Origin of the sequence: Alteromonas gracilis (assembly GCF_002993325.1) — a bacterium.
Taxonomy (GTDB): Bacteria; Pseudomonadota; Gammaproteobacteria; order Enterobacterales; family Alteromonadaceae; genus Alteromonas; species Alteromonas gracilis.
The window spans coordinates 1-115,343 of record NZ_PVNO01000024.1 but is presented as its reverse complement, the minus strand read 5'-3'; the positions used below and the strand labels follow the sequence as shown (position 1 = coordinate 115,343).

Sequence of the window (115,343 nt, the reverse complement as noted above, 5' to 3'; positions counted from 1 at the left end):
AGATATCAGCGGGATTGAGCCTGGACAGTTAGTACGTGTAATGTGGCGAAGCAAGCCAGTATGGATTGTTCGTCGCACGCCAGAAATTCTTGAAGAATTAGGCGCACACGAAGATAAGCTGAAAGATCCTAACTCTGAAGCTGAGCAGCAACCAACTTTTGCTCAAAATCGTTTCCGTTCAATGAAAGAAGAATATTTGATCCTTGTCGGTATTTGTACGCACTTAGGTTGCTCTCCACAGCACCTTAAAGATGGCGCGTTTGAAGAATACGTTGAAGGTGTACCTGATGGTTTCTTCTGCCCATGCCACGGTTCTAAGTTTGATATGGCGGGACGTGTATTCCAAAACGTACCGGCACCTTTAAACCTAGTAGTGCCGCCTTATCAGTTCGTTGATGATACAAATATCATCATTGGTTCAGAAGCGGAGGCTTAATTATTATGAACGCTTTTCTAGGTTGGATTGAAGACCGCATCCCATTGATGCGCGTTGCAAACATGCACGCTATTCAATACCCAGCGCCAAAGAACATGAACTTTTGGTATGTGTTCGGATTCCTAGCTACTATCGTTTTGGTAAACCAAATTGTTACTGGTATTTGGTTAACCATGAATTTCGTTCCTTCTTCAGAGGGCGCTTTCGCTTCTGTTGAATACATCATGCGTGAAATCGACTACGGTTGGATTATCCGCTACATGCATAGTACTGGCGCATCGGCATTCTTTATTGTTGTATATATGCACATGTTCCGTGGCATGATTTACGGTTCTTATCAGAAGCCTCGTGAACTTCTATGGGTGTTCGGTATGTTTATCTACCTAGCGCTTATGGCTGAAGCATTCATGGGCTATGTACTACCATGGGGACAAATGTCTTATTGGGGTGCGCAGGTAATCGTATCGTTATTCGGCGCAATTCCTGTAGTAGGTCCTGACCTTGTTGTGTGGTTACAGGGCGACTATGTTATTTCTGGCGCTACACTTAACCGTTTCTTTGCACTTCACGTAATTGCATTGCCTTTGGTTATTGTTATTCTTGTGTTTCTTCACATTATTGCACTTCACGAAGTGGGTTCTAATAACCCAGACGGTGTTGCTATTAAACACAAGAAAGGTTCTCTCCCTGAGTCTGAAAAGACAAAATACGAAATCCACGAATACTACACCAGCAAGTATGACATTGCTGATGATGTTTTACCGTTCTTCCCACACATTGTCCTTAAAGACCTTGTGGCGTTCTGTGTGTTCCTAGCACTATTTACTTATGTGCTGTTCTTCGCGCCAGAAATGGGCGGTAAGTTCCTAGAACACCCTAACTTTGAAATTGCTAACCCGCTTAAGACACCTGAGCATATCTTCCCAGTGTGGTACTTCACGCCGTTCTACGCAATTTTGAAAGCGGTACCTGACAAGTTGTTCGGTGTACTAGCAATGTTTGGTGCGATTGCTGCGCTGTTTGCGCTACCTTGGGTTGACCGCGGTCGCGTTAAGTCATGGCGCTATCGCTGTGGGCTACACAAAGTAAACCTAATTGTGTTTGCTATAGTGTTTATCTTCCTGGGTTATCTAGGTGGTACGCCACAAGAAAACTGGAAAATTGTAGCGTCGCAGATTGCGACCATCATGTACTTCGGTTTCTTCATTGCACTGTTCTTGTACAGCAAAAACGAAAACACTAAACCTGTGCCAGAGAGGATTCCTAAATGAAAAAAATGATGTGCTTTTTAGCCTTCTTCCTACCTGGCGTAGCGCTTGCGGCAGGTGGAAACGTGCACTTAGACAAGGCGCCTATCGATTTAACCGATAAGGCATCTTTACAGCGCGGTGCTCAATTGTTCATGAACTACTGCTTGGGCTGTCACTCTATGAAGTATCAGCGCTATCAGCGTTCATTCCAAGACTTGGGTATTCCTGATGAACTTGGTCAAGAGTATCTTCAGTTTACGGGTGAAAAGGTGTCTGACTACATCACTCGTGCGATGCCTGAAGAGGCGGCTGCAGGTTGGTTTGGTGCTGCGCCACCAGATCTTACGCTAGTTGCTCGCGTTCGTGGTGAAGACTGGATTTACACCTACCTTCGCTCTTTTTATGTAGATGAGAGCCGCCCGTTTGGTGTGAACAACACAGTATTTCCTGAAGTTGGTATGCCACACGTACTTCAACCACTTCAAGGTACGCCTACCCGTACTTACGAAGAGCAAATGGTTGATGGTGAAATGGTTAAGCGTTATGTAGGCATCAAGTCAGATGGTACTGGCGCAATGTCTCCTGACGAATACGACCAAGCCGTTGCCGATATCGTGAACTTCCTTGAGTACACGGGTGAGCCTTCAAAACTTGAATCTCAAAAAATCGGTAAGTGGGTACTTATCTTTATCGCAGTATTGTTTGTATTTGTTTACTTGCTGAAGAAAGAATACTGGCGAGAAGTGCACTAATCGCACAGATTTATGTATAATATGAAAAGGGGGCGTCTCGCCCCCTTTTTTGGTATTTACTCGTGCTACCTGAAGGTCCTTATTCTAAGAGTTTTCAGGTAGCACGAGTTATCGTAATAAGCTTACCGTTTGTAAGCGTAAACTTGTTTCTCGACGGAGGAAATTGAATGGCCGTAGCCGCGAATAAACGTTCTATTATGACGTTGTTCTCTGACACAATTGATATTTACAGCCACCAGGTGCGCATTGTGTTGGCAGAAAAAGGTGTGGGTGTTGAAATCAGCTTCACAGATCCTAGCAACCTGTCTGAAGATCTGTTGGAGCTAAACCCTTACGGTACTGTTCCAACCCTAGTTGACCGTGAACTTGTACTTTATAAGTCTCACATCATCATGGAATACCTTGATGAGCGTTTTCCACATCCACCATTAATGCCTGTTTATCCTGTATCACGCGGTCAGAGCCGTCTTATGATGCACCGCATTGAACAGGATTGGTACTCGCTAGCTGCGCGCATTTTCCGTGGTGAGGGTGATGTAGAGGCAGCACGAAATGAACTGCGTGAAGCATTATTATCGCTAGCACCTGTGTTTGGTGAAATGCCTTATTTCATGAGCGAAGAATTTAGCTTAGTCGACTGCTACCTTGCACCGCTACTATGGCGTCTACCTGCGCTTGGTATTGAGCTTAACGGCGCAGGCAGCAAAGAAATTAATGCTTATATGAATCGCATTTTCTCTCGCAGTTCGTTTAAAGCGTCTTTGACTGACCAAGAGCGTGAGATCCACAACCCGTTATGACATCTATGACGTCAAACCAGCCCTATTTGCTTAGGGCGTTCTATGAGTGGATTGTTGATAACGACTTAACGCCGTATATTGTGGTCGATGCAACCAACGAACTGGTAGAAGTACCGCAAGAGTTCGTTAAAGATGGTCAAATCGTCTTGAATGTATCACCAAGTGCGTGTGTTAACTTTTCCCTTGATTTAGATGGCTTATCGTTTCAAGCGCGTTTTTCTGGGCAACCAAGAAGACTAAGCATGCCATGTGAAGCAATTATAGCGATTTACGCAAGGGAAAACGGTGCAGGTACCGTGTTTGCAACGGAAGAAGATGTGGCACGAGCACAGCAAGACAGTGCGGACACACCTGAAAATGCATCTCAGCCTAGCGGCCCCACATCGCTAGAAGATGCAGATGCAAGCGACGTCAAAGATGCGCCTGTTCCACCTAAAAAGGGTAAACCTACCCTCAAGGTTATTAAATAGCTTATTAATTAGCTTATCAAATAATGTATTAGCCTGGTTTTGTGAAGTTTATCTACTCAGCAAAGCCAGCGCTTATTTTTCTTATTCCCTTAAATTCCATCTACGGTTCTTCCCTTCGCACAAAAGTAAAAACACCCCATTACCTGCGTAATAGGGCGCTTTAACGTGGCACTGCAGTTTACCAGTTAACGGGTTCGCGTTATCACAACACGACTTGTCGGAAAATCAAAGCGATGCGCTTCGGTTAGTACGGACGTTGACAAACCTTCACGGCTTGGGTCATTTGCGTTTGCACTGGTTACCACACCTTGATGGAGCCTTACTGAATCGGTAAGGTCGTCCCTAACTACATCATAACCCGCTGCCTCTCCGCCACCACCTGCTGCTCCTGCGGCAGGGCCAGGCATAGTGGCTGCTGTTTCTGTATTAGCCTCTGTACCAGCGTCCCAAGTCACTGTCATGAAGGTTTTTATATCACCAACCGCCATGTTGCTTACATTTGCAGCGTTTAAGCCGGTAAATGCATCGTTGGTGTTAACCAACATGGTTGTTACTGTAAGACGCAGGTCGTCAGCATCGAGTTCAGGAACCACAAGGGTTAGTTCTGTGCCCATTGAGCGAGGTCCCAATATGCCTCCAGAGTTTTGCGCATCCAAAAAGTCCGTGGAGTCCATGGCTTCAGTAATGACCATAGACGGGTCACCGCCCTCAGCCATAATTTCAATGCCCATGCTGGCTGGCTCGCCCTCACTAAATGAATGGAAGCCTGACTCATGCAAAATGACGGCGGCAGGTGCAAAGGGCTGAGAGTAAGTTAAGTTGGTAATTTGTACAGTATAAACCGCTGAATTACCGTTGATACCATCTTGTCCGTCCGAACCGTCTTGGCCGTCTGCACCATCTTGACCGTCGACTCCAGCTTCACCTTGAGGACCAGTTGGCCCCTGAGGTCCTGTATCACCATCGTCGCCGCAGGCAGCGAGAAGCGCCGAAAGCATCAATAATGTACTGAGTTTAATGATTGGATTATTCATTGTATTGGCTCCTTAAGATGCAGGAACAGTAATAACTACACGTGCTACTGGGTTCAACCAACGGTGTACGGTAGAGTCCAGATCACTGGCACCAGCAGCGCTATCAGTGTCGCCAAGCGCATTGCGGTGGATGTGTACTGGGCCATCTTCACCATCTTCAATTTCGCCATTAACGATTTGTGCTCCCACACCCGTGCCACCTATACCTAAATCAACGATACGAGTTGGAGCGCCGCCACCGGCAACACCAGGCACGCCATATCCACCCAGCGCATTTCCTGTCTCAGCTTCAACAACATCTGTACGGGCGCTGTTTAGTTCATCGTTTAACTCAGTGCCGGCATCGTACGCATTTAGATAATACGTATAGGTGCCAGGTTCCGTTGGAATTTTAATGCTGTCCATACCTACAAAGGCATCGTTAGTAGGTATTAGCATTGAAAGTAGCGAAAGATAAGGCTTGTCCATAGTATCGAAGGGATAGCTTAACGTAGCTTTCGGCGCGAGAAGTCCGCCAAAACGGTGCCACGTATTTGAACCATTATCGGTATCGACAGGGCCTAGTAACGCTTCAAAGTTTGCGCCGCTTGAATCAGCGTTTTGCTCATCGTCAATAACGCCCGCTTCAGCTAGCCACGCTAATGCCGATGAAGCTGGCTGACCGACTTCAAAAGCGTCAATTGTGTCATCGTGAGCAATAACTAGGCGCGGCGTAAAGCTTTGCGCTTGGGTTAAGTTAGTAATTTCAACATCTAATGTAACGGCTTCGCTTACTGAAATTGTTGCTAGAGACAGTAGGGTAGCGCCAGCAAGTTTAGTGAATTTCATCTTATTGTCCTTGTTTATGGCTTAAATCGCTTAAAAATTTAGGGCAGTAAAATTTTTAATTCATCACAGAACTATCACAAAAAACACACAGATTTATATCGATAAATAACAATATTGTTAGAAATTTTTAGTGATTATTTCTCAAGCAAAAAATTCTTATTAATGTGAAATAAAAAACCGAAGGGGCGGGTCTTGTTTTGTATTGGCGAATTAGGAGCTAAAAATGATTCTTATCATCTACAGCGGGAATAAGTTTCAGCAAAATATATCTCAATGCTTAAGTAAGCATAAGTTTCTTTACGACGCAGTCTCTAATTTTCAATCAGCAGAGTCTTTGCTTAAGGCGCAGCAGTATTCACTAATAATCGTTGAGTCGGCAAGAAATGAATTGTGCCTGCAGCGTATTAAAACTCTCGTAGACGCTAACGCTGAAAGCTGGGTCGTAGCCGTTGAAAGTGATATGGCTATAGCAGATTCGGCCTACGCAGAGGTAGACGAAGCAAGTTACTATGAAGCAGGTGTAGATGACTACCTTATTGGAGCGTTTGAAGAGCGTATGTTTACTGCTCGTATTCGCTCGCATATGCGAAGAAGTATGCCCAACCAGGAAATCTTGAGAACTAACGATGGTGGCGAAGAGTGCACTGAAATTGGCCCGCTTAAGGTAGATCTGCGTTACCACAGCGTGACGATAAATGGTCAAATACTGGCATTAACGGCTCGCGAATTCACTTTGTTGAATTATTTCTGTCGTCACCCCAATCAGGTGTTCTCCCGCAATCAACTACTTAGCGAGGTTTGGGGTTATAACCATGAAGGTTATGAGCATACGGTAAACACCCATATTAATCGACTTCGCTCTAAACTTGACAAGGTTAACAGTATTGAAAATGGTGGGCAGCTGGTACAAACCGTATGGGGCGTCGGATACAAACTGAATATTAATGGGTATACAGCCAAGGCGTTAAGTGCCTGAACGATATAGTTTAAAAAAAATTACTTGAGCCCTAGTAACAGAGTAATATTCATCGACTTAAATTAAAAACAGCGTCGCCGTACCTAGGAAAGCAAAAATACCCACTACATCGGTTATTGTAGTTAAGATGACGCTACCAGCAAGCGCAGGGTCTATTTTAAGGCGTTTCATGATCATGGGTAGGGTTGCACCCGCTAAGGCAGCAGCAATCATATTCACCATCATGGCAAACGCAATTATAACGCCCAGCATGTAATCTTGTTTCCAGAGGGCGATGACAGAAGCAATCAATACCGCCCAAATTGCACCGTTTAAGAAACCAATTGATATTTCTTTGCTAATAAGCCATCGAGAGTTGTTGGCATTAACATGCCCTAAAGCCATACCACGAATGACGAGGGTCAATGTTTGATTACCTGCAACGCCTCCCATACTTGGTACTATGGTATTCAAGATTGCTAGTACAGCCATTTGGCTTAGTGTGGCTTCAAATAAATCACTGACCATTGCAGCCATTAGTGCTGTAACTAAGTTAACGGCAAGCCAAACTGAACGACGCTTTGTACTTTGCATAACCGGTGCGAAAGTATCTTCATCGTCATCTAAGCCGGCCATACTCATCATTGAGTGTTCGGCATCTTCACGGATAATATCTACCACGTCATCGATGGTAATTCGCCCTACAAGGCGATTGTTCTCATCTACGACGGGGGCGGATAGCCAGTTATAGCGCTCAAATAGACTCGCAACTTCATCATCTGGCATGTTTACCGGAATGGCTTCCGACTCTTCGTCCATAACGTCTGATACTTTGTCGTCAGTGTCAGCTGTGAGCAAACGGGCCACGGGAATAATACCTACTAAATTATCCGTTCTATTAACCACATAAAAAGTATCAGTGTTTTCCGGAAGCTCGCCCTTCAAGCGGATATAGCGTAAAACTACATCAATGGTGACGTCAGGACGCAAAGTGATAGTGTCCGTATTCATGATAAAACCAGCAGTTTCTTCACCATAAGAAAGTGCTTGTTCCGCTCGCAAGCGGTCTTGCGCATCCATAGAGTCGAGAATATCAGCAAGTACCGGCTCAGGAAGGCTACTTAGCGTTTCAGCTAAGTCATCGGTGTCCATCTCTTCAAGTGCGTCCACCACGTTGGCCGGAAGCATCTTGGTAATGATACCGTTACGAACATCGTCAGATAGTTCTTCTAATATATCGCCATGAAAGTCGCTATCAATCAGCTCCCAAAGCTCATCACGAGTCCGGCTGGGGCTCGACTCAAGTATGTGGGCAACATCAGATGGGGGCAATTCGAGCAGAAGCTTACGTACAGATACAAATTGCCCGTTTACTAACGCAGCATTGAGTGTGCGTAGCTGTGTTTGTACGTATTTAGAAACAAGCGCTTCTGCCATAAGGCGTTATTCCTATAGGGTGAAAAAATAAACGGTGCAGGCGTTAACGCCTAAGTGGCCGTAGAATATCGCAATTATAATGATCCTGTCATGACAATTGCATAGCTTTCGCGCAAGATTTGATAAATACCAGACTGAAAGTATATTAAGTAATCAATCAGACGTGTGACTACTCGTCTTCATTAAACCTGCCTTCTATTAACTGCTCAATAGCAGCAAGTGCGTCTGTGGCATCAGCACCGTCAACAATAACATCGACTTGCTCACCCTGATGACTTTCCAGCATCATTAAGCCAAGAACACTACTGGCGTCGGCTTCCTTGTCGCCTTTTTTCAGAATGATCTTGGCGTCAAATTGATTTGCAAGTTTAACAAGCTGTGTAGCTGCTCTAGCATGCAGGCCGAGCTTGTTTACAATAGTGAGCGTTTTTTGAATCGTCATTATTGGTTTAACTCTCTATGGCGAATTTGAACATCTGGATGAATTTCGCCGAAGGTTTTAGATAAAGTCTGAGCGATATACACCGAGCGGTGCTGCCCGCCGGTACACCCTATTGCTACGGTGACATAGCTTCGGTTGTTGCGCTCTAAATGAGGTAGCCATGTGGTTATCAGGTTTTGAATTTGCCAAATGAACTTGGTTACCACTGGTTGTGAGCCTAAGAAGACTTCTACCGGTGCATCAAGGCCAGTAAGGTGCTTTAGGTCGGGCTCCCAATGAGGGTTTGGTAGAAAGCGTGCGTCAAAAACATAGTCGGCGTCTTTTGGTATACCGTGTTTGAAGCCAAATGATTCAAATACCAATACAAGACGAGAGCTTTTTTTACCAAGAATGCGCTCTCGAATTAACTCCGCGAGTTGATGTATTGTTAGCTTGTCAGTATCTAAATACAGGTCTGCTCTTTCTACAATAGGCGCAAGTAGTGCAGATTCGGCTTTTATTGCCTCAAAAAGTGATTTGTTTAGTTTGGCAAGAGGATGAAGACGACGGGTTTCGCTAAAGCGTTTGACGAGCACATCGTCGCTTGCATCGATATAAACAATCGTCATCGACCAAGATGAGGGTAGATAATCAAGTATCTCGACTAGGTCATCAGGGTTCTTAGGTAAATTTCTGACATCAATACTCACCGCGACTTGATCGTATTCATCAACAACCGTGTGAGTGAGGGTAGGGAGTAGATTTACCGGAATGTTGTCAACACAGTAATAGCCTAAATCTTCTAGTGCTCGTAGCGCCACAGATTTACCAGAACCCGAACGACCACTGATTATAATCAGCTTCACCTCATTTCTCCCTAATAGACTGGTTTATCTTGTTTGCGTTATCGATTGAAACGGCTTAATCGCCCAAATACAGACGGGCATTAGAAATTAACATAATGCAGAGAGGATCTCATCGCTCTTTGTAGCGCGGCGTATTGCCTTAATCGTCTCTTTGTCGCTCAGTTTACCGGCAACTGTTGCCAAGGTTTGTAAATGCCCTTCGGTTTGCTCTTCAGGAACCAGTAAAGCAAAAAATATATCTACCGGCTTTTCATCTAAGGCGTCAAAATCTATCGCCGGTGTACAGGTTACGACAATTGCAATTACTTTCTCAAGACCCGCTAAACGTCCGTGAGGCAAGGCAATACCGTTACCGATACCCGTGCTTCCCATACGCTCTCGAGACATTAAACTGCTGAGTACCGTCGCCGATTCGATGTTCTCATTATTTTTGGCGGCAATATCTGCGATTATCTCAAGAATTCGTTTTTTACTATTACACTGAACCGCACATTCAGTGCGGTCCAGACTTACGATGGCTTGTATGTCCATGCTTAATTAACTACTAATGTTTTTTCAGTTTTTCCTTATGCTTGATTACCTGCCGGTCGAGTTTATCAACCATGCTGTCAATCGCCGCATACATGTCGGTGTTTTCTGAGGATGCGAATACTTCTGCGCCACTTAAATGAACAGTCGCTTCGGCTTTTTGATTTAATTTTTCAACGTTCAGGATGACATGCACATTAGAAATGTGATCAAAGTGACGTTCAAGTTTGCTGAACTTCGTATCGACATAATTACGCAAAGAGTCGGTGATTTCGACATGATGACCAGTAAGGTTGATTTGCATATTTCGTCTTCCTTATATTATAGAGCCCGTTTAGATAAGGCTTTTGCGTTGGTTCGACGGCGGGATCGATAACGATTCCCGGTATTTTGCTATTGTCCGCCGAGCGACTTTTATGCCTTGCTCGGCCAACAATGAAGCAATCTTGCTATCACTTAGCGGCTTGCTAACATTTTCAGCGGCCACCAGCTTCTTGATCAATGCTCGAATAGCGGTGGATGAACACTCACCACCAGACTCTGTCGCAACGTGACTTGAAAAGAAGTACTTCAGTTCAAAAATACCACGTGGTGTGTGCATGTATTTTTGCGTCGTCACACGAGAAATAGTCGATTCGTGCATATCTACCATTTCTGCGACATCATTTAACACCATTGGTTTCATCATTTCCGGGCCGTGCTCGAAAAAGCCCATCTGCTGCTGCACAATGCAATTCGCGACCTTCATCAGGGTTTCATTGCGTGACTCTAGGCTCTTTATGAACCACTTGGCCTCTTGCATGTGTGAGCGGATGAATTGAGAGTCGCTACTGTTCTTCGCACGACGACTCATCGCAGCGTACTGTTGATTCACGCTTAATTTAGGCAGGCTGTCGGGGTTTAATTCTACCACCCAACGACCATTCTTTTTGGCGACTGAAACATCAGGAATAACATATTCAGGCTCTTTAGTAACTAAAGCACTACCTGGGCGAGGATTCAAGGTCTGTAATAAACGCATAGCCTCACGCAGCTGATCTTCCTTCAGGCGACTCTTACGCATTAACGTACGGTAGTCTTTGCTGCTAAGAAGGTCAGAGTACTCTTCGATTAGCTGCTTCGCCTCAGCGAGCCACGGCGTATCGTCTGAAAATTGGCGAAGCTGAACCATTAAACACTCTTGAGGTGTCCGTGAACCAGAACCAATGGGGTCGAACATTTGAATACGCTTTAATACGCACTCTACTTCGTCCATCTCTATAGGCTCTTCTAAGTCATCATCGTTCACCGCATCAAGAATTTCTTCAAGAGAGACGGTTAGATAGCCAGATTCATCAATCGAGTCGATAATCGCCGTTGCAATTGCCCGGTCAGTTTCCGAGAAATGGGTCAGGCGCATCTGCCAAGAAAGGTGTTCTTGAATATCGTCAGTAGTTTCGCCTTGGAAAATCTGTTCATCATCACTTGATGGACCTGGCGCGGGCGCTGAAGATGCGGAATAATACTCATCCCACGTACTGTCGATAGGCAACTCGTCTGGGAGATCGTTTTTTTCTAACGCATCACCGGCTTCCAAAGTGTCGCTTGATGCAGTAGCAGACGCTTCTGATGCTCCATCATCGTTATCGAGATTGTTTCTTTCTAATTGAGGCTCGTCATTACCTTCCTCGACTTCTAACAGTGGGTTAGAGTCAAGCGCCTCTTGAATCTCCTGTTGAAGATCAAGAGTAGAAAGCTGCAGCAGTTTAATAGCCTGCTGAAGCTGAGGTGTCATGGTAAGTTGTTGGCTAAATTTTAGCTGTAAAGATGGTTTCATCTACGTCTTATTTAAATGCTCTAAATTGAATATACCAGAGCGAAATTGAAAAATGACAATTAGGTTACATTAACTATAGCCTGAATTGCTCGCCTAGGTATACATCCCTTACTTTTTGATTACTTAAAACCTGTTCCGCTGTTCCTTGCGCAATAAGCTCGCCATGACTCACAATGTACGCTTTTTCGCAAACATCCAATGTTTCTCGAACGTTGTGGTCAGTGATAAGGATACCAATTCCTCTATCACGAAGATGTTGTATTATCTTCTTTATATCATTAACTGATATTGGATCAACACCAGCGAATGGTTCGTCTAACAAAATAAATTGTGGATTTGCCGCTAACGCTCGTGCTATCTCCACCCGGCGTCGCTCACCACCCGACAAACTCATACCCGCACTATTACGTATATGGTTGATATTAAATTCATCAAGTAGTGCATCAGCTTCTTCTTCTTGCTGGTGTGAATTTAAATCTTTACGAGTTTGCAAAATTGCCATGATATTTTCGTGAACGGTCAACTTTCTAAATATAGATGCTTCTTGTGGAAGGTAGCCAATTCCGCGGCGTGCGCGCTCATGCATGGGTTGATGAGTGAGCTCGTTTTCGTCAATTTCAATCTTGCCTTTGTCCAGGGGTACCAGACCTACAATCATATAAAACGTGGTGGTCTTACCAGCGCCGTTTGGACCAAGAAGACCAACAATTTGCCCTGTAGAAACAGAAAGGCTAACGTCTCTCACCACTTGACGAGATTTATAAGCCTTTGCAAGGTTAGTTGCGCTAAGAGTGGCCATGGCTATTTGTTGTCCTCACTATCTTTGTCTTGCTTTTTTGATGTTTTACGAATGGTTTCAGGCGTGAATACCGTCGTAACGCGACCTTCACCATCTTCTCCACTGCCGCCAGTAGCAAGCAATTGCTCGGTAATCATATCAAATGTAATGTTGTCACCTTGCACTTTACTCGTGTCTTGCTGAAGTTCGGCATTGCCAGCGAGAGAAATGGTGCGGTTAATAACCTCGTAACGAATTTCATTGGCTTTTGCCGATACAGGCGTGCCGTCTTCTAAAGTTTGAGAGTAACTCGCCGGTTTGCCTCTAGCGATGAAGATTTCGCGACCGCTACCTTCACTGGCGATGACTTCAACTTCGTCCGCTTCAATCAGCAATGAACCCTGTGTAATGAGGACGTCTTCTTTATAAAGTGCCGTCTTGTTCTTTCCATCAATAAACTGGGTGTTTGAACCTATTTTTATGGGCTGCGAAAAGTCGTCTTCGCTCGCGAGCACCGCACCGCTAGCGATGGCAAGAAAAAGGCTAGTTGCTAGGGGAATAAGTGGTTTGTACATGATCTAATAGCTCGTATTCTTGTGTGCGTAAATTCGCGTTAAACCCATTGCTCAAAATAACATACTGAGTACCTTGTATTTCAACGGGCTGGTCAGAAGTCATTTGTTTAGTGTCCAAATTTATTTGAATATATTCGGTTGATAAGCTTTGGACAAAATCATCGCTCGTTTGGTTCTCAATAACAACGCGATTTTCCAGCTGAATAAGCTCGTTGTTGTAGAGTGTGCCTTCTTTAGCCGTAACAACCCAAGGAGACGTTGCATTTTCGGTATAAAGGGTATATCGGGGTTGTTGAAATAAGACAAAACCTAGTTGGTCGTAATGTTCCATCGATTCAGCAAAAACCTTATGGTTCAGCTCTCCCTCTTGATTATAGAGGGTCGTGGTTAAATTTTTCGCTTTATAAGTGGGCTTCAGTGCGTCATTTTCACCACTGCTCTGCTCTTCTGGCTCCTCTTCCATCCATGTTGGTACATACATCAACATCGCTAGAATAAAAAGCGCAGATATACTGAGTCCTAAGCGATTAAAGCCAAATTGGCTCATACACTTGCTCCGAATATTTCATTCGCCACACCCTTGGCTTGTAAAATGGTGTCCGATATTTCACGAACTGCACCAAATCCCCCTGGGAGTGTGGTAATCCAGTTGGCTTGTGTAGCGACAAAAGGATGCGCATCGGCAACCGCAATCTTGACTGCTACATGCTTAAACATACCTGTGTCAGGCATATCATCGCCAACTGCTGCCACATCATCGGCATTTAGTTCGAGAGTTTCCATTAGTGCGCTCAAAGCCTCGGCTTTGTTTTCCTCACCTTGAATGATGTGCGCCACATTCAATGCTTTCATTCTGTTTTCAACAATGGCTGAACGACGACCCGTGATGACAGCGACATTAACATTATGGCTTACCAAGGCTTTGACGCCGTAGCCATCTCGCGTATGAAAGGCCTTTAGTTCTTCACCCGCATTGCCTAAATAAATTCGGCCATCTGAAAACACACCATCCACATCACATACCAATAATTTAATCTTCGATAGTTGAGTAAAAAGTGTGTCATTTATTTCTGTGTATAAGGTTGCTGGCATTTATAGCACTCCCGCTTTGAGTAGCATATGCATATTAAAGGCTCCCACGGGTTTGCGCTGAGAATCTGTCACCATAAGCGCACTGATTTTATGGGCTTCCATCAAGTTAAGCGCCTCTACAGCGAGTTGCTCAGAAGTCGTTGTTTTACCGCCCTTTGTCATGACGCTTTCAACCGAGGCTCCATGAACGTCAATACGTGCGTCTAGAATTCGGCGTAAATCACCGTCAGTGAATACACCGGTAAGTGTACCATCAGAGGCAATAACACCCGTCATCCCAAGGCCTTTTTTGGAAATTTCAAGAAGCGCGTCAGCCACTGAAGCTTTCAAACTAACAAGCGGAATATCGCTACCAGTAAGCATGATGTCATGTACTTTAAGCAACAGCTTTCTTCCTAGACTCCCCCCCGGGTGTGACAATGCGAAGTCATCAGACGTGAACCCTTTCTGATCGAGAAGCGCCACAGCAAGCGCATCGCCCATGACTAAGGTTGCCGTGGTGCTTGATGTAGGGGCTAGGCCTAATGAACAGGCTTCTTTATCCACACTGATATCGAGCACTACATCAGCGTGTTGGCCTAATGAACTTGACGCGCTGTTTGTCATCGCTACCACTTGAATTCCCAGTCTTTTAACGACTGGCAGCAAATTAACTAATTCGTTTGTTTCACCAGAATTAGAAATAGCTAATAAAACATCACCCTTACTCAACATTCCCAAGTCACCATGATTGGCTTCACCAGGGTGCATGAAAAAAGCGGGTGTGCCTGTACTTGCCAGTGTGGCAGCGATTTTGTTTCCTATATGCCCAGATTTCCCCATTCCGCTAACAACAACTTTTCCCTTGCAGTGGAAAAGAATATCGCATGCTGCAATAAAATTGTCGTTTAAACGTTCTGCAAGGTTCGCTATAGCGTGCGTTTCAATGTCGATAACGCGTTTTGCTGAGTCGATATAGTTCATCTGAGTTTGTGTATTCATGATTATCCGAACAGCCAGAATTGGTAGCCAATGAAGCAAGCAAGAAGTATAAATCCATTCGTTCTTGATATTGTACGCTTACCGATTAAATCAAAGCTGAACAAGAATAGCAGTAGCGTTAGTCCAAGCATTACGTACATATCTCGATTATAGACATCTGGATCCAACAAGCCTGGCGCTATTAACCCCGGCATTCCAAGTACGGCAAGCAGGTTAAAAATATTAGAACCAATAATATTACCAAGGGCTAAATCATCCTCACCTTTGAGTACGCCGGCAACGCTTGCAGCAAGTTCTGGAAGGCTGGTGCCAAAAGCAATGATAGTTAAACCAATCACCAAGTCAGATATCCCCATATACCTTGCAATTTCTACAGCGGAGTTCACCAAAAAATGTGCACTCAGGGGCAAAACGACCAGACCCACGCCAATCCATATAAGCGCAGATGTATTTGAAACGCCTTTAGGTATTTCGTCAGCTGTTTCAGCTATCAACGGGTCTTCTTTGTCTACTTGTAGCGACAGCCAGGCCATCATGGCTAATACAAAAATAAACAGAGCAAGTAGAATAATGCCCTCGTAAGACTTAAGTTCGCCATCGAACAAAAAGCCGATAGCAATAAGCGAGATGATAAGAAGAGCCGGAAGCTCTCGCTTTAACGTTGTTGATGAGACAAGCAGCGGCTTAACCAGTGCTGTTATGCCAAGGACAAGAGCGACGTTGGTAATATTCGAGCCCAGCGCGTTTCCTACAGCGGTATTCATATTACCATTTACAGAGGCAATGGCGGATACCACGATTTCAGGCGCAGAAGACCCCATAGCGACAATCGTTAAACCGATCATCATAGGTGAAATACCGATGTTCTTTGCTAGCGCTGAAGCACCATAAACAAAACGGTCAGCGCTCCAACTAAGTACAATCAGCCCAATAAGAAAAATGACGATGTTTAAAAGCACAACAACCTGTAATAAAGAGTATTTCGCTAGATTGTCGCAAAAAGAGTGCCATTTGCCTATGCTCGCATTACTTTATTTTTATCAAATGCTGCGAAATGGTAAAAACCTGTGTTAAATGAAGAGTAAATCGACGAATTAGCCCTCGTTCGTTGCCTTTGATTAGCAGCGATAGCAACAACATTACATGTTGGTGTTCAGTTTCCATTAACAAACTATCAAATACGATAGACGTGCTCACTCACTTTCGACTTGTTGTCTTACATAAGAAGTGCGCTTGAGCGCGCGTGACCTTACATTCGTCTTAATCGAACATAACTTGTAACTTTTTGACTTTTGCGAGGGGCTTGAAAAAGCGTACAATGACACTAAATCACATCGCCCAGCCACGAGTTTTTGCCAATCGTGTTGATAAACTACACTGCTGAGTAAACTTTATTGGTATTATGTGTTCTTAAAGTAAACTCAAGAGTATACATTTACAGTAAAATGCTAAAGGCATAGAAATTGAATACGCTAGGCAACCTATTCAATTACTCTTTTAAAAGTGCAGTGTGGGTGAAATTTTTACAGCCACTTTCTTTCGTCAGGGGTCGACATTTAAGTACTTATGGATCATTTAGTTGAAGTAGATAACCTAACTTTCAAGCGTGCTGACCGCGTTATATATGACGGCATTTCGCTTAAAGTACCCAAAGGTAAAATTACTGCGGTAATGGGGCCTAGTGGTATAGGTAAAACAACGTTGCTGCGCCTTATTGGCGGGCAGTTAACGCCAGATGAAGGCGACGTGAGATTCGATGGTGACTCGATTGTTTCAATGTCGAGAAAGTCCCTTTACAACACGCGCCGAAGAATGAGTATGCTGTTTCAAAGCGGCGCACTTTTCACCGATATGAGCGTGTTCGACAATGTTGCGTTTCCGCTTCGCGAGCATACCAAGTTATCTGAAGATATTATCGCCACCATTGTCGCTTTAAAGCTACAGGCTGTGGGATTGCGCGGTGCCGCTCAACTTATGCCAAGCGAATTATCTGGTGGTATGGCGCGCAGGGCTGCACTTGCAAGAGCGATAGCGCTTGATCCTGATTTAATCATGTATGACGAGCCATTTGCAGGCCAAGACCCTATTTCTATGGGGGTCTTAGTAAAGCTCATTCGTGAGCTTAACGATGCGCTTAGCTTAACAAGTATTGTTGTTACTCATGACGTAACCGAAGTACTCACTATTGCAGATTATATTTACATACTGGCTGACAAGCGCGTAATAGGTGAGGGTACGGCTCAAGAAATTAAAGAAAGTGATTCTGAGCTGGTACAGCAGTTCTTAAAGGGTAAAGCAGATGGCCCAGTGCCATTTCACTACCCTGCACCTGATTTGAAAACGAGTTTTTTGGGAGGCGATAAATGAAGTACTTCCAGTCAGTCGGTGCAAAAACGATTGCTAAAATAACTTCAATTGGACGCGCCACATTAATGCTGTTCGGTGCGCTAGTGGCGGTTCCTCGCGTTAAAAATATTCCGTTGGTGATCAAGCAGCTTTATGTTGTAGGCGTGCAGTCGCTCCTAATTATCATGGTATCTGGTTTATTCATTGGCATGGTAATGGCGCTCCAAGGCTATACAATTTTGGTTGATTATGGTGCTGAAGGAAGTTTAGGTCCTATGGTGGCTTTGTCGCTGCTGCGGGAGCTAGGCCCAGTTGTGACTGCATTGTTGTTTGCTGGTCGTGCTGGCTCAGCGTTGACAGCTGAAATAGGCTTGATGAAAGCCACAGAGCAATTAAGCAGCTTAGAAATGATGGCAGTAGATCCGCTTAGGCGTATTGTCGCTCCTCGCTTTTGGGCTGGAATGATTGCCATGCCAATGCTGGCGATTATTTTTAGCGCCATTGGTATCCTTGGCGGGCATTTGGTCGGCGTGGATTGGTTGGGCGTTGATGCGGGCAGCTATTGGTCAATTATGCAATCAACAGTAGATTGGAACCAAGATGTCATAAACGGCGTAATAAAAAGCCTCGTGTTTGCCTTAGTTGTGACGTGGATTGCCATATTTAAAGGTTACGATTCTATTCCAACATCGGAAGGGATCAGCAAAGCGACTACTGAAACAGTGGTCTATTCATCATTAGCAGTATTAGGGCTGGACTTCGTGCTTACCGCCCTTATGTTTGGTATCGAGTAGGGGTTAGGAATGAGTAAGTATAAAACGGAAGTGATGGTTGGTATGTTTGTCATGCTTACAATAGGTGCATTGTTATTATTAGCACTTAAAGTGGCAAATCAAACGGTAGCGACCGAAGGTGACACCTACACGTTATATGCAAAGTTCGACAATATTGGCGGGCTGAAACCGAGATCTGCAGTGAAAGTAGGTGGTGTTACGGTTGGTCGTGTGTCGTCAATTTCATTGGATCAGGAAGATTTCACTCCTGTGGTAGAACTATCTATCCTCAACGAATACAACGGCTTTCCTGAAACCAGTTCGGTATCTATTTTGACTTCAGGCCTATTAGGCGAGCAGTACGTTGGTTTTCAGCCAGGGTTCTCGTTTGACGGTGTGGCAAACTTACAAGATGGCGATTACCTGCAAGATACTAAGTCAGCGTTGGTTCTTGAAGATTTGATTGGTCAGTTCTTGTTTAACCGCGGTAGTGACGAAAACTAAACACTGCCCATTATATTGCTTGCACTGCATACAGTTACCAATGAATTACAGCAACTTGATGAAACTAATTTGACGGTAATCAGGTCTGCTAAACAGAGTTTGAAGTTAGGAGATAAAATTTTGAAAAAGATCATAGCAGCCATTGGCATCTTTATGATGTCGATAACGAGCGTAGTGAATGCGCAAGAAGTGAATGAGCAAAACCCGTATGAATTGGTGCAGGATGTAGCAAATCGTACGTTTGAACGTATTAAGGCTAATCAGGAGGCTATCAAAGCCGATCCAGAAATGCTTCGTACGATCATGGAAGAGGAACTAGTGCCGCATATCGATTATAAATTTGCGGCATTTATGGTGTTGGGTAAACACTTTAAATCGGTGCCTCAAGAGAAAATGGGCGAATACATCAGTGTGTTTCGACAGTATCTAATTACTTCTTATGCAGTTGCGATGGGGTATTACGATAATCAAGAGGTAATATTCGAGCCAGAGTCATCTTTTGATGATAAAAAATCAGTAACGGTGCGTGCCGTAGTACAAGACCCCAGCCGTCCAGAAATTAAAATTGCGTTTAAAGTGCGTAAAGACAGTAAAACGAATGAGTGGAAAGCGTACGACATGGTTGCCGAAGGCATTAGCATGTTGAATAGTAAGCGTAGCGAGTTCGAATCAATTCTTCGTCAAGAAGGCATAGATTCAGTGATTGCTTTAATGCGCGATAAAATTGGTAAGCCGGTTGAATTAAAACAAGGTGAGCCGATTGAAATCGAGGGAGAGGCTGAGTGAGTCTCTTTGAGATAAACGATAAGGGTAATGTGATTGTTCACGGTCAACTTGACCGTGACACTTTGTCAAAGAATTTCTGGGAAAGCCTGAGCAGTAACGAGCGAGGCACCCTGCAGCAAAACAAACGTTGCACTTTGGATTTGAGCGATGTTGAACGTGCAGACAGTGCGGGTTTGGCGTGGCTTATCAATGCCGTTAGGGATGCAGAGCAAAATGGTGTTAGCATAACCCTCAGCAAAATGCCGGAAAAGCTTCAAAAGCTTGCAAAAATCAGCAATGCAGATAGCTTTTTACCTGTAGAATAAACACCAGTTAGCGAATTAAGAAGTAAGTTATGGAATTGTCTGAAATTGAAAAAATCTTGAAAGATGCCTTAGACCTTCACGAAGTGCATGTGAAAGGAGAGGGATCGCATTTTAATATTATTGCTGTAAGCGATGCGTTTAATGAAATGAGCCGTGTAAAGCGTCAGCAAGCTGTTTATGCGCCCTTAGCTGATAAGATTGCAGATGGCAGCATGCACGCAATCACAATCAAGACGTTTTCGGTTAAGGACTGGGAGCGCGAGCGCCAGTTCAATATCCCTCAATAATAGGCGCAGCTTGTGGATAAACTTGTAATTAAAAAGGGCCCAGCGCTAAACGGCACGGTTCGTATTTCTGGTGCTAAAAATGCGGCTCTTCCATTGTTGATGACAAGCCTGCTTACTGACTCTCCTTGTCGATATACTAATGTTCCTCGTCTTCGCGATATAAATACCACTACTGCGCTATTACGCGAGCTGGGCGTCGAAATTGCTCAACCAGCTCCTAATGATATCGTTATCGATGCGAGTACACTTGAGAGCGTGACGGCATCCTATGATCTAGTGCGTACTATGCGAGCGTCTATTTTAGTTCTAGGCCCTCTACTTGCGAAACAGGGTAAGGCAAATGTGTCTTTACCCGGTGGCTGTGCTATTGGTGCTCGCCCGGTCAATCTTCATTTAACTGGCCTTGAAAAAATGGGCGCTAAAATAGAAGTTGATGAAGGCTATATTCGTGCAGAAGTTGACGGACGCTTAAAAGGCGCGCGCATCTTTATGGATATGGTAAGTGTTGGCGCGACAGAAAACTTGCTTATGGCTGCGGCGCTGGCAGACGGTACGACGGTGCTTGAAAACGCTGCGCGCGAGCCTGAAATTGTAGATTTAGCAAATTGCCTTATTCAAATGGGCGCAAAAATTAGCGGCGCAGGAAGTGACAAAATTACCGTTGAAGGTGTGGAAACGCTAAACGGCTGTGACTATGCCGTGCTACCTGATCGTATTGAGACGGGGACCTTCCTTGTTGCTGCCGCTGTTACTGGCGGAAAGGTTCGCTGTACCCATGCCGCGCCTGATACGTTAGATGCCGTGCTAGACAAGCTAGAACAAGCTGGCGCTAAAATTACGACTGGTGATGACTGGATTGAACTCGATATGGAAGGGCGAAAGCCACAGGCCGTAAGAGTAAAAACTGCCCCTCACCCAGCTTTTCCTACCGATATGCAGGCCCAGTTTGTTACTTTAAACTGTGTTGCAGAAGGCACAGGTGTTATTACCGAGACCATTTTCGAAAACCGTTTTATGCATGTGCCTGAATTACAGCGCATGGGTGCTGAGATAGCGCTAGAGGCTAACTCTGCTGTTTCGAAAGGAAGCTCACGCTTAAAAGGTGCGCCCGTTATGGCAACTGACCTTCGCGCATCAGCAAGCTTGGTTATAGCCGGTCTCCTCGCAGATGGGGAAACTCATGTGAATCGTATTTATCACCTTGACCGTGGTTATGAAGCTATTGAAGAAAAGCTTAGAGGTTTAGGTGCAAATATAGAGCGAGTAAAAGAATAAGCGAGAAGCAGGTATTCTGGTAAAAGAAAAGCGCCTTTTGGCGCTTTTCTTTTATCGATAAAGTGAAACAACAGACTTCTACTGACTCGCGCGAAGTTCTCCAACCGTAGCTGTTAAGGTTAAAGAGGTACCGTCTCGGCTAAGTTCAATCTCAAGCTCTGTGCCCGGCTCTGTTTCAGCAATCATATCTAAGGTTTTAGACGCACTCTCCAGTCTTACTCCGTCAATGGCTACTATGATGTCGCCGGGACGAATGCCAGCGATGTCTGCTGGGCTACCCTTTGCTACCGCCGACACATCGATGCCAGGACGGTTGCGGTTTTCACCACCTACGAAGCCGAGCTGACCGCGTATCACACGGCCATTACTGATAATTTCATCCATTACCCGTTTAGCTAGTTCGTAAGGTACCGCAAAATTAATCCCGTCTACATTGCGAACGCGGTTATTCGAATCGAGAACTTGGAAGTTAGCATTAGTAATGCCCAACAATATGCCGTTGCTATCTACTAATGCTCCGCCGGAGTTACCTTGGTTGAGTACCGCATCAGTCTGAATAAAATCCACATAGTTGGAAAGTCCGTTTCGTCCTGCTCTGCTTACGATCCCCTGCGTAATTGTCTGACCTAAGTCGAACGGGTTACCGATAGCCATTACCACATCACCTACATGAGTATCTGGTTCTGGGACTTGAGGAATAATATGAAGGTTATCTGCAGTAACTTTTAGAACCGCTAGGTCTGTAAGCGGATCTGTACCGATAATTTGTGCTTCAAGAATACGACCATCTTGAACTGCTACGTAAATGCTGTCGGCGTTTGCAACTACGTGGTGACACGTAAGTAGGTAGCCGTTTTCAGTCATGATCACGCCAGAACCTAAGTTAGTTCGACCGCGCGATTGGTTTCTAAAAAGCCCGGAGCCATTCTCAATGCTTACGCTGTAAATATTGACGACGGCTGGTGCAGAGCGGCTGAGTGCGGTGAAATAGCTTTCACGATTAGCACTTACTGATACATCAGTGAAAAAGCCTTGAGCCAGCCCTTTACCTTGTCGAAGTTCTGGAACAAAAATCAACAGCAACGCTGCAACGGCAACGCCGAGGAGAACAGATTTTAATAAGAAATTTATTATTGAGCGGCCAGTCACAAGTCACACTTATCGTTTTCTGCCGCACTTACTCTAAACGCACTATTCTTGCAGTGCGACATCATAAAAAAGCGCGACGTTTTTAAATTATCATTCTTAACGTAAAGGATATCACTTAATTGAATAAACTACCGTAATGAAAAACAAATTTAGTGCAATCGAATTTGAATTATCATTTCCCTTCAATGGTGCCAGACAAACTGTTCACGTTTGCCATATTCTAGTATTCAAATAAAAACGGCGCTTTAAAGAAGCGCCGTTTTCTATTAGTCAAACTTTCAATCTAGCGTAAAGCTATTGTCTGATAACCAAGTACAATGTTGAATTACCCCGTTTCACGTTAAGCGCGATAACGCCTTTCGCTTCATCTAGTGCATTTCTGAACTCAGCCACGGTAGATGTGCGAACTCGGTTAACACCTATGATCACGTCTTCAGACTGTAAACCAATGCGCGCCGCTGGTGCACCACGTTCAATGTCAGACACTACAACACCGGCATTACCCGCGTCATCAGTACCGTTTGCGAGCGTTGCACCCTCAAGCGCTGGGTGTATTTGAGCCGCAGTAACAGTGGTATCTGCTGCATCATCTAGCACCACATCTACCTTCATTTTCTTACCTTTGCGCATAACAGTAAGCTCAACTTCAGCGCCGGCCCCCATGCTTGCAATCTTAGCGCGCAACTCTTGGAAGCTGTTAAGTTTACGTCCGTTTATAGCGGTAATAATGTCACCCGCTTGAATTCCACCTTTTTCTGCTGCTGAATCAGGCTGCACCTCACTAACGAATGCACCAATGTTCACCTCAGCATTCATGGCTTCAGCTAAGCCCGCATCGATGTCACTACCAAGAATACCTAAAAGGCCACGTCTTACTTCACCAAACTCAGCAATCTGATCAACTAAACTCTTCATCATGTTTGCTGGAATGGCAAAGCCGATGCCAACGTTTCCGCCGTTGGGACCAAAAATAGCGGTGTTAATTCCAACGAGTTCGCCACGTAGGTTAACCAGTGCACCGCCCGAGTTACCTCGGTTGATTGCGGCGTCAGTTTGAATGAAATCTTCGTAGCCGCCAATGTTTAAACCTGAACGACCTAATGCGCTAACAATACCTGAGGTGACTGTTTGCGATAGACCAAATGGGTTACCAATTGCTACCACAAAGTCGCCCACACGCAGGACATCTGAGTCGGCTAATGGCAGTGCTTTCAAATCGTCCGGATCAATTTTCAGTAGCGCGATATCACTTTGTTCATCTGAACCCAGCTTCTTCGCTTTGAACTCACGACCATCCGTTAATTTGACGGTGATTTCATCTGCGTTATCAACTACGTGGTTATTGGTTACTACGTAACCTTTATCCGCATCGATTATGACCCCAGAACCCAGACCTCGGAAAGGACGTTCCTGAACTTGCTCTTGCGGTGCACCAAAGAAGTAGCGAAACATTTCTGGTACACGCTGTGTAGAAGTTTGCGTGCCTTCTACAGCAATACTTACTACGGCAGGCGTCGCCTCTTCCAGCATGGGTGCTAGAGAGGGGACTTCATCTTTTTTATCTGAAAAGAACGGTAACGCCGCCTGTGTGTTAGCAGTAAAGCCCAGTGAACTTACAACAACGGCAGACGCCAATAGACAATGGCGGAAAGACATTTTCATGTTCGCTTACACTCCTTCATGTTATATGCGACATAGCATGGTTTCACTAAAAGAGTCCGAGGTCGTGATAAAGTTCCCGATGTTACTGTTTTTCTGCGTTATTCTGCTCAGAACCACCGACGAACAACCCAGAACCTGAGTTTGCAAAGTCCTTTGGCTGTGTGTCAGAAACACGGTTAACTTTAGACTTATCTGAACCTTTTAGATTATTACGTAAATAGGTTGTGGCTTGCTCCCCGTAGAACGGGACTTTGCTGCCTTCTTCTTCACCGCCTTGCTCAAGCAGTGTTTCGTACTCATCAATCTGTTGCTTTAATGTTTCGCACTGGCTTTCAATGCTCTCTAAACTCTGACGAGTTTGATGAATGTGATGCTGTGCTTGCTGTGCAAGGATCTCTTTAACTTGCTTCTCAGTTTGAGCAGCACTGCCTGCGCCCTGCTTTTGCTGAAAAAAGCGACCTACAAAAAAGCCAATAATTAAACCAACAACTAATAAAGCAAGAGATACTAACAATTCCATTATATTCTCCGAATAAATCTACATCGCGCAGCCGACCTTTTGTTGTACGATCTAAAAGCTGCTTTCGACCATAAGCTGAATATAGCAAGGTCAAACCCGAAAAGCGCATACATAGTCACATTTATTCAGTGTATGTCGAATTTCAATGTGAGATTCTACCGTGATTTCCATTAAAATTAAGGTCATAATTGAGAAATTCAAGCAGGTCGGTGCAGCAAGCGCCACTATTGACTTTTGTACGGAGTGAATTCGGCGATGACGCCATGGGAAAAATATCAGCTAGATCTTCAGTCTTCAGATTTTCATTACGACGCAGCACAAGAAAATGCAGTAAAAGAACTTCAACGTTTGTTCGACGAACTGACCCAGCCTGAAAAGAAAACAACGTGGCGGGTGAAGTTAAAAGCAGCATTTGGTAAAGGCCACGCCAAACCAGGTATTCAGGGTATCTACTTCTACGGAGGAGTAGGACGAGGCAAAACCTACCTTGTTGATACTTTCTACGATTGTCTCCCGTTTGAAAAGAAGATGCGCGTTCACTTTCACCGTTTTATGTATCGTGTACACGACGAATTAAAGCTGCTCAAAAACGCCCAAGACCCGCTAAAGTTAGTGGCTGCCAAGCTAGCAAAAGAAGCGCGGGTAATATGCTTTGACGAGTTTTTCGTGTCTGATATAACCGATGCCATGATTTTAGGCACGTTAATGGAAGAGCTGTTTGGGCACGGTATTGTGCTGGTGGCGACTTCGAACATAGTACCTGACGATTTATATAAAAATGGATTGCAACGTGCGCGGTTTTTACCAGCCATCGACTTACTAAATCAGAATACCCGTGTGGTAAATGTCGATAGCGGTATTGATTATCGTCTTAGAACGCTAGAGCAAGCCGAAATTTATCACTACCCACTTGATGAAGAAGCCACCGAGAACTTGCATAGCTACTTTTCTCAGCTAGCGCCAGAAGAGGGCTCTCAAGGCGAAGACATTGAGGTGAACAATCGCAAAATACCAACGCTTAGAAATGCTGACGGGGTATTGATGATTGATTTTAAAGCCCTGTGTGGAGGTCCTCGCAGCCAAAGTGACTATATCGAGTTAAGCCGTTGTTATCATTCGGTGCTATTAGCCAATGTTATGGAAATGGGGCAACACAACGACGATGTGGCGCGCCGTTTTATTGCTATGGTGGACGAATTCTACGAGCGAAATGTAAAACTGATCATATCTGCAGAAGTCGCGTTGGAAAGCCTGTATACCGAAGGACTACTTAACTTTGAGTTCAGACGCTGTCTTAGCCGCTTAAAGGAAATGCAGTCACACGACTACCTAGCAACCGAACACTTGCCGTAAACACAAGTGTGTGGGGTCAGAGTACATTTTGAACTCATCGAAAATGTGAAATCTATTTACCTATTGCCTTTCTAGGGGCGTTCACATTGGTATTACATGAAAATTAAGGTAGAATTTCGCCCAAATTTTTTGTGTTGCTTAGCCTGCCGTTATTTTGGGCAATGTTTCGCTTGGTAATTCTAAGCACTGTCGCGCTGCGCCATTTAAGAAACGTCGCGTTCGGCATTGTTACCAAGTAAGGCAGAGTGACGCAGCCTGGTTTAATGGTCAGGCAAATAGTAGCCCGATAAAACCCAACGCAGCATTTCAAATTGCGAGAAAGAGAATTTTAAGATGGGAAGAGCATTCGAAGTACGTAAAAACGCCATGGCAAAAACTGCCGGCCAGAAAACTAAAGTTTATTCTAAATACGGTAAAGAAATTTACGTATGTGCGAAAAATGGTGGTGCCGACCCAGACACTAACCTTTCACTTCGCCGCCTAATGGAAAAAGCAAAGAAAGACCAAGTACCAAGCCACGTTATTGAAAAAGCGATAGATAAAGCCGCTGGCGGCGCAGGGGAAGACTTCCAGCCTATGCGTTACGAAGGCTTTGGCCCGGGTAACTGTATGGTTATTGTTGACTGCTTGTCTGACAACGCAAACCGTACCATCACTGAAGTGCGCAACTGCTTCACTAAAACTAATGCCAAGCTAGGTGCACAGGGTGCGGTGTCGCACATGTTCGATCACCAGGCTGTTTTCCAATTTGAAGGTGACGACGAAGACGCCATCTTAGAAGTGCTAATGGAAGCAGACGTAGACGTAACTGAGGTTGAAGTTGAAGACGGTAAAGTGACCGTATATGCGCCGCACACCGAGTTTTACCAAGTAAAAACAGCGCTAACAGAAGCTTACCCAGACATTACTTTCATTGCAGAAGAAATGAGCTGGATGCCTCAGACTGAAACTGAGATAAGTGAAGAAGACATGCCGATGTTTGAAAAATTCATGGACATGCTTAACGATTGTGACGACGTACAAGACGTTTACCACAACGCGATTACGCCAAATTAATTTAAAGGCTTAATAAAAATCATGAAAACCCTCGATAACTCGAGGGTTTTTTATTTCAGACGTATTGGCAGCGTATAAAAGCTACATTGCGTGCACATGAAGCAAGTACTACCGGTGACGGTAGGTACTTTTAAAGGTTTACAGTTTGATATTTTATCGGTGCTAATTTCTTTAAGATTCGATTTTCTTGTTGATATGTGAGACCCACATCACGCATTGCGCCCTGTACATATTCAACCAAAATATAGAATTCACGTTCTTTAATATTAAGCCCGGTGTGTGATTCCAACATCGTTTTACCATTGTACTCGCAAGGCCCGCCAATAAGCTCACAGATCTGTAATACGAGCTGGTCTCTTAGATGCTTTTTGGGAACACCTTTAAAGTAATGGCCAATGACAGGGTCGGTATAAATACGGGTAATGGCAACGCCGTATATGGTGTTTAGGGTTTTATGGCCGCCAATTTCTTTATAAAGACTTTGCTTAGGAACGCTTGTGCACCCGCCTAAAACACAGGCTAAAATTATGATGGTTAATGCGCGAACCCTGGCTGTTTTAATCATATAACTATAGCCTTTTTAAAAGTGACCATTTACCGTTAAATAAAAGCCTGAAGAACTTTCTTGTAGCGGCAAGTTGCCCAAATCGACATAGGCAGCGGTGATTGAAAGTGACTTATTGGGAAAATAGGCAATAAAGGCATCAACAACTGTGTCTTCTTCGGCTAGACCGCCTAATCGATTGGTTTGTGTTCTAAACTCTGTGCCAATGGCTGTAGTTGGGCTGATTAGAAGCGCCAATGAACCTTCCCATTCAAGTTTTGCACTGTCATTACCTTCGGCCCCAAACCCTAGTAAACCAAACACATTTGCTTTTGTGTACCTGGCGGTTAAATTGGTGAGTAAGTTATAGCCAGACGGTGTGCCTAACCATAATTTGGTCGCTGAGAGGTACACGTCAGTGCCGCTGTCGTCTTTTGCCCCTAATAGAAGCGGAACGCCAGTTTCAGGAAGTGGTACAGAGCCATCAGGAAGAGAGAGTGAGCTATCAAAATCTCTGTTTTTCTTGTACTGGGCGCCTATCGCTATTTGAGGAAGCCAAGAATCTTGTGCGAAGACGCCATCTCCAAATACTTTAACTTTCGCGCCTACAATATCCTGTTCAACTGTCGCGCTGTTAGCGTTAGATATTGCACCTTCGGTAAGTAGTGCAAACACATTGCTGGTTAGCCCAGATGAAATATCTAAGCGCTGGCGCTGCAAGCTAATTTCGACGCGGTCAAATAGGCTAAAACCCGCACCAGCCGTAGTGAGCCTATAATCGTTTAGGCTTAAATATTGAATATTGGCAGAGTAACTAACTTCTTCTTTACTCGTGTATCCACCGATAAATGCCCAAGGGGTTATGCCGCCACCAGCGGCGCCTTCAAAACCTGTAACCCCGCCTGAGGCTACTAAACGAGAACCACTGTCAGCGAATGCTGTAAATGAAATGAGCAAAGAGGATAACAGCAAAACCTTTATCATAAGGAAGATCCTATTTTATGTTGCAGCTATTCCATATTTCTTTGAACAGCATATTGGCTACATAATAGTATCAAGGTTGCCCAGCGTAGGCTAATCGTATCGCGTAGTACATTATTTAGTTTGCTCATTCATTAGTGCAAACGTTTACCTAAGCATGTAATTTTTTAATAAAATCGTTCCAAATAAGTGGTTTAGATAAGTAGTAACCTTGTGCCCAGTCACAGCCGCTTTGTTTTAAATAGTCAAGTTGCTCTTGAGTTTCAACACCCTCGGCAATAACGCGTAGGCCATATAATTTGGCTAAATTTTGAATCACCATAACCATTTTTTTTCTGGCTTCTCTTTCAGAAAATAAATCGTTCACAAAGGAACGGTCTATTTTTAAGCAGTCAGCAGGGTAATTTATCAGCTGGCTAAATGCGGTATAGCCCGTACCAAAATCATCTAAAGCTAATGACACGCCCAGCGCTTCTAACGCTTCCAAAGTTGCCATACATGTCGTATCACCGGCGACAAAAGCCGTTTCTGTCACTTCAAGTTCTATATATTCAGGCGACACTTTATAGGTTTCTAGTAACGCTTTTACTTGAGCGGGGAAGAGTTCATTGTGTAACTCTACGCCAGAAATATTTATGCAGATTTTTCCTTCAAAGCCATGTTCTGACTGCAGGCTAACCAGTGCCTTCAACGCATTATTGATAACCCAAAGGTCGATGTCTTTTATCAGCCCGGTGGCTTCTGCGACGGGAATGAAACGATCAGGACCTATTCCCTTTAGGTCCGGCGAGTGACACCGAAGTAAAGCTTCAACAGCCACTATGGTGCTATCTCGACAGTCAAATATGGGCATATATACCAAAGAAAAGTGCTCTTCACTTAATGCGAGCTTAAGGCCTTTTTCTATTTGTTGACGCTCTTTAAGGCTGTCTGCAATATCTTGCGTAAAAAACCTAAAGCAGTTCTTACCACTGCGTTTGGCGTTATACATTGCTGCATCTGCGTGGTTTATCAACTCTGAAGGTTCAGTTGCATCATCTGGATATACTGCGATACCTATGCTTGCATAGGTCATATGCTTAATACCGTCGACTTCAAAGCCGCCGTTGAATACGTCTAAAATGCGTGAAGCGACTGTTGCGGCATTTAATGGCTCTTTAATATTCGGTAGTAATACAACAAACTCATCCCCGGCAAGTCTGGCTAAACTCTCGGTGCTATTTTTAAATAACTGATCCGTTGGACGAATAGCTTCCCAGAGCCGTTCGCTGAATTTGAGCAACAAACGATCTCCTGCTTCATGCCCATACTGGTCGTTCACTTGCTTAAAGTTATCTAGGTCAATATAGAGCAAACCGATACGCTGATTGTCTTTTTCTGCTCTGCTTAACATTCGATTTAGGTTTGTTTTAAAGCTCCATCGATTTGGTAGGCCTGTCAACGTGTCATAATAAGCCATCTGACGGATATCATCGTCGTGAAGCTGCATGATGGTTTCATATGAGCGTTCTTCAGATCGCAATGCGGCAAGACATATAGCATTAAGTGCTAGTGTGGTAAGTAAGAAGCGGAGAGACTCAACAAGGGTGTAGCTAGTCATTAAAATAGCTGACAAGGGGGTAAATAACAGCAAAGTACTGGTCACACTGAAAATGCTGAATACTGCTACCGCAGGCCAAAAGCGATTGATGAAAAGGTTAATTGCGGCAATGGGATATATCCACAGCATTCCTGTGTTGTCTTTACCGCCTGTGATAAGGAGGCTTATTGTTAAGACAAACAAAATCGCGCTTAAGATAATAGCGGCTCGCTCTACATTATTAGAGCGCTTCAACACATACAGGTTTATTAAACCAACGACTGCATTTATAAGCAGTACGCTGCCTAGAAATATTGACCCATCGTACAAACTGTAGCTACCCAACGCACACAGGAAAATAACGCCAATAATGGTAAGTACGTAGCATAACGTGTGGCGCCTGCTTTTGCGGACTGCAATCATTTCTTGCTGACCAGCAGTTGTTTGGCGAGGCTGATTGGTTGCTGTCAAAGTGTTTCCCGTTTCCGCAATAAGAAAAAGCTAAAATGAGTGTCGTGTGCTAACTAAGATTCTGAATAACTCTTTTAAAAACAATGATATTATTAAACGTTCTATCGCTCATACTATCTAGCGATTGTTGTAATATTCATCTTCAAAAATAATTTGAAACTGATTCATGAAATAGAGGGCTTATCATTGAAAAAGCCAATCTATACCATACGCACAACTTCACCAATATCTACTTAATCTTTGAGGAGTAAGTTGTGACGAACCCTATTATAGAAGATCTGAACAAACGTTATACGGTCAAAAAGTATAATGTAAATAAACGCATAGCCGCTGATGACCTTGCCACGATCCTTGAAGCATTGAGGTTATCAGCTTCTTCTATCAACTCGCAACCTTGGAAATTTGTGGTTGTAGAAAGCGACGAAGCCAAACAGCGTTTACATGATAGCTTTGCCAACAAGCACCAATTTAACCAGCATCATGCCAAAGAAGCGTCGCATACAATCCTGTTTGCTTACGATCCGATGTTCACTAAAGAAAAGTTTGTTAAGCGTGTTGATGCAGAGGTTGCATCGGGACATCTCCCTGAAGACATGCGGGAAAACTTTATGGGGGCTTATGCATTTGCCGAGGCGAATACCGATGAAAATGGCAATAACGCAGCGTGGACTAAAGCGCAGGTTTATCTTGCACTTGGAAATGTAATGCACACGTTGGCTCGTTTGGGCATTGCGTCTACGCCGATGGAAGGGGTTGACCCTGATATGTTGAGTGTATTGTTCGCTGATGAGCTAGACGGTCATATTTGTGAGGTGGCGCTAGCTATGGGGTATCCTGATACAGAGCAAGACTGGAACCACGGTTTGCCTAAAGCACGCTTACCGAAAGAAGATGTTATTACTGTCGTATAGGTGTACCTATACTTTTAAAGCGCAAAATAAGTTATTTCTGAGCTGGAAAAACTTCAAAAAGGGCCCTTTCTCTGGGCTCTTTTTTATTGGCGATTGAATTACGCTATTTCACCCCCATTTTGGCTATTAGATAGAAACCGTACTCTTACACTAAAAGAATTACTAAATTACTCGTGCACGCCGCCTTTAAACGCTTTTACCCCGCTTCATTTGCGCCTTTTCTTGTGGCGTGGGTATTGTCGTATCTGGTCGTAAGTACAGGCTTTCAGACACTTGATGTTGCGGGTAATGCTGAAATTACGTCTCAGTCACCATTTGCCAAGTTTGTTCACAGCACGCAAAGCTATTCCCTTCGATTTAGTTTCTCTAAACTGTCAGATGGTAAAGGCGACAAACATGATGATGTAGACACTTTCGGGTTAATACCATCATCATTCCCCCCCGTTTTTAACGATCTTTTATCCGCCAATGCCACATCGGCACTTCTTTTTACTCACACTAAAAAATGGGTTAGACCAAGCCCGCGCAGTCCGCCTTCGGCCCTGAGTTAATGCTTTATTTGCGCCAGAACGCGAGCAAATTTGTTTTGTTCCTAGTTGTGGCGTCTTAAAAAACGTAATTATTCAGGATTTTAAAATGGCACGATTTTCATTTCGTGGCTTTGTGTATGTGCTTATCGTTATGCTCGGTTTACTGAGCGCGGCGCCCAACATTCTGCCACAATCAGTTAAACAGCAATTACCTGCGTGGTACACCACTTCCACACTATCTTTAGGCTTAGACTTGCAAGGCGGTTCGCATCTGCTCTTAGCCGCCGATACCAACGCCTTAATTGAAAAGCAACTTAACAGTTTTTCAAGTGATTTATTTAGCGAGTTGAGAAGTCAAGATATACGCTATACCAAAACCTCTCATTCACTTGCCTCTAAAACCGGAAGTGACAGTAGTTCGGGTAGCGTGGTTTTTACTTTGCGTAATTCAGATGATGCAAGAAACGTAACAAACACAGCATTTCAAGTTTCCGCGCAACCAAACGGCTCAAGCGCACTTGATGTTACGATAAAGCAAAGCACTGTTACTCTTAAGCTTAACGAACTATATACCGAACAATTGGTTAAAGACACGTTAAGCCGAAGTGTTGAAGTAGTTCGTAAGCGTTTGAATGAAACGGGGCTTACCGAACCTAGCGTTACTTTACAGGGTAAAGACGCGGTTTTAGTACAGATGCCGGGTATGTCTGACCCAACCCAGGTTAAAAAACTGCTGGGCACTACTGCACAAATGACCTTTCATTGGGCCGCCAACAGCCAGTCTGAGCAGGTAATGAATAAGCAAGATGCGGCGGGTAATACCTATCGTTTAGAGCAAAAAGTAGCGCTAGAAGGTGAACACATTACTGATGCGGCAGGTGTGTTAAGCACCGAAACCGGTCAGCCAGTAGTGACCTTTCGTTTAGACAGCGCGGGCGCAAAGCAATTTGCCGCTATGACGCGCGACAACATTGGTCGCGTACTTGCTATCGTACTCGACGACAAAGTGGTGACAGCCCCCGTCATTAATAGCGTGATCCCTGGTGGTCGCGGTGAAATAACCGGTAACTTTACGTTGCCTGAAGCGGGCAATACGGCATTAATGCTTCGCACCGGCGCGTTACCCGTTCCACTTACTATTATAGAAGAACGGACGGTTGGACCTGATTTGGGCAGCGATGCAATCCAAACTGGTGTGGAAAGCGGTGTGGCAGGTGCGTTACTGGTATTGGCATTTATGGTTGCGATTTACGGCAGGTGGGGCGCTATCGCAAGTTTTGCTTTGTGTATCAATATGGCGCTAGTGTTTGGCGCACTAACTCTGTTTGGCGCAACATTGACGTTACCAGGCATCGCAGGTTTGATCCTAACCATGGGCATGGCGGTGGACGCGAACATTCTGATCAATGAGCGTATTCGTGAGGAGAGTAAAAAAGGGCGTCCGGCAGCCAGTGCAATAGGAGTGGGGTTTGATAAAGCCTTTGCGACTATTGTGGATTCAAACTTCACTACGTTAATAGCGGTAAGCTTGCTGTTTATGTTTGGCAGTGGCCCTATCAAAGGGTTTGCAATTACTATTGCCCTTGGTCTTGTCTCTTCGGTATTTACTGCGGTTGCCTTAACTAAAATGCTGATGCTAAGAGTGGTTAAATCGAAGCATAAGAATACGCGAGATCGCGCACAGCAGCGTCTACCTTTGCGCTTCTCATCACCGCTTTTGCGGTTGAGCGATAGGCTCAGCGGTATTAATTTTCTGGCAAAACGAAAAATCGCGCTAACTGTTTCGGTAGTGCTAACCGTGCTTTCAATTGGTTTGTTTGCCAAACCAGGCTTACATTATGGCGTCGACTTTACCGGTGGCACCATGATTGAGCTGACTGCGCCCACCCTTAATACCGACGAGCTAAGGAATGTGATTGAAAGCAATGGCTTTGAGCAGGTTGCTATTCAAGAATATGGCAGTGAACATCACTATTTATTGCGAGCACCTGTTCTAGATAGCACTGGCGAGTTTGAAAATAGCAACGCAAAGCAGACCGACGCACTAAAGCGTGCGATTTCGAAAGCTGACGAACAGGTAAGCTTTGATAAAGTAGACATGGTTGGGCCCAAAGTCAGTGGCGGCTTTGCCGAGCTATCCATTCTTGCATTGCTTATCGCAGGTGGCGGCATGTTGGTGTATCTGTGGGCACGCTTTGAGGCGCATTTTGCCACCGCGGCGCTGCTGACCGTGATACTCGATTTAACCAAAACCATAGGCTTTTTCGCGCTAACGGGCATCGAATTTAACTTAACGGCTGTCGCCGCTCTGTTGGCACTTATTGGGTACTCTATAAATGACAAGGTGGTAGTGCTTGATCGCATTCGTGAACTACTACGTTTAGACCCAGCCAAACCTTTAGCAAATACTATCAATGAAGCGGTGAACAGCACATTAAGCCGAACGGTATTTACGTCTGTTACCACGCTGCTAGCGCTGCTTCCAATGGCTATTTTTGGTGGTGATGCAGTAGAGAGTTTTGCTGTGCCTATGGTCTTTGCTGTCGTAATTGGCACGTCATCGACCTTGTTTATTACCTCTTCGTTGTTGTATTTGTTGGGCAGTAGAAGAGAGAAACAAGGTAAAGCGCAGTTAAAGCCTACTGCAGAAGAGATTAAGGCGTCGCTGTCACACATCCCTTAATGGGAGCGAGCCCTTTTACCTTGTCGTTTTTTTGGCCTTTGTAACCTCAATACATTAACCCGAAAACGCGATAAGGTAGCAGTATTAACAGGAATCTTTGATGTGCGCACGCACACTCCTTTAGTTTGCGAGTGCACATCAAGGCCAATAAGGAACGTATAATGTTTGCAGTTGATCACATTATTTTACTTAGCGCAGTGCTTGCTATATTGGGCGTACTGGCCAGTAAGTTGTCTCCGCGCTTTGGCGTACCTGTTTTGGTGCTATTCCTCGGTGTGGGTATGTTGGCTGGAGAAGATGGTATTGGCCGAATACTCTTCGACAATGCCGATGCCGCACATGCTATAGGCACATTTGCGCTTATATTGATTTTGTTTGATGGTGGCTTGCAAACGTCTAAGAAGTCTATCATTCAGGCGTGGAAACCGGCTGCTTTACTCGCCACCTTTGGGGTAGTCGGTACGGCTGTAGTAACCGGTCTTGCAGCCATGTATATTTTGGATTTACCCCTTAATAAAGGGTTGTTGCTTGGCGCTATTGTAGGGTCAACCGATGCGGCAGCGGTGTTTTCCGTTTTGCGCAATGCTGGCATACGCATTCCCGCTAAAATAAAATCGACGCTGGAGCTAGAAAGTGCGTCGAACGATCCCATGGCCATATTTCTTACCATCGGTCTTATCACACTCATTCAAGACAGCACCACTAAGCCGCTAGATTTACTTTCGCTCTTTGCCAGTCAAATGGGCGTAGGTGCTGCTGTAGGAATTGCCATCGGTGGAATTGCTGTTTGGCTATTTAGGCGAGTTTCCTTAATGGCGATTGGTCTTTACCCTGTATTTGTAATGTTATTTGGCGTTCTGTCTTTTGGTTTGGCTGCAAATTTAAACGGTAGCGGCTTTCTCGCTACTTTTATTACGGGGGTTATCGTAGGTAACAGCCGCTTTGCTTATCAGCGCAATACTTTCGTGTTTCTGGATGGGCTGGCTTGGCTTGGGCAAATTGCCATGTTCGTTATTCTAGGTTTGCTAGTAACGCCTACGGAGCTTTTCGTTAGCTGGAAAGAAGGGTTGTTAATTGCCCTTGTGCTCATTTTTATTGCTCGCCCGCTCGTAGTAATGCCTATTTTGATGCTATCAAAGTTCTCGTTCAAAGCGTCGTTGCTCATATCCTGGGTGGGTTTACGCGGCTCGGTGCCCATTATCTTGGCTATATTTCCGCTAATATTCGGCATGCCATACGCCGAGCTCATTTTTAATGTGGTGTTCTTTATCGTACTAATTTCCGCCTTGTTGCAAGGTTCCACCTTACCCTATGCAGCGCGTAAATTAGGTCTTGTGTTGGACGATGAAGTAAAAGAATCGAACACGTTAGAAATTGTAAAAGTCGCCAAGAGCAAGCGCGAACTCATCGAAATTGAGGTATCTAAGTCATCGCCAGCGCTAAACAAGACCATAAGTGAGTTAGCCCTTCCTGACAATACGGTCGTGGTGATGATAGCTCGTGGTGAAGAAACCCTTATACCTAAGGGAAGCACAAAAATAGAAAGGGGCGATCAAATTTTTATCATTACGAAACTGCTAGATAAAAATTCAGTAGAGCGGTGTTTTTATGGTGAGTAGGAATAGGGTGCTATTGTAAGGCACTTCATGTAGAATGCGCAGCGGAGTTGGCCAGGCAATCGCCGCTTTCGTAAGAAAGGGGAGGAAAGTCCGGGCTCCAAAGGGCAGGGTGCCAGATAACGTCTGGGCGGCGCGAGCCGACGACAAGTGCAGCAGAGAGAAGACCGCCTAAGCATGTTTACATGCCGGTAAGGGTGAAAGGGTGCGGTAAGAGCGCACCGCACCTCTGGTAACAGAGTGTGGCAAGGTAAACTCCACCCGGAGCAAGACCAAATAGGATCCCTCAACGTGTGGCCCGCATGGGGATCGGGTAGGTTGCTTGAATCAGTGAGCGATTGCTGATCTAGAGGAATGGTTGCCCACGACAGAACCCGGCTTACGGCCAACTCCACTCTTTTCTAAATAAGCCTTATGACGCGCTTTTTTGACGTTTAGGTGAAGCCTCTACCTGAAGGCACTCTCCTTCAAGCAAAGATACATTATCCTTCGTTACTGAAAAAATATCGGAAGACCTGATGTGAAAATACCTGCGCCTGCAGTTTTGTCACTAGGCTGGGTAATACGGTAGCCCACATACAGCTAAGCACCTTGGAAATACGTACTGTTTGACGAGAATAAAGGCTCTGCTAAATCGTAGGTAAATACGATAGGAAAAACTTCAGTATAATCCTGTTAAGATGAGTTGTGTCTTTTAAGGGCGATGTACCTTTCGAAAAAGGCTAATGACGGATATCCTTAAAAACCTAGGTCGTATATCAAGGTTGGAAAAAGGTAAGGAAGGTAAAGTGGAAAAAACGGCGAGCACAAGCCATGCATTAAAAGGTAGTTTTGCGATAGTGATGGCAAGTTTCTTGTGGGGAACTACTGGTACCGCCGCTCAGTTTGCACCTGAAATCAGCCCCCTGGCTATAGGCGCATTTGCGATGGGTATCGGCGGTGTTCTGCTGTGCGTGAGTGCTCGTAAATCCTTGTTTAAGGATACGCGCATTCTATTTTTGAAACCCCTTACTTTTTTGTTTGGTAGTGCTTGTGTTGCCATCTATCCGCTCGCCTTCTACAGTTCAATGCGCCTGTCTGGCGTAGCCATAGGTACAGTAGTATCTATTGCTAGCGCGCCTCTTTTCGCTGCCCTATTGGAGTACGTTCTAAGTAAAAAGCCCGTGTCTTTAAAGTGGTTTATTAGTTTTGTATTTGGTGCGATGGGCATTGGGCTGTTAGCAATGGGTAAGTCACAAAGTATGCTGACGTTAGCAGCATCGCAGCATGACCAAGTGTTGGGTGTTATATTAGGTTTAACTGCAGGTTTAACCTACGCAGGGTATTCATGGGCTGCGAAACAACACATTGACGCGGGTGCAAACTCCCAATCAGCGATGGCAGGTCTCTTTGGTTGTGCAGCACTTGTTCTGCTGCCTTCTCTGTGGTTTACCGGTCAAAATTTGTTTGCAAACACAGTCCACACTAGTGTTTCACTGTATATGGCAGTGGTACCTATGTATCTTGGTTATTTACTATTTGGCTATGGCCTTCGTACAACCGAAGCCAGTAAAGCCACGCTTATCACACTGATTGAGCCATTAGTTGCTACGCTTTTTGCAATCTTCATAATTGGTGAAGTGTTCAAGCCGGTGGGATGGGTAGGAATGACGCTCGTGTGTTTCTGTCTTCTCATTCAGTCGATAAAGCTTCCCTCTGCCTTCGAAGGGACTCGTCACAAGGCAACTACATAGTCTCGTGGATGCTACTTTAAAAAGCTATCAGACGAGCAACAGTAAAGACTAGGGCGGGCCGCAGCATACGCCCTATTAAAACTCGAAGAAAATAGCGCCATTTACAATGAAAAGTCAGAGTACACGGTCAGCGATTTTTCAGTACTTGCCCAGTATTCAACTTTCTCAATGAGATCTTCGGCGTCAAAAGGTTTACTTAAGTAGTCATCCATTCCAGCGTTAACACAGCGTTCTTTATCGCCTTTCATCGCATTGGCGGTTAAGGCGATAATAGGAATATCTACGTATCTCGCGCCCGCCTCGCCACTTCGAATACGCTTGGTTGCCTCAAAACCGTCCATTTCAGGCATTTGACAGTCCATTAAAATAACATCAAACGTTACCTTCATTTTAGAAAGTGCTTCCAGCGCTTCAAGCCCTGATTTGGCACTTAAGGTAGTATGACCGGTCAAATGCTGCTTAACGATAACTTGGTTTATGTCATTGTCCTCAACAATAAGTACTTTATGTTTCTTACCTTTTGTTCGTTTCGCTGTTGATGGGGGATAAGATGGCTTAAGTAGGTCTTCGTCAGCTTTTTCTAGTTTTACTGTAAATGAAAAGGTGCTGCCATGCCCCTTAACGCTATCGAGCTTTATTTCACCGCCCATGAGCTCACAAAGCTGTTTGCTGATAGAGAGGCCAAGACCGGTTCCGCCGAATTTTCTGGTTGTAGTTAAGTCTTCTTGCGTAAAAACATCAAAGATTGTGCTTTGTTTATCTTGAGCAATACCAATGCCAGTGTCTTTTACACTGCACAAGAGACTAAGTGTGTCATCAGCATTTTGCTTAATACTTGTCGTCACTTCAATGTGGCCTTCATCGGTAAATTTCACCGCATTGCCAAGTAAGTTGGACAGGATTTGTCGGAAGCGAACATCATCGCCTTGAACTACATGAAACCCTTGAAGATCGAAGTGAAAATGCAGCGCTAATCCTTTTTCCTGACACAGAATAGCGTATTGGCTTTGCAAGTTTTCAAGTGACTCGAGTATGTCAAAGGGACTGCTTTCTATTTGCAATTGGCCAGCTTCGATTTTAGAGAAATCCAAAATGTCGTTTACGATATGAAGCAAACCTTGAATGCTAAATTTGGCAAGGGACAAGTAGTGCTTTTGCTCTTCACTTAACTCTGAACCTGCTAGCAATTGAAGAACACCGGAAATGCCGTGTATAGGGGTTCTAATTTCATGGCTCATACTCGCTAGGAAGCTAGATTTAAGGCGAGCAGACTCTTCCGCTTTTTCCCGTGCTTCTTCAAGATATTTTTCGGTCTGTCGCTGCTGTGTTACGTCTTGCTGGAAACCAATATAGTGAGTCACTTCCCCGTTTATTTTAACGGGGGTAAGGTTTAAGCGGTTGTAGAAGTGCGAACCGTCCTTTTTGGAATTAAGGACGGTAGTTTCAATAGGCTCACGAGTGGCAATGGCATTTCGAATGTCGTTGATGGCTTCCGAATTAGTCTCATTGCTTTGTAAAACTCGACAATTTTTTCCTATGATTTCATCGCGAGTAAACCCTGTTAAGGCTTCAAAAGCATTGTTGACATAAATAACAGGCTGTCCAATTCGCTTTATGTCGGAAATGATAATAGAAACGGTAGCTTCATCCATGGCGTGAGTAAGCACTTTGACGTGACTTTCAAGAGAGCGTTGTTCTGTCTCATCACTGCCAACAAAGATATCACCCCGGATGTTGCCGTTAGCATCCCAAAGTGACGTTTTGGTCCATTGGATATAAAGCTCTCTTCCTTCCTTAACTGAAAAGTGTTTGAGCTCTTTATTTTGAATGGATGCAAGTTTGTGAGTAATCGATTTCAGAATGCTTTTTTTATCGCCGTATTGACTATCGCAAAAATCGTCAAATCGTTTATTAGAAAGTAATATGTCGTTATTTTGATCGACAACAACAAGCATGTCGCCCATTGATTCTATAACGTTAGAAAACTGCTCGTTAGATAACGATACTTCGGTTAAGTCCCATATAAGCTTGTCAAAAGCATCGCGAATATCGGCGAGCTCTTTAGCCTCAACTTGTTTTTCTTCTACAAGAGGCTTCTTATCTTCGCTATTGAGCGTGTTTTTAATTCCTTGGTAGAGTTGAGAAAGTGTTCTTTCCGCTAGTGCACCTGTCATAGATACCATGTGCAGAATGATGAATACAAAGCCGGCAATCATGGTAACTAAGACAATGCCTGTCCAAGCAATCTCTCTGTAAGCCGTAATGGTGGGTTTTACGCTGTAAAGGTTGAGGTTTGCCCAACTCGCTTGTTTTGTTGCATAACCTTTGGTGTCGAAGTCAGAAAAATCTATTCCAGGCGCAATTAACGTGGGTTCGCTGCTGAACAAGACGTTACCTTCTTTGTCGGTAACAAGCTGGTTGGTTAGGCGCGGGTAGGGAGCCAAGAGAGACTGTAAACTATCTACGTACATTACCAGCGCGCCTTCAGCCACTCCTTGTAGTAAAACAGGCACACTAATTAACACGCCGTACTTTGATACTGAGGAAAAGGTGTTTGACGAGCCTAATGTTTGCTGTCGCCAGGCGTTGCTCAAAGACTCTGGCAGTGTTGCATTCCAGTTTTTGTCGATAATTCTTTTTCCGGCAAAATCAAAAAGCGCAAACTCCACGCTCTCAGCCTGGGTTAAATTTAAAGAGCGAAAGAACATGGGTAGGTAGTTATCTCGCTGCTCGAGGTCTACCAGAGCATTAATGATAATATCATTCGCCGCTAAGTCGGCGAGTTGTCGAGTCGTGTCATTAACGATGTAGTTAATGTCTTGCTCAAGGCCATCTACCGATTGCTGTTGAAGTTTATCGGTTTGTTTAACAATAAAGTGAAAAGAGAGCCCAAATAAGGCAATCGATAGCACTGTTATCAACAATGCCAGTCGTGGGATCATGCTTGAAAGGAGAAGCGAGCGTAACCTCGTAGGCTCATTCAGCATTATTTTTGGCCTACCGTTACCAATTGACCTTTCTCATTATATTTAGTCATAAAATAATCCTTTGACCATAACGCATCATGCCTGTTTGCAGTAAAAGGAACATCATAGTTCTTTACTGCGCCCTCGATATTTTCCAGTGACTCAAGAGCATGTCGCAATTTATCAGTTTCTATACTATCAGCTTTATCGGCCGCCGCGGCAATTAAATGAATTAAATCATAGGCATGAGCCAATCCGGTGACGCCATCAATAGCGTGAATGTCGACAAGGCCGAATTTATCGTAGTAAGCATCTAAAAGCTTCTTGGCTTTGCTATTTTTCTGATGACTAAAATGGAACGTTTGGAGCACCGAAATATCGTAATCGCCCATTGGGTTCGCCAAAGCCGAAAAAAACTGCCCTGACGCTATGCCCCAATGTGATATTACAGGTAGAGAAGCTACATTTTGCTTCGCCATTTCATCAACTACAACAGCCCCTTCGGGCACATTGGTAACTAAGATAATGCCCTTAGCATCACTCGCCTTTATAGCTGCAATGTCTTCTGAAAAGTCTTTTTGTTGCCAGTTTATCCAATGGACAGAGGTAATTGTGACCCCATTTTCACTTGCTGCCTGATTGAGTGATTCCAGATTAGAGCGGCCCCATCCAGTGCGCTCTAGGACGAGTGCTACCTTCGATAGCCCTTTTTGCTTTGCGTGATCAATGAGCACGATGGCAGCCTCGGCGTCCCGAACGGAAACGCGAAAAACATTATTGGGTTCATACCCATTATCTACAATGGGAGTTCCGGCTGCCCAAGGTACTAACATCAATATGTTTTCGCTGTGTAAAATATCTATTTCAGCAAGCACAACGGGCGTGTGGACTCCACTGACAACGGCAAGTAGGTTAGGCATCTCAGCAAATTGTTGAATGTTGAATACGCCACGAGACGGATTTCCACGGTGGTCTTTGGCTACTATTTTTATTTTGCGACCGAGAATGCCGCCCGCAGCATTTATTTCATCAACAGCGAGTTCGACGCCTCGCGTGATAGCTAATCCTCCTTCCACAGCAACTGCAGATAAGTCAGCATCAATACCAATCACTAAAGGCTCTGCTGACGCGAAAGCGCGACATGAAATTAACAGAGATGAAAGGCAAAAGAATGCCGAAATAAGAAGTTTTGAACGCATAAAAATAATACTCAAATCATTACCTCAAAAGTGTATAGCAATGCGCTCTTACTTTTTTCGGAATCGTATTATTCTTTAGTATAAATTTAGTGTGGCGGATAAACCGATAAAACAGCACCAACTCTGTATTGAAACGTTAAGAGGGTAAATGTGGCATGATTCTACTATTAATGCTTATTAGTATTATGTTATCTCTTTGTTAACAATGCAGGTGCGTAAAGAAGTTAAGTGGTAATAATACGCCCAGTGTATTTTTTGCCAACATAATTAATAGTGTTTGACAGTGTTGCAAGCATTGATAAACGGTAGTTTGGAGTTCGAGTGCGAAAAATAACCCTGCCAACAATAATCGATATTGAAGCAAGCGGTTTTGGTGCAGCAAGTTATCCCATTGAAATTGGTATAGTGCGCTATGATGGTGCAAAGTGGTGCAAATTACTCAGACCTTTCGCCTCTTGGGTACATTGGGACAAAGAGGCTGAATCGCTGCATGGTATATCACAGCAGATGCTGCAAGCGAGGGGGGAAGAGCCGTTAACCGTTTGTATGGAATTAAACAATTTCTTAGGGAATACGGTTGTTTATAGCGATGGCTGGGTAGTAGACAACCCGTGGCTGATTAAATTGTTCGCTGCTGCTCAGGTGGAGATGTCTTTCACATGTCGAGCGCTTGACTATATTTTGAGCGAGGCGCAAATGGAAAAGTGGCACGAAGTGAAAAATAGTTTAAATGCTGAGTTTGATGTAAAGCGACATAGAGCGAGTTCAGATGCAATGATAATTCAGCAAACCTATGCAAAAACCCTAGAACTTGCTAGAACATAATCCGTGGTTTAAAAGAGATAATTGACACCAAGTGATAGCGCCATATTTTCCTCTTCACCCACCTGCCGGTGCTCGATTTCAACAGCCATGTTTAAACCATCTCCACCGCCAAGAAGCCAGCCCAACCGGGTAAACGTACCCTCGTCATGGGGCAGATAGAGCCACTCAGCGTAATGTTGAAAAGCCGTATTGTTGGTCTTGTAGGTAGCATAAAGTTTTTGTGGAACCCAAGTATCGAAGCGTCGACTGGCGCTAATCATTCCCTGGGAACCGGCAGGGTAGGTAAAACTGCTGTCATAATAATGTGTTTCAGTAATCGATTGAACGCGATACATACTGTTAAGCTGCCATCGTGTAAGTTTTTTACTTTTAAATTGAATGGGATTGAAGTGGGCGTCAGATGTTTGTGCTGATACCGGCATTATTATCAATGCTAATGCAATGCATAAAACGGAAGAAATACCGGTAACGACATTCATAGAAGCACCTAAGTGTAAATTGTCACTGCATGCGTAGAACGTTATCGACAAGCGGTGATATCAATAAACAAACGAACATTTTTTAATCATAGGCTAAATGCTGGGGCTTGAAAACAGAAAGCGTGATTTTTTATTCTGCACCTACGATAACGCTACTTATATAAAAACGCCGCCGATTGAAAGTATCATTCGGCGGCGCTTCAACAGAGCTGTAGGCCCTTTATTTTTAAACAGAGGCTTTAAGTGCTTCCGCTTTATCCGTTGCTTCCCATGGGAATTCATCACGACCAAAGTGACCGTACGCAGCAGTTGGGCGGTAAATAGGGCGCTCTAGGTCAAGCATTTGAATAAGACCATACGGGCGTAAATCAAAGTGTTCGCGCACTAGTGCAACGAGTGTTTTCTCATCAACAACGCCAGTACCAAAGGTATCGATGCTGATAGACGTTGGCTCTGCAACACCAATTGCATAAGACACTTGAATTTCACAGCGCTTAGCAAGGCCCGCGGCAACAATGTTCTTAGCAACATAACGGCCCGCGTATGCTGCGCTGCGGTCTACCTTTGATGGATCTTTACCTGAGAACGCGCCGCCGCCGTGTCTGGCCATACCGCCGTATGTATCTACGATAATTTTACGACCTGTTAAGCCGCAGTCACCCATTGGACCACCGATTACGAATCGACCCGTTGGGTTGATGTGAAAGCGTGTATTTGTGTCAATCCACTCGCTTGGAAGCACAGGCTTGATAATTTCTTCCATTACCGCTTCACGTACTGTTTCAGTGCTTACTGAATCACAGTGCTGAGTTGAAAGTACAACGGCATCAATGCCAACCGGCTTATTGTTTTCATACTTGAAAGTAATCTGGCTTTTCGCGTCTGGGCGAAGCCAGTCAAGCTTGCCAGACTTACGTACTTCAGCTTGTTTTTGAACAAGGCGGTGAGAGTAAGTAATTGGCGCAGGCATTAGTACGTCAGTTTCATCGCTTGCATAGCCAAACATTAGGCCTTGGTCACCTGCACCTTGCTCTTCTAAGCTTTCGCGGTCAACGCCTTGGTTGATGTCAGGAGACTGTTTACCAATAGCATTTAATACAGCACATGAATCGGCGTCAAAGCCCATGTCAGAATGCGTATAGCCAATCTCTTTTACTGTCTTTCGGGTAAGTTCTTCGATATCTACCCAAGCTGAGGTAGTGACTTCACCACCTACTAAAACCATACCGGTTTTTACATACGTTTCGCAGGCCACCCGAGCGCGAGGATCTTGCTCTAAAATTGCGTCAAGAACCGCATCTGAGATCTGATCAGCAATTTTGTCCGGATGTCCTTCAGACACTGACTCGGATGTGAATAAATGCGTGGCCATAAATGCTCCGTAAGCGTTAAATTATCAAAATAGTCGTATATTGTACTAAAACAAGTTATAAATACCAGTCTTTACTTCTAGACGTCTAAAAGTCTCTTTGTTACGAAATGTTGACAAAACCCGATCAGTATCAGGGTTATTTCTATAGAATAAAAAGACTTAGGCAAAGATAAGAGGGTTTTCATTACCGTGCTAATACGCATCGGTGAGCGTATAGACCATTTTTTACTATTACTTTCGCTATTGGCAATGAAAACTCATTGAACTGTTAGGTGGCATAGGTAAGAATAACGCCACATTCAATCGTATAAAGAAGTAGAGCAAACGCCATATCTCTACGCTCGTCTAGCTCAGCTAGCCCGCTGTGATACGAAACAAAAGATACAAAATAAATCAGGAGACAACATGCCCTCTCGTCGTGAACTCGCCAATGCTATCCGTGCACTAAGCATGGATGCTGTTCAACAAGCTAAATCAGGTCACCCAGGCGCCCCTATGGGGATGGCTGATATTGCGCAGGTACTATGGGGTGATTTCTTATCTCACAATCCTGCTAACCCGTCTTGGGCTAACCGCGATCGCTTTGTACTTTCAAATGGTCACGGCTCGATGCTGTTGTATTCTCTACTTCATCTTTCAGGCTACGAACTGCCAATTGAAGAACTAAAGAACTTCCGCCAGCTACACTCTAAAACACCAGGGCACCCAGAATATGGCTATGCACCAGGTGTTGAAACCACCACAGGTCCACTTGGCCAAGGTATTAGTAATGCTGTAGGTATGGCGCTTGCTGAAAAAGTATTGGCGGCACAATTTAACCGCGACGGTCACAACATTGTTGACCATCACACCTACGCATTCTTAGGCGATGGCTGCTTGATGGAAGGTATCTCACACGAGACGTGTTCACTCGCCGGTACACTTGGCCTGGGTAAGCTTATCGCATTTTGGGATGACAACGGCATTTCAATTGACGGTGAAGTAGAAGGCTGGTTCACCGACGACACTCCTGCGCGCTTCAAGAGCTACGGTTGGGAAGTGATCGATGGTGTTGACGGTCACGATGCTGAGCAAGTAAAAGCTGCCATTGAGAAGGCACAGGCGAATACTGCGCAACCTACGCTTATTTGTTGTAAAACCACCATTGGTTTCGGCTCGCCTAATAAAGAAGGTACCGAGTCTTGTCACGGTGCACCACTAGGTGAGGACGAAATTGTCGCTACTCGCGAGAAGCTTGGCTGGAGCCATGGCGCGTTCGAAATTCCAGACGATATTTACGCGGGTTGGGATGCTAAAGAGAAAGGTTCAAACGCGGAAAGCGCGTGGAATGACGCTTTCGCAGCATACGAAGCCGCCTACCCAGAGCTTGCAGCAGAATTCAAACGCCGTGTAAATGGCGAGTTGCCAGCAGATTTCAGCGACAAAGCAGACGCTATCATCGCTGAACTTCAAGCTAACCCACAAAATATCGCGTCACGTAAAGCGTCGCAAAATGCATTAAACGCGTTTGGTCCGTTACTTCCTGAGCTATTAGGCGGCTCTGCCGACCTTGCTGGTTCTAACCTTACCATCTGGGAAGGCAGCAAAGGCGTTGAAGCAAACGATGCATCAGGTAACTACATTTATTACGGTGTACGTGAATTTGGTATGTCGGCCATGATGAATGGTATTGCCCTTCACGGTGGCTTTAAGGCATACGGTGCAACCTTCCTAATGTTTATGGAATATGCACGTAATGCGGTACGTATGGCCGCACTAATGAAGCAGCCTGCAATTTTCGTTTACACCCACGATTCAATTGGTCTAGGTGAAGACGGCCCAACACACCAGCCAGTAGAGCAGGTGGTTGCGCTACGTGCGACGCCTAACCTTGATAACTGGCGCCCTTGTGATCAGGTTGAGTCCGCTGTGTCGTGGAAGTCTGCTATTGAGCGCACTGACGGCCCAACAACGTTGATCTTCACGCGTCAAGGCTTAGCGCAGCAAGAAAGAACGGCTCAACAAGTTGCTGATATCGCGAAAGGCGGTTACGTACTTAAAGACTGTGAAGGTACGCCAGAGCTTATTCTTATTGGTACCGGTTCTGAGGTTCAGCTAGCCGTTGAAGCCGCAGCGAAACTAACCGAGCAGGGTAAGGCTGTTCGCGTAGTGTCTATGCCATCTACTGACGTTTTCGACCGTCAGTCGGCTGAGTACCGCGAAAGTGTACTGCCTTCTAGCGTAGTTAAACGTGTAGCGGTTGAAGCCTTGTCAAAAGACAGCTGGTACAAGTACGTTGGCTTTAATGGCGCTATCGTAGGCATGGACACCTTTGGTGAATCTGCACCTGCGGGCGACTTGTTTAAGCACTTCAATATTACCACTGACGCTGTAGTAGAGGCTGCACTGTCTCTGTAAGAGGTAATAGATAAGCCTATGGTAAACATTGCCATAAATGGGTTTGGTCGTATTGGTCGCAACGTGTTGCGCGCGCTATATGAAAGTGGGCGCAACAACGAGTTTAACGTGGTGGCCATTAACGACATTGCAAAACCTGAAGGCATTGCACATCTACTTAAATACGATACCGCCCACGGGCGGTTCCGTTTTGATGTGGCCTTAGAAAACAACACGCTTAATGTCGCAGGCGACGATATCACTCTGCTTGCAATCAGTGATATCAAAGACCTGCCGTGGAAAGACTTAGGCGTTGATATTGTGCTTGAGTGTACCGGTAAGTTTGATGATAGAGCGTCGGGACAAGCGCATTTAGAAGCAGGCGCTGGCAAGGTGCTTTTCTCATCACCCGGTTCACCAGATTTAGACAATACGGTCATTTTTGGTACTAACGAAGACACGTTGACCAGTGAACAAAAATTAGTCTCTAACGGCTCTTGTACCACAAACTGCATTGTTCCTGTCATCCAAGCATTAGACGCTGCGTTTGGTGTTGAAAGCGGCACGATCACAACAATTCATGCCTCTATGCATGACCAACAGGTTATCGACGCCTATCACGAAGATTTGCGCAGAACCCGTGCTGCAAGTCAGTCGATTATCCCCGTTGATACACGCCTTGCTGCTGGTATAGAGCGCATTCTGCCTAAGTTTGCGGGTAAGTTCGAAGCCATTGCGGTTCGGGTGCCCACTATCAATGTTACTGCCATGGATTTAAGCGTAACGCTTCAGTCTAAGGTAACGATTGAACAGGTGAACCAAGCCCTTCGCAATGCAAAAGCGGGGCGTTTACAGGGTATTTTGGATTACACTGAAGAGCCATTGGTGTCGGTAGATTTCAATCACGACCCACACTCGTGTATTGTAGATGGCACACAAACAAGAGTCAGTCACAAACAACTGGTTAAAACACTGGTGTGGTGTGACAACGAATGGGGTTTTGCAAACCGTATGCTCGACACAGCAAAAGTGATGTTCGACGCAAAATAACGCATTGATGCTGCCAGGGCTGGTGGCACCAGCTCGCGCAGCTTTCACAGTTAATTTGAGTGTGTTTTATCATTCAGACACGCTCTACTGAATTTAAATTAACATAGGAAAGACGATGGCAATTCCAAGCATGAGCGATATGGCTTTAAAAGGTCAGCGCGTATTAATTAGACAAGATTTAAACGTGCCGGTAAAAGACGGCAAAGTAACCTCAGATGCGCGTATCAAAGCATCAATTCCTACTATTAAAGCAGCCCTAGACGCTGGTGCGGCAGTTATGGTGATGTCTCACCTTGGCCGTCCTACTGAAGGCGAGCCTGCTGATGAGTTCTCACTTCAACCTGTTGTTGATTACCTTAACGACGCCCTAGATGTGCCGGTTAAGCTTGTAAAAGATTACCTAGACGGTGTTGAGCTCGCAGATGGCGAATTAGTCATTCTTGAAAACGTTCGTTTTAATAAAGGTGAAAAGAAAGACGACGAAACGTTAGCAAAACAGTACGCAGCACTTTGCGATATCTTTGTTATGGATGCGTTCGGTACAGCTCACCGCGCACAAGCGTCTACTCATGGCGTTGCTAAATTCGCTCCGAAAGCCTGCGCTGGCCCATTACTTGCTGCAGAATTAGACGCACTGGGCAAAGCCTTGGATAACCCTAAGCGCCCAATGGTTGCCATAGTGGGTGGCTCTAAAGTATCAACCAAGCTTACCGTACTAAAAACGCTTGCTGAAAAAGTAGATCAGCTAATTGTAGGCGGCGGTATTGCAAATACCTTTATTGCGGCACAGGGCCACAATGTAGGTAAGTCTCTGGTAGAAATGGATTTAACCGAACAAGCCACGCAGCTTATGAACGAAGCGCAGGCGAATGGCGGCAATATTCCAGTGCCAACAGATGTTGTAGTGGGTAAAGCGTTTGATGAGAACACCGAAGCTACGCTAAAAGTAGTGAGTGACGTTGCTGACGACGATATGATTTTTGATATCGGCCCAGACTCATCCAAGGCGTTAGAAGACATTATTAAAAACGCAGGAACTATCGTATGGAATGGTCCTGTAGGCGTATTTGAATTCAAGCAGTTCAGTGCCGGTACGAAAGCGCTGTCCGAAGCGATTGCGGCAAGCGACGCATTCTCAATCGCAGGTGGTGGTGATACACTAGCAGCAGTTGATAAATACGGAATTGCCGATAAGGTTTCTTATATTTCAACAGGTGGTGGCGCGTTCCTAGAATTCTTGGAAGGTAAAACACTACCAGCGGTAGCAGTACTAGAAGAAAAAAATAAATAAGCCTAAGCGCTGCGTAGAAACGCAGTGCGTACAAGCTCTCGATAGCTAAGGCCTAGTGCAAATGTTGCCCCATTGTGTGTCACGCTCAGTAACAGCATTTTTGAGCGTGACCCTATAATCGGAAACGATTACCCCAGCGAAACAGTGACGTCCGCTGGCATAAATACCAATTTTATTACAGATGTGTTTATTTAAGATGCAGGCATGCCACGTCTGAGACAAACAGATCTTTAATAGAATTGGTATAACAATAAACCCTACACCTGTCTACTAAGGCAGTAATATACAAAAGGAGTGTTGCAATGGCATCACAAGCTCAGCAGGCAATGCTGGATAAACTGAAAACACAAACCGGTTTTATTGCAGCGTTAGATCAAAGCGGCGGTAGTACCCCTAAAGCGTTACGCTTATACGGCATCGAAGAATCTGAATATAGCTCAGATGAAGAGATGTTTAACCTTGTTCATGAAATGCGTACGCGCATTATCACCAGCACCCCTTTCAGCGGCGAGCGCGTTCTTGGCGCAATCTTATTTGAAAACACCCTTGATAGAGAAATTGAAGGTATGCCTACTGCTCACTTTTTGTGGCAGAAAAAGCGTGTTATTCCTTTCTTAAAGGTTGATAAAGGGTTGGCAGAAGAAAGTAACGGCGTGCAGGTAATGAAGCCCATGCCTGGTCTTGATGCATTGCTCGCTAAAGCAGTAGCGCAAGACGTGTTTGGCACTAAGATGCGTAGTGTTGTTAAGCTTGCCAATCACCAAGGTATTAAAGATGTTGTTGCTCAGCAATTTGAAGTGGGTAAGCAAATTTTAGCAGCGGGCCTTGTTCCAATCATTGAGCCAGAAGTGGATATTCACAGCCCACAAAAAGCGGAAGCTGAAGCGCTACTTAAGTTAGAGATTTTAACTCAGCTTAACCTTCTTAGCGAAGGCCAGGAAGTTATGCTTAAGCTAACGCTTCCAACAGAAGCTAATTTCTACAAAGAGCTTGTTGATCACCCTCGCGTACTTAAAGTAGTGGCGCTTTCTGGCGGCTATAGCCGTGAAGAAGCAAACGCGAAACTGGCAGAAAACCAAGGCATGATTGCGAGTTTCTCTCGCGCATTAACTGAAGGCGTTTCTGCAAAGCAGTCTCAAGAAGAGTTTGAAGCAACGCTAGATACTGCAATTGAAGGTATATACCAAGCGTCTAAAGCTTAATTTTCTCTTTTTAAATTGATTGTAAAGAGCGCCTAATGGCGCTCTTTTAGTTATGCGTTCCGTTTACTTAGGGTGACACCTTTATCTTGGTAACTACACCTTATAGCTCGCCATTACCTTTATCATTAACCTAATAAGCTCGTCTTAGCAATTCCTAAAAAAGGCGAATCTCTACGGGATTAGTGCCTTAAGTAACAACTCTATATGTGGCTATAAAATACGCCCGCCCACAACACGCAGGCAATAACGATGGATAGAAAAACGCCTGCTGATGCTAAGTCTTTTGCTAACCCTGATAGTGCATGAAACTCTGTACCTATTCTGTCGACGGTGACTTCAATGGCCGTATTGATGATTTCCGCAAATAAAATGAAAAAAATGGAAGACATTAAAATTGCACGTTCAAGAAAAGGAATTGACCAAAACGCAAGAACCACGAATGCCACAGCGGCTAGACTGAGTTCTTGTTTAAATGCAGCTTCGTTCTTAGTAAGCCAGCTAAATGCTCGAAGTGAATTCTTTAGAGCCTTAAATACTCGAAGCAGGCCTTTTGGCTTGTTACTTGGGTCGAAGTGCGCGGTGGTACTTACCACACAGTTTGATTCATTTAGGCTTCGCATTGTTTAAAGATATCCATAGTAGGTTGGTAAGTAATACTCTTTACACTTGATAAACCAAGTAGCGTGTCAAACAAGTTGTCTTGAGAGTAAGGGTGGTTGGCTAGGTTTTTAATACAATTTCGGTAGCCTGAATCTTCAAACTTCGACGCCCAAAAAAGCATAGGAATGTGAGTTTGTTCTTGCGGTGCAATTTGATAAGGGAATCCATGCAGGTAGAGTCCTTTTTCACCCAAAGATTCACCGTGATCAGACAGATACAGCATGGAAGCGTTTGGCACATTTTTTAAGGTATTAACAATCTCTCCAAGTACATAGTCAGTGTACGCAATGGTATTGTCATACGTGTTGATAAGCGCCTGCGAATCACAGTTTTGAATATCACTTCTAGGGCAGTCGGGAGAGAATTTGGCAAATTCAGCGGGGTATCTTCGATAGTAGGTAGGGCCGTGAGAGCCTATCATATGAAGAACAATAACCCTGTTACTTGTCGCAGGTGATGACAAAACGTCCTTCAAAAGCTCGTTGAGTAAAACATCGTAGCAAAAATCACCGTCACATAAACTAGGGTCTCGGGATGGGTCAAATGCAATAGTTTCAACTCTTTTGCACACCCCCTTGCAGCTACTATTATTGTCTATCCATGTCACATCAGCGCCAGCCCGATGTATGATATCAAGCACATTATCCTGACTTTCCGCAATGCGAACATCATAGCTTTGCCTTGAAAGTCGAGAAAACATACAGGGTACTGACACCGCAGTAGCGGTCCCGCATGAGGTCACGTCGTTGAAACTTACCGCGCCTATGTCTTTCATAAAGGGCGTGGTGTTTCTGCTATAGCCATTACTGGCAAACTTGTCTGCCCTTGCTGTTTCTCCTACAACCATTACAGTCGTAGAAGGCAAAGCGTTGTTTCTATTTATTATAGAAGGTGTCTTGTCCAGTACCTTGTAAGGAAGTGGCGGATAAAAGTAGGTGTCTCTGAGATATTTGTAGCCAGAATCGTAAAATGCATAAGGGATAATATACTTGGCCAAATCTTTATTATTTCTACCCACCGCAGCGTAGTCTTTATAAAGGCCAGCAGCGATAACGATTATTCCAACCACTGCTAATACGTTGAGCTTAAGTAAGTGCTTAACTCTAGCAACTAATTTTCCATTAATTTCCTGATTAAAGACGGCAACAACGGGCACCAATCCTAACAAGAAGAAAAAGAGTAAAAGCGTTGAGTTTAGATAGGCAAATGCTTCACCAGAATTGGTCTCCATCACATTTTGAATCATACTCTTATCAAATATCACGCCGTAAGCGACCGTACCGTATAAAAGAAGTGAACTGACTAACAGTGTCACTGCCACCGTCAATCTTGGCAAAAGAATGGCGCCTAATAGGCTAAGGGCGATAATATTGAAAAAGGTAAGCAGCAATGGAACGGACAGAAAAAATATCCACTGGCCTACTGTAGTTGGCGACGCAGCGTGATAGACATTTGAAATAAAAGGGAAGTTGAAAACCAGCGTTATTAAGACTGATGCTATAAAAACAAAATTGGCTAATGAAGGGTTTAAATTTAACGAACGTGGAAATTTCAAAGTCAGTTCTCTTGTGTACTACTTGCAGCACAAGATAACTTTCAAAACTTAAATAAAGCTTAAGCAAAACTTTGGGATTAGCGTTAATGGAAATTTTTATCTAGAACCAGCAATTCCAGATGGTTTCCCATTGCAACCATTTGTTATAAATAGAGAAACGGCGTGCAGTTGCATAAAAAGTTTCCTAGGCCGTCACTTTCAATCGTTAATTAATTCAATATTATTCTCGCCTTCAGTCTATCTTAAGATTGAGATCATAACCTTAGCGATGATGTAAAATTGACTAATGAAATATGAGAATACTCCTTATAGAAGATTCATTGTCTCTGAGAAATAGTTTGAGCTTAGGTCTAGAGAAACTCGGCCATTCAGTTGACCTAGCGGCTACTGGACCTGATGGCTTGAGCATGGCGCTTCTTGGTAGCTATGACATCATTGTATTAGATCGCATGCTGCCAGAGCTTGATGGAATGGCTATTTTAAAAGCGCTAAGAAAGAGACGAATGGAGACTAAAGTACTTATTTTGTCTGCGCGAGCCGAACCAGCAGAAAGAGTAGAAGGTTTACTAGCAGGCGCCGATGATTACCTCTCTAAGCCTTTTTCATTTGAAGAGTTGTCAGCGCGACTTCTCAGTTTGATGAGACGGGGCGTAACAAACTGTATTAACGATCAAATTACTATTAATGGATTGATATTGGATATTCAGGCCAAGTCTTTTTTATTTGGAGAGCAGGCGATTAGTTTAACGCCGAATGAATATCGCATAGTAGAGTGCATGTTCCTAAACAAAGGCAAGGTCGTCACATCAGAAAAATTAAGTGAATTTATTTCCGGTAGTTATGACCATATCTCAAAAAATGCAATTGAAGCGCACCTCTCTTCAGCGCGAAAAAAAGTAAGGGCGTGTGGCGCTACACTCCCCATTAAAAGTAAGCGAGGATTTGGCTACGTCGTGGTGGAAGGCGATGAAGTCAATACGTAAAACCTTAACGCGACGCCTTTCTATCACTATTTCTTTGCTGGTGATTGTCGTTTTACTCGCCGCAGATATCGGAGTTGATACCTGGGTCCAAAGAGAATTTAACCAAGGTTTAAAAGCCAAAGTTGGCATGCTTCAAAGCTTAGTCAATGAAGATTTAGACGGCGTTGAGTTTGAGTTTGCTGGCGAGTATTTCCCTGAGTTCGAGGGTTCTTCTTCTCCAGAATACTTTCAATTGTGGTACAAAGGGCAGGTTTTCGAAAAGTCGGAATCCCTTGCACTATACACTGTCGACGAGCTGCCGTTTGAAAACTTAAGTTTAAACGAGGCGGTGATTAACGACATTACGCTGCCAGATGGTCGTTCTGGACGTATTATTCACACCAAATACGTGCCTCAAATTGACTCTGAAGACCGCGAAGCATTCTATAGCGTCAGAGGCGAAGAGCAGCGCGACCCCATGGTTATCGCATACGCAACTTCCACTGAACTGTTGAATTTTACTCTTTGGTTTATCGATATCGCATTTTTAGTGGCGCTTATTGTAATTCCGTTAATGGTAAGATTCGTCGTGCGCAACACGGTGTCTTACGCGTTGGCACCACTTGATGCATTGAACAACAATATAAAATTTCTTAGGTTTACTACCACAGATAAGCACGAAGCATTCTCAACAAATGTTTCAGAGCTAGAGCCAATCGTCAGTAGCTTGAACCATTTTATAAACGATAACTACGCCCTATACCTTAGAGAAAAAAGACTTACCTCTGACATTGCTCACGAACTTAAAACGCCAGTTTCCGAACTTATCAACCTGGCGGAAGTTGCCATGAAGTTTCCAGGAGAGGAGCGACTCGAAAAAGATTTTAAACCGCAGATTCTTCGCATTGGGATGCGAATGAAAAACATCATTTCCGGTTTGATGTTAATCCAAAAGCACAGTGCCAAGCAGACTCAATTAAACAACCTTATTAATATTGAAGAGCTCGTTGCTCAAGTTGTTGCAAGCAAAGCGGTAGATAATATTAATGTGGTTGCGAAAGAAAGGAGCGACGTGGTTATTCACTCTAACCGAATTGCGGTGGAGTCTATATTTAGCAACTTGTTAGACAACGCTATAGAGCATGGAAAGCATTGTGAGCCGATAAGCGTGTATATAGGCAAAACGCAATCAGGGCAGGCCCAAATAGAAGTGACAAATACAACGCATACTGAAATTGATGAAAGTGACTTAAGACATATGTTTGAACCCCTGTGGCAAAAGGATGCATCACGTACATCAGAGGACAACTTTGGCCTAGGGCTATCAATAGTGAGTGCATTGTGCGGTGCGATTGGGGCAGACGTGTCGGTTTATAAGTTGGATCACAACCAAATCTCTTTTTCTGTGACTTTCAAAAAGACCTCTTAAAAATACGTGCCGTTAAAATGTGTTTTTGCTTGCAGTAAAAAGATATGACGTACACTGCCACACTCAGGAATTCTGAGTTTGTTTGTAACAAATACGTGCAACCGGTTATTGCCTGCGTTTATTAGCAATGATGGTTCTTGTAAAAGGGCAGTTGCCTGTGTAGCATATCGCCGCAATTTTCTTTATATCATTGAATTTCTGGAATAATCATCGGTGAATAATCTTCAGTACATAAGGCAGTACAGCATATACGCACTCATTGCGTTATTGTTTACTTGCGTAACTGGACTTAAACAGGATTACAAGCCGATCACGTTCAAGCATCATTTTGATGCATCTATTTCAGAATATTCATTTGAATTTGATACTGAGGAAAGTGCACCGGAAGAGCCCGTCCCGCCACAAAATATTGCGCTGGATTACCATACGGACTTCTTCACGGATAACGCAAAACCACGTCCGCGTGGGCATTTCAAAACATCCCTTAACTACGCAACGCCGTTAACCCGAGCGCCGCCTATTGCTTAGTTTTTTAGGTTTAGCGGTTATTGGCTACCTAAAAAACACGTTAATTCGATATTCCTAACAACGCGCCAGCGCTTTGCTGGATGTTTTTGCGTGCTTAATTATCAGCGGTGAACCTATTTGCTGAAAGCGCGCTAGTGGCATGCTGTCTTTTTATAAGGCATGTCACGATTAGCCTTTTTATTACGAATTTACATTATGAGCAAAAAAGCACTTCTTGCAGTAAGCATTGTTTCCGCACTTTTAGGTGGTTGTGGACATGAAGAACATGCTGCGCATCACGAAAAACTTCAATTCAACGTTACTCATCCCATCGTACAAGACACAACGCTGGTAAAAGAGTACGTCAGTCAGATACGTGCCATTCAACATATTGAAGTTAGAGCTATGGAAAAAGGCTATCTTCAATCGACCTTTGTTGATGAGGGACAAACGGTAGAACGTGGTCAGCCCATGTTCAAAATAATGCCGAACGTATATGAAGCTGAACTACACCGCGCTGAAGCCGAGGCTAAAGCGGTCGAGATGGAGTACAAAAATACAAAGTCGCTTGTTGAGCAAAACATTGTTTCTCCTAACGAACTTGCCGTCATAGAAGCACAGCTTCAAAAAGCTCAGGCTGAAGTTGAACTGGCAAAGACTCACTTAGCATTCACAGATATCAAAGCGCCGTTCACAGGCAAAATGGACCGACTGGAAGCTCGAACAGGAAGTTTGCTTGATGAGGGTGAACTGCTCACCACGCTATCTGATATCAGCACCATGTGGGTGTATTTCAATGTACCTGAATCTGAGTATTTGAAATACGCTCAAAACAACCCGTCAAATAAGCAAACGCCAGTGCGATTAAAGCTTGCCGATGGCAGTATTTACGAGCACCAAGGCGTGATAGATGCCATTGAAGCTGATTTTGATAATCATACCGGTACCATTGAAATGCGTGCGTCTTTCCCTAACCCAGACCAACTGCTAAGACATGGGCAGACCGGAAATGTCATGGTGGATATTGCCTATCCGGATGCTTTAGTTATTCCTCAGAAAGCCACATTCGAAATTCTCGATCAAAGCTTTGTATATGTGCTGGATAGCGAGAACAAGTTAGCAACCCGCCACATTAACATCGCTGCAGAACTCCCTAACATCTATCTGGTTTCAGACGGACTAGCGCCGGACGACACTATTTTGATTGAAGGACTGCGAAGAGTCTCGAACGGCGATGAGATAGAGCCTGAACTTATTTCAGCCAGCGACACATTAGCTGAACTGTCACTGCACGCAGAATAAGGGGGCGCTATGTTTGGAGTTTTCATTAAACGTCCAGTGATGGCCATCATGCTATCGCTGATGATTATATTTTTGGGCGTGTTGTCGGTGTTTAGCCTACCCACGTCACAGTTTCCCGATATTGCTCCGCCGCGAGTGCTTATTTCTCTGGCATATCCCGGTTCAAGTGCTGATGTGCTGGTGAAATCATCGCTGGTTACCATTGAGCGTTCAATCAACGGTGTGCCGGGCATGAAGTACATCGTGTCTGATGCGACAAGTGCGGGTGAAGCTACTATTCAAGTTATCTTCGATTTAGATGTGGATCCGAATCAGGCGCTAATTAATGTGAAAACGCGGCTTGATCAAATCATGAACAGGCTGCCTCAGCTAGTACAGCTGGAAGGGGTGGTGTTAGAACGCGTTCAGCCTAGCATGCTGATGTACATAAACGTTTATAGTACAGACGAAGCTGCTGATGAAAAGTTTCTGTACAACTATTCTAATATCAACCTCATACCTGAAATACAGCGAGTAAACGGTATTGCCAGTGCAAAAATATTGGGAAGCCGCCAGTACGCCATGCGAATTTGGCTGAAGCCCGATCGCATGCGCGCCTACAATGTTTCTGTGGATGAGATAATGGAGTCGATAGACGAGCAAAGCTTGATTGGACGCCCGGGACGACTTGGCAGAAGCTCAGGCATTACCGCTCAATCAAAGGAATACGTGCTTATTTACGAGGGACGTTATGACGAGCCTGAAGAATATAAAAATATCATTATTCGCGCCGACTCCGACGGTCGCTTGCTCAAATTAGGTGACATCGCCGATGTTGAGTTAAGCAGTGAATTCTTCGATATCTATTCAAACAAAGACGGATATCCTTCCGCTGCCATAGTACTTAAGCAGAACTATGGAAGCAGTGCCAATGAGGTAATTTCTCATGTGAAAGCCACCATGGCTGAACTAGAGAAAACGTTCCCAGAAGGTATGAAGTACGAAATTAACTACGACGTTTCTAAGTTTCTCGATGCCTCTATAGAGCAGGTGCTGCATACCCTGTTTGAAGCCTTTATTTTGGTTTCTTTGGTGGTGTTCATTTTTCTAGGTGACTGGCGCTCCACATTGATCCCGCTTCTCGCTGTGCCGGTTTCACTGGTGGGAACGTTTTTCTGCATGCAGGCTACAGGAGTGAACATTAACCTTATTACCCTGTTCGCTCTGGTGTTAGCGATAGGGATTGTGGTGGATAACGCTATTGTTATCGTGGAGGCCGTTCACGCAAAAATGGAAGAGAGCGCCAGCCTAACCCCTTATATGGCGACCCAACAAGTACTGGGCGAAATGGGGGGAGCTATTATCGCGATTACACTGGTGATGACGGCGGTTTTCGTACCTCTCATCTTTATGACGGGGCCGGTAGGTGTATTCTATCGCCAGTTCTCTATTACCATGTCATCGTCAATTATCATCTCGTGTATTGTAGCGCTGTCATTAACTCCTGTACTGTGTGCAATGTTGCTTAAAAACCCTCATTCACACACGAGAAAGGCAACGCCATTAAACAAGTTTATCGACGGGTTTAATCATTATTTCAACAAGTTAACCGGTCGTTATACAGGCATTGTCAAAGCTATCGTTACGCGCCGCAGTGTTACTATAGTGCTGCTTGCGGGCTTTGTCGTAAGTACCTTTGGCGTTAATCAGGCATTACCTACAGGCTTTATTCCCGGTGAAGACCAAGGGCAAATCTATGCCATCATTCAAACACCGCCAGGCAGTACTCTTGAAGCGACGAATACAGTAGCGCGAGAGCTGCAAAGCTTGGCGCTGGACGTTGAAGGCGTCTCCTCGGTGTCCTCGCTTGCTGGCTATGAAATCCTTACGGAAGGTCGAGGTTCAAACGCGGGTACCTGCTTGATTAACCTTAAAGACTGGGCTAATCGCGAACAGTCGGTACGTGATATTATTGAAGAGCTGGAAGCCAAAACGCACCACTTAGGCGCGGTTATTGAGTACTTTGAACCGCCAGTAGTGCCAGGGTATGGCGCTTCTTCGGGGTTATCATTCCGTTTACTCGATAAAACTAACACAACCGACTATCAAGAGTTCGACCAAATCAACAAAGCCTTCATGGAAGAACTAGGCAAACGTGATGAGCTAAAAGGTTTATTCACGTTTTACGCGGCCGATTATCCTCAATATAAAATTGAGATAGATAACCAAGCTGCAATGCAGAAAGGGGTATCTATTGGCGCCGCCATGGAGAATTTGAATATTCTTATTGGTAGTACTTACGAGCAAGGTTTCACGCGTTTTAATAACTTCTTCAAAGTGTACACACAAAGTGCACCGGAATATCGCCGTTATCCCAGCGATTTATTGGATTACTACGTGAAAAATGAAGAGGGTGAAATGGTGCCTTACTCTGCTTTTATGAAGCTGATCAAAACCCAAGGCCCTAACGAAATTACACGCTACAATCTTTATACGTCGGCAGCAATTCGCGCAGAGCCTGCTGCAGGATATACCTCGGCGCAAGCAATAAAAGCGGTTGAAGAAGTGGCGGCTGCCACCTTGCCAAAAGGATACGACATTGGTTGGGAAGGCCTGTCATTTGACGAAGCTAAACGAGGCAATGAAGCTATCGTTATCTTTGCCGTAGTATTGTTGTTTGTATATATCGTACTGGCATCACAGTACGAGAGTCTGCTTCTACCTTTCGCGGTGATTCTCTCGCTACCTACCGGTATTCTTGGCTCATTCCTGTTTTTAAAAGGTATGGGGCTGGCCAATGACGTTTATGCTCAGCTTGGCTTGGTTATGCTGGTTGGGTTACTTGGTAAAAACGCCGTATTGATAGTGGAATACGCAGTGCAAAAAAATCAGCAGGGCTTATCAATTGCCGACGCGGCAGTTGAAGCGGCCAAACAGCGCTTTCGTCCAATCCTAATGACATCGTTCTCGTTTGTAGCAGGGTTAATTCCGCTTGTTATTGCAACGGGTGCAGGCGCAGTGGGAAATAGAACTATTGGTGCTTCTGCCTTAGGCGGTACTTTGTTCGGCACTATTTTTGGCGTGCTGGTTATTCCGGGGCTTTACTACTTGTTCGCCAAAATTGAAGAAGGTAAGTCATTAATCAAAAACGAAGATCACGTTCCCCTTACTGAAACTTACCACTATAACGATGAGGTGCTAAGCGATGACAAATAAAAAGCGATTTACTTATAAGCCGTTGTGGTTAGCGCTTAGTAGTGCGTTGTTAGTACAGGCATGTGCTATTCCTACCATTGAAACACGAAACCCTAATCTAGATCTGCCAGAGCAATTTAATGCGAAAGTATCGCAATTGGATACTCAGGCAGGTTATAGGGAAAAAGACAGTACGCTAGCGAACATTCAATGGAGTGAGTGGTTTAACGACCCTACGCTTTCTGCGCTTGTGGAAACGGCGGTTAAGAATAATCAAGAAGTGTCTATATTAGTTCAACGCATTAATATGGCGTCGAATGAAGTGTATGCGCGAGAGGGGGAATATTTGCCTCGACTCTCTGCGGGGATAGCAGCTGAAACTGAAAAGGTTGGCGAATATACCCGGGAAGGCGCAGTAGAAGAACAGTTAAATATCAAGGAGGATAAAGAATTTCCTGACCCGCTGGCAAACTTAAAGCTAGGCCTTAATGCGTCTTGGGAAATTGACGTTTGGCATAAGCTAAGAGATGCGTCTAAAGTAGCTTCACTCGAATACTTGGCGTCCGTAGAAAGTAAAAACTTTTTCGTTACCCAGTTAGTATCTGAAGTTGCGCGAGCTTACTATGAACTGCTGGCGTTAGATAACAAGCTAGAGAACCTCGACTCAACCATTTCGCTACAGCGCAATGTTATTCACACTATTAATGCGTTGAAAGAATACGGGCGGGCGTCATCACTACCCGTTGCGCGCTTTAACGCGGAAGTGAAGAAAAACGAGAGCGAGCGTTACTTGATTGAGCAGGAAATTCTTGAAAAAGAGAACATGCTTAATCTGTTATTAGGACGCACTCCACAGCCCATTCAAAGGGACAGTAGCGTGTTACTTGACGCTAAAATCATCAACCCACAGGTGGGAGTTCCTTCTGCGCTGTTAGATAATCGCCCGGATATAAAACAAGCTGCACTCACGCTTCAGGCAGCAGAGTTAAATATCGATGTAGCTAAAGCCAACTTCTACCCTTCTTTTGAATTAAAAGCTGGTTTAGGTTTATCTGCGTTTGATAGCCGTTACTTGTTTAATGTGCCCGAGTCATTGGCATATTCGTTATCTGGTGATGTTTTCGCGCCATTAATAAACCGCAGGGCGATTGAAGCGGTTTACCAAAATGCCAGCGCCGAACAAATTGAAGCGGCTTATGAATATGAACTGACCGTTTTAACGGCGGTAGCCGAAGTCACTACTAGTTTATCGAAGCTCGATAATTTGGAAAAAAGTGCTGAAGCAAGGCGTCATCAAATTGCTTCGCTCGAACAGTCGATTGATATTGCCAACAGACTTTTCTCGTCAGCTCATGGCGAGTATTTAGAAGTACTGCTTGCACAAAGAGAAGCACTGGAGGCGCGAAGCGAGTTTATAGAAACCCGTCAGCAGCAAATGGCCGCACTGGTCGATTTGTACCAGGCACTCGGAGGCGGGTGGCAGTCTTAAAATAACTAGGAGAGCGTTAGCTCTCCTTTTTTCTTTTTTACCTGCTTTATCAAAAGCTGAAGGCGAATATCTGTCTTCACATTTGAGAGCTGTCCCCCCCCGGTCAGGTCATGCTTAAGCGTTAGCATTATGACGTCCATATGCAACTAACCATAAGGCAAATTAACAAGCGTTCTCCTGTGCATTAGTGTTGATGTACCGTTTATAAATTGCGCTTAATCGTCTACCAGGTGTCGTTTAACGTTTAATCTTTATTGAGCTAATTTATTCAGTAATATGGAAATGTTTAAACCATCACTCAAAATTAATTACGCCAGAAAAATAAAAAGACCAGCTTCTTTAGTGTATTGCAAAGGTCGTTAGGTCTGAATAACGAAGAATAAGGTGAGATATGTCTTCATATAGAAGTCGCAGATGTTTGTCAGTAAAGCTGCGCCAAGCGGCATTAGCAGCACTTTTTTGCGGGGGCGCCTTAGCCTTATCAAATACGGTATTAGCAAGTACAGTACTAGCGAGCACTGAGGCTGAAATTACCGATACAGATAATAGCCACTATTTTCAATCAGAAGATATTTTCAATTTAGAATACGTGAGCGAAGTTCAGGTATCGCCAAACCGTAAATATATCGCCTATGTACGTCGCTCGAACGACATCATGTCTGACAGCAGTCGCGCGAACGTCTGGCTAGCGTCTGTAGATGGCAAATCTCATCGCCCGTTACTGTCATCTAAAAAGAGTTACTATTCTATCCGCTGGTCACCAGACGGTAGTCGTTTGGCTTACCTTTCTAATGAAGAAGGCAAACCTCAGCTTTACGTACGGTGGATGGATACAGGACAAACAGCACTCGTCACAAATGTGACTTCAAGCCCAAGCAACATTACATGGTCGCCAGATCGCAAGTATATTGCGTTCACCATGAGCGTAGATGCCAAGGAAAAGCCGCTAGACGTTAAAATGCCTAAAAAGCCTGACGGTGCAAAGTGGTCTCCTAGCTTTCAATATATCACTAAAGCCCGTTATCAAGCCGATGGACGCGGTGTTCTTGAGCCTGCTTATACCCATATTTTTGTTGTTCCTGCCGAGGGAGGCACAGCAAGACAGCTCACGTCAGGTAACTATCATCACAACGGGCGTTTAAGTTTCTCTCCTGATGGCAATAAAATTTATTTCTCTGCCAACCGCAGTGACAATTGGGAATATGAACCTGTTGAGGGGGATATCTTCTCTGTGGATATGATGGGAAATATCGCGCAGCTAACTAGCGATAAAGGCCTCGAATCATCGCCCGTAGTATCTCCTGACGGAAAGCATATTGCTTTTGCGCGTCGCGATGACGAAAAAGTGATGTACAAAAATAGCTATTTGTATGTGATGAAGAGCGATGGTACAGATGCTCAAAACTTAACAAAAGACATTGATAACTCGGTATCTAACTTCCATTGGAAAAATAATAAGCATATCTATTTTCAGCAATCGGTACGCGGCTTAGCGCAAGTTGATGTGGTGTCTTTGTCAGGCAAAGTGAAAACAGTGGCTAGCGGTTTAGGTGGCACTACACTCGGTCGTCCTTACGTGTTTGGTACCTATCACGCGGTAGGTGATGTAGTGGCATACACCAAAGGACGAACCGATCGTCCTGCGGATCTATTTGTTACTACTCGAAGCGAGCGACAGCTTACGGCACTTAATGAAGACGTGCTGGGTCACAAGCAGTTGGGTGAAGTTAAAGAAATGGTCTATCAGTCTTCTATTGATGGTGAAGAAATTCAAGGTTGGTACATTCTGCCGCCAAACTATGACAGCACGAAAACCTACCCACTTATTTTGGAAATTCACGGCGGGCCAAATCTCGCCTATGGCCCTGTGTTTACTGCTGAGCTGCAGCGCATGGCAGCAGAGGGCTATGTGGTGTTTTACGACAACCATCGCGGCAGTACAGGTTATGGTGAACGCTTTGCACTATTACTTCAAGAGAAGTACAGCTCGGAATATGACTTCTCAGATCATATGTCCGGCGTCGACGCGTTAATAGAAAAGGGAATAGCTGACCCAGAGCGCCTGTTTATAACGGGTGGTTCAGCAGGAGGGATTGCATCAGCCTATGCCATTGGCCTCACCAATCGATTCAAAGCCGCTGTGGTTGCTAAACCTGTTATTAACTGGCTATCGAAAGTACTGACTGCCGATTCTGGTCTTTATCAAATCCCTTTTCAATTTCCTGGCAAGCCTTGGGATAACGTAGAGCATTACTGGAAGCGCTCACCTTTGTCGCTAGTAGGAAACGTAACGACACCAACCATGTTGATTACCGGTGTGGAGGATAAACGCACGCCCATGTCTGAGACTGAGCAGTTTTATCAGGCTTTAAAGCTTCAAAAGGTCGATAGCGTGTTAGTAAAAGTACCTGGGTCACCGCACGGGATTGCTTCCAAGCCGTCTAGAATGATTGGTAAAGTTGAAAACATTCTGGCTTGGTTTAAAAAGTACGACATCGTACCGTCACAAAACACGCAAGTTGAAGCTAAGTAGTTAGTTTGCTGGGGTTAAGAAAAGGTGGGGCTATTGCGTTGATTCAATCGGTTCAAGGCCCCATTTTTTAGTATTCGAGCGTACTTTCCATTGGCTTTTAAAATCGAAAGCGCGATTAAAAGTCGCGTTTTTTGTCTATTCCACGGCTGGATGTAATTGCTCAATGTTAGGAACAATAGAGAGTTTCAAATCAAGGGCTTTCCAGTAATGGCTTTCTCGCAATAGATCAGCAGAGATAATCGGTTTTTCGTCTAGCCACCCCTCAGGGAAGGTGATGGTGAGTTCGCTCTTTTCCACATTCACTAAAAGTTCTGGAACAAAGCCTTCCTGGCGTTTGATATTCAACAACACGCCCAAGCGCAATAAAGCGATTAAGCGTTTTACCGCAAGATCGTCAAATAAGTTGAACGAAGGCAGTTCGTTAATGCGAATTTTCTTTCTGTGAAACCTGACCAATGTGGCTAGTAATAATTGTTGTTCTTGTGTAAACCCAGGCATATCCGTGTTGCCAAGTATATAAGCACTGTGTTTTTGAATGCCACGAGAGTTAATTTGCATGCCGACTTCATGAAGTAGAGCTGCCCATCCGAGCATGCTTTTAAAATCACGGCCTTTAAGCTTCCACACTTTTTCAACCTCGCGAAACAGCGTAAGTGTTGTGTTCAAAACCATGGTGGCTTGTGAGGTATCTACGTCATAGCGGGTGGCCAAACTACTGGCGGTTCTGCCGCGAATATCTGCGTGGTGCAACTCATCTTCCATTTGATAAAGAACACCCTCACGTAAGGCTGCTGGAGAATAGACTAAGCCTTCAATTTCCAGCGCTTTAAATACGGCGATAAGAATAGCGAGGCCGCCAGCGATAACTACGCGGCGATCTTCACTTAAATCAGGATAGCTAAGCTTGTCTATATGTCCTGCACTAATGAACTGCTTCATCAAGTTGCGCAAGCTCTTGAGCGTCACAGGTATATCGTGGCCATTCGGCCTGTCTTGCTGACAAAGAGTAAATAGTGAACGAATGGTACCTGATGTACCGATACACTGAACCCAACCTAATCTGCGATATTTGTTGTCGATTAACTCAAGTTCTTGTTGTGCCGCGGTAATGGCGCGATCAAAGGCTTTTGCCTTTAGCTCACCATCTGAAAAGAAGCGCTTGGTGTAGCTAACGCAGCCCATTTGAAGACTACGGCAGAGTAAGGGGGTGAAGCCTTCGCCAATGACGAATTCGGTAGAACCACCACCGATGTCTACCACTAACTGCTGACCGTCTGCATGATTGGTATGGGCCACACCTGAGTATATAAGTCGCGCCTCTTCTACCCCCGAGATGACTTCAATAGGGTAGGGAAGAATGTCTTTTGCTGCATTAATAAAATCGCGAGCGTTTCTCGCCCTTCGCAGCGTATGGGTCGCCACAATCCGCACTGAGTCAGGTTCAAAACCTTTCAGGCTCTCAGCGACTACTTTCAGCATGGCGAGGCCGCGCTCCATGGCCTCCTCAGACAGAATATCGTCTTCGTTGAGACCTTCGGCCAAGCGAACCTTTTGTTTAACCCTATGCAAAATTTGCACAGACCCAGCAACAATGCGAGCTACTACTAAGTGGAAACTGTTAGAGCCAATATCTAACGCCGCAACTTTACTTACCTCACGGGTTTCCACATCATTAAAAACGGATTCATGCTGGATCATGTACTGATTTTTTATCCTACAAAGTGTCTTCAAGCTTCTTCAGGTAGTCATAAATGTCTATCTGAGAGCGAAGTTTTTTACGGTTACCCCTGCGAACGTACTTGTTGCTCTGATCCTTGTCAATCACTCGTGCTTTAAGGGTATCTTTAAATTGAAGCTCCATTATATCAACAATGCGCTGTTGAAGCCCTTTATCGTAAACAGGGCAACCTACTTCGATACGGTTATCCATATTCCGAGTCATCCAATCGGCCGATGAAATGTACACTTTTCTTTCGCCGCCGCCTTCAAAAATCATTACGCGGGGGTGTTCAAGGAACCTATCAACGATAGAGATAATTTCGATGTTTTCACTTATTCCTTTTATCCCAGGATTCAGTGAGCACATACCGCGAACAATACCGCGAATTTTAACGCCAGCCTGGCTTGCGCGATACAAATCATCGATAAGTTCTTTATCAACAAGGTTGTTAATTTTGAACGTAATTTGAGCCTTCTGTCCCTGATTTAAATGCTGAATTTCTTGACGAATCAGAGACTGAATTTTAGTTCTGGCATTTAGTGGCGATATTTGAAGATGCTGGAATTTATAGCGTCTATAAGGGTATTGAATGAGATCAAATACCGCGACGCCTTCATCTGCCAATTCTTGATTACGGGTAAACAAGCTGTAATCGGTATAAATTTTAGCGGTTTTCTCGTTAAAGTTACCTGTACCAAAATGCGCATAATTCACCAAGCTTCCCCGTTCTTCACGGGTCACGATACATAGTTTAGAGTGAATTTTAAGGGTAGGCACACCGAGCACTACGCGTATACCCGCATCCGTCATGCGCTTAGACCATTCAATGTTGGCCTCTTCATCAAAGCGTGCGCGAAGTTCTACAACAACCGTTACTTTCTTACCGTTGTCCACCGCGTCAATCAACGAGTTAACAATGCGCGAATTACTCGCAACACGATAAATATTGATACGTATGGTTTTGACATTCGGGTCGAAGGCTGCCTGGCGTAAAAACTCGGTGAAGTGCAAAAAGCGATGATACGGGTAATAAAGCAAAATATCCCGTGCCGTAATGGCATCAAATACCGTGTTGTATTTCGAAAAGGCTTTACTGTCTATTGCAGGAAGTGGTGCATGCTCTAGATACTCTCGGCCCACATTTGGAAAGCCAATAAAGTCTTTAAAGTTGCGGTAGTGCCCAGCAGCGTGCATGGTATCAAGCTTGGTGATTTTTAAGCGCTTGCGCAGATCAGACTGCATATCCTCTGGCATGTCGGTATCGTAAATTACCCGCACAGGTTCAGCAATTAAACGCTGCTTCATACTTTCAGACATCTTCTCAACAAAGCTTTCGTCAATTTCTTCGTTAATCGAGTATTCAGCGTCACGTGTCATTTTGAACGAGAAGGCCTCTATTTCATCAAACTTAACAAAACCGCGAAATATGTCTTCGATACAGAGCTGAATCATGTCATCAAGCATAATAATGCTCTTCTTCTTTTTGCTCTTTTGTGGCGGTATTAACATGAAACGCGACATTTCAGTTGTTGGCACTTGAATCACAGCAAACCTTGGGTTGCGGTCCTTCCTTCTAAGAGCAACGTAAAGGTATACCGATGTGCCGTTGAGTCGGCTGAGCAAGTCGGTTTTTTTATCAATTAGAATAGGGGCTATGTGGCGAAGCGCTTTGTTTACGAAAAAATTGCGAACCCACTGTTTCTGATAGTCATCAAGGTCATCTTTTCTGAGAATATGGATGTTGTAGCGAGCAAGCGCTTTAACAACTTCTTTATGTATTTGGTCAAATTTTTCAGAAAGGTGTACTACTTTCTTCTGAATTTGCGCCATTAAGCCGATGAGTCGCTCTGCTTCTTCCTCGTTTCCATCATTTTGTGCGATGGTGATTTGACGCTTAACGTCGGCGGCGCGAACACGGTAGAATTCATCAAGGTTGTTTGAGTAAATGCCTAGAAAGCGAATTCGCTCTATTGCAGGGTTATTTTTATCCGCTGCTTCCTGAAGCACTCGTTCATTGAATGCAAGCCAACTTAATTCTTTGGGATAATATAAAACGTCGTTATCCATAATGTCTCATTTCACGTTCATAAAAATGGTCAAAGACTGCCATCAGTCGGTGACACTACTGTGACAAAACGCGCCTTGTGTAAGAAACAAAGGGGCGTTGCGGTGATTCCGTTACCTTTCAAAGCTCAACGCTTTGGTTTGTTAATCACTGATAAGTGAGTAACAGTTATTTTTGATTGCACTAACGCTTTGCCGAAATGTCTACAACTAAGTCGTTAGCTAGTGATTCTAATGCATCTTGCAACGCACCATCGTCAAAGTCTTCAGGTACCGCAATTTCTGCTTTGGCTTTAAATATGAGACTTCCCCAATTAGGGGCACTTTCGCAATGGGATGCAAAGGTTAGAATATTCAAATTGAATTGGTTAAGTACTGATGTGAGTTCTTGAACGATACCTGTTTTATCGTTACCCATTACATCAACGGTGAGTTTTGTGTTGTTATTGTTTTGCTCACTAGCTACCGCCACCGATTGTACTGATAAATCCGTTATGGCATCCAGCGCATCAATTAAATTCTGCTTGTGCTCTTCCGTTACGTGCACTTCTACAAAGCCAGTAAACATACCCGCCATATGTGCAAAGCTTGAACCTTGCCAATTGCCTTCATGTTTGTATATGCACTTAGCTAGTGCATCCACTAGACCAGGCTTATCTTTACCCATAATACTTATAACCAATGACTGCATTTTATGCTCCTTATTGGGCTGGTAGAGAAAAACTTTTGATCGTCTTTCCGTAGGGTAATACCATAGGCGCCGCGTAAGTTGCGCGAAGGTAATGCTATAAACTTTCACTTGCTATTAGCATAACAAAACTTACACTGCTCACCAGTGCAATTTAGGGTTATTCTTCTGAAAAATGAAGAATTTCGAAAATAAGAACCATTAAACTACCGCATGACTTTCGATAGCAACAGCATGAACAAAAAACGCCTGCGCAATGATAGGCGGGCACGTTATGTAGTAACGGGCTTTGGCGGTCTTGTTTTACTGACTCTTGTTATTCTAGTGACTCACCTGATTATTCAGGCTTTACCCTTAGCATATAGCCCCAGTTTACATCTTATTGCTTCATATCAAATTCCAAAAAACGAACGAATTATAATTGCCGGTGACTTCATAAATAGTCAGCCGCTGTTGGTTAAAAAGCAAGACTGTCGTCTAGGCTTAAAACAGCTTGATAAAGCGAATTTAGTTGGTATCCACGACTATATTCGTCCATGTGGTCATGTGTTATCTGCGCAAAATATGATGGGCGAAAACTACATTGTAGACGTCTCTCCAAATGCTCAAGTGAGGGTGTTGCCTGTTCGGTCGTTTATTATGAGCGCCAGTGAAAGCGCAGATACATCGGCACATTCCGCTTTGGCAGGCCAAACCCAGATAATGAGTTTTGCCCTTCCAAAGGAAGAATGGAATAGACGGAATGAATGGAATTTTGCACTGTCTTCTAAATGGGCGGTGGTATCGATTCAACGTGAAAATAGCATCTTTATACGATGGATTAATCGGCAGCAGCCAACCAATATTATAGATAAACGTTTTAACAACGTTGAACGCTCTGTCCTGTTGCCGGGTAGTGAAAGCGTGCTTCTTCAGTTTGACGATGGGTTGTTCCTTAATAGGTTACGTGATGATGACGCTACATTGCAGCCCATAGCAGGTGACCTTGGCTTAGCGAGTGATGCGCCAATTGTCTTTCCTCTTGCCAAAGATCGCACTTTCTTTTTGGTGAATAGCAACGCTAGAACCCTGACTCGGTGGGTAATAAGCAAAAGTGAAAAGGGGCTCACCTTCGAACCGACCTACCACATTCCTCTAGTCGATGAAAAAGTGTTAGACGTGGCAGAGCATGCCAGTATTAACCTAGTGGCAGTAATGACGAGCAAAGGAAGGTTACTGCTTGTCAACCGTGTTTCGGGTGATGTTGTGTCGGTACAAAAATTTAATCATCCTGTCGCTAATATAATTTGGTACGGCGACAAGTTGTACGGATTCTTTGACACCGCGGTGTCGGTATGGGAAGGAAAGCATTTAAGCGGAATAACAACATGGGCGTCGCTTTTTGAGCCTCAGCACTATGAAGGATATGAGACCGAGAATACGGTATGGCAAACCACTAGCGCATCAGACTATCAAGAAGCTAAATTTAGCTTAACGCCACTTCTTATTGGCAGTATCAAAGCATCTCTTCTTGCATTACTTATTGCTATACCCGTCGCAATCGGCGCGGCAATTTACACGGCGTTTTTTGCCAAAAGCCGTCTGCGTAATATAGTCAAGCCCGCGATTGAGCTGCTAGAAGCTATCCCCAGCGTATTAATTGGCTTCATTGCCGCTATCTGGCTATCACCAAAAGCAGAGCAATTTCTCTTTTCCTTTGCTTTCTTTCTTATTGTTATACCTTTTGTGCTAATCGCGGTGGCACTTGTCCAGCGGCCAGTGGCGGACTATCTTCCTAAACGATTCCGGCATGGGGCTGAACTTATGTTTGCTTTGGGGGGCGTGTTCGTATTGGGATTTGTAAGTGTAGAGTTTGCACCATCAATCGTGTTCTCTTTAATTGGCGTTGACGGTTTTACCTTACTCGCTTCTGAGTCAAACAGCCCCATAGGCAAAACCACTATTGTAGTCGCGCTAGCGCTGGGCGTAGCTATATCGCCCAGTATATATTCACTAGCCGAAGATGCTATAAACGGGGTTCCGAAAGACTTAAAGCATGCTTCATTTGCACTAGGCGCGACTCGATTGCAAACCCTTTTGCACGTGGTGTTGCACGTTGCACTGCCTGGTATTGTAGCAGCAATAATGTTGGGGTTTGGTCGCGCCTTCGGCGAGACCATGATAGTACTAATGGTCACCGGGAATACACCCATATCAAGCTGGGGGTTAATAGAAGGTTTGCGAGCACTTACTGCTAATTTAGCGATAGAGCTACCAGAGGCTGAAGTCACTTCTGCCCACTATCAAATCTTGTTCTTAACTGCCTGCATATTGTTTTTGTTTACATTCATGGTGAACACAATTGCAGAGCTTTTACGACAGCGACTCAGGAGCAGACAACATCATGCTTAGTCGTCAATCGTTTGGGCTAAACGCGGTTCAGCGCCAGTCTTTCGTTATTAGCTTAACCGCCTTTTTTACGAGTCTGTTGCTCATTGCACTTGTAAGCGTGCTCATTCTTATTGGAATGCGAGGAATGGCCTATTTTTGGCCTGAGCCGATTTATATGGTGACGGGAAAACAACCTGACGGCAGCGCTTTCACCGTTTTTGCCAATGTTTTTGAGGATCCATCGGGTGGCGACGTTAGGCTAAAGTACTCTGATAGCCAGACCCCTTATGGCTCGCAGAAACAACTTGCCGAAGATCAGGTTGAAAGTCTGGACCTTATACCGGAAAGCGCTGAGATAAAATTCCAAGATGGAAGACGAGTGCTCGCCATTCCAGAATATATTGTCGTGCCTTCAAAGCCCGCTCAGGGACTTGAGAAAATAAACGCAGTAATGGATGAAGTTGCTCTGATTACTGCGCAAATAGAAGAGCTAAACACGCAAAAACTAGCGCCTATTCACGAAGCCCTTTCACAATTTGATAAACGAAGGGTTGATGAGGAAGCTCCCGCTAGAGAAAAGCTGGTAGCCTCGTTTACTGAATATCAGAAGCGCGTAGAAGCGTTAGAAGCAACGCGAGCGGAATACAAGCTGTGGGTTATGTTTGCCGATAAGTCTGCTTTTGTTATTCCAATGTCTGATGTTCAGAGCGTGGACATTGTGAGTCGACTAAGCACGTTCGAAAAATGGAAGGTCGTGTTTTCAGAAATTGGTGTGTTTCTCAGTGACTCTCCTAAACAAGCTAATACATCAGGCGGGGTATTTCCGGCACTATTTGGCACTGTACTGATGGTGTTTCTAATGACGATTATAGTCACCCCTTTTGGCGTATTGGCTGCGATATACTTGAGTGAGTACGCACCCCATTCAGCTCTGACGACGACCATACGCGTGAGTGTAAGTAATATGGCTGGTGTTCCCTCTATCGTTTACGGCGTATTTGGATTAGGCTTTTTCGTTTACACGCTAGGGGGCAGTATAGACGAACTGCTTTTCAGTGACGCACTGCCGTCACCCACTATGGGGAGCCCTGGTATTTTCTGGGCTGCACTAACAATGGCTATTTTAACGCTGCCTGTTGTGATCGTGGCGACCGAAGAGGGTTTACGCAGGGTGCCGGAAGGTTTGAAAACAGGAAGCTATGCTTTGGGCGCAACGAAATTTGAGACCATTGTTCGCACAGTTTTACCTATAGCATCGCCTGGTATTATGACTGGCGTAATACTCGCCATTGCGAGAGCTGCCGGAGAAGTTGCTCCTCTAATGTTAGTTGGTGCCGTTAAATTTGCCCCTGCTTTACCGATAGATGGTGAATTTCCCTATTTACACCTAGACAGACAGTTTATGCATCTTGGCGTTCTTATATATGATGGCGCCTTCCACAGCCAGACTGATGGAAAAAGCGCAAGTATGATGTTTGCAGCCTGTTTACTTTTACTTATTGTTGTATTCATCTTAAATATATTGGCTGTGTTACTAAGAGCACGTCTGCGCAAACGCTATATCACAGGATAATTACAGGTTTTGATAACATGTTGAAGTTGTTCGAACACAATACACTAAACGTTGACGACATTAGTGCAGAACAAACCGCAGTAGAGGTGAGAAACCTCAATCTGTGGTTTGGTAATAAGCATGTGTTGAATGACATCAGCATGCGAATACCCAAAAACAAAATAACGGCTTTGATAGGTCAAAGTGGCTGTGGTAAATCTACGCTTATTAGCTGTTTCAACCGCCTTAACGACTTGTATGATGGCTGTAAGTACAACGGTGAAATCATAATCGATGGCAGAAACATTAATAGTCGAAAAATAAATGTGTCCCGTCTCAGAACGAATGTAGGCATGGTGTTTCAGCGGCCAAATCCGTTTCCTATGAGCATTTATGAAAACGTTTGCTATGGGTTGAAACTGCAAGGCGTCAAAGTGCGCCGTCATTTAGATGATGCTGTTGAAAGTGCACTTAAACAAGCGGCGTTGTGGGATGAAGTTAAAGATCGCCTGTTCGAATCTGCCCATGTTCTATCTGGTGGTCAGCAGCAGCGTTTGGTTATTGCGCGGGCGCTAGCGCTAAAGCCTGATATTCTGCTGCTTGATGAGCCCACTTCAGCGCTGGATCCGCTTACTACTCTATTTATCGAAGAACTTATGGATTCGCTAAAAAAGCAGTGCACCATCATTATTGTGACCCACAACATGCAGCAAGCGTCTCGTGTGAGCGACTATACGGCCTTCTTCCATCAGGGCAGATTGATAGAGTATGCAGACAGTGACACGCTATTTACCATGCCTGAAAAAAAGCAGACAGAAGATTATATTACTGGGCGCTATGGTTAATCTAATCATCCATATATCCCACACTTACCTTGTGCAGCGCGCAGCAAAACTTCGTTTTGCTGCGGCGCATCAAGTGCTATAGCGTCAGGAGAGATTATCATGCGACAAGTAGCATTAAATACCCATATCTCAGGAACGTTTAATATTGAGTTAGAGAACCTGCGTAACTCGGTATTAACCATGGGAGGTGAAGTAGAGCAACAGTTGGTAGACACGCTAAAAGCAGTGAAGCACAATCATGCCGCACTGGCCGAAAAAGTGGTGTTAAACGATTTGAAAATTAATTCTATGGAAATTCAAATTGACGAAGAGTGCTTACGTATTATTGCTAAACGTCACCCCACAGCTAGCGACTTGCGTTTAATCATGACTATTTCTAAAGCCATTACCGATATTGAACGAATGGGCGACGAAATAGAGCGTATTGCCAAGTTAGTAACCCGCAATAAATTGCCAAGCTCAGATACTATCAAAAGCAGTATGTTACTTATTGGTGAAAGAGTGGCAGCCATGATGCGAGGCACATTCGATGCGTTTGCCCGCCAGGATGAAGCGGCGGCGTTAGAAGTGTATGACCAGGACAATCGCATCGACAGTGAATATAAGAGACTGTTGTCTTACACAACGTCTGAAATGCAAAAAAGCACCGAGGATATGCAGGATTGGCTCGATGTTTTGTGGGCAATGCGTTCGTTAGAGCGAATTGGTGATAGATGTAAAAACGTTTGTGAGTATGTTATCTATCTCACCCGTGGCACTGATGTTAGGCATACGCCACTAGAAAATATGCAGCAAAAGTTAGAAGATTTGACGTAAACCTGTCCAAGTGGTCAGTGCGATTTCGCTTAGTTATGTTCAAAGAGCGAGTTAAGTGAAATTTATCTGTCATAAAACTGAAATATTTGGTGGATTTATCATCGCATTCAATTAATTCCACATACTTTTATCGTTTTTCGATGATTTTCGCTATGGCTTCTAACATGATTACGTTATCATGCGCCGCAGCCAAGAACAGATCGTGCAAAATTTAATCGAACCTTATGATAAAACACAATTTGTCTTTAACTTCTTTCTCTAGCCTTTGGGGCGAAGAGATCATGCTACTTACTCAAGTAGCGTCCAGCCTAAATCGCGTTTAGATCGGGAGCGATTATCCGTGGAATTTTTTGAAAGTTATGGCCTAATTCTTATAATCCTTGCCGCCGGCGTTGGTTTCGTCATGGCATGGGGTATTGGAGCAAACGACGTTGCCAATGCAATGGGTACGTCAGTAGGTTCTAAAGCTTTAACAATTAAACAAGCCATTATCATTGCAATGATATTTGAGTTTGCTGGCGCCTACCTAGCAGGTGGCGAAGTAACATCTACTATTCGAAAAGGGATCATCGACTCAACCTACTTTATAGACATACCTGAATACCTAGTATTAGGCATGATCTCGTCACTGCTTGCAGCTGGAATCTGGCTAGCAGTAGCGTCATGGTTGGGTTGGCCTGTATCTACAACCCACTCAATCATCGGTGCAATCATCGGCTTTACTGCAACTGGCGTAAGTATGGATGCAGTATCATGGGATAAAGTAGGTGGCATTGTAGGTAGTTGGGTAGTAACGCCTGCGATATCAGGCATTATCGCCTATCTTATTTTTATGAGTGCTCACAAGCTCATCTTCCAAACCGCTTCTCCGTTTGCCAATGCTAAACGCTACGTACCTTTTTACATGGCACTAGCGGGCTTCGTCATGTCGCTGGTTACCATCAAAAAAGGCCTTAAACATGTTGGTTTAGAGCTAAGCGCCGTTAACGGGTATCTGCTAGCAATTGGTATTGCTGTAGCATTAGGCTTCTTGGGTAAATGGTTTATTAGTCGTATGAAGTTCAGCGGCTCTGAAGATGCAGATTTACAGGCGGCAAACGTAGAAAAAGTATTCGCGCTTCTTATGGTCGTTACAGCCTGTTGTATGGCGTTTGCCCACGGTTCGAATGACGTGGCGAATGCAATTGGCCCTCTAGCTGCTGTTGTGAGTGTAGTAACCAGTGGCGGTGAAATTAATTCAAGTACAACGCTTGCACCGTGGATCCTGCCCCTTGGTGGCTTGGGAATTGTTGCAGGTCTAGCGCTATTTGGTCATCGGGTTATAAAAACGATTGGCCAAGGTATTACTCATTTAACACCTAGCCGTGGTTTTGCCGCAGAATTAGCAGCAGCATGTACGGTAGTTATTGCATCGGGTACAGGCCTGCCTATTTCAACCACTCAAACGCTTGTAGGAGCGGTATTAGGAGTGGGTTTAGCTCGCGGTGTATCGGCGCTTAACCTAGGGATTGTAAGAAATATCGTTGTGTCATGGATTGTTACTTTGCCTGCTGGCGCAATCCTTTCAATTATTTTCTTCTTTATTCTGAAAGCCTCCTTCGGCGTGGCCTAGTCGCAAAGTAGGCTGCCTGTTAATTGGTATCAAAAAAGCCGCATATTGATGCGGCTTTTTGTTTTTTCAGGTCAACGTTTACGTTACTCTGCCGATATGGGGCTCTCGAAGCCTCTCGGTTTAACACCTACCACTGCACATTTTAACTGGTGGATGGTTTCTTCAGCTGTACTGCCCATGATATACCCAGGAACGCCCAGTCTCGCTACCGTTCCCATTACAATGATGTCTGTATCAAGTGACGTAGTGGTAGCGGCGATCTCCCTTCTTGGATAGCCATGTACTATATGTTTTTGAGGGTTTAAATACTCCCAAACATTCTCATCCAGCTCGTTTGATAATTCTGTAAGTAATCTCTCTAACTCTTCTTCTCGTTCAGAATGTATTTTGGCAAGGTCCGTTTCCATTCTGTCGTTGTCTACGGTAATAAATCCGTCCCTTGCAATGTTTTCTGGCACAGCATCGAACACGTGGACAATATGCAGTTGAGCAAATTCGAGTAACGCTATTTGCGCGGCATGTTGCAGTATATCTCTATTCAGGTCTCGCCTGATGGAAACCTCATGAGTTGGATAGTGATAGTTTAAATCAAGCGCCGCTACTACGTTTTTATATTGGCTACGAGGCTTGTGATTTATTATCCAGACAGGGCAGGGGCATTTACGAAAAAGCCGCATATCGAGACTGCCAAATAGCTTATCTAGAAAACTTTCTTCAGCTCTTTTTATAACTAAGTCGATATCATTACGAATAACATAGTGCACAACATCAATTAAAGGCTGACCTACGGTTACTGCGGTAGAAACATCATATTGTTCACCCCAATTTTCAGCTTGTTCTTTTAGCCAATGCTTAGCTTGCGTTTCCATAGATTGTTGAGAATCGATGTATGAAAACGACTCCATTACCATACTGGCATTAGGCGGCAAGGCCTCTAAAGAGAGCATTATCGTGAGCGAGGCCTGATGTGCTTTGGCGATATGAAGTGCCTGTGCCACAGTATCATCCTGTCGATGAGCGTCGCTTAATACACATAAAATATTCTTATAATGTCCTTTCATATTGCCCTCAATAGGTACTCGCGCTATGGCTGAAAAATGACGAGAGTGCATCTACGCAGCTGTTAAAGAATATGTTGCGAAGGTTACTCTTTTTTAATCCTAACGCTACTTATTCATGCTTTCCAGAGAAGAGATAAAGATTTCTTAAAACCTTCTTAATCATTGGGGCTGGATATGGTTTTATTGCAACAACAAAGCGCAAACCCCAAACATAAATATTGCGGACGTCTAGGCTGTTTGTAATCTTTATGTTAGATTAATTCATTATCTTTTAATCCCTTTAAAGAATAGAGAGAAGCCGATGAAATGGCCAAATCTAAAGCACCTACACTATTTGGTAACGCTTTATCAGGAACAGCATTTTCACCGAGCAGCCCAGCGTTGTAATGTTAGCCAATCAACGTTGAGTACGGCCATTCAAAACTTAGAAGAGCACTTTGGAAGTCAGTTACTGGAACGTGAGCATAAGACCTTTGTGTTTACATCTTTAGGTTTAGACATTGTTGAACGCAGTAAGGTGTTACTGCAGGAAGCAGGAGAATTGGTAGAGTACGCTCAAAACGCAGGAAACTGGCAGCGAGGAACCCTGAAGCTTGGTGTCATTCCCACCATTGCTCCTTTTCTTTTCGAAGGCATGATGGGAGCATTTTCTGCCTTTCTTCCCGATATCAATTTAGAGATGCAGGAAGACACCACAGAGAAGTTACTTCAGCAGCTAACTGACGGAAGACTCGATTTGTTAATCTTAGCGCTTCCTATGGAGACACCAGGGTGTAAGCAGATGGTGTTGGGTCATGACCCTTTTCATTTGATAGCGCACAAAGACATGGCGGCGCAGCTGCCAAATCCTGTTGATATTTCAGGCCTACCTAAAAAAAGTATATTTTTGCTTCAACAAGAGCATTGTATGACAGGCCATGCGGTGAGTGCATGTAATCTTCAGCACAGTGATCAAATAAGTAGTGTTGCCGCAAGTAGTCTGCATACGCTAGTTCAGTTGGCAAACAGTAAAATGGGCTATACCTTTTTGCCAGAACTTGCCATCAATCAGTCTATTCTTGAGCATACTGGCTTGAAAAGCTTTCCAGCAGAAGACCAAGGTTTTAGAGAGATTGGGCTGGTATGGCGCTCAGGTACAACCCGAATGCAGCTGTTTCGCCGCATTGGTGAAATTATTTCGCCACTACTGCCTATTCCAACATTGAAGTAGTTAGCCATTGAGACGGCGTCTTAGCCTTATTAAAAGCGGTTGACCAAAAACATGGCAGCCGCTTTTTTGTTTTTCACCTGAGGGAGCCGTTACCTGAAATGCAGACGTGTTACGCTGTACCTACCATTAAGAGGCGAAAAAGAGAGAAAGAGGCAAAAAGGAGAGCCAAAGACTACATTTTTGGCGCAACATGCCCTAGTTCTGCCGCCCAAGTAAGCTCTGATCTTAGTAGGTTGTTTGCTGCGCTTGCGCCGAAGCTATGCAGTGCGTTGTAAGCACTATTTGATGGAATACGGCAGTAATGACAGAGTGCATAAAACAAAAGACTACAGCGGTGTTGAGAGCCGTCGCAGTGCAAATATATTTTTGCTCCCTCGCTTAGCATTTGAGATAGCTCGTGAAGATATTGATGAAGATGAACATCTTCAGTCGGAGACTCAGATGACGGATGCATGAAGGGGACCCATAGCCAGTCTATGCCCGCTGCTGTAGAATTATCGCGAATAATAGGGGCGTTTTCTTCACTGGTTTGCACCGTAGCAATATGGGTAACGCCAAGTGATTTGAGTTGTTTAAAGTCATTTTCTACAGGTTTTTTGCCCAGGCATATTTTCCCTGCACGCAAAGAAAACCATGCAATCTTAGGTGAAGTTTTGGGGCTGTCATCTTTCGTATCAAATGCTTGCATATCTGCGCTTCTAAGGGCCTGTTATCAAAATACAAAATAATAAATAGAAAAATAATGGCAGCTGCATCCGCCTATAACGAACAGGTGCCAAATTGCATGTGTGTACTTTACCTTTTTCGCTACATAAAAGCACACGCCTAAGCTAAAACACAAACCTCCTGCTACCAGTAGCCAGAGGCCCGCACCCGGAAGAGCAAGGTATAACGGGTAAATAAGACCTAGCGCTATCCACCCCATCAATAAATAGGTCATGACCGACACTTTAGGAAAGCGATGTTGCGCTACTAATTTGAATGCGACTCCACCAATTGCTAGGCACCAAATAACGGCGGTCATGGTTATTCCCAATACGCCACCAATTGAAACCAACAGTAAAGGTGTGTAAGTACCTGCTATCAGTAAGTATATTGCACTGTGGTCGAACAGTTTCAGCCAGCCTTTTGCTTTGTCATGCGAGATAGCGTGATAGAGGGTTGAACTTAGAAACATTAAAATTAGTGTAGACCCGTAAATAACAGCCGTTGTTAACGCAAGAGGATTGTCGGCGCGATATACCATGAACACTAGACCGATAATTGCCGCGATAAGTCCAAGTCCGTGAGTAATGCTGTTCATCCACTCTTCCAGAACAGAATAAGCTTTTGCTGGGATACTTTTTATCTGTGTTTCTTCTTGTGTCATCACAGCTCCTTTTTATATTTTAAAAATATGCGAACCTCTCCACCTAGTGTTTTATGTAACACCTCATAACATGTGCGGGTGAGAGCAGGTATAAGTGAGAGTATAGTACTGAGATAGTTACAGCGCACACATGTTCGCTGAAGTTTAAATAATAACAGAAATTGGCAGTGCTAGTGATGACAAACTAGTTACACTCTACAACGACTCGCGCTCTGCACTCTCAAAGCAGCCACCTAATTTATCAAGAAGATCCCGTAAAGTGCGGCTTTCTTCAGTAGTCATACCGTCCAGCTTGCAAAGCATCTGAGCGGGGACGTCTTCGGCTAGGGCTTTCTTTTCTTTTCCCGCCTTTGTAAGCTGTACGCGCTTAACTCGCTTGTCGGTTTTATCTTTGGTAATCATTAAAAAGCCTTTGTCTTCTAACTTTTTAAGTATTAGCGACATAGCGCCACCATCGATAGCGGTCTTATCAAGAAGCTCGGCAATAGTAACGTTGTCAGTTTCCCATAAGGCCATCAAGGTTACATATTGCGGGTAGGTGATATCGAGCGCTTTAAGAAGTGGCCGGTAAGCGCGAGTAAACGCGTTCGATAGCGTATAAAACCGATGACAAAGCTGATTTTCCAACTTCAATAATTCTGACATAACGCTATAACCTTTACCGATGTTGCCTTTTGACTAAGGATAATATTTTGCATACAAAGCACTTGAACCGCAAGTTGGTTAGGTGTTAATTTACTTTGCATGCAAAATAAATTAACTCGCAAATAAGGAGAGCAATTATGCATAAGCTTCAACAAGTCGTTTATACCGGAACTGCAACCGCAACGGGCGGTCGCGAAGGAACGGCGAAATCAAGTGACGGAAACCTAGATCTTAAATTATCTACCCCGAAAGCGCTGGGCGGCGCAGGTGGAGAAGGCACAAACCCAGAACAGATGTTTGCTGCAGGCTATTCGGCGTGTTTTATTGGTGCACTGAAACACGTGGCTGCGGCGCAAAAAATAAAGTTAGCTGACGACATTAGTGTTACAGGTGATGTGTCAATTGGCCCCATTGAGCAAGGCTTTGCTATTGCGGTTAAACTGACGGTAGATTTAGGCGATATGGAGCAAGCACAAGCGCAAAGCTTGGTCGATACTGCGCATCAAGTATGTCCATACTCAAATGCAACACGCGGTAATATAGAAGTGGATATCAATTTAGCCTAATCAATTAACAGCGGTTAAGCGGTTACGCCTGCCAACGTGGGCGTAACTATCCACATTAACCGTGTTCACTTGTTAAAAACAAAGCGTGAGTTTACATAAGAACATTCACGGCAATCTTTTATTGAATTAACACATCACTTCTTGCAATGCTGTTTGCGCAATATCGCGCTCTTTCACTATAGTGTTTTCGAAATATAGCGCAGGTGCAACACCGCTCTTCGCATTTGAGTCGCCAGCCGTAATGGGGCTTGATACACTATTACCGTATCAATAATCCTTTAGGAAGCTCTATGAGAAAATACGGACTACTGGCTACATTTATTTGTGCACCTGTTTTATTTGCGTGCAGTGATAATCAGAGTGTAGACACAGCAAAGGCAGATAAAGATAAAGCCGTTAAGGTTGAAGCGGGCTCAAACGCTGATGCAGCAAATGCACAAGTAGAAAAACATGCCGATGCAGCCATCGCTTCAGGCGTAGACTATCATTCCTTTGCGAACCCAAACGAAGTTCGAGTTACTCATCTAAGTTTAGATCTCACCGCAAACTTTGAGTCTAAGCAGCTAATTGGCAGCGTAACGTTAGACATTGAACGCGTAAAACCTGAAAACGACACATTGGTATTAGATACACGTGGGTTAGATATTCAACGTGTGAGTGTCGATGGTGAGGATGTTCCCTTTGATATGGGAGAGACTGATCCTGATTTGGGGACGCCTCTTTCTATTACTTTACCAAGCGCTGCAAACGCATTAACAGTTACGTATTCGACCTCACCAGATGCCTCGGGCGTGCAGTGGTTAACACCAGCTCAAACCGCAGGTAAAAAGCATCCGTTTTTATTTACGCAAGCGCAAGCGGTTCACGCTAGAAGCTTTATTCCGCTTCAAGACTCGCCCCAAGTACGCGTAACGTACGACGCTACCATTAAAACACCAGAAGCCTTGTTGGCGGTAATGAGTGCATCAAACGACCCAACGACAGAACGTGACGGTGAATACGAATTTACTATGCCACAGCCAATCCCTTCTTATCTTATTGCATTGGCAATAGGTGATTTAGAGTTTAAAGCTATGGGGGAGCGCACGGGTGTCTACGCTGAGCCAGCACTACTGGAAAGTGCTGCGAAAGAGTTCGAAGATACTGAAGCAATGCTTGAAGTAACAGAAGCGACCTACGGTCCTTACCAGTGGGATCGCTATGATCTGCTTATCCTGCCTCCTTCGTTCCCCTTCGGCGGTATGGAAAATCCTCGACTGTCGTTTATTACGCCAACAGTTATTGCGGGTGATAAAAGCTTGGTTTCACTAATTGCCCATGAACTAGCACACAGCTGGTCTGGAAATACGGTTACTAACGCTACTTGGCGCGATTTGTGGTTAAACGAGGGTTTTACGACCTATTTAACCTACCGCATTATGGAAATGATTTATGGTCATGACCGCTTTAAAAAAGAAGCAGTATTAGGTTATCAAGATTTAGAGAACGACGTTGCGGCTCTTGATGACAATGACGAAATCCTTGCGATTGACCTTCGCGGTCGCAATCCGGACGACGTATTTTCTAATATTCCCTACGAAAAAGGCGCGCTGTTCTTACGTGAAATTGAACAAAAAATTGGGCGCGAGAATTTTGATGCGTTTTTAATGCAATACTTCAAAGACTTTGCCTTTAAGAGCATCACAACCGATACCTTTATTGCCTATTTAGATGATACCTTGCTGAAACAATATCCAAATGAGCTGGACGCTGAACGCATTCACACTTGGATTTTTGAGCCTGGTATTCCTGAGGGCGCGCCACATCCTGAGTCTGATGCATTTTCTAAAATCGATGAGACCCGCAGCGCTTGGTTGTCTGGTGGAATAAAAGCTGCTGATATTGAAACAGGACAATGGACGGTACACGAGTGGCTGTACTTCTTAAACAATATGCCTGAGTCACTCAGTGAAGCACAGCTTGTAGAGCTAGATTCAGCGTTTTCACTCACCTCTACTAAAAACAACGAAATTGCCCATAGCTGGCTAATGATTGCAGTAGAAAATAACTATCAGCCTGCGTTTGAGCGTTTGTATAGCTATTTGGTGTCGATAGGGCGAAACAAGCTGGTTAAACCCCTTTACCGCGAACTATCAAAAACGCCAGAAGGCAAAGCATTTGCTAAGCGCGCTTTTGAAGAGGCAAAACCGGGCTATCATCCACTCACCGTGAAAGCCAATGAAGGCTACGTAGAGTAAGCGATACAATCGCGCTACAAAAACATAGTTCAGTTAAATTAAATATAAGCAGCTCAAAGGAGCTGCTTTTTTTGTCGCTTTCAACACTTCGCGCTTATTGTGCAAAATATGCAAATAGTTTTGAACGAGTGTTCAGTTGGGCGATCTGAATGAATTTTTCCTCGTATCAATTACTCCTTGTGCAGCAGAAGTACATGCATCAAATAAGCTTGTTGGATGTACTTTGAAGGATTCAATTCAATAATTAAGGACTGTTTATGTATACACAAAAGATGCACCCTGCAACGACGTTTCCAGACATTAACGTAACGCTTTCTACCGGAGAGTCGGTTTCGCTTAGTAGCAAAGAAGAGGGCTGCGACTGGAAAATGGTAGTCGTGTTTCGCGGCAAACATTGCCCCATATGTACAAAATATTTAAATAAGCTCGAAGATTTCAAAGGTCGTCTTCGAGAGATCAATACAGACCTCGTTGCAATAAGCGGTGATAGTAAGCAGCAGCTCGATAAACACTTAGACGATCTGTCAATTACATTCCCAATTGCCTGTGGTCTATCGCAGAGCGATATGAAAACCTTAGGCTTGTATATTTCCGAGCCCCGTTCAGATAAAGAAACAGACCACAATTTTTCGGAGCCAGCGCTATTTGTATTGAACGAGAATAATGAGATTCATATTGCTGAAATTGCAAACGCGCCATTTGTGCGTCCAGATTTAGAGCAGCTGGTGTCGGGATTGGAGTTTATTCGTAATCCCGACAACAATTATCCAATTCGCGGTACGTTTAAAGAGTAAGTCTGTTTATTACTATCTAAGTAATCTAGAAGGCCATCAGTGTAAGCGAAGGCCTTCTATTTTTCTGTATGAGCAAAAGTGGAGCAGAGTTTTTTTTAAATCTAATCGTCAGTATGTGAGATTGAATAGGCAAGTGGCGCCATCTGTTTTTTAAAACCATCTATTGCAGCTAATGGAAGTGCAACTTGCATATCTACGCTGTTAGTGTAATCACAGCTTGCGATATTACCTTGTGCCTCTTCAACTAAGTGTCTTACAAACTGTTCGTGTTTGAAGTCAAGGTTAACCAACACTGTTTCCAGCTTTACTTCTTCTCGTACTTCAAGGGCATCGATAGCTTGCTGCGCAGCTGCGGAATAAGCCCTAACAAGGCCGCCAGCCCCTAATTTTATGCCGCCAAAATATCGTGTAACGATAACCATAATATCGCCGATATCTTTGTGTTGGAGTACATTTAATATAGGTTTCCCGGCTGTACCGCTAGGCTCGCCATCATCGGCCATTGCTGCACTAGTTGGCGAGTTGGGATTCCCAAAGACATAAGCCCAGCAATGGTGTCTGGCGTCGGGGTATTGTTGCTTAACACTGTCTAAAAGCGCCATGGCACTTTCGCGAGAATTGGCAAAGCCAGCGCAAGCAATGAATTTGCTTTTTTTAATTTCGTACAGGGTTTCAACCTGTGTAGCGGGAACGGGATAAGTCATTAGCGCATTGTAAGCGAAGACGATTTTTTTTATAAGCCTAATGAGCTAAGTCGAGCGTTTTACGGGTTACGTTTTATGTGTTACGAAGTTACGTGGTTTGTTCATAAAATATATAATCACGGCTCATCCATTGGGCTTAATTCAGCATGGAATGGTTGTTTTTTCCTTTTCCAAGAGTGATTATCTGTGCCCTATAAGAAGCAAAAAAACTCATAAGAACACTTCATGCCGTTAGAACGATTTATCCCTTTTCGCAAGTGCGACGTCGCTACGTTGTGTGAAAATTTACTTGCGCACGAGTCAGCCAGCTTTCGTACTTTTTCGACCTTGTTAGTGAATCGTATTCATTACCAGTACCACGAGCAACTGGAAGCGTTGAAAAACAGTTACAGTCATTTCGACCCGAATAAAGATACTCGTGACCTACACGTCTCAAGCGAAGCTGTGCGTAAACAAAATCAGAAAGCATTTGCGAATGGTTTTGCAAACTTATTAAACGCCGCTAATTTTGAAAAAGTCACAGATGAAGACTTAGAAGCTGCACTTAAAGAAGAATCTCTGTTTAAAGTGCGCCTTGCTGTTAGTTTCGATGATTTTGAGAATGTGGTGTTTTATCGGCGAGGTGAGTCAGTAAAAACTGAAACAGTGCGAACATTTTTCGGTTTACGCAAAAAGCAGGTGTCGTTTACCAACTACGACAAAGTAGCCGTGTATATCACCTTTAAAGATGAAGCCTACTTTAAACAAAAAGGGCAAAAGCCATTAACGTTTAAACCTGGTTCAACCATCGTAAAGCTTTTTCAAAACGTACCTAAAGCTGACCTAGAAATGCTGTTTCCCAACAGCGAAGTAAAAATGCGCCCGCTTGATAAGTTAATTATCAGTGCATCGGCTGCAATTGGCGGCACCGTTGTGTTAGTCACTAAATTAGGCGCGTCGCTATTACTTATGGCGTCATTTCTCGCGTTTTGGCTGGGCTTTAAAGACGACGAGGTGGAACTGACCAAGCAAAGTCTCATTACTTTTGGAATTGGCATGGGGGTATTCGGTAGCTTTATCTTTAAGGAATGGACAAAATTTAAAAATCGAAAAATACGCTTTATGAAAGCGTTGTCTGACAATCTGTATTTTAAAAATTTAGACAACAACGCAGGCGTGTTTCATACGTTAATTGATGCCGCAGAAGAAGAGGACTGCAAAGAAACCTTGTTGGCTTACACTTTTCTACTTAGATGCAGCAAAGCCTTTGCTGAAGGCGATGCTGCATTTTGTGCGGCTCAAACAGAGCATGAAGTTGTTGCCGGTGGAATGACATTAGCGACGCTTGTTAGCGTGATAGAAGCGTACTTTTTAGAAGAACTTGATTGTGCACTCGACTTCGACGTTACCGATGCCATTGATAAATTGGTGGACATGGAGTTAGTCGAACGAAGCGGCGATGTTTTTATTGCTCGTGGGCTTAGTGATGCTGTTAAGACACTTGACGATTACTGGGACAATATTTATCAGCCTGTTTGATGATCGCTTTGCCTTACGAATGCCATGTGTAGGTGAGAAATTTAAGCCTGCAGACATTCACGTTATTCTTAAATACTGCTTATTGTGCACATTGCACGTATTGCACAATGCATACAAACCATTGTCATAAAACCACAAAATCTCTATAGTTGCTTTAAGGTGTGTAGAGCGTCATTTACACACCATGGCAACAGCCGCATTGCACTGAATGCGCACCTCTATCTCCAATGCAACAAGCCTGGTTCACTTCTACATGAAAATATTGCATACATCTGACTGGCACTTAGGTCAGAGTTTTTTTACTAAAAGTCGTAAAAACGAACATGCTGCCTTTCTTAAATGGCTTCTTAAACAAGTAGATGTGCATCAAATAGATGCGATCATTGTCGCCGGGGACGTATTTGACACGGGCACGCCGCCTAGCTATGCCAGAGAGCTCTACCATGCTTTTATCGGCGAGCTACAGGGTAAGCAGTGCACCTTGGTGGTGCTAGGGGGAAATCACGACTCGGTGTCAGTGTTAAATGAAAGCAAGGCGTTACTGAAATACTTAAATAGCCATGTGATAGCCAGTACCTATGGCGAATTAGGTGAACAAGTGATTGCCCTTAATAATCGCAAGGGCCAGCCCAGTGCGGTGCTGTGTGCGGTACCTTTTATTCGCCCGCGTGACGTTCTGATAAGTGAGGCAGGGCAAAGCGCCACCGACAAGCGCCAGGCACTTGGCGATGCAATAAAGCAGCACTATGTGTCGCTGTACAATGAGGCCTTATCCTTGCGCACCTCAATAGAAGAAAAACAAAGGAAAGAAAGTAGTGAACATAGCGCAGCCATTCCTATAATTGCCACTGGGCACTTAACCGCCTTGGGCGTGAGTCAATCAGAAAGTGTGCGTGATATTTACATCGGCACTCTTGAAGGCTTCGACGCCAAAGGTTTTCCACCTGCGGACTACATAGCGCTTGGGCATATTCACAGGCCACAAAAAGTGGCAAAAACAGAGCATATTCGCTATTCAGGCTCGCCCATACCACTAAGTTTTGATGAACTGAACACGCAAAAACAAGTGGTGCTAGTATCGTTTGATTCTGAAAGTACAACACCAACCATTTCTACGCTTCCAGTACCCCGCTTCCAGGCTATGGAAGTGATAAAAGGCGACTTAAAGACGATTGAGGAAGTCATCAATAAAAGCGAAGCTATTGCTTTAGCGTCTATTACCGATGATGACGCAAATACTTCCTCTCAGCCCCCCGTATGGCTGTGCATTGAGGTTGAAACAGAAGACTATTTAACTGATTTGCAGCAGCGTATTCAGGGCCTGTTAGAGGGGAAAAATGCTGAAATTTTGCAATTAAAACGCAAGCGCAAGCGCACGGTAAAGAGCCTAACAGAAAAGCAAAATGTGCAACTAAGCGAACTGTCGGTAAATGAGGTGTTTGAAGCGCGTTTGGCATTAGAGACCATAGAAGATAATACAAGCAGCGAAAAGACCGAAGAATTACTGCCGGGAGTAGCAGAAAGCGACGATGTCACAGATGTTGCTAACTCTAAGGAAAACACTTCGCGCATAGACCGGATTAGGCTGATGTTCAATGAAGCGGTAGAGCAGGTAAATACGAATGACGAAGATGCTGATGTATCAGGTGAGACATCGAAAGCAAAGACTGAAGGCTATACCAGCGATAAAGTCTCATCTCAAAATGAAAGCGACGTCTCATCTGTAAGCGCGAGCGAGTCTGAGCAAGATCAAGTCAGTGCCGATAAGCAAGACCACAAAGGAAAAGGCGAATAATACGATGAGAATATTGACCTTACGCCTTAAGAATTTAAACGCCCTAAAAGGGGAGTGGAAGATAGATTTTACCCAGTCGCCGTTTACCGACAATGGCCTGTTTGCTATTACTGGCCCGACAGGGGCGGGTAAAACTACGCTGCTTGATGCAATTTGCCTAGCGCTTTATCACCAAACCCCTCGCTTGGGGCCAATTTCAACGTCAAACAACGACATCATGACCCGCGGTACGGCGGAGTGTTTGGCGGAAGTTGAGTTTGATATTAAGGGTAAAGCCTACCGCGCGTTTTGGAGTATGCGCCGCGCCAGAGGTAAAGTAGACGGTAACCTGCAAAGTGCCGATGTTGAGCTTGCTGAAGTGGAAAGCGGCAAGGTATTGGCTACCCAGGTTAGACCGAAAAGTGAAGAAATAGAGAAGCTGACCGGCCTTAATTTTGCCCGCTTTACTAAATCTATGATGCTGTCGCAAGGCGACTTTGCTGCGTTTTTAAATGCTAATGAGTCGGACCGAGCTGAACTTTTAGAAGAGCTTACCGGCACCGAAATTTATGGTCAGATATCACAGGTAGTACATCAGCAATTTAGCGATGCTAAACAAAAGAAAAAAGAATTCGCGATAAAGTTAGAAGGCGTAACTTTGCTAAGCGACGAGCAAATTAACCAGCTTGAAGAAGAGCAAGTCCAAACCAAAGACCAAGTCGCAGCGTTTAACCAAACACTTGCTGAACTGCAAAAGCAGCAGCAGTGGGAACAGGCATTTAGCGCCAACGAGCTAGCCATCAAAGAAGCCAGTGAAGCACAGCAGGCTGCGAATAACGCCATCAATGAGGCAAAGCAAGAACTTAATCTTTTGATCCAAAGTGAGCCCGCTGAAAAACTTCGTCTGCCGTTCTTGCAGAGAAACGGGCTTCAGCAAGATGTAACACGATACAAAGAAAAGCTTGGTGAAAAGGCAACTCAGCTTCCCGATTTAAAAACGCAAAAAGCACAGCTCAGTTCGGAAGTGAGTAAAGCTGAACAAGCGCTACTTCAAACAAAGCAGCAAAGTAGTGAGCTTGAGAAGCGCATAAACGAGCAGGTTGTTCCGCTGGATAACAAAATAGCGCAGAACACTGCCGCTCAACAAAAGGCAAACGAACATGTCGCGAATTTAACGGGCTCAATAAACGCGCTAATACTAAAGCGCACAGAAATTGAAAATGCCTCAGTAGATAACAAGACAAAACTCGATGAACTGGAAGCCTACTTAAATGAACACCATTCACTGGGCGGCATAGCTGAGTTTATCAGCGGCTGGAGTGAAACGGCGCGTTATATTGAACAAGATCAGAAGCAATTAGATATACTAACACAAAGCGTAAAGAATGATCGTCAGGCGCTTTCATCCCTAGATGAAGCTATCGCAAAAACCAATGAGACATTAAACACCTTAACGCAGACCTTCGATGCCAAAAACGCGCAAGTTGCAAAGTGCGAAAAGGCACTACATGCTTTGTTGGCTGATGCGCTATCTGATCCCAGTAAGGCCAGCGCTAATAGCAAAATGGGTCTTCAGCAAGAGCGCGATAACAAACTTCGCCACTGGGACAACCTAGTGCAAGCGGGACACGTTCAACAGCAATATTTAGCACTAGGTGAAGATAAGGTATCGCTGAGTGCAAAGAAGGAAGACTTAGCGAAACAGTTACAGCAGCAGCAATCTGACCGCCAAGCCTTGGTTGATGCTTACAAACAAACCCGCGGTGATTTAAAAGACATTGAGGCGCTTATCGCCCTAGATGCTGAAGTAGCCCATCTTCGCGCTCAGTTAAAAAGTGGCGAACCATGCCCTGTGTGTGGGGCTAACGAGCACACCACGTCTAGCGTAACAATTGATGTGCCTGAAACTATTCAAAAGCGAGATAGCTTAAAACAGCAGCTAGATAATATTGAGCTACAGGGGGCGCGAGCAAAAGAAAGCGTTACACACACCGAATTTACCCTTGCTCAGACTAGTAAGCAGCTAGAACAAGCAATTGCGCAACGAGAGGCGTTGTTTGCAACATGGCAGCAGATTTTAAATGCAATGTGCGCTGATATACCGAGCTTCCAACAGGTCGACATTGATACATTGCAAAGCGTCGCTCGATTTACTGAACAGTTTAAAAAACGGCTTGATGACATTGGCGCCCAGTTAACCCGCATAGAAGAATGCGAGCAAGGCCTTAATGCCGCAATTCAGAGTAAAAATGAAGCGCAACACGCCCTACAAGCCAAACAGTCAGAACTTGCGGTTACCATGCAGCAGCGTGAAACATTGGAAAAACAAATCACCGAACGCAATGCAGAGTTAGAGAATAAAACTAACAGTGTTAACGATAGTATTGAGGCGCTCAGCAAGACGATGACGGCATACGGTGCTGAAATTCGTAATCTATCTATCGATGGAATTGCTAAATGGTTAGCTGAAAAAGTTGAAGCCCTTAAAACCTATAAACAAAATCATCAGCTGCACGGCAAACTTAAAAGCGAGCTACAAGAGGTGGATAGCACCTTGCTTGTACTCAATCGCGATATCGAAAGTGCCGACAACCAGCTGAAAGGCTTATCCCAAGAACTCTCGCAGTTAGATAGCAGTCTAAAGGCGCTGCGTGATTCGCGTTTAACCATATTCCCTGAAGGTGATATTGCTGAAACAAGGAATAAGGCAAGCGCAGCCCAAGAACAGGCTGAGCGAAACCTGAGTGAATGCAAATCTCGCTTGCAACAAACGGAGACCATCTTGTCTCGCGTAGAAGCAGAAATTGCTCAACTTAACGAGCAAATGCGCGAAAAAGAGCAGGCACTGACAGAAGCAACTGAGTATTTTAATCGTAAGTTGGCAGAAAGCCCCTTTTCCGACGAACAAGCGTTCAGCAATGCGCTTTTAGACGAAGAAAACCGAACTAGGCTTCTTGAGCTGCAAAAGCGATTAACTGAGCAAAAACAACAGGCTGACCTTAAATTAGAAAACGCGCTGGCAACACAGCAGTCGCTTACAGCGCGTGACCATGCAGAGCAGTGGCAGAGCGAGTTAGAAGAGCACGGTGCACAGTGGCTCGATACGAAAATTGCCCAGCAAGCTCAGCAGCGTGACACGCTATTATCTTCTTTAGGGCAAATTGAACAGCAGCTAAGCGCCAATAACCAAGCACGAGAAAAACAGCAGCAGCTTGTGGACGAGATGGCCCAGTTCGAAGCCTACTACGACGATATTACTTACCTGCACTCACTGATTGGTTCAGCAAGCGGCGACAAATTCAGACGTTTTGCCCAAGGGCTTACTTTGGACAACTTAGTGCAGCTAGCTAATCAGCAGCTTGATAAATTACACGGTCGCTATCAGCTAATTCGAAAGGAAAACGAAGGGTTAGGTTTAAGTGTATTGGACACTTGGCAAGGAGACGTAGTACGAGATACTAAAACCTTGTCTGGCGGAGAAAGCTTTTTGGTGAGCCTTGCACTGGCTTTAGCATTATCTGACTTGGTCAGTCACAAGACTAGTATTGATTCGCTGTTTTTGGATGAAGGCTTTGGCACCTTAGATGCTGAAACCTTAGATGTGGCCCTTGATGCACTAGATAACTTAAATGCCAGCGGAAAAATGATCGGCGTGATAAGCCATATTGAAGCCATGAAAGAGCGTATTCCTACTCAGCTTAAAGTGATTAAACGCAACGGTGTGGGCTTAAGTGCACTAGAAAAACCTTATGCGGTGGGGTAGTGGTGCAGCCGACAGCAAGCAATAGAAGTTACTTATTGCTGAAAGCTTTGTTCATCTCATAAAAACGGGTAAGCGAAGCGCTTACCCGTTTCAATACTATTTTCCAAAAAAACAATTATTTAAATGTTTTTTATGGAATAAAGGCATCGTCAAAAGTGTGAACGAAAGTAGTTTTCGTTTGTTGTTTTGTCACCATCTTAACCGTAGGCGTTAACGTACCAGCAAACTCACCCTGGACATTGTCTAAGAAGGCTTCAACAAAGCCACCTGGCATCATGTACCAAGAGTAAGCTTGTTCATTATTCTCAGGCGGATTTGCCAACACTAAACCACTTCCATTTAGTGGAATATAGTCACTGCGAATTGACGGGCCAACAAAGCCGTATAGCCCATCTACACCAGCATCTTGAAGCGCAGGTGAAAAGGTAAATTTATGGCTGATAGTCCATAGGTATACGAGTCCGCCAGAGAACGTTGCATGGGGGCGTTCTAGCTGTTGGTTAGTACAGTTAGCATGCAAGATGGGCGGAAGAAGCTCAAACTCCGTCATACTATCTTCATTAGCAACGGCAAGGCCTATGTTACCGTTATAATATTTAGCCTGTGGGCTTACTGGAAGTGAACTGTCGTTCGCTGCCGCTGGATTAGCGCCATAAGGACCAGGGTTGACGGGATTAGTTACGCCATCGGTTGTACCGCAAGCAACTTCTTCACCTGGACTATTGCCTTCAAACAACATATAGACTTGACCGTCCTGCGGGTTTTTAAATACCCACGGGTCTCTGAAACCATAGATGATGGGGCCAGCTTTTGATTGCTCAAGCGTTTGATACATTTCGCCATCCGCCTCAGCGATTATTTCGTGCTCGCTCCAGTCGCTAAAAGAAATACCGTTTGAATCTGCAGAGATGGTTGCACTAGCCACAACGAGCTTTTGGGTAAAATATTCAGCATCATTCGGTCCAGCGCCTTCGCTACCCGAGGCCGTGTAGTAAAAGTAGACCTTGTTACCAACGAGGATAGTCGAGCCTGCCCATTCTCTTAGCCCCGGCGTATCAACGTCTTCGGGGAAAACATCACCTTGGTAGTCCCAGCTTTTCCCATCGCGTGAAATCGAGTAACCAATCTCAGCGGTCCAATGACGCTGTGGAAAATCTAAATCTCTGTCAGCAGTTAACGAGAATATAACTTTATAACCTTTATAATTGACGGTTCTAGAGTCTAAGTTTGTCATCGGCCAGGTGTCCCAAATCCAAACTTCGTCAGTAACAATATCTACCGGCATCTCTTCTAAAAGAGGTAAGGTGTTATCCTCTGTTAACTCAATCTTTGCTGCATCATCTCGGGTCCAAGCGTCAGTATAGTCGCCCCACGCTGGGTAGCTCATCTGTTTTCTCGGATTTTCCGATGGTGCAGCATGTGCTGATCCTAGCAGACCTATGCCAATTGCTAAGGTCGTTGAACAAGTCAAAAACGTTTTTTTAAAAGTCATATAAACAGTCCTGTAATTACGATTAAGAAAGATAGTCATCCTCGGTCTATCTATCTCACATTCAGCATGTGGTATGCCAAGTGTTGTTTTTGATTTTTCATCTACATGATAATTATAGATAATTTAGGGTTTTGGTGATTTTTTAGAGTTAGAGGTGATGCTAAGTTTGAAGGTATAAGGCAACAGTTATACGTAAGTTATTCACCTTGACGGCAATCTTTACTTAATCGATTAAGTTTTATTGGGCGTTGTAAATAACTCCTAACAGGCTGACCTTTATGCATTTTTTCAACCTCTCAATTGTAGGTACGGTTGGTGAGATATATCGCAGAAGAAAAGTGTCGCAGTTGAGCATCATTTTTCAGGAGGGAATTATATTTACTTACAAGTCATTTCACGTAAATACTATCAAGATCATGGTTTTATGATACTTTATCGTAATTAAAAGTAGATATGGACATCATAAACCGTGAAGCGATTTGCAATCCTCCCTCTTCTTGCCTCTTTCTGTTCTTATGGCAGTACCTTTCAGTGCGAAGGTGAGTTTGAGTGGCTAAAAAGTACGTTTGAAAACAACGATGCCGGTTTTCAATATAGCGTCGAAAAAAAAGGGCAGGACCTTTATTCCGCCCACAATAATGCGATCTTGGCTCGAACAAAGAGTGCAAAAAGCGAAGCGCAATGCCACTCGGTGCTTAACGACTGGCTTACGTTTTTTCGCAAGGGGCATGTTGGTCTTGTACTAAATACGAATGTTACAGAGGAAGCGGTACGCGAATCGGCAGTGCATGATTTCGATTTATCGGCATTTAAACAGTATTTAAAAAGTAAACGTGAGGAAACCCTTGAAGGGATTTGGCAATTCTCAAGTTATATGGTTGCGCTAAAAAAAGAGGGTAATGTCCATAAAGCTTATATCGTTGAAAGTACCAACCCTTCATGGAAGGCGGGGCAAGTAAAGTTCATCCTTAACGACCCTGCAGACAGCAATACTGCAAAAGTGACGTTTTTTATGGGCGATCACTCCGCCCGACAAATCGATACCATGACGCTCTTAGGTAACAATGAAGTGGTGTTGGGAAACAGCTTTATCGTTATGTCGCGTCAGGAGCCACGACAAGAATCATCGCCTGAAATAACGCGCTATGTTCGCCTGCTAAGCACAAACGCCCCGCTATTCGAGGAAATTTCAGAGAACACAGTGTTAGTTCGCATACCGGCTTTCGATCATGCCTTCAAAAAAGACATCGACGCGCTTATCGCTAAGCACCTAGACACAATTTTAAAAACCGAAAACCTCATTATCGACATCCGAGGAAACGGTGGTGGTAGTGACGTAAGCTATGCGTCGTTACTCCCTATTTTGTACACCAACCCTATTCGCACCGTAGGCATGGAATACCTATCTACCGAGCTTAACAACTCTAGAATGCTTGGCTTTTTGCAAAACCCTCATTTTAGTGAAGAAGAAAAGCAATGGGCCAAAGACGGGTATGACATACTTCAGCAACACATTGGCAGCTACATCAATATTGATGACGACGTAACGGTGAAGACATTCGATAAAATTGAACCCTTGCCGAAGAGTATTGGTGTACTTGTTGATTCAAGTAATGGCAGCACTGCTGAGCAGTTCTTGCTGGCGGCTAAACAAAGCAAGAAAGTAAAGCTGTTTGGGCAAACCACAGCAGGTGTGCTTGATATCTCAAACATGTATCAAACTGATTCACCGAGCGGTGTTTTTACCTTGCATTACAGTCTCACCAAAAGTTTGCGCATTCCCCATATGGCCATTGATGGCGTAGGCATTCAGCCTGACTACTATCTTGACAGTGAACTTCCCGTTTACGAGTGGACGTCTTATGCGCAAAAGATACTCGAAGGCATGTAAGCCCTTATAAACGGTAAGCATACGGTAATTTGCGAGTAACTAAGACCAAACAGGTTCATTTGTCTGGGGTTTTCCATTATGGTGCGTCATCAAAATAATAATGGACCAACATTTATGGATTCGACGTCTAGCCCTAGCCTGTTTCAGCGCTATATGAATGGCAGTTTGGTACTGCAAATTATCATTGGTATCGTATGTGGTATCGCGATAGCGAGTTTTTCACCATCGGCAGCCCAATCAGCAGGGCTGTTGGGTAACTTATTTGTAAAAGCCCTTAAAGCCATCGCGCCGCTTTTGGTTTTCGTTTTAGTCATGGCGTCTATAGCCAACCATAAGCAAAACGAACAAACTTTTATAAAACCGGTGCTTGTACTTTACCTTATAGGCACACTACTGGCCGCGCTTACCGCCGTGTTGGCAAGTTTTGCATTTCCTACAAGTTTAAGCTTAGTCACCTCAGACATTAGCCAATCTGCGCCGAAAGGGGTCTCTGAAGTCCTTACCACGTTGCTTTACAACATGGTAGATAACCCGGTAAATGCGCTAGTAAACGGAAATTACATTGGTATTCTGACTTGGGCTGTAGGTCTAGGTTTAGGTCTTCGTCATGCTAGTGACGCAACGAAAGCGCTACTTCAAAACATAGCAGATAGTGTAACAACCGTAGTGGGTTTTGTTATCAAACTCGCGCCCTTCGGTATTTTCGGCTTGGTAGCCAATACCATTGCCACAACGGGCTTTGAAGCATTACTTGGCTACTCTCATTTGCTAACGGTACTTATTGGCGCAATGTTATTTATCGCCCTTGTGGCTAATCCGTTGTTGGTATTTTTGGCAACGAAAAAGAATCCGTACCCTCTCGTATTCAAGTGCTTAAAAGAAAGCGGCATTACGGCATTTTTCACCCGTAGTTCGGCGGCGAATATTCCGGTAAACATGGCGCTATGCAAACGCTTAAAGCTTGATGAGGACACCTATTCGGTATCTATCCCGTTAGGCGCGACCATCAATATGGCTGGGGCTGCGATCACAATCACCGTGTTAACGCTAGCTGCGGTTAATACTTTAGGTATTTCCGTAGACTTTCCCACCGCTGTGCTGTTAAGCGTTATCGCAGCAGTATCGGCATGCGGAAGTTCAGGCGTAGCAGGTGGTTCGTTATTGCTTATACCGCTTGCCTGTAGCCTGTTTAATATACCTAATGAAGTGGCTATGCAGGTAGTTGCGGTGGGCTTTATTGTTGGCGTTCTGCAAGACTCTGCCGAAACAGCACTCAATAGCTCCACCGACGTTTTGTTTACCGCCGCTGCGTGTGAAAGGGCAGGCGGCCAGTAAACATAAAAGAGTCAAACGTAAAAGCGTTAAACATGTTAAGTGTGCGAACTTATGGCATCTACCGCTTCAAAAATTAGTCGTGCAGCCAGTTTTGCTGTGCGGCTATCAATATCATAATTGGGGTTCATTTCTGCAACGTCACACAGTCTCCATTGGTACCCGTAAGTACTTTGTTGCTGTGCTAAAAAGTGCAGTGTGTTGATAACAAGCGTCGGGGAAATTCCCAACGCACTGGGCGCGCTAACGCCAGGTGCTTGTGCTGCTTGGAATGCATCTAAACATATGGTGACATAAAGCGCATCAATGTCTTTTAGCATCGGTGATAGCAGGTCATCTATTCGCTGCATACATAGCGACTCATCATTTAACGCCACATCGGTTAAATAACGGGTGTTAGACGCATTAGCAAAGTTAAATAGCGCCGGTGTATTGGCTGCTTTAGATACGCCCAAGCAAGTGTAATGAAACGGTGTGTCGTGAAGCTGGCAATGCTCGTACACTTGCCTAAATGGCGTACCTGAACTGCTGTTTGGAGATGGTTTTCTTAGGTCGAAGTGGGCGTCGAAATTAACGATACCAATGCGGGCATTTGGGGGGTTAGCCTTGAAAAGCCCTTGATAACTACCCCATGCGATTTCATGTCCCCCTCCCAGTCCAATGACTAATCCATCATTTTGCTTGAGGGCATAGCTGATGGCATCGGCATATTGGGTTTGTGCTTGGGCTAAGTTATCTTGGGCGGTAACATTCCCTAAATCCGCCAATGATGTGCTTGGCCAGTGCCAAGGCAAGTTTGCAAGCGCATGGCGAATAGCGTTTGGACCAGCAGCTGCACCTACGCGGCCTTTGTTAAATGCCACACCCAAATCACTTTCAAAACCAACAAGGGTAACGGAGTCGGCAAACGCAGTTTCGTCGCCTGCCTCGATTTCGCTGACTTTTTGATGCCAGCGCAGACCTTCATTTCCATCTTCAATGTCTACTCTGCCTTCCCATTCAAACATGTTTACCTTCCTTATAAACCGCCACAGGGCGGTGGCCATTAATACAATAGGCAAGCTCAGCGGGCGTTTCGATATCCCAAAGCGTTAAGTCAGCAAGCTTGCCTGCTTCAATGACACCTCGGTCGTGCAGCCCGAGTGCACTCGCCGCGTGCATCGTAGCGCCGCGTAGCGCTTCTTCTGGCGTCAGTTGAAACAGCACACACCCCATATTTATCGCGGTAAGGATAGAGGCTAACGGCGAACTACCTGGATTAAAGTCAGTCGCTAAGGCCATGGGCACATTGTGCGCCCTTAGGGCATCTACCGGCGGCTTTTGCACTTCGCTTAAATAGTAAAATGCGCCCGGTAACAGCACGGCAACGGTGCCACTTTGTGCAAGTAAAGGAATATCGCTGTCAGCTAAATATTCAATATGATCTACCGATAGTGCGCCGTACTTAGCTGCTAGAACTGCGCCTTTGCTGTCGCTAAGCTGCTCTACATGAGCTTTAATTGGCAAGCCATGCTTCTGTGCACTGCTAAATACACGTTCTGTTTGTGAAGTAGAGAAACCGATGGTTTCACAAAATACATCAACGGCATTAGCTAAGTTTTGCGAAGCAATGTGAGGAAGTGCCTCTTCACAAATAAAATTGATATACCCGTCTGGGTCCTCAGCGTATTCATTGGGCAGGGCGTGAGCGCCTAAATAGGTGGTTTGAATACTCACAGGAAGGTGCTGCTCAAGCGATTTAGCTACACGTAACATGCGCACTTCAGTGTCTAAATCCAGCCCATATCCTGATTTTACTTCAATGGTGGTAACACCTTCTTCGCACAATCGCTTTGCTCGCTTTATCGCGGTATTAAGCAAAGTGGGCTCATCTGCTCGTCGTGTTTTTTCCACCGTGCCTTTAATGCCACCGCCTCGTTGTGCAATGTCCACATAGCTTGCACCCTGTAAACGCATTTCAAATTCTTCGGCGCGGTTACCGCCGTAAACTAAATGAGTATGACAATCTATAAAACCAGGCAATAGCCAAGGAAGTTTAGTTTTATCTCCCTCATTTTGCGGAATGAGAGTAGTGGCGTCTATGACGGTATTGGCTTGCTGGAATACTTCGCCCAGTGCGTCATCGCAAGGAATTAACGCAGCAATTCTGCCGGCTGCTATGGCAATAGCATGTGGCGGTAGTTCGCCATAAGGTAAGCCGTTGTCTTGCATAGACGCAATGCGAACATTGTAAATAAGCGTGTCGTACTGATAACCCATAACGTGGTCCACTCTAAGTCACTCTTTGTTCAACTCTCTGTCTAATTCTTTGTTTAGCTCTATCCAGAGTCACTACTGAAAGTAGTGTAAATTTTGAAGTTAGTGTACTTGTGCATACTTGTATATACAAGTATGCTGTTAGCATACTATTAACAATTTAGTTGTGACTTTACGATATGCAACCTCGATACAGGGTAATTAAAGCGGCAATTTTAGATGCCATTGAAAACGGTGACATGAAGCCAGGCAGTCAGGTGCCCTCGGAAAATCAGCTAGCGCAACAACACAGTGTTAGCCGGATGACTGCGCGAAGAGCACTAAGTGAAATGGTGGACGAAGGCATTTTGATGCGTAGCCAAGGGATCGGCACTTTTGTGTCGGATAGTCGCCCTATGAGCTCAATGCTAGAAATTAAAAGTATTCGCGATGAAATTGAGCAGCGAGGCCACCGTTACACCAACGAAATTTTAGTATTGGAAACCGCGCCCGCCAGTGATGCCATTTCCCAGCGCTTGGCCGTCGATTTAGGTGTTCCCGTGTTTCACAGCATTATTGTACATTGCGAGAATAACTTACCTGTTCAGTATGAGGACAGGTGGGTTAATCCTGCATGGATAGACGATTACTTAAATAAAGATTTTAAAGCGCAAACCGCAAACTTTTATTTGAATCAAGTCGCGCCCCTTTCACAAGCCGATAATAGTGTAGAGGCGGTGGTTGTCGAAAAAGATATTGCGCAGGCGCTATTAATCAAACCCAAAGAACCATGCCTTAAAATTACACGACGGACATTCTCCCGAGTGCCGAATGCGTTAAACAACCATTTAAGTGATAGCGGCGAGTCGCTATCAGCTAAGACGAGCGCAAAAAATACATCAAGTGCTGTCGTTAGCTACGCCGTTCTCTATCACCCAGGTAGTCGATACCGTCTGGGAGGACATCTAGAGTTCTAAGTATTACTGCGCCGTAGGCGCCAACAACTCGCTACATTTTTAAGACAGATACTTCCTAATAAAAATATAAATCGGCAAGTCAAAAAATATGCCTAGGAGAAGTTTATGAAACGCCTCGACCCTACAAGAGATATTCGTGCCCCAAGAGGCAGTAAGCTCAACGCGAAGAGCTGGCAAACCGAAGCCCCGCTTCGCATGTTAATGAATAATTTGGATCCGGAAGTGGCGGAGCACCCGCAAAACCTTGTGGTTTACGGCGGTATTGGTCGAGCTGCCCGTGATTGGGCGTCGTACGATAAAATTGTTGAAGTACTCAAGCGCTTAAATACCGACGAAACGCTACTTATTCAATCAGGCAAACCGGTTGGCGTATTTCCCACTCATGAAAATGCGCCGCGAGTACTTATAGCTAACTCTAACCTTGTCCCTCACTGGGCAAACTGGGAGCACTTTAACGCGCTAGATAAAGCGGGTTTGATGATGTACGGGCAAATGACGGCAGGGTCGTGGATTTACATTGGCTCGCAGGGCATTGTTCAAGGCACGTATGAAACCTTTGTAAGCGTGGCGAAAACACATTTTGAAGGTAGGGCTGAAGGGCGCTGGATTTTAACTGGCGGATTGGGTGGAATGGGCGGTGCACAGCCCTTGGCCGCGACAATGGCGGGTTTTTCTATGGTGGCGGTAGAGGTTGATGAAACCCGTATAGACTTCAGAATTCGAACAGGTTATTTAGACAAAAAAGCACATTCGTTAGAAGAGGCTTTAGCCTTTCTAGATGAGGCCAGGCAAGACGGTAAGCCAGTATCAATAGGTTTGCTTGGAAATGCTGCAGAGGTATTCCCAGATATGTTAGAGAAGGGGATTATCCCTGACGTAGTAACCGATCAAACGAGTGCCCACGACCCTCTAAACGGCTATCTGCCAGTGGGTTGGACCCTAGATCAAGCCGAAGCGCAACGTAAAAAAGATGAAGCGTGTGTTGTTAAACAAGCAAAACAGTCGATGGCGCTGCAAGTTAAAGCCATGCTTGGCTTTCAGCAGGCGGGTGCCGCCACCCTCGATTACGGCAACAACATCAGGCAGATGGCACTAGAAGAGGGCATTGAACATGCTTTCGATTTTCCGGGGTTTGTTCCTGCCTATATTCGACCGCTTTTCTGTCAGGGCATAGGACCTTTTCGATGGGCGGCTTTATCTGGTGACCCAGAAGATATTTATAAAACTGATGCCAAGGTTAAAGAGCTCATACCCAACAATCCACATCTACATAACTGGTTAGATATGGCTAAAGAACGTATTCAGTTTCAAGGCCTGCCCGCGCGTATTTGCTGGGTGGGACTAGGGGAACGCCAAAAGCTAGGGTTAGCATTTAATGAAATGGTTCGAAGTGGTGAGCTTAGCGCGCCAGTCGTGATTGGTCGGGATCATCTTGATTCGGGCTCAGTGGCATCACCGAATAGAGAAACTGAGGCCATGCTTGATGGTTCAGATGCTGTTTCAGACTGGCCGCTACTAAACGCCCTGTTAAATACAGCGGGTGGCGCAACCTGGGTAAGCCTTCACCATGGAGGCGGTGTAGGTATGGGCTTTAGTCAGCACTCGGGCGTTGTAATAGTGTGTGACGGCACTGATGAAGCGGCCGAGCGTATAGCCCGAGTACTCCACAATGATCCTGCCACAGGCGTGATGCGTCATGCCGATGCAGGCTACGACATAGCGAAAGACTGCGCTGCTGCGCACAACCTCGACCTTCCTATGATAGATTGTGCGGGTAGCACTCAGGAAGGGAGTGGTAGAGGTCTAAACCAACACGCAGTTAAAGCTTCAGATAAAAAGTCTGACAAACGTTCAGGCGGGGAGGCGTAATCGTGTCACATTCGTCTTTCTACACTGATAACGCTGGCGTTAAGCAGTTAAACCTTGTACCAGGCACACTGACTCTTGAACAATTAAGAGAAGTGCATAGACATCATATCCACTTGTCGCTGGATGAGAGTGCAATACCCGCTATAAACGCCGCCGAGCAAGCTGTGCTCAATGTAATTAAAGAGAACCGAACTGTTTATGGCATTAATACTGGCTTTGGTTTGTTGGCTAATACGCGTATTAATGTTGATGAGTTGGAGTTATTACAGCGCAGTATCGTGTTATCGCATGCGGCCGGTACGGGCGATTTTATGCAAGAAGATACTGTCCGCCTGCTCATGTTATTAAAAATAAACTCTTTGGCCAGGGGGTATTCAGGCATTCGGTTAAGTGTAATAGAAGCGCTGATTACTTTGTTTAATGCACAGGTTTATCCCGCCATTCCTGAAAAAGGTTCGGTCGGGGCCAGTGGAGACCTCGCACCGTTAGCCCATATGAGCGTGGTGCTGCTAGGAGAGGGGGAAGCCTTTTTCAAAGGAGTGCGAATTAGTGCGGCCAAAGCACTTGAAATAGCAGGTATGCAGCCTATTGCCCTTGCGCCTAAGGAAGGCTTGGCGTTATTAAACGGTACACAAGCGTCGACAGCGTTTGCGCTTCAAGGGTTGTTTTACACTGAAAATGCCCTTCATAGTGCTATTGGCATTGGTGCGCTAACAGTGGAGGCGGCCCTTGGCTCTCGCGTGCCGTTTGATGCACGGATCCATGAAGTTCGCGGTCATAAGAGTCAGTGCGATGTGGCTGCCGCCTTTAGATTTCTTCTTGATACATCTGAAATTGGGAATTCTCACCAGCGATGTGAAAAGGTACAAGACCCTTACTCTTTGCGTTGTCAGCCACAGGTTATGGGCGCCTGTTTACAGCAAATGCGCTATGCCAAAGATATTTTAGAGGTTGAAGCCAATGGTGTTAGCGATAACCCTCTGGTCTTCGTTGAAAGTGGCAGCGATACTGCCACGCCAGAGGGAGATATTTTATCCGGCGGAAATTTTCATGCAGAAACTGTGGCGATGGCGGCAGATATGTTAGCAATTGCACTTTCTGAAATTGGCGCGCTATCAGAGCGCAGAATGTCGCTTATGATAGATACCCATTTAAGCGGCCTACCGCCGTTTCTCGTTGAAAATGGCGGAGTAAATTCAGGGTTCATGATTGCTCAGGTAACCTGTGCGGCACTCGCTAGCGAGAATAAAACCTTGGCGCACCCTGCATCAATCGATTCTTTGCCAACGTCGGCGAATCAAGAAGACCATGTATCTATGGCAACGTTTGCGGCGCGAAGGTTGAGAGATATCTTTGATAATGTAGCTGGTATATTGGCCATTGAATGGTTAGCGGCCTGTCAGGGAGTAGATTTCAGAAAGCCGCTTGCAACAAGCGAAAAGCTGCAGGTGCTGATGCAGCTATTAAGAGAGCAAGTACCGTTTTACGACAAAGATCGCTATTTCGCGCCGGACATTGAAAAAGCAAAGCAACTGATTAAGCAATGCGACCTTATGGATAAGACACAGTTAAACCTGTTAGGCTAGAATGATCCAGGCTTGGTATTTCGAGTAAACACAATGCAGATCATAAATAAGGTGACGGTGGGAAAAGTATGAAAACAAATGGACGTTGGTTCAATTCGCAAGAGGCTCGTACTTCTATGAATGGCAATTTTGTGAAAAGCTCCCTATTGGGTTTACTCGCTACTTCAGTATTTACATTGGCGGGCTGTAGCGACAGTGAAGTGGGCGATGTATCGCTAGGGCTTTTTACTACAAAGGATATTAAGATTGACGCGCTTCAAGACCCTGTAGTGACTGGCGTAACCTGTCATATTTCAAGTATTGAAGCGAACCTGGATTTGTCAGACCCGTCAGACAGTTCTATCGCGTGCAGACAAACTGGTCCCATTACCGCTGAAATGCTAGAGGCTATTGATAAATCTGATTCAGGTGAAGTGATCTTCAAAAAATCAAAAAGCGTGTTTTTCAAAAACATGAAGCTTAGAAGAATTTACGATGCCGATTCAAAAACACTGATTTATCTGTCTTACAGCACCAAAGAAACATCGGGCAGCTACAAACATAGCTTGTCTACCGTTCCTCTATGGGAAACGCTCGCGTTTAAAAAGCCCGCCTGATTTTACAAATCGCGCTGACATTGCGGTTTTGTCAGCGATACCTGCTGTTTTAGGTACTACCAACATGCCCTCACTAGAAGGCATGTTGGTATACAACTTTGAATGTCGCTTGCATTGGATAGCCTATTGCCAATCAAAGGACATTATTGAAAGCTGATGACAAGTAAGCGATAAGCGAAAAGAACTCGAATGCAAACTAGAAGAAGCGGGTGTATACCAGCATTGCATTAAGTGATGTGTCATCATCGGTTAATGGGCTGTCGCTAATACTGTCGTCAAAGAATGTCGCACCTAGCTCTAAACGCGTCATGCCTTTGAAGAACTGCCGTGTAGACACTGCAATACGAATTTCAGTATTCAAGGCCCCATCACCATTATAAGCGCTGCGAAATGCAGTGGCTTCTTCTGGGCGAACGCCGTAGTAGTAATCTACATAGTTACTATCTTGGTAGTTTACGCCTATGGATGGTTCTATCATGTACTGGTCTATTCTAAATTGCTTGCCAATGCGGGCTGATGCTTGATACCCGTCAAACTTGCCTAATATATCCGCGTTGGTGGAAAGTGAATAAACCCAGCCACCGGTATTGTAATTAAGCCCTATCCCAGCGGCGTAGCTAAAATCTCTGTCTTCCATGCCGGTGAAGACGGCGCTATCGTCTTCTTCATAGCCTGCAAAAACAGGCACCAGTTGGGCGTCTAGCGTAAAACCGTCTTGCTGGAAGAGTTGATAGCCCACAAAAGGGCCGTACACGCGAAGTTTTTCGCCCGTGTAGCCAATGATAGGTATTGGAACAATACGGTTGTCGAAATCGGTATACACGTCTTGAGACGCCGCCACGCCAAAACCCCACATCCATCCCTGAGGCTGTTGTGCATTTGGCGGTTGTTGAGCAAAGGCGGCCGCGGATAGTAATAATGATGAAGACAGGCTTGCTATGCCTAAATACGAAGAGAATTTCATGGTTACATTTCCTTTTTTAAAACAATACAGTTCAGGCTCAAGCTTCGATCAATATGCCGCACGTATTTAAGTACATGTTTCATTGTTGTGTGCGTTTTCCTTCACGTACCTATTCGAAAGTGTATTTTAATAACGCTATGTCTTTGGCGAAATGATCTGAAACTAGCTCAATTAATTCATCGTTGTAGTAACGGCGGTAATCTTCTCTGTTTTCAGCCTTTCTTTTATGGGGAAGTGTTTGAGTGGAAAGCGCTAAATGTGTGCATATATGTTTAAAGTCATTCTCTAGCTGTTCGTAATGCCCGATAAAATCGGTAAGTAAATTTCCACTGAGGTCCACAAGATAATCAGTTTGAAGCTGAAGCGAGGTATCTATGTGGTACTGATAAGGGCGTTCTTTATCAAACTTCCATTTCATAAAGCTTTCAAAGTCGTCTCGCCCTTGCATAACAGAAGGGCGTTCGCGTTTTATGTGATGAAAAGAACTCACCTGTAAATCCCACGGATTTCTCACAATGGCAAACTTGTAAAGTTGATTAAAGTAATCTTCAGGCAGCATCTCTTTAGCTGCTATGATACGTGAATGCCGAGGAAAGCGGCTTGCAATTTTGTGCCCCGTGAGCTGGCTCATTTTATTACAGATGAATTGAGGTAGCGCGTAGCGGTGGCCCCATCGATACTTTGAAAGCGCAGCGCGCACGCTGGTTCCTCCAGTTTTAGCAATATGCACAAATAAAAATTGCTTACTGTGTGATAAGAGCATTCTATTCCCCAATACGTATTAGAAAAACTTGGCTATCGATACACTCGGGCATGTTCTCGGCGTTCCAATCCGATAAGTATGGCGAGCATTTGTTACAGTGAGATTTATACGCTCCTATGCCTTTTTAATAATCGGCAAATAACTCGCTTCCAATATAATGTGAACCACTAATCCAAAAAGAGATGAAAACTAGTATCTCAACCGCGTATTTGTTCCGAGCCATAATGCTGGAAAAGGTCATAAACCCTTAGTGGCAGAAAAATGGTCTTTTAAATCAAAAAAGAGTATTAAATTAATGAGCTTTGAAATAAGGAAGTGAAATGAAGTTTGTGACAAAGTTGAGCATATTTATAACGGTATTAGCGCTTGTATCAGGGTGTGTTTCAAAAAGAGAAATAGACTCTCAAACGCGCATACCTTCTCAGCCTAACCGCGAAGAGGCAATAAAATCAGACGATAAAACGCCGGTTAAAGGCGTCGAAGGTACTGATAATGAAGACAATGGAGAGACTGTCGATGCGCAAAAACCCATTATAGGGCTTGTGATCAATGCTAAAAAATTCCCCACCCACACGCATATTGGTACAACTAAGTTCAACAACTTCACGAAAGAATATAATTATGACTGGCAGCTGCATGACACGGTTTTTACTATATTTGAAAAAGCAATAGAGCAAGGCAATCGGTTTGATGTAGTTGATATTTCATCTACGGTTGAAAGTACAGGAACGCTTGATTTCGTAAAGAGCGAAGATGGAAATATGGTCTTTAACAACAATCTAGCGTCGATGAGAAAGTCGCTTTTAGATAAGGGTATAACTCGCATTATAGTTATCAAAGAAGCGCCAACCGTTGCCATAACAGAGTGCGGTACTTATGGGTGTTCTGAACACAAAAGTAATGGTTTCGGCCTTTTCACTCGAAGCTTTTTAGGAACGGATTACTATGTTGCTTCAGCGAGTTTCGATGTAAGTATCGAGGGTTTAGACGAGCCGATAGACCTTACGGCACTTCCTGACTTTGCCCAGTTTAACGATGATGAATTTAAAAATAAGCGTATTGAAGAATTTGAAACGCCCGTTGATTTCGATGACGTCACCAATGAAGAACTGGCGCCGATCAGAAGTACAATTGTTGATTACTTCGAAGGGCTAGCTAAAAAGGTTAGTATGAACCTTTCTCGCCAATAGGGCATTGAAAGTGTATTTGGAAAAAGCGTTAGCTACGAAAAAGGGCATGTGTATGAATCACGTGCCCCTTAAATTTTGAACTGGCGGTGCTTGTATCGTCACCTTGTTCTAAAAGCCCCTACGCGTTCTCTTTATGCGCTAAGAACTCTTCATAATTACCGTCGAAGTGATTAAGCTGCTTATCCTTAATTTCGATAATTTGCGTCGCTAGCGATGAAACAAACTCGCGGTCGTGGCTTACAAAAATAACCGTGCCGTCAAATTTGTAGAGTGCATTGTTCAGCGCTTCAATCGATTCCATATCCATGTGGTTAGTAGGTTCATCCATCACCAATACGTTAATGTCTTCAAGCATTAATTTACCGAACAACAACCTGTTCTTCTCACCACCAGAGCATACCTGTACGCGCTTGTTAAAATCGTCAGACGTAAATAATAAACGGCCTAGCATGCCTTTGATCTGAAGGTCATCATGTTTAGGGCTGCGCCATTGGCTCATCCACTCAAACATTGTGATATCTTCTGCAAAGTACTTGGCGTTATCCTGTGGAATATAACCGATTGCAGCATTTTCTGCCCATTTGAAACTACCTGAGGTGGGTTCAATGTCGTTTACTAAACATTTTAGCAGCGTGGTTTTTCCTGCGCCGTTTTCACCGATAATAGCCAAACGCTGACCGGCTTCCAGAAGCAAATTTGCATCATCAAAAAGCGGAAGGTCTGGATAGCTATGGCCTAACTTTTCAAGGGTGATGGCAAGGCGGTGAAGCTTTTTGTGCTGCTTAAAGACAATGTATGGCTTGCGGCGGCTAGAGGCTTTCACTTCAGCAAGTTCAATTTTCTCCAAGCGACGAGCACGAGAGGTCGCTTGCTTTGCTTTTGAAGCGTTTGCAGAGAAGCGCGCTACGAAGCTCTGTAGTTCTTCAATTTCAGCTGACTTCTTCGCATTTTCAGCGTGAAGCTGCTCTTGAACTAGCATGGCCGCTTCGATGTAGTCATCGTAGTTGCCCGGATATACACGCAGTTCACCATAGTCGATATCAGCCATGTGTGTGCACACAGAATTAAGAAAGTGCCTGTCGTGCGAAATGATAAGCATGGTCGACTTACGTTTGTTAAGTTCGTCTGCCAACCAACTAATCGTATAGATATCCAGGTTGTTGGTCGGTTCGTCAAGAAGCAGAATGTCTGGTTCAGCGAACAGGGCTTGCGCTAAAAGTACACGCACTTTCTTGCCTGGCGCGACTTCTTTCATCAAACCAAAATGGTAGCTTTCGTCAATGCCAGCAGAATTTAAGATATCCCCAGCGCGGGCTTCAGCGGTATAACCGTCCATTTCGGCAAATTGGGTTTCAAGGTCGGCGACACGCATGCCGTCTTCTTCGCTCATATCCGCTTTGCTATAAATGGCGTCACGCTCTTGTTTAACTTCCCAAAGCTCGCGGTCGCCCATGATCACAGTATCGACAACGCTGAATTCTTCAAACGCAAACTGGTCCTGACTCAGAATGCCCAGCTTAGTGCCTGGTGACATAGAGACATTACCGGAAGAGGGCGTAAGCTTACCGCTCAGAATTTTCATAAAGGTTGACTTGCCACAACCGTTCGCGCCAATAAGGCCGTAGCGGTTGCCATTGCCGAACTTTGCGGAAATATTTTCAAATAATGGCTTAGAGCCAAACTGCATTGTAATGTTTGCGGTGGTAATCAAAACAGGTATCCAGGGGTAAAACGATGAGAAGAGATATTAACGATTAATTGCGTCGCTAATATTTAAAAGCGCGCGCACTATAAGGAATTGGAGGCGACATGTCGAGGGAATTTTGAACAGTTTTTAGTTCCCTTGGCGATAGAAAGTTGCACACTCCATTTCCACTGCGAATTACGGTACAAAAGCACATAGGAAAATAATGCATAAACGTAAAAATTTTACCCATTTCTTGAGTAAGCAGCTTTAGATTTATTCGAACGATAGATTTTTTAATAACGGCTGAGCTTGAGAGTACGCGATAGCCAAGCCGCTAACTACAAGGCTTTATTGAGTCGAGAAAATAAAAAAAGAACGCACTTAATGGCACGGTCTAAAATTTGCTACTAACTTAAATTGAGATGAAAACGCAGAACGCAATCGCGCCTGTGAAGTCAGTGCGAAGTTTTATGGAACCGTGCGTTAACTGCACCAATGACGCAGTTAACACAATGAAAAATAAAACTGGGCATTTTTAAAAAGGAAATCCTATGAAGTACTTGAAAAAAATCGCAATTGGTTGCTTTTCAGCAACGGTTTTAATGTCTGGCAGCGTGCACGCTGAGGCAATCAGTTCAGATGCCGTTATGCAAACTCAGGTTGCTCAGTATAATAAAACCCAGCTGATTAACATGGTTAATCGCTCTGATGTACAAAGCAAACTGGTTAGTTTGGGCGTTGATAGCAATGATGCCATTGCTAGAATTAATGCTATGACAGATAGCGAGATTGCACAGCTAAACGATGAAATAAACCAAGCGCCTGCGGGCGGTATTGTTGGGGCGGTACTTACTGTTCTTGCAGTGATTGCTATTTTAGACCTAGTTGGTGTAACCGACGTATATCCGTTTATTCGCCCAGTGAACAGCTAATTGAATGAATGGCATTATTAAGAAAGCCTGCTATCTTGCAGGCTTTTCACTTTTTCTGGTTTTGACTGGTTGCCAGTCTACTCCGCAAGCTGATCAGTTACGACAAGAGGGGCTTGCCTCCTTACCTGAATCTCATACTATTCACACAGTGCCATTTTTTCCACAGGAGCAGTATTACTGTGGGCCTACTACGTTATCTGAGGTGTTTGGGTATTACGGAAAAAATGTTTCTCCAGAAGAAATAGCACCTAAGTTGTTTATTCCAAATAAGGAAGGAAGTTTACAACTAGAAATGGTTACCGCTACGCGTCAGTATGGGCTTTTGCCATACACTGAACGCGGAACACTTTCTTCTTTATTGCAGTTTGTTAAAGACGACATACCGGTAGTCGTTTTCCAGAATTTATCTATACAACTACTCCCTCAATGGCATTATGCCGTTGTTATCGGATTCGATAGTGAGAAAGGCTCAGTAACATTACATACTGGTGTAACGCCAAACCATGAAATGTCTCTAGAATTGTTTGAAAGAACGTGGGGGAGGGGAAATTATTGGTATTTGACGCCTGTACCTCCTGGAGTAACGTCGTCTGAGATGACGCCATTTACGTATGTAAGCGCTGCCTACGATATGCTAAAAGTTGGCGATAAAGAGCAGGCATTAGCTTTCTTAGAAACTGCTACAAATCAATGGCCAGATTATTGGTTGAGTTATTTTTTAGTTGCAAATCACTATCTTTCTACTGATGACGATGAAGCCGTACGTTGGTTTGAAAAGGGCTACAACACGGGGAAAACGCAAAATGCTTATGTTCACAACTATATATTGGCTTTGAGGAAAAGCGGTGCAAGTTCAAAGGCCGACACGATTTTAACAGAGGCATTAGTGCAGTTCCCCAATGACGAAAAACTTATAGCGTTAAAGCGATCATAACAACTGTTGAGGTCGAACCACTCACTGCTAATGTACGGTTCCATTAGACAAAATTTGGTCTACTATTAAACCACGGTAGTAGGTTTCGTCTCGACTATGCAAAAGCATTTAAGCACTTCTTTTATTAATTATGATAACGGCATTGTTGTGTCGGAACTGCACGGCACTTTTAATCAGAAAAGCGCTGAAGAGTATCAAAAAGCACTTTTTTCATTAGTTATGAGTCTAAACAATCAGCCTTTTGCGCTGCTTGCTGACATCAGTCGTGTAGAAGGTGCTACGCCAGAAGCTTTCGATATTGTAAAACGCATTATTAATCGTCTGCCTGAATTCGGTTTGGTCGCCAAGGCTTATGTTTATAAAGGACCAGTGATCAAAGGGATGATGTTTCAGCGAATTCCAGAGCTTAAGCAATTGGAATATTCCTTTTTTACCAACCGTAATACGGCCTCCGATTGGCTTACCAAAGAATATCAACGACAGATTAGTTCTCACTCCTAAAGAACATTTGGTGTAAGTCTTGCGTAAACATTAGTTCATGAAAAGCACAACACCTTGATAGGAGCCATCACCAGTGAACAACATCAGTATTTTCGATAACGAGCAAACAGTTGCGATACTGGGGCTAGTTGGTGTTGTTATTGTGCTTTTCGCCATCAAGCGACTCATATTGGTGCGTTTGAAGGCAAAGGCGCGTTCAGAAACAAGCAGTATGTCAGATATCTATCGGGTGCTCGTACTGTCTTTAAACGCGCCTTTAAACCTACTAATTTTAATTATTTTTGCACAGTTAGTTAAAAGCATCATTGCGGTCTTTGGGGTTGAAAGCGAAGCGTCTATAAAAGCGCTTGATACGGCCATTGATGCTGGATTGATAATCACGCTAGTTCTCTTTTTCGAGAGATTTGTTACTTATTCACTGAAACGCTATCGTGACCAGTCTACTATTGTGAAAAATACCAGTGCTATCGCAGGTGGTGCTGTACGTGCTGTATTTGCCATATTAGCCATTCTCATTATTTTAAGCACCATGGGGGTGTCGGTAACGCCTGTGGTGGCGTCGCTGGGTATCACCTCTTTAGCGGTAGCCTTAGCACTTCAACCCACGTTAGAAAATTTCTTCTCAGGCATTCAATTGGTAATGGATAAGCCCATTCGCATTGGCGACTTTATTGAACTGGATTCGGGGGAACAAGGATTTGTCGAGAAAATAGGGTGGCGCTCTACGTGGGTCAGAATGCTGCCCAATAATATTGTTATTATGCCTAACAGTAAGTTATCTAACTCGAAGTTAATTAACTATTACTATCCTGAGCGGGAATTGTCGGTGCCGGTCGAGGTCGGCGTGCACTACAGTTCAGATTTAGATCACGTGGAAAAGGTATGTTTAGACGTAGCCAATACTATTTTAAAAGAGCATGAGTACGGGGTAGATACCTTTAAACCCTTTGTGTTGTTTCATACCTTTGATAACTCAAGCATAAATTTAACGGTGATGTTGAGAACCCGTGAATACTTTAATCGATTTTTTATCAAAAGCGCGTTTATCAAAATGCTGAAAAAGCGTTTTGACGAAGAGGGTATCGTTATCCCATTCCCAATTACTGCCGTTAATATTGAGCAGGAAGGCGCCGCTAATGTGTTGTCGACAAGGAATGGACAAACAAAGCCTCAGAGTTAAAAAAATGGTTACCTCAGGATACCGCTTTGTTGAATGCTTTAGTCTAGCTTGTTGGGCAATACTCCAAACAAAGCGAATGAAGAACCATCAAAAAAGCCACGTTAGAAGACGTGGCTTTGGCATTTACTCGCTATATCATTTATAGCGTATTAAAACGTATAGCGCGCTGATACACCTAGAAGGTCTACATCGTCGGCAATAACGTAAGTTGCACCGAACGAGAATTGTGGTGTGAAAAAGTAGTCAGCACCGATTTCAAAGGCAGTATCATCTTCTTCAATATCGATATAACGGATAGCACCTCGCAGTTCGAATTGCTCAGTAAGCATTGAACGAATACCTGCGGTAACGCCGTAACCGTTATCGTCTTCACCAGAAATGCCGTCTAGTTCTACATCTAAATTGACATACTCATAAGTAACTTCGCCAAAAAAGTCTGTATTAGCGGTTAATCCATAGCGGTAACCAATACCAGCTGAAGCATAATCTAAATCGATATCAACCCCAGCAACATCTTCACCAAGTTGACCGTAACGACCTGTTAGGTAGACGTTTTCGTTTAGTGATTTAAAGCCTTGAATTTGAAAACCATTTGGCTCGAAATCACCTGCGTCTTCTATGTCTGCTTGTACATACCCAGCTTTAACGAAGTCATATGAAGGCGAAGCTGCGAATGCATTTAAAGAAAGCGCGCCAAAGATACTGGCGAGAATAGTACGTTTCATTGTTTCTAATATCCTTTTAACAAAAAAACTTCCAACCACTTTTGGAAGCTTCAACACTATGGGGATGAGTTTTGAAAACCAAATAGGCTAGTACAAGAAGTTTTTGTTTATTGACTATAGCCAGCGCGGTTTTTAAGTTGTGATTGAAATTGCATTGTCGAAAGAATGAACAGTTAATGCTTCTTCAATGTGAAGCAGATAACGATACTGGCAACACTTAGTGCGGATGTAGTGTAGGCAAAAGAAGCTGTAGGCTCCATTTTAAAAAGGGTCACCGCGTATGCACCAATTGCAGCTCCTGTAAGATGAAAAAAGCCGGTCAATGCAGCTAAAAAGCCAGCAGAGGTGCCAGAAAAACCAAGAATAATAGTGACACTGCACGGCATTGCTATGCCAATAAAAAAGAAAACAACGTAGCTGAACCCCAATACTATTGCTAAAGCATTTAGGTTCAGCTGCACAGCGAGAAACCAAAATACAAGTGATAGCACGAATATAGATAGGCTGGATAGTCGAAACTTCTGCAACACAGGAGTGTCTATCAAACGAATATTCATCACACTGCCCAATACGAAGGATAGGGTTGCAAATAGCGAGTAGATTGAAAACATTGTTTTACTTAAACCGAACTGCTCCATCACCATAGAGGGCGCAGCCGTGATAAAGCTAAACACGATGCCATAAAGAAGCCCGCTCGCCATACCCACCGCGGCAATTTTTATAATTGATGCTTTGATAAGAACAAGTGTCTCGCTTAATACATTCTTTGAGCTAGAAGGAATGTATTGCGAAACGGTAGACATTACCGATAAAAGCAGTAAAAGCGCTACCGCACCCATCATCAAAACGAAGTAAAAGATGGCAGTAGTACTGAAAGACTCACCAATCATCGTGCCCACGAGTGGAGCGATGGCAGGGGCAACAGCGAATGCAATATTAGTTAACGAGAGAGAGGTATTTAGCTGTTTTTCAGAAAATATCTGTCTTGATAAACCGCGGGACACAGACACACCTACACCGCCGCCAAGGCCTTGGATGATACGCCCAATAAGAAAGGTTTTTTCAGTGTCGGCGAAAACGAGCATAATCGTTCCTGCGCCGAACACCAAAATGCCGCACAGCAAAAGTTTTTGCTTGTTGACATAATCGCAGACGATACCAAAGACAAGCTGTGACATAGAGAAGGCGACAAGAAAAATAGCAACGCTCTTCTCTATAACGCCAACGTGACTGTTATACATTACCGCTAAATCGTAAAAAAAGGGGCTATAAATACTCGTGGAAACTTGGCCCAATATAGAAAGTATGATGAAGGTGCCAGTTAGCAGATAGAAGGTATTGGAAGGCATTGACGACTTCATTAAATGACTAACCAGTATTTAAGTAACGAGTAAGGCAAATGCTACAGAGGTGATGTGACAGTTTTAGGCTCTTCATCATTAACGGGGGACATCCGCATTCATTAAACTGATTTTGCGAAGAATCATTTAATGGAGAGTACAGATGTCCCACGCAGGTACTATTTTAGGCATAAGTGAGTTAGAAATAGAACGTGTTCATCGACATGATTTTATTGAAGTGTGGGCAAAGCCCACTAAAAAGCCGTTATGCAAGCATTGTGAGAGTCAACATTTACGCATAAAAGCCACACATAAGCGTACTGTGAAGCACACGCGCCAAGGTAATCAGGTGCTAACGCTACATTTAAAGGTACCTAAGTATCATTGTCGATGCTGTGGTCGTTATTTCAGGCACCCTTTTGTTGGGATCCGGCCACGCTATCGAGCGTCGGAGTGCTTTCGCTTAGAAGTCTTTGAAGCGCACCACGGTGGTGTTACGCAGCGTGGTATCTCACGCACACATCGCATTAGTCCCACTACGGTAGAGCGTTGGTACCAATCACACATCAGCCAAAAATATAAAGAGATTATCAGTCGCCCCTGCCCAGAGATGCTGGGGATAGATGAACACTTTTTTACCCGTAAGAAGGGTTATGCGACGACGTTTGTAGATTTACGACATCGTAGTGTGTTTGATGTAAAACTGGGACGTTCTGAATTAAGTTTACGCTCGTACTTGCGCCACCTTCCCAATAAAGAAAACGTTAAGCTCATCGCGATAGACTTATCGGAAACCTATCGTGGTATTGCCAAACGCTATTTCCCTAATGCTGCGATAGTCGCTGACCGTTTTCATGTGGTGCGCTTGATAAACCATCACTTCTTAAAAGCGTGGCAGCAACACCACCCTGAAGGACGTAAGAATCGAGGTTTACTTAGTTTGATGCGACGACATCAATGGCATTTAAGCGAAGAGAAAAACAGCAATCTACAACGCTACTTAGCTGACTATCCGGTGTTAAAAACACTGTATGAGGTCAAACAGAAGCTCATCAGGTATATGCTGTTAAAGACTATGAATGAAAAACGAATGGAGAAGACATTACCGAGGTTCTTAGACTTGCTTGAACAGTTACATCACAGCCCACTTCGTGCACTGGCCAATACCTTAACTTCGTGGTTGCAACCTATCATCGCCATGTGGCGCTTTACACGAAACAACGGGATCACTGAAGGCTTCCACAACAAAATGGAAATGATATCAAGAAGAGCGTATGGTTTTAGAAACTTTGAAAACTATCGAATAAGAGTGATGACCCATTGTGGATGGGATGGTGTTATCAATCGTGTAAGGTGAATGCTGATCCCCCGTTTATGGGGTAGAGCC

General features: G+C 44.3%; 98 protein-coding genes and 1 other RNA gene (1 of these 99 running past the window's edge). 57 read left to right on the top strand and 42 right to left on the bottom strand.

All coding sequences use genetic code 11. The features are described 5' to 3' along the window. The 5 genes from petA to C6Y39_RS07570 form a co-directional block, all read left to right on the top strand. A protein-coding gene (gene petA / locus C6Y39_RS07590) for a ubiquinol-cytochrome c reductase iron-sulfur subunit (protein ID WP_105930682.1) crosses the window boundary here: on the top strand, positions 1-436 show its 3' portion. It extends 194 nt beyond the left edge of the window; 436 of the gene's 630 nt are visible here — the last part of the coding sequence; the start codon falls outside the window, past its left edge; the stop codon is at positions 434-436. 5 nt (positions 437-441) lie between these two features. Continuing rightward, positions 442-1,707: a cytochrome b gene (locus tag C6Y39_RS07585; protein ID WP_105930681.1), complete on the top strand. Its 1,266-nt coding sequence runs from the start codon at positions 442-444 to the stop codon at positions 1,705-1,707. Continuing rightward, a complete protein-coding gene (locus tag C6Y39_RS07580; protein ID WP_105930680.1) occupies positions 1,704-2,438 on the top strand; it encodes a cytochrome c1 in 735 nt (244 codons plus the stop codon). Before C6Y39_RS07585 ends, C6Y39_RS07580 begins: the two co-directional genes overlap by 4 nt. Before the next feature lie 167 nt (positions 2,439-2,605). Then, a complete protein-coding gene (sspA, locus tag C6Y39_RS07575) occupies positions 2,606-3,238 on the top strand; it encodes a stringent starvation protein SspA (protein WP_105930679.1) in 633 nt (210 codons plus the stop codon). Further along, positions 3,235-3,708 carry a ClpXP protease specificity-enhancing factor gene (locus tag C6Y39_RS07570; protein ID WP_105930678.1) on the top strand — a complete coding sequence of 158 codons (474 nt, stop codon included), beginning with the start codon at positions 3,235-3,237 and terminating at the stop codon, positions 3,706-3,708. The genes sspA and C6Y39_RS07570 overlap by 4 nt, the downstream gene beginning before the upstream one ends. Positions 3,709-3,893: 185 nt before the next feature. On the opposite strand, the gene C6Y39_RS07565 is transcribed toward C6Y39_RS07570, so the two are convergent. Continuing rightward, entirely contained in the window at positions 3,894-4,742 is an 849-nt protein-coding gene (locus tag C6Y39_RS07565) for a spondin domain-containing protein (RefSeq protein WP_105930677.1), read from the bottom strand. 12 nt (positions 4,743-4,754) lie between these two features. Beyond that, on the bottom strand, positions 4,755-5,570 hold the full coding sequence (locus C6Y39_RS07560) for a spondin domain-containing protein (protein WP_105930676.1): 816 nt from the start codon (positions 5,568-5,570) through the stop codon (positions 4,755-4,757). Positions 5,571-5,793: 223 nt separating this feature from the next. On the opposite strand from C6Y39_RS07560, the gene C6Y39_RS07555 reads away from it, so the two are divergent. After that, on the top strand, positions 5,794-6,546 hold the full coding sequence (locus C6Y39_RS07555) for a winged helix-turn-helix transcriptional regulator (protein WP_105930675.1): 753 nt from the start codon (positions 5,794-5,796) through the stop codon (positions 6,544-6,546). Between the two features lie 57 nt (positions 6,547-6,603). Here the strand turns inward: C6Y39_RS07555 and mgtE are convergent, their stop codons facing one another. From mgtE to C6Y39_RS07495, 12 genes are all read right to left on the bottom strand, one after another. After that, a complete protein-coding gene (gene mgtE / locus C6Y39_RS07550; protein ID WP_105930674.1) occupies positions 6,604-7,962 on the bottom strand; it encodes a magnesium transporter in 1,359 nt (452 codons plus the stop codon). A gap of 169 nt (positions 7,963-8,131) precedes the next feature. Then, on the bottom strand, positions 8,132-8,404 hold the full coding sequence (locus C6Y39_RS07545; protein WP_105930673.1) for an HPr family phosphocarrier protein: 273 nt from the start codon (positions 8,402-8,404) through the stop codon (positions 8,132-8,134). Beyond that, positions 8,404-9,249, bottom strand: coding sequence for an RNase adapter RapZ (gene rapZ / locus C6Y39_RS07540; protein WP_105930672.1), 846 nt, complete (start codon positions 9,247-9,249; stop codon positions 8,404-8,406). Before rapZ ends, C6Y39_RS07545 begins: the two co-directional genes overlap by 1 nt. 87 nt (positions 9,250-9,336) lie before the next feature. Further along, on the bottom strand, positions 9,337-9,780 hold the full coding sequence (gene ptsN, locus C6Y39_RS07535) for a PTS IIA-like nitrogen regulatory protein PtsN (protein WP_105930671.1): 444 nt from the start codon (positions 9,778-9,780) through the stop codon (positions 9,337-9,339). Between the two features lie 13 nt (positions 9,781-9,793). Next, a complete protein-coding gene (gene hpf, locus C6Y39_RS07530; RefSeq protein ID WP_012517338.1) occupies positions 9,794-10,081 on the bottom strand; it encodes a ribosome hibernation promoting factor in 288 nt (95 codons plus the stop codon). 30 nt (positions 10,082-10,111) lie between these two features. Then, the gene (locus C6Y39_RS07525) at positions 10,112-11,593 is read right to left on the bottom strand and encodes an RNA polymerase factor sigma-54 (RefSeq protein WP_105930670.1); all 1,482 of its coding nucleotides are present in this window, start codon (positions 11,591-11,593) and stop codon (positions 10,112-10,114) included. A 73-nt stretch (positions 11,594-11,666) separates the two neighbouring features. Continuing rightward, positions 11,667-12,392, bottom strand: a complete 726-nt coding sequence (gene lptB, locus C6Y39_RS07520) for an LPS export ABC transporter ATP-binding protein (protein ID WP_105930669.1) — start codon at positions 12,390-12,392, stop codon at positions 11,667-11,669. A gap of 2 nt (positions 12,393-12,394) precedes the next feature. Beyond that, positions 12,395-12,946 (bottom strand): lipopolysaccharide transport periplasmic protein LptA, encoded by a 552-nt coding sequence (lptA, locus tag C6Y39_RS07515; protein ID WP_105930668.1) that lies wholly within the window; start codon positions 12,944-12,946, stop codon positions 12,395-12,397. Further along, a complete protein-coding gene (gene lptC / locus C6Y39_RS07510; protein WP_105930667.1) occupies positions 12,915-13,493 on the bottom strand; it encodes an LPS export ABC transporter periplasmic protein LptC in 579 nt (192 codons plus the stop codon). The genes lptA and lptC overlap by 32 nt, the downstream gene beginning before the upstream one ends. Next, entirely contained in the window at positions 13,490-14,038 is a 549-nt protein-coding gene (kdsC, locus tag C6Y39_RS07505) for a 3-deoxy-manno-octulosonate-8-phosphatase KdsC (protein WP_105930666.1), read from the bottom strand. Before kdsC ends, lptC begins: the two co-directional genes overlap by 4 nt. Next, positions 14,039-15,019, bottom strand: coding sequence for a KpsF/GutQ family sugar-phosphate isomerase (locus tag C6Y39_RS07500; protein ID WP_105930665.1), 981 nt, complete (start codon positions 15,017-15,019; stop codon positions 14,039-14,041). Between the two features lie 2 nt (positions 15,020-15,021). Next, entirely contained in the window at positions 15,022-15,978 is a 957-nt protein-coding gene (locus tag C6Y39_RS07495; protein WP_105930664.1) for a calcium/sodium antiporter, read from the bottom strand. A 607-nt stretch (positions 15,979-16,585) separates the two neighbouring features. Here C6Y39_RS07495 and mlaF point away from each other — a divergent pair. From mlaF to murA, 7 genes are all read left to right on the top strand, one after another. After that, on the top strand, positions 16,586-17,386 hold the full coding sequence (mlaF, locus tag C6Y39_RS07490; protein WP_105930663.1) for a phospholipid ABC transporter ATP-binding protein MlaF: 801 nt from the start codon (positions 16,586-16,588) through the stop codon (positions 17,384-17,386). Further along, positions 17,383-18,159, top strand: coding sequence for a lipid asymmetry maintenance ABC transporter permease subunit MlaE (gene mlaE / locus C6Y39_RS07485; RefSeq protein ID WP_105930662.1), 777 nt, complete (start codon positions 17,383-17,385; stop codon positions 18,157-18,159). The genes mlaF and mlaE overlap by 4 nt, the downstream gene beginning before the upstream one ends. A 9-nt stretch (positions 18,160-18,168) precedes the next feature. After that, positions 18,169-18,642 (top strand): outer membrane lipid asymmetry maintenance protein MlaD, encoded by a 474-nt coding sequence (mlaD, locus tag C6Y39_RS07480; RefSeq protein ID WP_105930661.1) that lies wholly within the window; start codon positions 18,169-18,171, stop codon positions 18,640-18,642. 120 nt (positions 18,643-18,762) lie between these two features. Beyond that, positions 18,763-19,428, top strand: coding sequence for an MlaC/ttg2D family ABC transporter substrate-binding protein (locus C6Y39_RS07475; RefSeq protein ID WP_105930845.1), 666 nt, complete (start codon positions 18,763-18,765; stop codon positions 19,426-19,428). After that, entirely contained in the window at positions 19,425-19,733 is a 309-nt protein-coding gene (locus C6Y39_RS07470; protein WP_105930660.1) for an STAS domain-containing protein, read from the top strand. Before C6Y39_RS07475 ends, C6Y39_RS07470 begins: the two co-directional genes overlap by 4 nt. A 29-nt stretch (positions 19,734-19,762) precedes the next feature. After that, complete coding sequence (locus C6Y39_RS07465) at positions 19,763-20,020, top strand: BolA family protein (RefSeq protein ID WP_012517351.1); 258 nt, start codon at positions 19,763-19,765, stop codon at positions 20,018-20,020. A 12-nt stretch (positions 20,021-20,032) separates the two neighbouring features. Further along, positions 20,033-21,295, top strand: a complete 1,263-nt coding sequence (gene murA, locus C6Y39_RS07460; RefSeq protein ID WP_105930659.1) for a UDP-N-acetylglucosamine 1-carboxyvinyltransferase — start codon at positions 20,033-20,035, stop codon at positions 21,293-21,295. A gap of 78 nt (positions 21,296-21,373) precedes the next feature. On the opposite strand, the gene C6Y39_RS07455 is transcribed toward murA, so the two are convergent. From C6Y39_RS07455 to C6Y39_RS07445, 3 genes are all read right to left on the bottom strand, one after another. Then, positions 21,374-22,444 carry a trypsin-like peptidase domain-containing protein gene (locus tag C6Y39_RS07455; protein WP_105930658.1) on the bottom strand — a complete coding sequence of 357 codons (1,071 nt, stop codon included), beginning with the start codon at positions 22,442-22,444 and terminating at the stop codon, positions 21,374-21,376. Positions 22,445-22,738: 294 nt separating this feature from the next. Continuing rightward, the gene (locus C6Y39_RS07450; protein ID WP_105930844.1) at positions 22,739-24,100 is read right to left on the bottom strand and encodes a DegQ family serine endoprotease; all 1,362 of its coding nucleotides are present in this window, start codon (positions 24,098-24,100) and stop codon (positions 22,739-22,741) included. An 88-nt stretch (positions 24,101-24,188) separates the two neighbouring features. Beyond that, positions 24,189-24,626, bottom strand: a complete 438-nt coding sequence (locus C6Y39_RS07445) for a ZapG family protein (RefSeq protein ID WP_105930657.1) — start codon at positions 24,624-24,626, stop codon at positions 24,189-24,191. 255 nt (positions 24,627-24,881) lie between these two features. On the opposite strand from C6Y39_RS07445, the gene zapE reads away from it, so the two are divergent. Then, positions 24,882-25,979, top strand: coding sequence for a cell division protein ZapE (gene zapE / locus C6Y39_RS07440; protein WP_105930656.1), 1,098 nt, complete (start codon positions 24,882-24,884; stop codon positions 25,977-25,979). 333 nt (positions 25,980-26,312) lie between these two features. After that, positions 26,313-27,035, top strand: a complete 723-nt coding sequence (locus C6Y39_RS07435; protein ID WP_105930655.1) for a YebC/PmpR family DNA-binding transcriptional regulator — start codon at positions 26,313-26,315, stop codon at positions 27,033-27,035. Positions 27,036-27,165: 130 nt separating this feature from the next. On the opposite strand, the gene C6Y39_RS07430 is transcribed toward C6Y39_RS07435, so the two are convergent. From C6Y39_RS07430 to C6Y39_RS07420, 3 genes are all read right to left on the bottom strand, one after another. Further along, positions 27,166-27,600: a group I truncated hemoglobin gene (locus C6Y39_RS07430; protein ID WP_105930654.1), complete on the bottom strand. Its 435-nt coding sequence runs from the start codon at positions 27,598-27,600 to the stop codon at positions 27,166-27,168. Between the two features lie 15 nt (positions 27,601-27,615). After that, positions 27,616-28,563: a DUF3034 family protein gene (locus C6Y39_RS07425; RefSeq protein ID WP_105930653.1), complete on the bottom strand. Its 948-nt coding sequence runs from the start codon at positions 28,561-28,563 to the stop codon at positions 27,616-27,618. Between the two features lie 148 nt (positions 28,564-28,711). Further along, the gene (locus C6Y39_RS07420; RefSeq protein ID WP_240618836.1) at positions 28,712-30,610 is read right to left on the bottom strand and encodes a putative bifunctional diguanylate cyclase/phosphodiesterase; all 1,899 of its coding nucleotides are present in this window, start codon (positions 30,608-30,610) and stop codon (positions 28,712-28,714) included. A 254-nt stretch (positions 30,611-30,864) separates the two neighbouring features. On the opposite strand from C6Y39_RS07420, the gene C6Y39_RS07415 reads away from it, so the two are divergent. The 6 genes from C6Y39_RS07415 to C6Y39_RS07390 all read left to right on the top strand — a co-directional run bounded on the left by C6Y39_RS07415 (position 30,865) and on the right by C6Y39_RS07390 (position 38,083). Continuing rightward, complete coding sequence (locus C6Y39_RS07415; protein WP_105930652.1) at positions 30,865-31,521, top strand: NAD(P)H-dependent oxidoreductase; 657 nt, start codon at positions 30,865-30,867, stop codon at positions 31,519-31,521. 236 nt (positions 31,522-31,757) lie between these two features. After that, positions 31,758-32,072, top strand: a complete 315-nt coding sequence (locus C6Y39_RS07410; RefSeq protein WP_240618835.1) for a hypothetical protein — start codon at positions 31,758-31,760, stop codon at positions 32,070-32,072. 85 nt (positions 32,073-32,157) lie between these two features. After that, complete coding sequence (gene secD, locus C6Y39_RS07405; RefSeq protein WP_105930650.1) at positions 32,158-34,734, top strand: protein translocase subunit SecD; 2,577 nt, start codon at positions 32,158-32,160, stop codon at positions 34,732-34,734. 161 nt (positions 34,735-34,895) lie between these two features. Continuing rightward, a complete protein-coding gene (locus C6Y39_RS07400) occupies positions 34,896-36,353 on the top strand; it encodes a potassium/proton antiporter (RefSeq protein ID WP_105930649.1) in 1,458 nt (485 codons plus the stop codon). Between the two features lie 43 nt (positions 36,354-36,396). Then, positions 36,397-36,747, top strand: an RNA gene (gene rnpB / locus C6Y39_RS07395) — RNase P RNA component class A. Between the two features lie 391 nt (positions 36,748-37,138). After that, complete coding sequence (locus C6Y39_RS07390) at positions 37,139-38,083, top strand: DMT family transporter (RefSeq protein WP_105930842.1); 945 nt, start codon at positions 37,139-37,141, stop codon at positions 38,081-38,083. Positions 38,084-38,184: 101 nt separating this feature from the next. Here the strand turns inward: C6Y39_RS07390 and C6Y39_RS07385 are convergent, their stop codons facing one another. Together C6Y39_RS07385 and C6Y39_RS07380 are read right to left on the bottom strand one after the other, a co-directional pair. Then, the gene (locus C6Y39_RS07385; protein ID WP_205664171.1) at positions 38,185-41,070 is read right to left on the bottom strand and encodes an ATP-binding protein; all 2,886 of its coding nucleotides are present in this window, start codon (positions 41,068-41,070) and stop codon (positions 38,185-38,187) included. Continuing rightward, positions 41,070-42,248 (bottom strand): ABC transporter substrate-binding protein, encoded by a 1,179-nt coding sequence (locus tag C6Y39_RS07380; protein ID WP_105930840.1) that lies wholly within the window; start codon positions 42,246-42,248, stop codon positions 41,070-41,072. Before C6Y39_RS07380 ends, C6Y39_RS07385 begins: the two co-directional genes overlap by 1 nt. Positions 42,249-42,569: 321 nt before the next feature. Here C6Y39_RS07380 and C6Y39_RS07375 point away from each other — a divergent pair, with 321 nt between their 5' ends. Further along, a complete protein-coding gene (locus tag C6Y39_RS07375; RefSeq protein ID WP_105930648.1) occupies positions 42,570-43,073 on the top strand; it encodes a 3'-5' exonuclease in 504 nt (167 codons plus the stop codon). A gap of 8 nt (positions 43,074-43,081) precedes the next feature. On the opposite strand, the gene C6Y39_RS07370 is transcribed toward C6Y39_RS07375, so the two are convergent. Both C6Y39_RS07370 and metK read right to left on the bottom strand, forming a co-directional pair. Then, complete coding sequence (locus C6Y39_RS07370) at positions 43,082-43,552, bottom strand: hypothetical protein (RefSeq protein WP_105930647.1); 471 nt, start codon at positions 43,550-43,552, stop codon at positions 43,082-43,084. Between the two features lie 226 nt (positions 43,553-43,778). Next, positions 43,779-44,924: a methionine adenosyltransferase gene (gene metK, locus C6Y39_RS07365; RefSeq protein ID WP_105930646.1), complete on the bottom strand. Its 1,146-nt coding sequence runs from the start codon at positions 44,922-44,924 to the stop codon at positions 43,779-43,781. Between the two features lie 405 nt (positions 44,925-45,329). On the opposite strand from metK, the gene tkt reads away from it, so the two are divergent. The 4 genes from tkt (at position 45,330) to C6Y39_RS07345 (ending at position 50,843) form a co-directional block, all read left to right on the top strand. Further along, a complete protein-coding gene (gene tkt / locus C6Y39_RS07360; protein WP_105930645.1) occupies positions 45,330-47,321 on the top strand; it encodes a transketolase in 1,992 nt (663 codons plus the stop codon). A gap of 18 nt (positions 47,322-47,339) precedes the next feature. Further along, positions 47,340-48,350 (top strand): erythrose-4-phosphate dehydrogenase, encoded by a 1,011-nt coding sequence (gene epd / locus C6Y39_RS07355; RefSeq protein ID WP_105930644.1) that lies wholly within the window; start codon positions 47,340-47,342, stop codon positions 48,348-48,350. 115 nt (positions 48,351-48,465) lie between these two features. Continuing rightward, on the top strand, positions 48,466-49,641 hold the full coding sequence (locus C6Y39_RS07350) for a phosphoglycerate kinase (protein WP_105930643.1): 1,176 nt from the start codon (positions 48,466-48,468) through the stop codon (positions 49,639-49,641). Between the two features lie 302 nt (positions 49,642-49,943). Continuing rightward, positions 49,944-50,843 (top strand): fructose bisphosphate aldolase, encoded by a 900-nt coding sequence (locus C6Y39_RS07345; protein WP_105930642.1) that lies wholly within the window; start codon positions 49,944-49,946, stop codon positions 50,841-50,843. A gap of 200 nt (positions 50,844-51,043) precedes the next feature. Here C6Y39_RS07345 and C6Y39_RS07340 read toward each other — a convergent pair whose 3' ends face one another. Then, a complete protein-coding gene (locus C6Y39_RS07340) occupies positions 51,044-51,463 on the bottom strand; it encodes a diacylglycerol kinase (RefSeq protein ID WP_105930641.1) in 420 nt (139 codons plus the stop codon). Then, complete coding sequence (locus C6Y39_RS07335) at positions 51,451-53,058, bottom strand: phosphoethanolamine transferase (protein WP_105930640.1); 1,608 nt, start codon at positions 53,056-53,058, stop codon at positions 51,451-51,453. Before C6Y39_RS07335 ends, C6Y39_RS07340 begins: the two co-directional genes overlap by 13 nt. 293 nt (positions 53,059-53,351) lie before the next feature. Here C6Y39_RS07335 and C6Y39_RS07330 point away from each other — a divergent pair, with 293 nt between their 5' ends. The 7 genes from C6Y39_RS07330 (at position 53,352) to C6Y39_RS07300 (ending at position 64,454) form a co-directional block, all read left to right on the top strand. Next, positions 53,352-54,041, top strand: coding sequence for a response regulator transcription factor (locus C6Y39_RS07330; protein ID WP_105930639.1), 690 nt, complete (start codon positions 53,352-53,354; stop codon positions 54,039-54,041). Next, positions 54,025-55,449, top strand: coding sequence for a sensor histidine kinase (locus C6Y39_RS07325; RefSeq protein WP_105930638.1), 1,425 nt, complete (start codon positions 54,025-54,027; stop codon positions 55,447-55,449). The genes C6Y39_RS07330 and C6Y39_RS07325 overlap by 17 nt, the downstream gene beginning before the upstream one ends. A 213-nt stretch (positions 55,450-55,662) precedes the next feature. Next, positions 55,663-55,977, top strand: coding sequence for a hypothetical protein (locus C6Y39_RS07320; protein WP_240618833.1), 315 nt, complete (start codon positions 55,663-55,665; stop codon positions 55,975-55,977). A 195-nt stretch (positions 55,978-56,172) separates the two neighbouring features. Then, positions 56,173-57,258 carry an efflux RND transporter periplasmic adaptor subunit gene (locus C6Y39_RS07315; RefSeq protein WP_105930637.1) on the top strand — a complete coding sequence of 362 codons (1,086 nt, stop codon included), beginning with the start codon at positions 56,173-56,175 and terminating at the stop codon, positions 57,256-57,258. Positions 57,259-57,267: 9 nt separating this feature from the next. Beyond that, entirely contained in the window at positions 57,268-60,453 is a 3,186-nt protein-coding gene (locus C6Y39_RS07310) for an efflux RND transporter permease subunit (RefSeq protein WP_105930636.1), read from the top strand. Beyond that, complete coding sequence (locus tag C6Y39_RS07305; protein ID WP_105930635.1) at positions 60,443-61,921, top strand: TolC family protein; 1,479 nt, start codon at positions 60,443-60,445, stop codon at positions 61,919-61,921. Before C6Y39_RS07310 ends, C6Y39_RS07305 begins: the two co-directional genes overlap by 11 nt. Before the next feature lie 391 nt (positions 61,922-62,312). Next, positions 62,313-64,454 carry an alpha/beta hydrolase family protein gene (locus C6Y39_RS07300; protein ID WP_105930634.1) on the top strand — a complete coding sequence of 714 codons (2,142 nt, stop codon included), beginning with the start codon at positions 62,313-62,315 and terminating at the stop codon, positions 64,452-64,454. Between the two features lie 135 nt (positions 64,455-64,589). Here C6Y39_RS07300 and ppx read toward each other — a convergent pair whose 3' ends face one another. The 3 genes from ppx to C6Y39_RS07285 form a co-directional block, all read right to left on the bottom strand. Further along, a complete protein-coding gene (gene ppx / locus C6Y39_RS07295; RefSeq protein ID WP_105930633.1) occupies positions 64,590-66,152 on the bottom strand; it encodes an exopolyphosphatase in 1,563 nt (520 codons plus the stop codon). A gap of 16 nt (positions 66,153-66,168) precedes the next feature. Further along, entirely contained in the window at positions 66,169-68,241 is a 2,073-nt protein-coding gene (ppk1, locus tag C6Y39_RS07290; protein ID WP_105930632.1) for a polyphosphate kinase 1, read from the bottom strand. Between the two features lie 181 nt (positions 68,242-68,422). Further along, on the bottom strand, positions 68,423-68,929 hold the full coding sequence (locus C6Y39_RS07285; protein ID WP_105930631.1) for a glycine cleavage system transcriptional repressor: 507 nt from the start codon (positions 68,927-68,929) through the stop codon (positions 68,423-68,425). A 210-nt stretch (positions 68,930-69,139) separates the two neighbouring features. Between C6Y39_RS07285 and C6Y39_RS07280 the strand changes: the two genes are divergently transcribed. The 5 genes from C6Y39_RS07280 (at position 69,140) to C6Y39_RS07260 (ending at position 76,121) form a co-directional block, all read left to right on the top strand. After that, positions 69,140-71,317, top strand: a complete 2,178-nt coding sequence (locus C6Y39_RS07280) for an ABC transporter permease subunit (RefSeq protein WP_105930630.1) — start codon at positions 69,140-69,142, stop codon at positions 71,315-71,317. Beyond that, on the top strand, positions 71,310-72,869 hold the full coding sequence (pstA, locus tag C6Y39_RS07275; protein WP_105930629.1) for a phosphate ABC transporter permease PstA: 1,560 nt from the start codon (positions 71,310-71,312) through the stop codon (positions 72,867-72,869). The genes C6Y39_RS07280 and pstA overlap by 8 nt, the downstream gene beginning before the upstream one ends. A gap of 17 nt (positions 72,870-72,886) precedes the next feature. Next, the gene (pstB, locus tag C6Y39_RS07270; RefSeq protein WP_105930628.1) at positions 72,887-73,693 is read left to right on the top strand and encodes a phosphate ABC transporter ATP-binding protein PstB; all 807 of its coding nucleotides are present in this window, start codon (positions 72,887-72,889) and stop codon (positions 73,691-73,693) included. Between the two features lie 99 nt (positions 73,694-73,792). After that, positions 73,793-74,509 carry a phosphate signaling complex protein PhoU gene (gene phoU / locus C6Y39_RS07265; protein WP_105930627.1) on the top strand — a complete coding sequence of 239 codons (717 nt, stop codon included), beginning with the start codon at positions 73,793-73,795 and terminating at the stop codon, positions 74,507-74,509. A 340-nt stretch (positions 74,510-74,849) separates the two neighbouring features. After that, complete coding sequence (locus C6Y39_RS07260; protein WP_105930626.1) at positions 74,850-76,121, top strand: inorganic phosphate transporter; 1,272 nt, start codon at positions 74,850-74,852, stop codon at positions 76,119-76,121. Positions 76,122-76,204: 83 nt separating this feature from the next. Here C6Y39_RS07260 and C6Y39_RS07255 read toward each other — a convergent pair whose 3' ends face one another. Then, positions 76,205-77,182 (bottom strand): universal stress protein, encoded by a 978-nt coding sequence (locus C6Y39_RS07255; RefSeq protein ID WP_105930838.1) that lies wholly within the window; start codon positions 77,180-77,182, stop codon positions 76,205-76,207. A gap of 301 nt (positions 77,183-77,483) precedes the next feature. On the opposite strand from C6Y39_RS07255, the gene C6Y39_RS07250 reads away from it, so the two are divergent. Then, positions 77,484-78,392, top strand: coding sequence for a hydrogen peroxide-inducible genes activator (locus C6Y39_RS07250; RefSeq protein ID WP_105930625.1), 909 nt, complete (start codon positions 77,484-77,486; stop codon positions 78,390-78,392). A 172-nt stretch (positions 78,393-78,564) separates the two neighbouring features. Here C6Y39_RS07250 and C6Y39_RS07245 read toward each other — a convergent pair whose 3' ends face one another. The 3 genes from C6Y39_RS07245 to C6Y39_RS07235 all read right to left on the bottom strand — a co-directional run bounded on the left by C6Y39_RS07245 (position 78,565) and on the right by C6Y39_RS07235 (position 80,406). Beyond that, on the bottom strand, positions 78,565-79,080 hold the full coding sequence (locus tag C6Y39_RS07245) for a protein-tyrosine phosphatase family protein (RefSeq protein WP_105930624.1): 516 nt from the start codon (positions 79,078-79,080) through the stop codon (positions 78,565-78,567). Positions 79,081-79,104: 24 nt separating this feature from the next. Continuing rightward, the gene (gene trhA, locus C6Y39_RS07240) at positions 79,105-79,761 is read right to left on the bottom strand and encodes a PAQR family membrane homeostasis protein TrhA (RefSeq protein WP_105930623.1); all 657 of its coding nucleotides are present in this window, start codon (positions 79,759-79,761) and stop codon (positions 79,105-79,107) included. A 195-nt stretch (positions 79,762-79,956) separates the two neighbouring features. Next, on the bottom strand, positions 79,957-80,406 hold the full coding sequence (locus tag C6Y39_RS07235) for a MarR family winged helix-turn-helix transcriptional regulator (RefSeq protein ID WP_105930622.1): 450 nt from the start codon (positions 80,404-80,406) through the stop codon (positions 79,957-79,959). A gap of 137 nt (positions 80,407-80,543) precedes the next feature. Here C6Y39_RS07235 and C6Y39_RS07230 point away from each other — a divergent pair, with 137 nt between their 5' ends. The 3 genes from C6Y39_RS07230 (at position 80,544) to C6Y39_RS07220 (ending at position 84,003) form a co-directional block, all read left to right on the top strand. Then, the gene (locus C6Y39_RS07230) at positions 80,544-80,972 is read left to right on the top strand and encodes an organic hydroperoxide resistance protein (protein ID WP_105930621.1); all 429 of its coding nucleotides are present in this window, start codon (positions 80,544-80,546) and stop codon (positions 80,970-80,972) included. 290 nt (positions 80,973-81,262) lie between these two features. Continuing rightward, positions 81,263-83,209, top strand: a complete 1,947-nt coding sequence (locus C6Y39_RS07225) for a M1 family metallopeptidase (protein WP_105930620.1) — start codon at positions 81,263-81,265, stop codon at positions 83,207-83,209. Positions 83,210-83,466: 257 nt separating this feature from the next. Next, positions 83,467-84,003, top strand: a complete 537-nt coding sequence (locus C6Y39_RS07220) for a redoxin domain-containing protein (protein WP_105930619.1) — start codon at positions 83,467-83,469, stop codon at positions 84,001-84,003. A 101-nt stretch (positions 84,004-84,104) separates the two neighbouring features. On the opposite strand, the gene C6Y39_RS07215 is transcribed toward C6Y39_RS07220, so the two are convergent. Continuing rightward, entirely contained in the window at positions 84,105-84,707 is a 603-nt protein-coding gene (locus tag C6Y39_RS07215; RefSeq protein WP_105930618.1) for a YigZ family protein, read from the bottom strand. Positions 84,708-84,932: 225 nt separating this feature from the next. On the opposite strand from C6Y39_RS07215, the gene C6Y39_RS07210 reads away from it, so the two are divergent. The 3 genes from C6Y39_RS07210 (at position 84,933) to C6Y39_RS07200 (ending at position 91,762) form a co-directional block, all read left to right on the top strand. Beyond that, positions 84,933-86,225, top strand: a complete 1,293-nt coding sequence (locus C6Y39_RS07210) for a TMEM143 family protein (RefSeq protein ID WP_105930617.1) — start codon at positions 84,933-84,935, stop codon at positions 86,223-86,225. 253 nt (positions 86,226-86,478) lie between these two features. After that, positions 86,479-88,020, top strand: a complete 1,542-nt coding sequence (gene sbcD, locus C6Y39_RS07205) for an exonuclease subunit SbcD (protein WP_105930616.1) — start codon at positions 86,479-86,481, stop codon at positions 88,018-88,020. A 4-nt stretch (positions 88,021-88,024) separates the two neighbouring features. Then, positions 88,025-91,762: an AAA family ATPase gene (locus C6Y39_RS07200; RefSeq protein ID WP_105930615.1), complete on the top strand. Its 3,738-nt coding sequence runs from the start codon at positions 88,025-88,027 to the stop codon at positions 91,760-91,762. A gap of 130 nt (positions 91,763-91,892) precedes the next feature. Here C6Y39_RS07200 and C6Y39_RS07195 read toward each other — a convergent pair whose 3' ends face one another. Further along, positions 91,893-93,149 (bottom strand): glycoside hydrolase family 68 protein, encoded by a 1,257-nt coding sequence (locus C6Y39_RS07195; protein WP_167390633.1) that lies wholly within the window; start codon positions 93,147-93,149, stop codon positions 91,893-91,895. 574 nt (positions 93,150-93,723) lie between these two features. Here C6Y39_RS07195 and C6Y39_RS07190 point away from each other — a divergent pair. Both C6Y39_RS07190 and sstT read left to right on the top strand, forming a co-directional pair. Further along, positions 93,724-95,145 (top strand): S41 family peptidase, encoded by a 1,422-nt coding sequence (locus C6Y39_RS07190; protein WP_105930613.1) that lies wholly within the window; start codon positions 93,724-93,726, stop codon positions 95,143-95,145. A 114-nt stretch (positions 95,146-95,259) separates the two neighbouring features. Beyond that, positions 95,260-96,480: a serine/threonine transporter SstT gene (gene sstT / locus C6Y39_RS07185; RefSeq protein ID WP_105930837.1), complete on the top strand. Its 1,221-nt coding sequence runs from the start codon at positions 95,260-95,262 to the stop codon at positions 96,478-96,480. 35 nt (positions 96,481-96,515) lie between these two features. On the opposite strand, the gene hutG is transcribed toward sstT, so the two are convergent. Both hutG and hutI read right to left on the bottom strand, forming a co-directional pair. Beyond that, positions 96,516-97,484 (bottom strand): formimidoylglutamase, encoded by a 969-nt coding sequence (gene hutG, locus C6Y39_RS07180; RefSeq protein WP_105930612.1) that lies wholly within the window; start codon positions 97,482-97,484, stop codon positions 96,516-96,518. Then, on the bottom strand, positions 97,477-98,736 hold the full coding sequence (gene hutI, locus C6Y39_RS07175; protein ID WP_167390638.1) for an imidazolonepropionase: 1,260 nt from the start codon (positions 98,734-98,736) through the stop codon (positions 97,477-97,479). Before hutI ends, hutG begins: the two co-directional genes overlap by 8 nt. 176 nt (positions 98,737-98,912) lie before the next feature. On the opposite strand from hutI, the gene C6Y39_RS07170 reads away from it, so the two are divergent. The 4 genes from C6Y39_RS07170 to C6Y39_RS07155 all read left to right on the top strand — a co-directional run bounded on the left by C6Y39_RS07170 (position 98,913) and on the right by C6Y39_RS07155 (position 103,740). Further along, positions 98,913-99,689 (top strand): UTRA domain-containing protein, encoded by a 777-nt coding sequence (locus C6Y39_RS07170; protein WP_105930610.1) that lies wholly within the window; start codon positions 98,913-98,915, stop codon positions 99,687-99,689. Between the two features lie 105 nt (positions 99,690-99,794). Then, complete coding sequence (gene hutU / locus C6Y39_RS07165) at positions 99,795-101,558, top strand: urocanate hydratase (RefSeq protein ID WP_240618830.1); 1,764 nt, start codon at positions 99,795-99,797, stop codon at positions 101,556-101,558. A 2-nt stretch (positions 101,559-101,560) separates the two neighbouring features. Continuing rightward, positions 101,561-103,144, top strand: a complete 1,584-nt coding sequence (hutH, locus tag C6Y39_RS07160) for a histidine ammonia-lyase (protein ID WP_105930609.1) — start codon at positions 101,561-101,563, stop codon at positions 103,142-103,144. Between the two features lie 68 nt (positions 103,145-103,212). Beyond that, a complete protein-coding gene (locus C6Y39_RS07155; protein WP_105930608.1) occupies positions 103,213-103,740 on the top strand; it encodes a CreA family protein in 528 nt (175 codons plus the stop codon). Between the two features lie 196 nt (positions 103,741-103,936). Here C6Y39_RS07155 and C6Y39_RS07150 read toward each other — a convergent pair whose 3' ends face one another. Then, the gene (locus tag C6Y39_RS07150; RefSeq protein WP_105930607.1) at positions 103,937-104,704 is read right to left on the bottom strand and encodes a MipA/OmpV family protein; all 768 of its coding nucleotides are present in this window, start codon (positions 104,702-104,704) and stop codon (positions 103,937-103,939) included. A 109-nt stretch (positions 104,705-104,813) separates the two neighbouring features. After that, positions 104,814-105,467, bottom strand: coding sequence for a sulfotransferase family 2 domain-containing protein (locus tag C6Y39_RS07145; RefSeq protein WP_105930606.1), 654 nt, complete (start codon positions 105,465-105,467; stop codon positions 104,814-104,816). 320 nt (positions 105,468-105,787) lie between these two features. On the opposite strand from C6Y39_RS07145, the gene C6Y39_RS07140 reads away from it, so the two are divergent. After that, positions 105,788-106,657 carry a hypothetical protein gene (locus tag C6Y39_RS07140; protein ID WP_105930605.1) on the top strand — a complete coding sequence of 290 codons (870 nt, stop codon included), beginning with the start codon at positions 105,788-105,790 and terminating at the stop codon, positions 106,655-106,657. Positions 106,658-106,775: 118 nt separating this feature from the next. Here C6Y39_RS07140 and C6Y39_RS07135 read toward each other — a convergent pair whose 3' ends face one another. Further along, positions 106,776-108,368, bottom strand: a complete 1,593-nt coding sequence (locus C6Y39_RS07135) for an ABC-F family ATPase (RefSeq protein ID WP_105930604.1) — start codon at positions 108,366-108,368, stop codon at positions 106,776-106,778. Positions 108,369-108,895: 527 nt separating this feature from the next. On the opposite strand from C6Y39_RS07135, the gene C6Y39_RS07130 reads away from it, so the two are divergent. The 4 genes from C6Y39_RS07130 (at position 108,896) to C6Y39_RS07115 (ending at position 111,891) form a co-directional block, all read left to right on the top strand. Then, on the top strand, positions 108,896-109,276 hold the full coding sequence (locus C6Y39_RS07130; protein WP_105930603.1) for a DUF6627 family protein: 381 nt from the start codon (positions 108,896-108,898) through the stop codon (positions 109,274-109,276). A 4-nt stretch (positions 109,277-109,280) separates the two neighbouring features. Continuing rightward, entirely contained in the window at positions 109,281-110,210 is a 930-nt protein-coding gene (locus tag C6Y39_RS07125) for a PA2778 family cysteine peptidase (RefSeq protein WP_105930602.1), read from the top strand. Positions 110,211-110,306: 96 nt separating this feature from the next. Continuing rightward, the gene (locus C6Y39_RS07120) at positions 110,307-110,711 is read left to right on the top strand and encodes a hypothetical protein (protein WP_105930601.1); all 405 of its coding nucleotides are present in this window, start codon (positions 110,307-110,309) and stop codon (positions 110,709-110,711) included. Between the two features lie 73 nt (positions 110,712-110,784). Beyond that, positions 110,785-111,891 (top strand): mechanosensitive ion channel family protein, encoded by a 1,107-nt coding sequence (locus C6Y39_RS07115; protein WP_105930600.1) that lies wholly within the window; start codon positions 110,785-110,787, stop codon positions 111,889-111,891. Between the two features lie 149 nt (positions 111,892-112,040). Here the strand turns inward: C6Y39_RS07115 and C6Y39_RS07110 are convergent, their stop codons facing one another. Both C6Y39_RS07110 and C6Y39_RS07105 read right to left on the bottom strand, forming a co-directional pair. Beyond that, positions 112,041-112,616 (bottom strand): outer membrane beta-barrel protein, encoded by a 576-nt coding sequence (locus C6Y39_RS07110; protein WP_105930599.1) that lies wholly within the window; start codon positions 112,614-112,616, stop codon positions 112,041-112,043. A 173-nt stretch (positions 112,617-112,789) separates the two neighbouring features. Continuing rightward, positions 112,790-113,977 carry an MFS transporter gene (locus tag C6Y39_RS07105; RefSeq protein WP_105930598.1) on the bottom strand — a complete coding sequence of 396 codons (1,188 nt, stop codon included), beginning with the start codon at positions 113,975-113,977 and terminating at the stop codon, positions 112,790-112,792. Positions 113,978-114,119: 142 nt separating this feature from the next. Between C6Y39_RS07105 and C6Y39_RS07100 the strand changes: the two genes are divergently transcribed. Beyond that, positions 114,120-115,313, top strand: coding sequence for an ISL3 family transposase (locus tag C6Y39_RS07100; protein ID WP_105929417.1), 1,194 nt, complete (start codon positions 114,120-114,122; stop codon positions 115,311-115,313). Positions 115,314-115,343: the final 30 nt, after the last annotated feature.

Excerpts from the sequence above, each read along its gene's own strand:
- C6Y39_RS07220 (WP_105930619.1), top strand. The coding sequence starts at position 83,467 with ATGTATACACAAAAGATGCACCCTGCAACGACGTTTCCAGACATTAAC.
- C6Y39_RS07555 (WP_105930675.1), top strand. The coding sequence starts at position 5,794 with ATGATTCTTATCATCTACAGCGGGAATAAGTTTCAGCAAAATATATCT.
- C6Y39_RS07230 (WP_105930621.1), top strand. The coding sequence starts at position 80,544 with ATGCATAAGCTTCAACAAGTCGTTTATACCGGAACTGCAACCGCAACG.
- mlaF (WP_105930663.1), top strand. The coding sequence starts at position 16,586 with ATGGATCATTTAGTTGAAGTAGATAACCTAACTTTCAAGCGTGCTGAC.
- C6Y39_RS07255 (WP_105930838.1), bottom strand. The coding sequence starts at position 77,182 with ATGAAAGGACATTATAAGAATATTTTATGTGTATTAAGCGACGCTCAT.
- hutG (WP_105930612.1), bottom strand. The coding sequence starts at position 97,484 with ATGTTTGAATGGGAAGGCAGAGTAGACATTGAAGATGGAAATGAAGGT.
- C6Y39_RS07580 (WP_105930680.1), top strand. The coding sequence starts at position 1,704 with ATGAAAAAAATGATGTGCTTTTTAGCCTTCTTCCTACCTGGCGTAGCG.
- C6Y39_RS07465 (WP_012517351.1), top strand. The coding sequence starts at position 19,763 with ATGGAATTGTCTGAAATTGAAAAAATCTTGAAAGATGCCTTAGACCTT.
- C6Y39_RS07430 (WP_105930654.1), bottom strand. The coding sequence starts at position 27,600 with ATGATTAAAACAGCCAGGGTTCGCGCATTAACCATCATAATTTTAGCC.
- C6Y39_RS07445 (WP_105930657.1), bottom strand. The coding sequence starts at position 24,626 with ATGGAATTGTTAGTATCTCTTGCTTTATTAGTTGTTGGTTTAATTATT.
- C6Y39_RS07450 (WP_105930844.1), bottom strand. The coding sequence starts at position 24,100 with ATGTCTTTCCGCCATTGTCTATTGGCGTCTGCCGTTGTTGTAAGTTCA.
- C6Y39_RS07350 (WP_105930643.1), top strand. The coding sequence starts at position 48,466 with ATGGCAATTCCAAGCATGAGCGATATGGCTTTAAAAGGTCAGCGCGTA.
- C6Y39_RS07305 (WP_105930635.1), top strand. The coding sequence starts at position 60,443 with ATGACAAATAAAAAGCGATTTACTTATAAGCCGTTGTGGTTAGCGCTT.
- C6Y39_RS07140 (WP_105930605.1), top strand. The coding sequence starts at position 105,788 with ATGAAGTTTGTGACAAAGTTGAGCATATTTATAACGGTATTAGCGCTT.
- C6Y39_RS07130 (WP_105930603.1), top strand. The coding sequence starts at position 108,896 with ATGAAGTACTTGAAAAAAATCGCAATTGGTTGCTTTTCAGCAACGGTT.
- secD (WP_105930650.1), top strand. The coding sequence starts at position 32,158 with ATGGCACGATTTTCATTTCGTGGCTTTGTGTATGTGCTTATCGTTATG.
- C6Y39_RS07110 (WP_105930599.1), bottom strand. The coding sequence starts at position 112,616 with ATGAAACGTACTATTCTCGCCAGTATCTTTGGCGCGCTTTCTTTAAAT.
- C6Y39_RS07525 (WP_105930670.1), bottom strand. The coding sequence starts at position 11,593 with ATGAAACCATCTTTACAGCTAAAATTTAGCCAACAACTTACCATGACA.
- hutI (WP_167390638.1), bottom strand. The coding sequence starts at position 98,736 with ATGGGTTATCAGTACGACACGCTTATTTACAATGTTCGCATTGCGTCT.
- C6Y39_RS07370 (WP_105930647.1), bottom strand. The coding sequence starts at position 43,552 with ATGAATGTCGTTACCGGTATTTCTTCCGTTTTATGCATTGCATTAGCA.
- C6Y39_RS07150 (WP_105930607.1), bottom strand. The coding sequence starts at position 104,704 with ATGAAATTCTCTTCGTATTTAGGCATAGCAAGCCTGTCTTCATCATTA.
- C6Y39_RS07565 (WP_105930677.1), bottom strand. The coding sequence starts at position 4,742 with ATGAATAATCCAATCATTAAACTCAGTACATTATTGATGCTTTCGGCG.
- tkt (WP_105930645.1), top strand. The coding sequence starts at position 45,330 with ATGCCCTCTCGTCGTGAACTCGCCAATGCTATCCGTGCACTAAGCATG.
- mlaD (WP_105930661.1), top strand. The coding sequence starts at position 18,169 with ATGAGTAAGTATAAAACGGAAGTGATGGTTGGTATGTTTGTCATGCTT.
- C6Y39_RS07435 (WP_105930655.1), top strand. The coding sequence starts at position 26,313 with ATGGGAAGAGCATTCGAAGTACGTAAAAACGCCATGGCAAAAACTGCC.
- C6Y39_RS07235 (WP_105930622.1), bottom strand. The coding sequence starts at position 80,406 with ATGTCAGAATTATTGAAGTTGGAAAATCAGCTTTGTCATCGGTTTTAT.
- C6Y39_RS07120 (WP_105930601.1), top strand. The coding sequence starts at position 110,307 with ATGCAAAAGCATTTAAGCACTTCTTTTATTAATTATGATAACGGCATT.
- metK (WP_105930646.1), bottom strand. The coding sequence starts at position 44,924 with ATGGCCACGCATTTATTCACATCCGAGTCAGTGTCTGAAGGACATCCG.
- ppk1 (WP_105930632.1), bottom strand. The coding sequence starts at position 68,241 with ATGGATAACGACGTTTTATATTATCCCAAAGAATTAAGTTGGCTTGCA.
- C6Y39_RS07215 (WP_105930618.1), bottom strand. The coding sequence starts at position 84,707 with ATGACTTATCCCGTTCCCGCTACACAGGTTGAAACCCTGTACGAAATT.
- C6Y39_RS07560 (WP_105930676.1), bottom strand. The coding sequence starts at position 5,570 with ATGAAATTCACTAAACTTGCTGGCGCTACCCTACTGTCTCTAGCAACA.
- C6Y39_RS07280 (WP_105930630.1), top strand. The coding sequence starts at position 69,140 with ATGACTTTCGATAGCAACAGCATGAACAAAAAACGCCTGCGCAATGAT.
- sspA (WP_105930679.1), top strand. The coding sequence starts at position 2,606 with ATGGCCGTAGCCGCGAATAAACGTTCTATTATGACGTTGTTCTCTGAC.
- C6Y39_RS07570 (WP_105930678.1), top strand. The coding sequence starts at position 3,235 with ATGACATCTATGACGTCAAACCAGCCCTATTTGCTTAGGGCGTTCTAT.
- C6Y39_RS07145 (WP_105930606.1), bottom strand. The coding sequence starts at position 105,467 with ATGCTCTTATCACACAGTAAGCAATTTTTATTTGTGCATATTGCTAAA.
- C6Y39_RS07105 (WP_105930598.1), bottom strand. The coding sequence starts at position 113,977 with ATGAAGTCGTCAATGCCTTCCAATACCTTCTATCTGCTAACTGGCACC.
- C6Y39_RS07170 (WP_105930610.1), top strand. The coding sequence starts at position 98,913 with ATGCAACCTCGATACAGGGTAATTAAAGCGGCAATTTTAGATGCCATT.
- C6Y39_RS07380 (WP_105930840.1), bottom strand. The coding sequence starts at position 42,248 with ATGCGTTCAAAACTTCTTATTTCGGCATTCTTTTGCCTTTCATCTCTG.
- C6Y39_RS07250 (WP_105930625.1), top strand. The coding sequence starts at position 77,484 with ATGAAATGGCCAAATCTAAAGCACCTACACTATTTGGTAACGCTTTAT.
- C6Y39_RS07330 (WP_105930639.1), top strand. The coding sequence starts at position 53,352 with ATGAGAATACTCCTTATAGAAGATTCATTGTCTCTGAGAAATAGTTTG.
- hutU (WP_240618830.1), top strand. The coding sequence starts at position 99,795 with ATGAAACGCCTCGACCCTACAAGAGATATTCGTGCCCCAAGAGGCAGT.
- pstB (WP_105930628.1), top strand. The coding sequence starts at position 72,887 with ATGTTGAAGTTGTTCGAACACAATACACTAAACGTTGACGACATTAGT.
- C6Y39_RS07315 (WP_105930637.1), top strand. The coding sequence starts at position 56,173 with ATGAGCAAAAAAGCACTTCTTGCAGTAAGCATTGTTTCCGCACTTTTA.
- C6Y39_RS07195 (WP_167390633.1), bottom strand. The coding sequence starts at position 93,149 with ATGAGCTACCCAGCGTGGGGCGACTATACTGACGCTTGGACCCGAGAT.
- C6Y39_RS07100 (WP_105929417.1), top strand. The coding sequence starts at position 114,120 with ATGTCCCACGCAGGTACTATTTTAGGCATAAGTGAGTTAGAAATAGAA.
- C6Y39_RS07200 (WP_105930615.1), top strand. The coding sequence starts at position 88,025 with ATGAGAATATTGACCTTACGCCTTAAGAATTTAAACGCCCTAAAAGGG.
- C6Y39_RS07400 (WP_105930649.1), top strand. The coding sequence starts at position 34,896 with ATGTTTGCAGTTGATCACATTATTTTACTTAGCGCAGTGCTTGCTATA.
- lptA (WP_105930668.1), bottom strand. The coding sequence starts at position 12,946 with ATGTACAAACCACTTATTCCCCTAGCAACTAGCCTTTTTCTTGCCATC.
- C6Y39_RS07300 (WP_105930634.1), top strand. The coding sequence starts at position 62,313 with ATGTCTTCATATAGAAGTCGCAGATGTTTGTCAGTAAAGCTGCGCCAA.
- kdsC (WP_105930666.1), bottom strand. The coding sequence starts at position 14,038 with ATGCCAGCAACCTTATACACAGAAATAAATGACACACTTTTTACTCAA.
- mgtE (WP_105930674.1), bottom strand. The coding sequence starts at position 7,962 with ATGGCAGAAGCGCTTGTTTCTAAATACGTACAAACACAGCTACGCACA.
- C6Y39_RS07285 (WP_105930631.1), bottom strand. The coding sequence starts at position 68,929 with ATGCAGTCATTGGTTATAAGTATTATGGGTAAAGATAAGCCTGGTCTA.
- C6Y39_RS07310 (WP_105930636.1), top strand. The coding sequence starts at position 57,268 with ATGTTTGGAGTTTTCATTAAACGTCCAGTGATGGCCATCATGCTATCG.
- C6Y39_RS07325 (WP_105930638.1), top strand. The coding sequence starts at position 54,025 with ATGAAGTCAATACGTAAAACCTTAACGCGACGCCTTTCTATCACTATT.
- C6Y39_RS07345 (WP_105930642.1), top strand. The coding sequence starts at position 49,944 with ATGGCATCACAAGCTCAGCAGGCAATGCTGGATAAACTGAAAACACAA.
- C6Y39_RS07210 (WP_105930617.1), top strand. The coding sequence starts at position 84,933 with ATGCCGTTAGAACGATTTATCCCTTTTCGCAAGTGCGACGTCGCTACG.
- lptB (WP_105930669.1), bottom strand. The coding sequence starts at position 12,392 with ATGGCCACTCTTAGCGCAACTAACCTTGCAAAGGCTTATAAATCTCGT.
- ppx (WP_105930633.1), bottom strand. The coding sequence starts at position 66,152 with ATGATCCAGCATGAATCCGTTTTTAATGATGTGGAAACCCGTGAGGTA.
- mlaE (WP_105930662.1), top strand. The coding sequence starts at position 17,383 with ATGAAGTACTTCCAGTCAGTCGGTGCAAAAACGATTGCTAAAATAACT.
- hpf (WP_012517338.1), bottom strand. The coding sequence starts at position 10,081 with ATGCAAATCAACCTTACTGGTCATCATGTCGAAATCACCGACTCTTTG.
- C6Y39_RS07155 (WP_105930608.1), top strand. The coding sequence starts at position 103,213 with ATGAAAACAAATGGACGTTGGTTCAATTCGCAAGAGGCTCGTACTTCT.
- epd (WP_105930644.1), top strand. The coding sequence starts at position 47,340 with ATGGTAAACATTGCCATAAATGGGTTTGGTCGTATTGGTCGCAACGTG.
- lptC (WP_105930667.1), bottom strand. The coding sequence starts at position 13,493 with ATGAGCCAATTTGGCTTTAATCGCTTAGGACTCAGTATATCTGCGCTT.
- pstA (WP_105930629.1), top strand. The coding sequence starts at position 71,310 with ATGCTTAGTCGTCAATCGTTTGGGCTAAACGCGGTTCAGCGCCAGTCT.
- C6Y39_RS07545 (WP_105930673.1), bottom strand. The coding sequence starts at position 8,404 with ATGACGATTCAAAAAACGCTCACTATTGTAAACAAGCTCGGCCTGCAT.
- C6Y39_RS07245 (WP_105930624.1), bottom strand. The coding sequence starts at position 79,080 with ATGCAAGCATTTGATACGAAAGATGACAGCCCCAAAACTTCACCTAAG.
- ptsN (WP_105930671.1), bottom strand. The coding sequence starts at position 9,780 with ATGGACATACAAGCCATCGTAAGTCTGGACCGCACTGAATGTGCGGTT.
- phoU (WP_105930627.1), top strand. The coding sequence starts at position 73,793 with ATGCGACAAGTAGCATTAAATACCCATATCTCAGGAACGTTTAATATT.
- C6Y39_RS07385 (WP_205664171.1), bottom strand. The coding sequence starts at position 41,070 with ATGCTGAATGAGCCTACGAGGTTACGCTCGCTTCTCCTTTCAAGCATG.
- C6Y39_RS07125 (WP_105930602.1), top strand. The coding sequence starts at position 109,281 with ATGAATGGCATTATTAAGAAAGCCTGCTATCTTGCAGGCTTTTCACTT.
- C6Y39_RS07425 (WP_105930653.1), bottom strand. The coding sequence starts at position 28,563 with ATGATAAAGGTTTTGCTGTTATCCTCTTTGCTCATTTCATTTACAGCA.
- sstT (WP_105930837.1), top strand. The coding sequence starts at position 95,260 with ATGGATTCGACGTCTAGCCCTAGCCTGTTTCAGCGCTATATGAATGGC.
- C6Y39_RS07585 (WP_105930681.1), top strand. The coding sequence starts at position 442 with ATGAACGCTTTTCTAGGTTGGATTGAAGACCGCATCCCATTGATGCGC.
- trhA (WP_105930623.1), bottom strand. The coding sequence starts at position 79,761 with ATGACACAAGAAGAAACACAGATAAAAAGTATCCCAGCAAAAGCTTAT.
- sbcD (WP_105930616.1), top strand. The coding sequence starts at position 86,479 with ATGAAAATATTGCATACATCTGACTGGCACTTAGGTCAGAGTTTTTTT.
- zapE (WP_105930656.1), top strand. The coding sequence starts at position 24,882 with ATGACGCCATGGGAAAAATATCAGCTAGATCTTCAGTCTTCAGATTTT.
- C6Y39_RS07500 (WP_105930665.1), bottom strand. The coding sequence starts at position 15,019 with ATGAATACACAAACTCAGATGAACTATATCGACTCAGCAAAACGCGTT.
- C6Y39_RS07340 (WP_105930641.1), bottom strand. The coding sequence starts at position 51,463 with ATGCGAAGCCTAAATGAATCAAACTGTGTGGTAAGTACCACCGCGCAC.
- C6Y39_RS07225 (WP_105930620.1), top strand. The coding sequence starts at position 81,263 with ATGAGAAAATACGGACTACTGGCTACATTTATTTGTGCACCTGTTTTA.